99 protein-coding genes and 3 pseudogenes (1 of these 102 only partly in view) are annotated in these 113,860 nt (G+C 70.9%); 48 read left to right on the top strand and 54 right to left on the bottom strand.

The window, feature by feature from the left end; genetic code table 11:
* Positions 1-78: 78 nt before the first annotated feature.
* From K1J60_RS34505 to K1J60_RS34480, 6 genes are all read left to right on the top strand, one after another.
* Complete coding sequence (locus tag K1J60_RS34505; protein WP_220649630.1) at positions 79-888, top strand: NAD-dependent epimerase/dehydratase family protein; 810 nt, start codon at positions 79-81, stop codon at positions 886-888.
* Between the two features lie 299 nt (positions 889-1,187).
* On the top strand, positions 1,188-1,958 hold the full coding sequence (locus K1J60_RS34500; RefSeq protein WP_220649629.1) for a DeoR/GlpR family DNA-binding transcription regulator: 771 nt from the start codon (positions 1,188-1,190) through the stop codon (positions 1,956-1,958).
* 141 nt (positions 1,959-2,099) lie between these two features.
* The gene (locus tag K1J60_RS34495) at positions 2,100-3,467 is read left to right on the top strand and encodes an ABC transporter substrate-binding protein (protein WP_220649628.1); all 1,368 of its coding nucleotides are present in this window, start codon (positions 2,100-2,102) and stop codon (positions 3,465-3,467) included.
* The gene (locus tag K1J60_RS34490) at positions 3,464-4,402 is read left to right on the top strand and encodes a carbohydrate ABC transporter permease (protein ID WP_220649627.1); all 939 of its coding nucleotides are present in this window, start codon (positions 3,464-3,466) and stop codon (positions 4,400-4,402) included. The genes K1J60_RS34495 and K1J60_RS34490 overlap by 4 nt, the downstream gene beginning before the upstream one ends.
* Complete coding sequence (locus K1J60_RS34485; protein WP_398683739.1) at positions 4,399-5,301, top strand: carbohydrate ABC transporter permease; 903 nt, start codon at positions 4,399-4,401, stop codon at positions 5,299-5,301. Before K1J60_RS34490 ends, K1J60_RS34485 begins: the two co-directional genes overlap by 4 nt.
* Positions 5,298-6,287: a zinc-dependent alcohol dehydrogenase family protein gene (locus tag K1J60_RS34480; protein WP_220649626.1), complete on the top strand. Its 990-nt coding sequence runs from the start codon at positions 5,298-5,300 to the stop codon at positions 6,285-6,287. The genes K1J60_RS34485 and K1J60_RS34480 overlap by 4 nt, the downstream gene beginning before the upstream one ends.
* Positions 6,288-6,314: 27 nt before the next feature.
* Here K1J60_RS34480 and K1J60_RS34475 read toward each other — a convergent pair whose 3' ends face one another.
* Complete coding sequence (locus tag K1J60_RS34475; protein ID WP_220649625.1) at positions 6,315-7,193, bottom strand: thermonuclease family protein; 879 nt, start codon at positions 7,191-7,193, stop codon at positions 6,315-6,317.
* Between the two features lie 178 nt (positions 7,194-7,371).
* On the opposite strand from K1J60_RS34475, the gene K1J60_RS34470 reads away from it, so the two are divergent.
* Positions 7,372-8,589 (top strand): TerD family protein, encoded by a 1,218-nt coding sequence (locus K1J60_RS34470; RefSeq protein ID WP_220651834.1) that lies wholly within the window; start codon positions 7,372-7,374, stop codon positions 8,587-8,589.
* Positions 8,590-8,670: 81 nt separating this feature from the next.
* Here K1J60_RS34470 and K1J60_RS34465 read toward each other — a convergent pair whose 3' ends face one another.
* From K1J60_RS34465 to K1J60_RS34445, 5 genes and pseudogenes are all read right to left on the bottom strand, one after another.
* Positions 8,671-9,690: a 1-aminocyclopropane-1-carboxylate deaminase gene (locus K1J60_RS34465; protein WP_220649624.1), complete on the bottom strand. Its 1,020-nt coding sequence runs from the start codon at positions 9,688-9,690 to the stop codon at positions 8,671-8,673.
* Positions 9,691-9,943: 253 nt separating this feature from the next.
* Positions 9,944-10,582: pseudogene (locus tag K1J60_RS34460) on the bottom strand (GntR family transcriptional regulator); the annotation flags it as partial.
* A gap of 103 nt (positions 10,583-10,685) precedes the next feature.
* Positions 10,686-12,272, bottom strand: coding sequence for a TROVE domain-containing protein (locus tag K1J60_RS34455; RefSeq protein WP_220649622.1), 1,587 nt, complete (start codon positions 12,270-12,272; stop codon positions 10,686-10,688).
* Positions 12,273-12,819: 547 nt separating this feature from the next.
* The gene (locus tag K1J60_RS34450) at positions 12,820-14,334 is read right to left on the bottom strand and encodes an alkaline phosphatase PhoX (RefSeq protein ID WP_220649621.1); all 1,515 of its coding nucleotides are present in this window, start codon (positions 14,332-14,334) and stop codon (positions 12,820-12,822) included.
* 431 nt (positions 14,335-14,765) lie between these two features.
* A complete protein-coding gene (locus K1J60_RS34445; RefSeq protein ID WP_220649620.1) occupies positions 14,766-16,277 on the bottom strand; it encodes a hypothetical protein in 1,512 nt (503 codons plus the stop codon).
* A 394-nt stretch (positions 16,278-16,671) separates the two neighbouring features.
* Here K1J60_RS34445 and K1J60_RS34440 point away from each other — a divergent pair, with 394 nt between their 5' ends.
* Complete coding sequence (locus tag K1J60_RS34440) at positions 16,672-18,495, top strand: endonuclease/exonuclease/phosphatase family protein (protein ID WP_220649619.1); 1,824 nt, start codon at positions 16,672-16,674, stop codon at positions 18,493-18,495.
* A gap of 94 nt (positions 18,496-18,589) precedes the next feature.
* Here K1J60_RS34440 and K1J60_RS34435 read toward each other — a convergent pair whose 3' ends face one another.
* The 3 genes from K1J60_RS34435 to K1J60_RS34425 form a co-directional block, all read right to left on the bottom strand.
* Positions 18,590-19,333 carry an SRPBCC family protein gene (locus tag K1J60_RS34435; protein WP_220649618.1) on the bottom strand — a complete coding sequence of 248 codons (744 nt, stop codon included), beginning with the start codon at positions 19,331-19,333 and terminating at the stop codon, positions 18,590-18,592.
* Positions 19,334-19,353: 20 nt separating this feature from the next.
* On the bottom strand, positions 19,354-19,998 hold the full coding sequence (locus K1J60_RS34430; protein WP_220649617.1) for an ArsR/SmtB family transcription factor: 645 nt from the start codon (positions 19,996-19,998) through the stop codon (positions 19,354-19,356).
* Between the two features lie 71 nt (positions 19,999-20,069).
* Positions 20,070-20,780, bottom strand: coding sequence for an antibiotic biosynthesis monooxygenase (locus K1J60_RS34425; RefSeq protein ID WP_220649616.1), 711 nt, complete (start codon positions 20,778-20,780; stop codon positions 20,070-20,072).
* A 124-nt stretch (positions 20,781-20,904) separates the two neighbouring features.
* Between K1J60_RS34425 and K1J60_RS34420 the strand changes: the two genes are divergently transcribed.
* Positions 20,905-21,948 (top strand): YihY/virulence factor BrkB family protein, encoded by a 1,044-nt coding sequence (locus K1J60_RS34420; protein WP_220649615.1) that lies wholly within the window; start codon positions 20,905-20,907, stop codon positions 21,946-21,948.
* Between the two features lie 355 nt (positions 21,949-22,303).
* On the opposite strand, the gene K1J60_RS34415 is transcribed toward K1J60_RS34420, so the two are convergent.
* Entirely contained in the window at positions 22,304-22,573 is a 270-nt protein-coding gene (locus K1J60_RS34415) for a DUF3618 domain-containing protein (RefSeq protein ID WP_220649614.1), read from the bottom strand.
* Positions 22,570-23,031, bottom strand: coding sequence for a phage holin family protein (locus tag K1J60_RS34410; protein WP_398683736.1), 462 nt, complete (start codon positions 23,029-23,031; stop codon positions 22,570-22,572). The genes K1J60_RS34415 and K1J60_RS34410 overlap by 4 nt, the downstream gene beginning before the upstream one ends.
* 178 nt (positions 23,032-23,209) lie before the next feature.
* On the opposite strand from K1J60_RS34410, the gene dapA reads away from it, so the two are divergent.
* Positions 23,210-24,109, top strand: a complete 900-nt coding sequence (gene dapA / locus K1J60_RS34405) for a 4-hydroxy-tetrahydrodipicolinate synthase (protein WP_220649613.1) — start codon at positions 23,210-23,212, stop codon at positions 24,107-24,109.
* Positions 24,110-24,119: 10 nt separating this feature from the next.
* Here dapA and K1J60_RS34400 read toward each other — a convergent pair whose 3' ends face one another.
* The 3 genes from K1J60_RS34400 to K1J60_RS34390 form a co-directional block, all read right to left on the bottom strand.
* Positions 24,120-25,355: a WD40 repeat domain-containing protein gene (locus K1J60_RS34400; protein ID WP_220649612.1), complete on the bottom strand. Its 1,236-nt coding sequence runs from the start codon at positions 25,353-25,355 to the stop codon at positions 24,120-24,122.
* Entirely contained in the window at positions 25,352-25,909 is a 558-nt protein-coding gene (locus K1J60_RS34395) for a SigE family RNA polymerase sigma factor (RefSeq protein ID WP_220649611.1), read from the bottom strand. Before K1J60_RS34395 ends, K1J60_RS34400 begins: the two co-directional genes overlap by 4 nt.
* Positions 25,910-26,090: 181 nt before the next feature.
* Positions 26,091-26,315, bottom strand: coding sequence for a hypothetical protein (locus K1J60_RS34390; protein ID WP_220649610.1), 225 nt, complete (start codon positions 26,313-26,315; stop codon positions 26,091-26,093).
* A 147-nt stretch (positions 26,316-26,462) separates the two neighbouring features.
* On the opposite strand from K1J60_RS34390, the gene K1J60_RS34385 reads away from it, so the two are divergent.
* Both K1J60_RS34385 and K1J60_RS46270 read left to right on the top strand, forming a co-directional pair.
* Complete coding sequence (locus K1J60_RS34385) at positions 26,463-26,795, top strand: hypothetical protein (protein ID WP_220649609.1); 333 nt, start codon at positions 26,463-26,465, stop codon at positions 26,793-26,795.
* A 377-nt stretch (positions 26,796-27,172) separates the two neighbouring features.
* Positions 27,173-28,408 (top strand): hypothetical protein, encoded by a 1,236-nt coding sequence (locus tag K1J60_RS46270; RefSeq protein ID WP_259408048.1) that lies wholly within the window; start codon positions 27,173-27,175, stop codon positions 28,406-28,408.
* Between the two features lie 279 nt (positions 28,409-28,687).
* Here the strand turns inward: K1J60_RS46270 and dapD are convergent, their stop codons facing one another.
* The 5 genes from dapD to K1J60_RS34355 form a co-directional block, all read right to left on the bottom strand.
* Positions 28,688-29,677, bottom strand: coding sequence for a 2,3,4,5-tetrahydropyridine-2,6-dicarboxylate N-succinyltransferase (gene dapD, locus K1J60_RS34375; protein WP_220649608.1), 990 nt, complete (start codon positions 29,675-29,677; stop codon positions 28,688-28,690).
* 137 nt (positions 29,678-29,814) lie between these two features.
* A complete protein-coding gene (locus K1J60_RS34370; RefSeq protein ID WP_259408047.1) occupies positions 29,815-30,825 on the bottom strand; it encodes a CU044_5270 family protein in 1,011 nt (336 codons plus the stop codon).
* Position 30,826: 1 nt separating this feature from the next.
* Entirely contained in the window at positions 30,827-31,429 is a 603-nt protein-coding gene (locus tag K1J60_RS34365; protein ID WP_220649607.1) for an RNA polymerase sigma factor, read from the bottom strand.
* A gap of 185 nt (positions 31,430-31,614) precedes the next feature.
* Entirely contained in the window at positions 31,615-32,151 is a 537-nt protein-coding gene (locus K1J60_RS34360; RefSeq protein ID WP_220649606.1) for a TetR/AcrR family transcriptional regulator, read from the bottom strand.
* A complete protein-coding gene (locus K1J60_RS34355; RefSeq protein WP_220649605.1) occupies positions 32,151-32,471 on the bottom strand; it encodes a DMT family transporter in 321 nt (106 codons plus the stop codon). Before K1J60_RS34355 ends, K1J60_RS34360 begins: the two co-directional genes overlap by 1 nt.
* A gap of 296 nt (positions 32,472-32,767) precedes the next feature.
* Between K1J60_RS34355 and K1J60_RS34350 the strand changes: the two genes are divergently transcribed.
* Entirely contained in the window at positions 32,768-33,694 is a 927-nt protein-coding gene (locus tag K1J60_RS34350; protein WP_220649604.1) for an AbfB domain-containing protein, read from the top strand.
* A 72-nt stretch (positions 33,695-33,766) separates the two neighbouring features.
* Here the strand turns inward: K1J60_RS34350 and K1J60_RS34345 are convergent, their stop codons facing one another.
* From K1J60_RS34345 to K1J60_RS34310, 8 genes are all read right to left on the bottom strand, one after another.
* Complete coding sequence (locus tag K1J60_RS34345) at positions 33,767-34,099, bottom strand: metal-sulfur cluster assembly factor (protein ID WP_020130530.1); 333 nt, start codon at positions 34,097-34,099, stop codon at positions 33,767-33,769.
* Entirely contained in the window at positions 34,096-34,566 is a 471-nt protein-coding gene (sufU, locus tag K1J60_RS34340) for a Fe-S cluster assembly sulfur transfer protein SufU (protein ID WP_033527154.1), read from the bottom strand. The genes K1J60_RS34345 and sufU overlap by 4 nt, the downstream gene beginning before the upstream one ends.
* Positions 34,567-34,582: 16 nt before the next feature.
* The gene (locus K1J60_RS34335; protein WP_220649603.1) at positions 34,583-35,839 is read right to left on the bottom strand and encodes a cysteine desulfurase; all 1,257 of its coding nucleotides are present in this window, start codon (positions 35,837-35,839) and stop codon (positions 34,583-34,585) included.
* A complete protein-coding gene (gene sufC, locus K1J60_RS34330; protein WP_220649602.1) occupies positions 35,836-36,600 on the bottom strand; it encodes a Fe-S cluster assembly ATPase SufC in 765 nt (254 codons plus the stop codon). Before sufC ends, K1J60_RS34335 begins: the two co-directional genes overlap by 4 nt.
* A 7-nt stretch (positions 36,601-36,607) precedes the next feature.
* Positions 36,608-36,928 (bottom strand): non-heme iron oxygenase ferredoxin subunit, encoded by a 321-nt coding sequence (locus K1J60_RS34325; RefSeq protein ID WP_033527157.1) that lies wholly within the window; start codon positions 36,926-36,928, stop codon positions 36,608-36,610.
* Positions 36,925-38,118 carry a Fe-S cluster assembly protein SufD gene (sufD, locus tag K1J60_RS34320; protein WP_220649601.1) on the bottom strand — a complete coding sequence of 398 codons (1,194 nt, stop codon included), beginning with the start codon at positions 38,116-38,118 and terminating at the stop codon, positions 36,925-36,927. The genes K1J60_RS34325 and sufD overlap by 4 nt, the downstream gene beginning before the upstream one ends.
* Before the next feature lie 61 nt (positions 38,119-38,179).
* A complete protein-coding gene (gene sufB, locus K1J60_RS34315) occupies positions 38,180-39,604 on the bottom strand; it encodes a Fe-S cluster assembly protein SufB (RefSeq protein ID WP_033527159.1) in 1,425 nt (474 codons plus the stop codon).
* Complete coding sequence (locus tag K1J60_RS34310) at positions 39,601-40,335, bottom strand: helix-turn-helix transcriptional regulator (RefSeq protein WP_220649600.1); 735 nt, start codon at positions 40,333-40,335, stop codon at positions 39,601-39,603. The genes sufB and K1J60_RS34310 overlap by 4 nt, the downstream gene beginning before the upstream one ends.
* A 160-nt stretch (positions 40,336-40,495) precedes the next feature.
* On the opposite strand from K1J60_RS34310, the gene K1J60_RS34305 reads away from it, so the two are divergent.
* From K1J60_RS34305 to K1J60_RS34290, 4 genes are all read left to right on the top strand, one after another.
* Positions 40,496-41,329 (top strand): aminoglycoside N(3)-acetyltransferase, encoded by an 834-nt coding sequence (locus tag K1J60_RS34305; RefSeq protein ID WP_220649599.1) that lies wholly within the window; start codon positions 40,496-40,498, stop codon positions 41,327-41,329.
* 10 nt (positions 41,330-41,339) lie between these two features.
* Positions 41,340-42,263, top strand: a complete 924-nt coding sequence (locus tag K1J60_RS34300; protein WP_220649598.1) for an ABC transporter ATP-binding protein — start codon at positions 41,340-41,342, stop codon at positions 42,261-42,263.
* Complete coding sequence (locus tag K1J60_RS34295) at positions 42,260-43,039, top strand: ABC transporter permease (RefSeq protein ID WP_220649597.1); 780 nt, start codon at positions 42,260-42,262, stop codon at positions 43,037-43,039. Before K1J60_RS34300 ends, K1J60_RS34295 begins: the two co-directional genes overlap by 4 nt.
* 69 nt (positions 43,040-43,108) lie before the next feature.
* Complete coding sequence (locus tag K1J60_RS34290; RefSeq protein ID WP_220651831.1) at positions 43,109-44,119, top strand: COX15/CtaA family protein; 1,011 nt, start codon at positions 43,109-43,111, stop codon at positions 44,117-44,119.
* A 1-nt stretch (position 44,120) separates the two neighbouring features.
* On the opposite strand, the gene K1J60_RS34285 is transcribed toward K1J60_RS34290, so the two are convergent.
* The 4 genes from K1J60_RS34285 to K1J60_RS34270 form a co-directional block, all read right to left on the bottom strand.
* On the bottom strand, positions 44,121-44,906 hold the full coding sequence (locus K1J60_RS34285) for a nucleotidyltransferase domain-containing protein (protein WP_220649596.1): 786 nt from the start codon (positions 44,904-44,906) through the stop codon (positions 44,121-44,123).
* Between the two features lie 45 nt (positions 44,907-44,951).
* On the bottom strand, positions 44,952-46,058 hold the full coding sequence (locus K1J60_RS34280) for an amidohydrolase family protein (protein WP_220649595.1): 1,107 nt from the start codon (positions 46,056-46,058) through the stop codon (positions 44,952-44,954).
* 57 nt (positions 46,059-46,115) lie between these two features.
* Positions 46,116-46,478 (bottom strand): hypothetical protein, encoded by a 363-nt coding sequence (locus K1J60_RS34275; RefSeq protein ID WP_033526600.1) that lies wholly within the window; start codon positions 46,476-46,478, stop codon positions 46,116-46,118.
* A 90-nt stretch (positions 46,479-46,568) separates the two neighbouring features.
* Positions 46,569-47,525 carry a heme o synthase gene (locus tag K1J60_RS34270; RefSeq protein ID WP_220649594.1) on the bottom strand — a complete coding sequence of 319 codons (957 nt, stop codon included), beginning with the start codon at positions 47,523-47,525 and terminating at the stop codon, positions 46,569-46,571.
* A 373-nt stretch (positions 47,526-47,898) separates the two neighbouring features.
* Here K1J60_RS34270 and tkt point away from each other — a divergent pair, with 373 nt between their 5' ends.
* From tkt to pgl, 5 genes are read left to right on the top strand one after another with little or no spacing between them, the layout of a single operon-like run.
* The gene (tkt, locus tag K1J60_RS34265) at positions 47,899-49,986 is read left to right on the top strand and encodes a transketolase (protein ID WP_220649593.1); all 2,088 of its coding nucleotides are present in this window, start codon (positions 47,899-47,901) and stop codon (positions 49,984-49,986) included.
* A 33-nt stretch (positions 49,987-50,019) separates the two neighbouring features.
* Positions 50,020-51,138, top strand: a complete 1,119-nt coding sequence (gene tal, locus K1J60_RS34260; protein ID WP_220649592.1) for a transaldolase — start codon at positions 50,020-50,022, stop codon at positions 51,136-51,138.
* Positions 51,139-51,143: 5 nt separating this feature from the next.
* A complete protein-coding gene (gene zwf / locus K1J60_RS34255; RefSeq protein WP_220649591.1) occupies positions 51,144-52,682 on the top strand; it encodes a glucose-6-phosphate dehydrogenase in 1,539 nt (512 codons plus the stop codon).
* Positions 52,679-53,983 (top strand): glucose-6-phosphate dehydrogenase assembly protein OpcA, encoded by a 1,305-nt coding sequence (gene opcA, locus K1J60_RS34250; protein WP_220649590.1) that lies wholly within the window; start codon positions 52,679-52,681, stop codon positions 53,981-53,983. The genes zwf and opcA overlap by 4 nt, the downstream gene beginning before the upstream one ends.
* Positions 53,980-54,762, top strand: a complete 783-nt coding sequence (gene pgl / locus K1J60_RS34245; protein WP_220649589.1) for a 6-phosphogluconolactonase — start codon at positions 53,980-53,982, stop codon at positions 54,760-54,762. The genes opcA and pgl overlap by 4 nt, the downstream gene beginning before the upstream one ends.
* 151 nt (positions 54,763-54,913) lie before the next feature.
* On the opposite strand, the gene K1J60_RS34240 is transcribed toward pgl, so the two are convergent.
* Positions 54,914-56,287: an MFS transporter gene (locus K1J60_RS34240; protein WP_220649588.1), complete on the bottom strand. Its 1,374-nt coding sequence runs from the start codon at positions 56,285-56,287 to the stop codon at positions 54,914-54,916.
* Positions 56,288-56,743: 456 nt separating this feature from the next.
* Here K1J60_RS34240 and K1J60_RS34235 point away from each other — a divergent pair, with 456 nt between their 5' ends.
* The 14 genes from K1J60_RS34235 to fabG all read left to right on the top strand — a co-directional run bounded on the left by K1J60_RS34235 (position 56,744) and on the right by fabG (position 72,563).
* A complete protein-coding gene (locus K1J60_RS34235) occupies positions 56,744-57,568 on the top strand; it encodes a class I fructose-bisphosphate aldolase family protein (RefSeq protein ID WP_220649587.1) in 825 nt (274 codons plus the stop codon).
* Positions 57,565-58,767, top strand: a complete 1,203-nt coding sequence (locus K1J60_RS34230) for a 3-dehydroquinate synthase II family protein (RefSeq protein ID WP_220649586.1) — start codon at positions 57,565-57,567, stop codon at positions 58,765-58,767. The genes K1J60_RS34235 and K1J60_RS34230 overlap by 4 nt, the downstream gene beginning before the upstream one ends.
* A gap of 6 nt (positions 58,768-58,773) precedes the next feature.
* Positions 58,774-60,189 (top strand): class I adenylate-forming enzyme family protein, encoded by a 1,416-nt coding sequence (locus K1J60_RS34225; protein WP_220649585.1) that lies wholly within the window; start codon positions 58,774-58,776, stop codon positions 60,187-60,189.
* A gap of 76 nt (positions 60,190-60,265) precedes the next feature.
* Positions 60,266-60,550 carry an acyl carrier protein gene (locus K1J60_RS34220; protein WP_177261679.1) on the top strand — a complete coding sequence of 95 codons (285 nt, stop codon included), beginning with the start codon at positions 60,266-60,268 and terminating at the stop codon, positions 60,548-60,550.
* Positions 60,547-60,882, top strand: coding sequence for an acyl carrier protein (locus K1J60_RS34215; protein ID WP_220649584.1), 336 nt, complete (start codon positions 60,547-60,549; stop codon positions 60,880-60,882). Before K1J60_RS34220 ends, K1J60_RS34215 begins: the two co-directional genes overlap by 4 nt.
* Positions 60,872-62,182 (top strand): beta-ketoacyl-[acyl-carrier-protein] synthase family protein, encoded by a 1,311-nt coding sequence (locus tag K1J60_RS34210; RefSeq protein ID WP_220651830.1) that lies wholly within the window; start codon positions 60,872-60,874, stop codon positions 62,180-62,182. The genes K1J60_RS34215 and K1J60_RS34210 overlap by 11 nt, the downstream gene beginning before the upstream one ends.
* A gap of 137 nt (positions 62,183-62,319) precedes the next feature.
* Positions 62,320-63,078: a hypothetical protein gene (locus K1J60_RS34205; RefSeq protein WP_220649583.1), complete on the top strand. Its 759-nt coding sequence runs from the start codon at positions 62,320-62,322 to the stop codon at positions 63,076-63,078.
* Positions 63,065-64,897: an AMP-binding protein gene (locus tag K1J60_RS34200; RefSeq protein ID WP_220649582.1), complete on the top strand. Its 1,833-nt coding sequence runs from the start codon at positions 63,065-63,067 to the stop codon at positions 64,895-64,897. The genes K1J60_RS34205 and K1J60_RS34200 overlap by 14 nt, the downstream gene beginning before the upstream one ends.
* A complete protein-coding gene (locus K1J60_RS34195) occupies positions 64,894-65,499 on the top strand; it encodes a hypothetical protein (protein WP_259408046.1) in 606 nt (201 codons plus the stop codon). The genes K1J60_RS34200 and K1J60_RS34195 overlap by 4 nt, the downstream gene beginning before the upstream one ends.
* Positions 65,500-65,502: 3 nt before the next feature.
* On the top strand, positions 65,503-66,423 hold the full coding sequence (locus K1J60_RS34190) for an NAD-dependent epimerase/dehydratase family protein (protein WP_220649581.1): 921 nt from the start codon (positions 65,503-65,505) through the stop codon (positions 66,421-66,423).
* The gene (locus tag K1J60_RS34185; RefSeq protein WP_220649580.1) at positions 66,420-68,630 is read left to right on the top strand and encodes an FAD/NAD(P)-binding protein; all 2,211 of its coding nucleotides are present in this window, start codon (positions 66,420-66,422) and stop codon (positions 68,628-68,630) included. The genes K1J60_RS34190 and K1J60_RS34185 overlap by 4 nt, the downstream gene beginning before the upstream one ends.
* 2 nt (positions 68,631-68,632) lie before the next feature.
* Positions 68,633-70,108 (top strand): class-II fumarase/aspartase family protein, encoded by a 1,476-nt coding sequence (locus tag K1J60_RS34180; protein WP_220649579.1) that lies wholly within the window; start codon positions 68,633-68,635, stop codon positions 70,106-70,108.
* Entirely contained in the window at positions 70,105-71,850 is a 1,746-nt protein-coding gene (locus K1J60_RS34175; RefSeq protein ID WP_259408044.1) for an MFS transporter, read from the top strand. Before K1J60_RS34180 ends, K1J60_RS34175 begins: the two co-directional genes overlap by 4 nt.
* A complete protein-coding gene (gene fabG / locus K1J60_RS34170; protein WP_220649578.1) occupies positions 71,847-72,563 on the top strand; it encodes a 3-oxoacyl-ACP reductase FabG in 717 nt (238 codons plus the stop codon). Before K1J60_RS34175 ends, fabG begins: the two co-directional genes overlap by 4 nt.
* A gap of 87 nt (positions 72,564-72,650) precedes the next feature.
* On the opposite strand, the gene pgi is transcribed toward fabG, so the two are convergent.
* The 16 genes and pseudogenes from pgi to K1J60_RS34090 form a co-directional block, all read right to left on the bottom strand.
* Positions 72,651-74,303, bottom strand: coding sequence for a glucose-6-phosphate isomerase (gene pgi / locus K1J60_RS34165; protein ID WP_220649577.1), 1,653 nt, complete (start codon positions 74,301-74,303; stop codon positions 72,651-72,653).
* 73 nt (positions 74,304-74,376) lie between these two features.
* A pseudogene (locus K1J60_RS34160) lies at positions 74,377-75,395 on the bottom strand (MFS transporter).
* A 72-nt stretch (positions 75,396-75,467) separates the two neighbouring features.
* On the bottom strand, positions 75,468-75,803 hold the full coding sequence (locus K1J60_RS34155; RefSeq protein ID WP_003957010.1) for an RNA polymerase-binding protein RbpA: 336 nt from the start codon (positions 75,801-75,803) through the stop codon (positions 75,468-75,470).
* Positions 75,804-76,031: 228 nt separating this feature from the next.
* Positions 76,032-76,262 carry a preprotein translocase subunit SecG gene (gene secG / locus K1J60_RS34150; RefSeq protein ID WP_029181151.1) on the bottom strand — a complete coding sequence of 77 codons (231 nt, stop codon included), beginning with the start codon at positions 76,260-76,262 and terminating at the stop codon, positions 76,032-76,034.
* Between the two features lie 101 nt (positions 76,263-76,363).
* On the bottom strand, positions 76,364-77,140 hold the full coding sequence (gene tpiA, locus K1J60_RS34145) for a triose-phosphate isomerase (protein WP_033526619.1): 777 nt from the start codon (positions 77,138-77,140) through the stop codon (positions 76,364-76,366).
* A 6-nt stretch (positions 77,141-77,146) separates the two neighbouring features.
* Entirely contained in the window at positions 77,147-78,358 is a 1,212-nt protein-coding gene (locus tag K1J60_RS34140) for a phosphoglycerate kinase (protein ID WP_220649576.1), read from the bottom strand.
* Positions 78,359-78,494: 136 nt separating this feature from the next.
* Complete coding sequence (gene gap, locus K1J60_RS34135; RefSeq protein WP_220649575.1) at positions 78,495-79,505, bottom strand: type I glyceraldehyde-3-phosphate dehydrogenase; 1,011 nt, start codon at positions 79,503-79,505, stop codon at positions 78,495-78,497.
* Between the two features lie 269 nt (positions 79,506-79,774).
* Positions 79,775-82,729, bottom strand: coding sequence for a M14 family metallopeptidase (locus K1J60_RS34130; protein WP_220649574.1), 2,955 nt, complete (start codon positions 82,727-82,729; stop codon positions 79,775-79,777).
* A 179-nt stretch (positions 82,730-82,908) separates the two neighbouring features.
* Positions 82,909-83,898, bottom strand: a complete 990-nt coding sequence (gene whiA / locus K1J60_RS34125) for a DNA-binding protein WhiA (protein ID WP_033526623.1) — start codon at positions 83,896-83,898, stop codon at positions 82,909-82,911.
* The gene (locus K1J60_RS34120; protein ID WP_220649573.1) at positions 83,889-84,959 is read right to left on the bottom strand and encodes a gluconeogenesis factor YvcK family protein; all 1,071 of its coding nucleotides are present in this window, start codon (positions 84,957-84,959) and stop codon (positions 83,889-83,891) included. Before K1J60_RS34120 ends, whiA begins: the two co-directional genes overlap by 10 nt.
* Positions 84,956-85,855, bottom strand: a complete 900-nt coding sequence (gene rapZ, locus K1J60_RS34115; RefSeq protein WP_259408043.1) for an RNase adapter RapZ — start codon at positions 85,853-85,855, stop codon at positions 84,956-84,958. The genes K1J60_RS34120 and rapZ overlap by 4 nt, the downstream gene beginning before the upstream one ends.
* Positions 85,856-86,040: 185 nt before the next feature.
* Complete coding sequence (gene uvrC, locus K1J60_RS34110; protein ID WP_220649571.1) at positions 86,041-88,125, bottom strand: excinuclease ABC subunit UvrC; 2,085 nt, start codon at positions 88,123-88,125, stop codon at positions 86,041-86,043.
* 89 nt (positions 88,126-88,214) lie between these two features.
* The gene (locus K1J60_RS34105; RefSeq protein WP_220649570.1) at positions 88,215-88,886 is read right to left on the bottom strand and encodes a response regulator transcription factor; all 672 of its coding nucleotides are present in this window, start codon (positions 88,884-88,886) and stop codon (positions 88,215-88,217) included.
* 307 nt (positions 88,887-89,193) lie between these two features.
* Positions 89,194-92,001: a PAS domain S-box protein gene (locus K1J60_RS34100; RefSeq protein ID WP_220649569.1), complete on the bottom strand. Its 2,808-nt coding sequence runs from the start codon at positions 91,999-92,001 to the stop codon at positions 89,194-89,196.
* A gap of 9 nt (positions 92,002-92,010) precedes the next feature.
* Positions 92,011-93,315, bottom strand: coding sequence for an ABC transporter substrate-binding protein (locus K1J60_RS34095; protein ID WP_220649568.1), 1,305 nt, complete (start codon positions 93,313-93,315; stop codon positions 92,011-92,013).
* Between the two features lie 98 nt (positions 93,316-93,413).
* Positions 93,414-94,808: an ABC transporter substrate-binding protein gene (locus K1J60_RS34090; RefSeq protein WP_220649567.1), complete on the bottom strand. Its 1,395-nt coding sequence runs from the start codon at positions 94,806-94,808 to the stop codon at positions 93,414-93,416.
* Positions 94,809-95,012: 204 nt separating this feature from the next.
* Between K1J60_RS34090 and K1J60_RS34085 the strand changes: the two genes are divergently transcribed.
* The 3 genes from K1J60_RS34085 (at position 95,013) to K1J60_RS34075 (ending at position 97,643) form a co-directional block, all read left to right on the top strand.
* A complete protein-coding gene (locus K1J60_RS34085) occupies positions 95,013-95,387 on the top strand; it encodes a response regulator (protein ID WP_220649566.1) in 375 nt (124 codons plus the stop codon).
* A 228-nt stretch (positions 95,388-95,615) separates the two neighbouring features.
* Positions 95,616-96,599, top strand: a complete 984-nt coding sequence (locus K1J60_RS34080) for a hypothetical protein (protein ID WP_220649565.1) — start codon at positions 95,616-95,618, stop codon at positions 96,597-96,599.
* Between the two features lie 102 nt (positions 96,600-96,701).
* Positions 96,702-97,643, top strand: a complete 942-nt coding sequence (locus tag K1J60_RS34075) for a carbohydrate kinase family protein (protein ID WP_220649564.1) — start codon at positions 96,702-96,704, stop codon at positions 97,641-97,643.
* A gap of 108 nt (positions 97,644-97,751) precedes the next feature.
* Here the strand turns inward: K1J60_RS34075 and uvrA are convergent, their stop codons facing one another.
* Positions 97,752-100,823, bottom strand: coding sequence for an excinuclease ABC subunit UvrA (gene uvrA, locus K1J60_RS34070; protein WP_220649563.1), 3,072 nt, complete (start codon positions 100,821-100,823; stop codon positions 97,752-97,754).
* A 225-nt stretch (positions 100,824-101,048) separates the two neighbouring features.
* Here uvrA and K1J60_RS34065 point away from each other — a divergent pair, with 225 nt between their 5' ends.
* Entirely contained in the window at positions 101,049-101,777 is a 729-nt protein-coding gene (locus K1J60_RS34065) for a maleylpyruvate isomerase family mycothiol-dependent enzyme (protein WP_220649562.1), read from the top strand.
* Between the two features lie 9 nt (positions 101,778-101,786).
* Positions 101,787-102,440 carry an MBL fold metallo-hydrolase gene (locus K1J60_RS34060; RefSeq protein ID WP_220649561.1) on the top strand — a complete coding sequence of 218 codons (654 nt, stop codon included), beginning with the start codon at positions 101,787-101,789 and terminating at the stop codon, positions 102,438-102,440.
* A gap of 428 nt (positions 102,441-102,868) precedes the next feature.
* Here the strand turns inward: K1J60_RS34060 and K1J60_RS34055 are convergent, their stop codons facing one another.
* Positions 102,869-103,369, bottom strand: coding sequence for a MarR family winged helix-turn-helix transcriptional regulator (locus K1J60_RS34055; RefSeq protein WP_220651829.1), 501 nt, complete (start codon positions 103,367-103,369; stop codon positions 102,869-102,871).
* A gap of 86 nt (positions 103,370-103,455) precedes the next feature.
* On the opposite strand from K1J60_RS34055, the gene K1J60_RS34050 reads away from it, so the two are divergent.
* From K1J60_RS34050 to K1J60_RS34030, 5 genes and pseudogenes are all read left to right on the top strand, one after another.
* Entirely contained in the window at positions 103,456-104,325 is an 870-nt protein-coding gene (locus K1J60_RS34050; RefSeq protein ID WP_220649560.1) for an alpha/beta fold hydrolase, read from the top strand.
* Between the two features lie 209 nt (positions 104,326-104,534).
* Positions 104,535-104,738, top strand: a pseudogene (locus K1J60_RS34045) (MBL fold metallo-hydrolase); the annotation flags it as partial.
* 325 nt (positions 104,739-105,063) lie between these two features.
* Positions 105,064-105,963: an ABC transporter substrate-binding protein gene (locus tag K1J60_RS34040; RefSeq protein ID WP_220649559.1), complete on the top strand. Its 900-nt coding sequence runs from the start codon at positions 105,064-105,066 to the stop codon at positions 105,961-105,963.
* A complete protein-coding gene (locus K1J60_RS34035) occupies positions 105,960-106,877 on the top strand; it encodes an amino acid ABC transporter permease (RefSeq protein WP_220649558.1) in 918 nt (305 codons plus the stop codon). The genes K1J60_RS34040 and K1J60_RS34035 overlap by 4 nt, the downstream gene beginning before the upstream one ends.
* Positions 106,874-107,665, top strand: a complete 792-nt coding sequence (locus K1J60_RS34030; protein ID WP_220649557.1) for an amino acid ABC transporter ATP-binding protein — start codon at positions 106,874-106,876, stop codon at positions 107,663-107,665. Before K1J60_RS34035 ends, K1J60_RS34030 begins: the two co-directional genes overlap by 4 nt.
* Before the next feature lie 51 nt (positions 107,666-107,716).
* Here the strand turns inward: K1J60_RS34030 and aroQ are convergent, their stop codons facing one another.
* Positions 107,717-108,190 carry a type II 3-dehydroquinate dehydratase gene (gene aroQ, locus K1J60_RS34025; RefSeq protein WP_220649556.1) on the bottom strand — a complete coding sequence of 158 codons (474 nt, stop codon included), beginning with the start codon at positions 108,188-108,190 and terminating at the stop codon, positions 107,717-107,719.
* 101 nt (positions 108,191-108,291) lie between these two features.
* Here aroQ and K1J60_RS34020 point away from each other — a divergent pair, with 101 nt between their 5' ends.
* Together K1J60_RS34020 and K1J60_RS34015 are read left to right on the top strand one after the other, a co-directional pair.
* Positions 108,292-109,338 carry a S66 family peptidase gene (locus tag K1J60_RS34020; RefSeq protein WP_220649555.1) on the top strand — a complete coding sequence of 349 codons (1,047 nt, stop codon included), beginning with the start codon at positions 108,292-108,294 and terminating at the stop codon, positions 109,336-109,338.
* Positions 109,339-109,461: 123 nt separating this feature from the next.
* Positions 109,462-110,739, top strand: coding sequence for an MFS transporter (locus K1J60_RS34015; RefSeq protein ID WP_220651828.1), 1,278 nt, complete (start codon positions 109,462-109,464; stop codon positions 110,737-110,739).
* 10 nt (positions 110,740-110,749) lie between these two features.
* Here K1J60_RS34015 and K1J60_RS34010 read toward each other — a convergent pair whose 3' ends face one another.
* The 3 genes from K1J60_RS34010 to K1J60_RS34000 form a co-directional block, all read right to left on the bottom strand.
* Positions 110,750-111,850, bottom strand: a complete 1,101-nt coding sequence (locus K1J60_RS34010) for a calcium:proton antiporter (protein WP_220649554.1) — start codon at positions 111,848-111,850, stop codon at positions 110,750-110,752.
* A gap of 110 nt (positions 111,851-111,960) precedes the next feature.
* Entirely contained in the window at positions 111,961-112,962 is a 1,002-nt protein-coding gene (locus tag K1J60_RS34005) for a TerC/Alx family metal homeostasis membrane protein (protein WP_220649553.1), read from the bottom strand.
* A gap of 290 nt (positions 112,963-113,252) precedes the next feature.
* On the bottom strand, positions 113,253-113,860 hold the end of the coding sequence (locus tag K1J60_RS34000; protein ID WP_220649552.1) for a TerD family protein. The gene runs 1,447 nt beyond the window's last position; 608 of the gene's 2,055 nt are visible here — the last part of the coding sequence; its start codon lies off the right edge, out of view; the stop codon is at positions 113,253-113,255.

Raw genomic sequence — 113,860 nt, 5'->3', positions numbered from 1 at the left:
ACCGCACTCCTTAGCGTGTCCATGAATGTGAATACCGGACGCCCATGTGCACGGTTGGCGATGCAAGGAGATCCGCGGATGCCCGCTCCCCGCACCGTTCTGCTCACCGGTGCCGCCGGTGGACTCGGCACCCTGATGCGGGACCTGCTCCCGGCCCACGGCTACGAGCTGCGCCTGTTGGACCTGATGCCCGTCGAGGGCGCGCCGGACGCGATCACGGCCGACCTCGCCGACAAGGAGGCCGTACGCGAGGCCGTACGGGGCGTCGACGCGATCATCCACCTCGCGGGCATCTCACTGGAAGCCTCCTTCGAGAAGATCCTCAAGGCGAACATCGAGGGAACCTACAACCTGTACGAGGCCGCCCGCGCGGAGGGCGTGCCCCGTGTCGTCTTCGCCTCCTCCAACCACGCGGTGGGCTTCACGCCCCGCCCCGGGGACGGGGACCCGCTGATCCCGGTCGACACCCCGCACCGCCCCGACACCTTCTACGGCCTGTCCAAGTCCTTCGGCGAGGACCTGGCCCAGCTCTACTGGGACAAGCACGGTCTGGAGACGGTGTCGGTGCGCATCGGCTCCTGCTTCCCCGAACCCACCAGCGTCCGCATGCTCTCCCTGTGGATGAGCCCCGCCGACGGCGCCCGCCTCTTCCACGCGGCCCTTACCGCCGAGCACGTCGGCCACACCGTCGTCTACGGCTCCTCCGCCAACACCCGCCTGTGGTGGGACCTCTCCACCGCCCGCGCCCTCGGCTACGAGCCGAGGGACGACTCCGAGCCGTACGCCGAGAAGCTCATCGCCGAACAGGGCGAGCTGGACCCGCAGAACGAGGCCCACGCCAACCTGGGCGGCCACTTCGTGAACGACCCGCCGATCTGGCCGTACTGACCGGACCGGTCGGCGACCAAGGGTTCGTACGTCGTACGGGAAACGAGGGCCGTACGTCGTACGGAAGGAGCGGGCGGGCACCGAACGGGCCCGCCCGCTCCCGTATCCGGGCACGCCCGTTGCCCGATCCCCCCTCCACCGCAGGTCCGCGACGGACCCCGGCCGTGTGAAACGGTCAGGGACGGGCAGCATCGGACGTGCAACAGGCCTGGTCGGCGCCGCGCACCCGCTGTAGAACTTCCCCCAGGGCCCGCAGCGGGCCCGAACGGGCAGCAGCACGGCGAGGCGAGGGAGAGCGGGTGTCGGCCATGAGCGCGGAGGAAAGGCAGCGCGAGATCGTCCGGGCCGCCCGCCGCACGGGCACGGTCGACGTCGCCGAACTCGCCGTCGCACTGGGCGTAGCCAAGGAGACCGTACGGCGTGATCTGCGCGCCCTGGAGGACCACGGACTGGTCCGCCGCACGCACGGCGGGGCGTATCCCGTGGAGAGCGCCGGCTTCGAGACGACGCTCGCCTTCCGCGCCACCAGCCACGTGCCCGAGAAGCGCCGGATCGCCGCCGCGGCGGTCGAGCTGCTGGGCGACGCGGAGACGGTCTTCGTCGACGAGGGCTTCACCCCGCAGCTCATCGCCGAGGCACTGCCCCGGGACCGGCCGCTGACCGTGGTCACCGCCTCGCTCGCCACGGCGGGCACCCTCGCCGAGGCCGGCAACACCACCGTGCTGCTGCTCGGCGGCCGGGTGCGCCCCGGCACCCTCGCCACCGTCGACCACTGGACGACGAGGATGCTGGCCGGCTTCGTCATCGACCTGGCGTACATCGGCGCCAACGGCATCACGCGCGACCACGGCCTCACCACCCCCGACCCGGCCGTCAGCGAGGTCAAGGCCCAGGCGATCCGCGCCTCCCGGCGCACGGTCTTCGCGGGCGTCCACACCAAGTTCGGCGCGGTCAGCTTCTGCCGGTTCGCCGAGGTGGGCGACCTGGACACGATCGTCACGAGCACGCTGCTGCCGACGTCGGAGGCCCACCGGTACTCACTGCTGGGACCCCAGGTCATCCGCGCCTGAGGACCACCGGTCCACTCCCCGGCCCCTCCCCCGCCCCGAAGAACCCTCGCCCCGAGGCATCACACGAACCCCACGAACCCCACCATGAACAACCCGCGCCGCGAAGAACCCCTTTTCTCCCCATACGTCCAGGAGCAATCCATGCGAATCCCGAGCCGACGGAGGCCGCGCGCACTCGCCGCGGTCGCCGCAGGGACGCTGCTCGCCCCGCTTCTCTCCGGCTGCTGGACCGGGGCGGGCGGGGCGGGATCCGGCGGCGACGCCATCGATGTGCTGATGGTCAACAACCCCCAGATGCAGGAGCTGCAGAAGCTCACCGCCGCGCACTTCACCAAGCAGACCGGTATCGAGGTGAACTTCACCGTGCTGCCGGAGAACGACGTCCGCGACAAGATCAGCCAGGACTTCGCCAACCAGGCGGGCCAGTACGACGTGGCCACGCTCAGCAACTACGAGATACCCATCTACGCCCGCAACGGCTGGCTGGAGGAACTGGACCCCTACGTCGCGAAGGACCCGGCCTTCGACCAGCAGGACATCCTGAAGCCGATGCGCCAGTCCCTGACCGGCGACGACGGCAAGCTCTACGGGCAGCCGTTCTACGGCGAGTCGTCCTTCCTGATGTATCGCAAGGACGTCTTCGCCGAGCGGGGGCTCACCATGCCCGACCACCCCACCTGGCGGCAGGTCGCCGACCTCGCCGCGAAGGCCGACGGGGCCGAGGACGGCATGAAGGGCATCTGTCTGCGCGGCCTGCCCGGCTGGGGCGAGGTCATGGCGCCCCTCACCACCGTCGTCAACACCTTCGGCGGCACCTGGTTCGACAAGGACTGGAAGGCCCGGCTCGACTCCCCCGAGTTCGAGAGCGCGACCAGGTTCTATGTGGACCTCGTGCGCGAGCACGGCGAGTCCGGCGCCGCCCAGGCCGGCTTCGCCGAGTGCCTCAACAACATGACCCAGGGCAAGGTCGCCATGTGGTACGACGCCACGTCCGCGGCCGGTTCCCTGGAGGCGGCCGACTCCCCGGTGAAGGGCAAGGTCGGCTACGTACCGGCGCCGGTCGAGAAGACCGAGTCCTCCGGCTGGCTCTACACCTGGGCCTGGGGCATCCAGCAGGCCTCCCGGAACCCGGACAAGGCCTGGAAGTTCGTCTCCTGGGCGTCGAGCAAGGAGTACGAGGAACTGGTCGGCGACGAGATCGGCTGGTCGAACGTGCCCGCCGGCAAGCGGGAGTCGACGTACGCGAACCCGGACTACCGCGAGGAGGCCGCCGCGTTCCAGGAGACGACCCGCGAGGCCATCGAGGGAGCCCGGCCCACCGACCCCGGGGTGCAGCCGCGCCCCGCGCCCGGCATCCAGTTCGTCGGCATCCCCGAGTTCACCGACCTCGGCACCAAGGTCTCCCTGGAGATCAGCGCGGCCATCGCCGGACGCCAGTCCGTCGCGTCGGCCCTGAGGAAATCGCAGGAGCTCGCCGAGCAGATCTCCGAGGAGTACGAGGGACGATGACCGCGACCACGACGGCGCCGATGGCGGCGACCCCCGAACGCACCCGGGGCACACCGAACGCCCGGCTGCGCGCCTGGGCGACCCGCGCCCCGCTCCTGCCCGCCCTGATCTTCATGATCGTCGTAACCCAACTCCCGTTCGTGGCCACGCTGGTGATCTCCTTCTTCGACTGGAACTCCCTCTACCCGGACGCCCGCGCCTTCGCCGGCCTCGCCAACTACGGCGAGGTCCTCACCGACCCCGACCTGCGCCGCTCGGTGTGGACGACGATCCTGCTGACGGTCGCCGTGGTCCTCGCCAGCCTGGTCCTCGGGCTGGTCCTCGCCCTGCTCCTCGACCGGAGGTTCCGGGGCAGGGGCATCGTCCGCACCCTCCTCATCGCCCCCTTCCTGGTGGTCCCGGTGGCGGCGGCCCTCCTGTGGAAGCATGTGCTCTACAACCCCGAATACGGCCTGTTCAACGGGTTGTTGCACTATGTCGGCGGCCCCCAGCCGGACTGGATCTCGGACGCCCCGCTGCTCGCGGTCGAGGCCTCACTGGTGTGGCAGTGGACGCCGTTCATGATGCTGATCCTGCTGGCGGGACTGCAGTCCCGGGACCACCAGCAGATCGAGGCGGCCCGCGTCGACGGCGCGAGCGACTGGCAGATCTTCCGCCATCTGACGCTCCCGCACCTGCGCCGCTACCTCGAACTGGGCGCGCTGCTGGGCTCGATCTACATCGTGCAGAACTTCGACGCGGTCTTCACGATCACCTCCGGCGGCCTGGGCACCGCGAACCTGCCGTACACCGTCTACCAGACCTTCTACCAGGCCCACGAGCACGGCCTCGCCTCGGCCGCGGGCGTCCTGGTCGTCATCGGCTCGATCATCATCGCGACGTTCGCCCTGCGCGTGGTGTCGTCGCTGTTCCGCGAGGAGGTGTCGCGCGGATGAGCGACGCGACGACAGACATGCCCGACACGAGGACGGTGGCGCGCGGCACGACCGCGGACACACGCCCGGCGCGTTCCCACCGGGCCCGGGGCGCCGGCCTCGGCGTGGCCGCCTGGCTGCTCGGTCTCCTCTTCTTCCTCCCCATCGCCTGGATGGTCCTGACCTCGCTGCACTCGGAGCCGGACGCGGCGACCAACCCCCCGTCCTGGGCGGCCTCCCTGACCCTGGACGGCTACCGTGAATTCTTCGGCGTGGGCGGCGGGGCCAGCCCCTGGCCGGCCCTGATCAACTCGACGGTGGCGTCCCTGGCGTCGACGCTGCTGGTCCTCCTCCTCGCCTTCCCGGCGGCGTACGCGCTGTCGATCCGGCCGGTGAAGAAGTGGACGGACGTCCTGTTCTTCTTCCTCTCCACGAAGATGCTGCCGGTGGTGGCGGGCCTGCTCCCCCTGTACCTCTTCGCGAAGAACACGGGCCTGCTGGACAACATCTGGCTCCTCGTCCTGCTCTACACCTCCATGAACCTGCCGATCGCCGTCTGGATGATGCGGTCCTTCCTGGCGGAGGTGCCGGTGGCGGTGATCGAGGCCGCGCAACTGGACGGCGCCCGGCTCCCCACGGTGCTGGCCCGGGTGGTGGCGCCGATAGCGGCCCCCGGCATCGCCGCGACCGCCCTGATCTGCTTCATCTTCAGCTGGAACGAGCTGCTGTTCGCGAGGGTGCTGACCGGTGTCGTCGCCGAGACCGCCCCCGTCTTCCTGACCGGCTTCATCACCAGCCAGGGCCTGTTCCTGGCCAAGGTGTGCGCCGCGTCGCTCGTGATCTCCCTGCCGGTGCTCGCCGCGGGGTTCGCCGCCCAGGACAAGCTGGTCCAGGGCCTCTCCTTGGGAGCCGTCAAATGAAGGCCGCCGTCATCGAGTCCGTGGGCAAGGCCGTCGTCGCCGAGGTCCCGGACCCGACACCGGGCCCCCGCGAGGTCGTCGTCGAGGTCGCCGCATGCGGTCTGTGCGGCACCGATCTGCACATCCTCCAGGGCGAGTTCGCCCCCAGGCTGCCGATCGTGCCGGGGCACGAGTTCGCGGGCGAGGTGGTGGGCGTGGGCAGCGGGGTCACGGAACTCTCCGTGGGCGACCGGGTGGCCGTCGACCCGTCCCTGTACTGCCACGAGTGCCGCTACTGCCGTACCGGCCACAACAACCTCTGCGAGCGGTGGGCCGCGATCGGGGTCACCACGCCGGGAGGCGCGGCGCAGTACGCGGTGGCGCCGGTGGCGAACTGCGTCCGACTCCCGGAGCACGTCCGTACGCAGGACGCGGCACTGGTGGAGCCGCTGTCCTGCGCGGTACGGGGCTACGACGTCCTGCGCACCCGCCTCGGCGCCCACGTCCTCGTCTACGGCTCGGGCACGATGGGCCTGATGATGCTGGAGCTCGCGAAGCGGACGGGCGCGGCGAGCGTGGACGTGGTCGACGTGAACCCCTCCCGCCTGGAGACCGCCCGTCGGCTGGGCGTCTCGGCGGCCGCCGCCGGCCCCGACGAACTGGACCGGCCGCAGGGCTGGGACGTGGTGATCGACGCGACCGGCAACGCCGCCGCCATCCAGGACGGCCTGGACCGGGTCGCCAAGGCCGGCACCTTCCTCCAGTTCGGAGTGGCCGACTACGCGACACGGGTCACGATCGACCCCTACCGCGTCTACAACCAGGAGATCACCATCACGGGCTCCATGGCCGTCCTGCACAGCTTCGAACGCGCGGCGGAACTCTTCGCGGGCGGTGTCCTGGACCCGGACGTCTTCATCAGCGACCGCCTCCCCCTGGCCCAGTACCCCGAGGCCCTGAACCAGTTCGCCACCGGCGTCGGCCGCAAGATCGTGGTGATCCCCTGACCGTGCCCCGCGCGGGGAGCGTCCCGCTCACTTCTCCACGAAGACGATGTCCTTGCACCGGCGGGTCATCTTCACCGTGTTGTCGGGGGTGACCTCGACGATGTGGTGCAGGCCCCGGTGGAGCTTCCCGGAGTCCGGGAGGCGGTACTCGTCCTGGACGCCGGCCAGGAAGGCGCGGAAGCACTCCAGTGAGGGGTTCTTGCCCATGAAGTCCAGGTAGTCCTTCAGCCGGCGGAACAGCTTCGGCAGGATCACCGCGCCGGTCTTGTCGTCCGTCAGCGAGTCCATGCCCATCACCTTCACGCCGTCCAGGGTCCGGTCGGCCTGCCACACGCCCTTCGCGGACGCCCTCGCCTTCTCCGAGGCCTCGGTGAGCAGTTCGCGCAGGTGGAGGGGCAGACCCGAGTAGAAGGTGGGGTAGGCCAGACCGTGCAGGAGCAGGCGGTGGTTGGCGGTGCGCTCCAGGAGGTCCTCGTCGACGCCCGTCCAGTAGCCGCTGTAGACGGGCGGCGTGCCCTTGCCGACGAAGGCCACGCAGCGGCCGTAGGCGTCGGCGCCCCGGGTGAGGATCCAGCCGGGCACGCTGTCCGGCGAGGTCGCGACGGTCTCGTCGTCGTCCCGGAGAACGGTGCCGAAGCCGAGGAACTTCAGCAGTTCGTCGGCGGCCTTGTGGGCGAGGCCCAGCGGCTGGTGCTCCACGTGCGGATCCTCGCCGTAGTGGGTCTCCAGGGCGTCGATCCCTTCGAGCCGGACGTTCGCGCGCCCGTCGGCCTTGGGCACGACCTGCCCGTCCCCGGGGACGAGCCTCCAGTCGTCCACGTCGTCCGGGATGAAGGGAAGCGTGTCCCCGTCCGGCTTGGCACCCCCCTCCGCCTTGAACCTTCCCCTGATCAGCAGCATGGCCATGATCGACTCCCGTCCCAGGCATCACGGTGCGTGTTCGTCCCTCACGGAAGGTACACACGCGAGGGGCGGACCGGAGTTCCCCGTCACCCGCATCCGGCCGACCCCACCCACACGGCCCCAACCCAGCTCGGTAAGGGAACGGTAAAGCGGCTTGAATCGTTCTCCCGGCATGACCGCTATGACCCCCGGCTCGAACATCCCGCTGCCCGTCACCCGCGTCGCGGTGGACGTCGCCGCGCCCGTGCGGCTCGACGTCTCGGGCCTGCTGCTCACCGCCGACGGCAAGGTGCGCTCGGACGACGACTTCATCTTCTACAACCAGCCGAGCGGCCCGGGCGTGACGTACCGCTCCGGCGGCGGCACGACCCCCGACTCGATCACGGTGGACACGACGGCCGTGCCCGCGGGCATCGAGAAGATCGTCGTCACGGCCAGCCCCGACGCGGCCGGCCAGACCTTCCAGGGCGTCGAACCGACGGCCACGATCCGCGACGCGGCGAACGGCTCGGTGATCGCCACGTTCACCCCGCCGCAGCTGGGCACGGAGACGGCCCTGGTGATCGTGGAGGTCTATCTGCGCAACGGCGCGTGGAAGGCGCGCGCGGTCGGCCAGGGGTACGCCAACGGCCTCGCGGGCATCGCGACGGACTTCGGCGTCACCGTGGAGGAACCCGCCCCGGCTCCGGCGCAGCCCGTCGCCCCGCCCACCCCCGCCATGCACCCCCCGGCGGCCCCGGCCGCCCCGCCCGTCGACCCCCGCGTCGCCGCCACACCTCCGCCTCCCGCGGCCCCGCCCGCGCCGCCCGCGCCCGGCGCCGGGAAGATCAACCTGGACAAGGGCCGCGTCAGCCTCCAGAAGAACCAGACGGTCTCCCTGGTCAAGGGCGGCCGCCCGCTGCTCTCCCAGGTCAAGATGGGCCTCGGCTGGGAGCCGGCGTTCCGGGGCAAGGACATCGACCTGGACGCGTCGGTCATCGCGTACGGCCCCCAGCGCAACCACATCGACAGCTGCTACTTCGGCAAACTGTCCATCGTCAACGGCGCGATCAAGCACTCCGGCGACAACCTCACCGGTGAGGGCGGCGGGGACGACGAGGTGATCGTGGTCGACCTCGGCCGGCTCCCCCAGGACGTCACCGGACTGGTCTTCACCGTCAACTCCTTCTCCGGCCAGAAGTTCACCGAGGTCGCCAAGGCCTACTGCCGTCTGCTCGACGCCGCGACCGGCGAGGAACTGGTCCGCTTCGACCTCACCAACGCCGAGGCCCAGACCGGCGTGATGATGGCCAAGCTGATCAAGCAGTTCTCCGGCGAGTGGGAGATGACCGCGATGGGCGACTTCGTGAAGTCCCGCACGGTCAGGGGCATGGTGAAGCCGGCGGCCCAGGCCCTCTGAGGGCCCGCGCACGACACCGGGCGCCCCCGCACACGGAGGGCGCCCGGTGGACCGAGAGGCGGTGGGGCCGCGCCCCTCTCCCTACTGGATCACTCCGCTGTACGCGTTCAGCGCGGGCTGGCCGCCGAGATGGGCGTACAGCACGGTGGACTCCGGCCCGATCTCGCCGCGCTCGATCAGGTCGATCATCCCCGCCATGGACTTGCCCTCGTAGACGGGGTCGGTGACCATGCCCTCGGTGCGCGCCGCGAGCTGCATGGCGACGAGCGTGGCGTCGTCCGGGACGCCGTAGATCCCGGCGTGGTACCGGTCGTCCAGCTCCACGTCGGCGAGGGTCAACTCCCGCTTGAGGCCGATGAGCTGTCCGGTGTTGTGGGCGATCCGGGCGACCTGCTCACGGGTGGTTTCCGGCTTGGCCGAGGCGTCGATGCCGATCACCCGGCGCGACCGTCCGCCCGCCTCCTCCAGCGCGGCGAACCCGGCGACCATGCCGGCCTGGGTCGAGCCCGTCACGGAGCACACGACGACCGTGTCGAAGAAGACGCCCAACTCCCTCTCCTGCTCGGCCACTTCGTACGCCCAGCCGGCGAAACCCAGGCCGCCGAGAGGATGGTCGGAGGCGCCGGCCGGAATGGCGTACGGCTTGCCGCCGCTCTCCTCGACCTCCCTGAGCGCCAGTTCCCAGCTCTCCTTGAAGCCGATGCCGAAGCCGGCCCGGACGAGCCGTACATCGGCGCCGGCCAGCCGGCTGATCAGGATGTTGCCGACCTTGTCGTACACGGAGTCCGGCCAGTCGACCCAGCTCTCCTGCACCAGCACGCACTTGAGCCCGGCGCGGGCGGCCACGGCGGCGACCTGGCGGGTGTGGTTGGACTGCACGCCGCCGATGGAGACCAGGGTGTCGCAGCCCTGCGCGATCGCGTCGGCGACCAGGTACTCCAGCTTGCGGGTCTTGTTGCCGCCGTACGCGATACCGGAGTTGCAGTCCTCCCGCTTGGCCCAGACGGAGGCCCCGCCCAGGTGGGCGGTCAGCCGCTCCAGCGGGTGCACCGGTGAGGGCCCGAAGAGGAGCGGATAGCGCTCGAAGGAAGAAAGGGACACGGGTCCTCCCGGGGTGGGGTGGGGTGGGGCGGTACGTGGCGAGGTGGGGCGAGGTCGAGGTCGAGATCGAGGTGGCGTCGGGTCAGCGGTCCCCGTCGAGCACAGGCGGGGCGACGGGGAGCCGGCCAGGCCCCTCGCCCGACCCGCCGACTGCGTCGCCGACCGGTCCGCCGACCGGTCCGTCGGCCGGTCCGCCGACCGGTCCGTCGGCCGGTCCGTCCGCAGGCTCGTCAACCGGTCCGTCGGCAGGCTCGTCGACGAGCGCGGCCAGGCCGTGCCAGATCTCCCCTGTCACGCGGACCGCCTCGTCCGTTTCACCGGCCGCGCAGGCCTCGATCAGCTGGTCGTGCAGGCCGGCCGAGCGGCAGTTGCCGCCCTCACCGAAGCGCCGGCGCTCCAGTCGGCGGATGAGCGGGGTGTAGCGGGCGATGGTGGCGGCGGCCGCGCGGTTGCCGCTGACCCGGACGAGGACGTCGTGGAGTTCGTCGTCGGCGACGAGGGCGGCGTCCACGTCGCCGGTGCGCACGGCCGCCGCGAACCGCTCGTTGGCCGAGCGCATCGTCTCGACGTCCGCCGCGAACAGCCGGGGCACGGCGATCCGGGTGGCCAGTTCGTGCATGGCGCCGACCACGGCCGCCGCGTCCCGCACATCGGCGGCCACGACAGCCGTGACCCGTGTGTAGCTCTGCGGCTTGGTCTCCAGCAGCCCCTCGTCGACCAACCGGGAGAACGCCTCCCGCACCGGCGCCCGGGACAGCCCCAGCAACTCCGCGAGCTCGGCGTCGCGCACCACCGCACCGGGCTCGATCTCCCCGGCCACGATGGCGTCCCGGATGGCTTGGTAGGCGCGGTCCCTGAGAAGGGTGCGCCCGACCGGTCGTATGGCCTCCATGAACTGAAATGTTAGATGTCAGTACAGCCCTCGAACAAGGCTGTGGCCCGTACCCCCATTGGGATACGGGCCACACTCACCCCCGTCGGCCGACGGGCCGGAGTCAGCCGGCCGCCCACGGCCAGTCGGCGTTCCGCGCCGCCTCCAGCAGCGGGACCATCCGGAAAGCCGCGTCCGAGAGCCCCCCGAACGTGTGCCGGTTCGCCTTGCCGGAGGGGCCGTGGCCCACCCGGTACCCGGCGAGGTTCCAGGTGTAGACCGGGACATGGGCCGGGAGCTGCGCGGTCGGGTCGCCGTAGTGGCTGTAGGTGGCCTGTTCGTCGGTGACGATCAGCACCCGGTCGTGCTTGCGGTAGTGGCGACGGACGGCCTCGGTGGTGTCGGTGCCACCCAGGTCGCCGAACCGGCCGATGATCTTCAGCACGGACTCGCCCGCACCGAACTTCACCACCCGGCTCGTGCTCCCGAACTCGACGAGGTCCGCGTTCGCCGCCCGCAGCGCGAGCGCCGTGCCGAAGATCGCCGCCGCGTCGGCGTAGGTGAGCGAGGAGCGGTCGGTCAGCCGGGAGCAGAACATCGAGCCCGAGCGGTCGACCAGGACCAGGGTCCGGCCGGGCAGCGCGGGCACGTTGGCCAGCGAGTGGCCGAGCGCCTGCTCCAGCGGGTACGCCCAGCGCAGCGAGGGCGCGTGCCGGTACGCCGAGAGGTACCGGAACGGGAACTGCCGCGACCGCGCGACCTCCGCCGGGTCACTGATCCGCGCCGCCACCCGCGCCGCGACCTCGTCGGAGACGCCCGCCTCGTCGAAGTTCCGCAGGTTCCTCGTCAGGGCCATGGCACCCATGGACGGAATGACCGCCTCCCAGGCCGCCTTGTCCATCGGCCCCTGCAGCCAGCCCGCCAGCGCCTCCCAGGTGATGCCCGCGTCCGCGAGCCGCTGGGCACCCTCCGAACCGGTCACGACCCGGCGCCGCTTCGCGGGCCGCAGCTCCATCAGGTCACGGTGCGCCGCCAGCATCGGCAGCGACCTGGGCACGACCGCCGTGTCCGGGTTGTGGCGCCGGTCGAGGGCGTACCGGAACAGGTCCCCCTGCCACGGCTTGTCCGGGTCCGGCGCCGCGTGCACCAGGTTGAGGATGTCGCCGAAGCGGTAGCCCTTGGACGCGGTGTCGTACTTCAGCAGCGACTTGGGGCTGTAGAGCCGTCGTACGGCGTCGGCGACGCCCCGCTTCACGGGCTTGGGGATGGTGCGGCCGTAGCGCGAGGTCCAGTAGGCGAGCAGTTCGCCGGGCTCGTCCGGGCGCCGCAGCACCGAGTCGACGACCTGGCGATTGGTGGGCCCATCGGTGGCGCCCGCGTCGAGCCGCGCCTTGACGTACTCGGCGGCTCCGACGATCGAGGCCGTACGCAGGTTGCCCTCGCCACGCAGCCAGCCGAGCAGGCCGGCCGTCCACACCGGGTCGGTGACGGCGAGCCGGCCGACGAGCGCGGCGAACCGGTCGTCGCGGTCCTCACCGCTCTCGTAGAAGGTCTTCTGCGCGACGAAGTTGGCGATCGACAGCAGAAAGAGTTCCGACCGCTCGTCCCGCTCCCGGCCCCGGCCGCCCTCGTACGTGCGGAGCACACGCCCCGTCGAGGTGACCCGCGAGGTGGGCTGCGCCTTTCCGGTCTTCGTGTTGAACCGCGCCATGATGAAACTCCCCCCGAACTCTTCGGCACTGCGGACCGCGTGCGTGGAATTCCTGCTCGGATACCAGGTTTCAGATATCAGGTTTCAGATATCGGGTGTCAGACATCGGGTGTCAGATATCTGTTGTCTGGGGGGAGGCGCGGCAGAGGGAAGGTGCCCGAGGTCGAAGTCGGCGGCGGTGCTTATAACTGGCGCGTCTTCCGTTCCGCCACACCGACCCCGGGTCGATGACGGGATTCGAACCCGCATGAGGAGTTACCCCCACCAGTTCCCGAAGTATCCGCTGCCTGCGCACCGGGCACCCACCATCTGCCGCGCCTCCCGAGATCGAATCGCACCGGGAGGTGCGTAAAGCTTTGGGTGTCCAGAGATCGAAGCCGGCGGAACCGACGTAGGTGCTCTAACCCCTGAGCTACACCGGCGTGTTGGTACCGGTGGCGGGACTCGAACCCGCGGCCGCCCCATTATGAGTGGAAGTAGGTCCTGCCTTCGCACCTGGACGTGCATCACTCTAGGAGGCGCACCGAGGGCGGAGCCAATGAATTAACTACCGCTTCTGCCGCTTCCACGGCCCCGTGATCGCGAGCAGGATTCCCGGGGTCTGGATGTTGGCGTACAGGGTCTTTCCGTCGGGCGAGAAGGTGACGCCGGCGAACTCGCCGTACTCCGGCTCCTCTTCGGTGCCGCCCGCTGCGGTAGCAGCTGATGTGATCGCCAGGTCGTTGCGGGCGATCGGGTAGGTACGACCGCTGTCGGTGGCGCCGAACAGGTGTTGGACGCCTTCGCCGTCCTCGGCGAGGATGATGCCGCCGTACGGGGAGACGGTGATGTTGTCGGGGCCGTCGAGGGCGCCGTCGGCGGACGGGTCCGGGTTGACGCCGAGGAGGACCTTCAGGGTGAGGGTGCGGCGCTTGGGGTCGTAGAACCAGACCTGGCCGTCGTGTGCGGCACCGGGGCTCTCGGCCCGGGCGTACGAGGAGACGATGTACGCGCCGCCGTCGCCCCACCACATGCCCTCCAGCTTGCGGGCGCGGGTGATCTCGGTGTCGGTGAACTGCTTGCGCACCGCGACGGTCCTGGCGTCGCGGTCGGGGACGTCGATCCAGTCGACCCCGTAGACCGTGCCGATCCGGGTGGCGCGGGACAGGTCGTCGACGAACCGGCCGCCGGAGTCGTAGCACCGGGGGGCCTGGAGGACGCCCGCGTCGTCGGCGAGGGTACGGAACTTCCCCGGGCCGTGGGTGAATCCCTGGGGCGGGGTCCAGCGGAAGAAGAGGCCGTTGGGGGCCGCGGCGTCCTCGGTGAGGTAGGCGTGGCCGCGCCTGGGGTCGATGACGACGGCCTCGTGGTCGTAGCGGCCGAAGAACTTCAGCGGCTTCGGGGCGCGGTTGGCGCGGCGGTCGCAGGGGTCGACCTCGAAGACGTAGCCGTGGTCCTTGGTCATGCCGTTGACGCCGGCGCGGTCGGAGTTCTCCTCGCAGGTGAGCCAGGTGTTCCACGGGGTGCTGCCGCCCGCGCAGTTGGTGGAGGTGCCCGCGATGCCGACCCACTCGGCGACCCGTCCGTCGGGCCGTACCTCGACCACCGTGCAGCCGCCGGCCGCCGCCGGGTCGTAGACGAGCCCGTCGGTGAGCGGCACCGGGAACTCCCAGTTGGCCCGGGGGCCCTTCAGCTCGTGGTTGTTGACGAGCAGGGTGGTGCCGCGGGGACCGGGGAAGGCGGCGGTGCCGTCGTGCTTGCCCGGGGTGAACTCGCCCGACTCCAGCCTGGTCCTGCCGCTGTGGGTGATGATCCGGTAGGTGAAGCCCGCGGGCAGGGCGAGGATGCCGTCGGGGTCCGGCAGGAGTGGTCCGTAGCCGACGCCACCGTGGCGGTCCGCCCCGCGTTCGGTGCCGTCCGCTGTCGCGCCGCCGTCCGTCTCGGAGTCCGAGGCGTCCGTGTCGGTGTCCGTCGACGCGAGGGCGTTCGGTGCGGTGGCGAGTGCGCCCACGCTGCCGGCCAGGGCGACACCGGTTCCGGTGGCCGCGGATCGTCTGGCGAAGTCCCTGCGGGTGAGCGACATGCTGTCTCCTGCGTGGCGTGGGCTGACCGTGGGGGGGGCGGACCCCGGGTGTCGCGCCACACGGTCGCGCCCCTGCCTGAACACCGGTTGAACGCCCCATGGCTCGGGGGTGCCTGCGCGGAGGCGGGTGCGCCCAGGGGAACGGGGTGCCTGTTTCGTCGGCGGGTGCGGGTGCGTGAGGGCTGATCGCGCAGTTCCCCGCGCCCCTGAAGGCTTTCAGGCCCCGCAGGGCCTGAAAGCCAGGGACCCGCGCCCCTGAAAAGCACGGGGCGCAGCCCCTGCTTTTCAGGGGCGCGGGGAACTGCGCGAGAAGCCCTCACGCACCCGCACCCGCCCGACAACCGCAATCACCCGAGCTATCAGGCGCACCCCGAAATCATCAGGCGCCCCAACCCCATCAGGCCCGCAACCCCATCAGACCCCCGGCCCCATCAGACCCCCGGCCCCATCTGCGACCGCGCCTTGAACGCCGCCTTACGGGCCTCCTTCGCCACCTTCTTGTCGGGGTGGATCCTCCCCATCGCCTCCAGCACATCCGGCGTAGCCGGATGATCCACCCGCCAGGCCGCCGCGAAGAACGACCCGTGCTGCGCGGCCAACCCCTCCACCAGCCCCCGCAGCTCCGCCGAGTTCCCCTCGGCGGCCAACTGCGCGGCGACCGTGTCGATGGTGAGCCAGAAGACCATCGCCTCGGACGGCGCGGGCACGTCGTCGGCACCGCGCTCGGTCAGCCACACGCGGGCGAGCCCACCCAGCTCGGGGTCGTCCAGGACCTCCCGGAGGGCCGGTTCGGCGACGGCCCCCACGAGGGACAGCGCCTGCTGGCAGCGCAGCCGGCGCAGCGGAGCACCCGGGTCGGAGCCGCGGGCGGCGGCCAGCAGCTCCCGCGCCGCGTCCAGCGCCTCACGACGGGCGAGCCACTGCTCGGTCTCGGCCTGGGCCGCCGCCGGCGGGAAGCCCGCGGTGCCGTCGAGGAGCACGTCCGCGCCCTTGTCGACGAGGTCCCCCACGGCGGGCGCGACCACGCCGGACTCCTGGAGCCGTGCCCGCACCCCGTACAGCCCCAGCGGGGTGAGCCGGACCAGGCCGTACCGGGTGACATCGGTGTCGTCGACGGCCGGCGCCCCCGGCCCCTCGGCGGCGGCCGCGGCCTCCTCCGCGTCCGTCATCAGCGCCTCGTCCACGGGCTGGTACTCCACCAGCCCGACCGGCTCCAGCACCCGGAACTGGTCGTCGAGCCGCATCATGGCGTCCGAGACCTGTTCCAGGACGTCGTTGGTGGGGTCACCCATGTCGTCGGGGACGACCATCGACGCGGCGAGGGCGGGCAGCGGCACCGGCCCGTCGGGGCCGTCCTCGCTGACGGTGAGGAGGTAGAGGTTGCCGAGCACCCCGTCGAGGAACTCCGCCTCGGCCTCGGGGTCCCAGTCCAACTCGGAGAAGTCGATCTCGCCGCCGGAATCCATGGCCTCGACGAGGCCGTCGAGGTCGGGCACGCTCGCGTCGGCGAGGGTGGTCTCCAGAGCGGTGAGCCAGATGCCGAGCACGTCCTGCGGTCGGCCCGAGGTGAGGAGCGCGAGCTCGTCTCCCACGGCGACCGTCCCGGCCTCCTCGTCCACGATCTCGACGAGTCCGGTGTCCACGGCCACCCGCCAGGCCTCGCTCGCCAGGGCCGCGGCGTCGCCGCCGTCGCCGCCGTCGCCGCCGTCCGTGCCCGCGACGCCCTCGCCGCTCCCGGTCCCCGCGCCGGTGAGCCCGAGCGCCTCGGCGGCCGCGGGCAGCTGCTCCTCGACGAGTTCGCCCCCCGAGCCCACCCGCGTGTCCGGGCCGGCCCAGCGGGCGAGCCGCGCGGCGCGCGAGAGCAACGGCGTGGCGAGCGCCTCCCGCGCCAGCTCCGCTTCGGGGAGAAGCCGCACCGGCGGCAGTGGCGAGCTGTCTGACATCGGCGGGGATCTCCTCGGAACAAAGGGTGACGAACGGCGGCCGAGCGTTTCGGGGCCGCCGAGAGACGGCGCCCGTGAGCGATACGCGTACGAGTACGCAGCCGCTCAGCCTAGACGGATTTGAACCCATGCCGCCCGGTTCATGTACCTGCCAGGAGTCAGGTGTGGCTGAAACCTTGACAACTGGCCTGAGCAGGCAGGAGATTGACGCGCGTAGAAACTCGCGGGTAGCTCTGGGCGGATTCCAGGGCCGCCCACGGGGGCGACCGTCCGGGTCCGCCGAACCCCGTCGGCGCCCGGCGGAGTTCTACGCGCGTCACACCGCCCCACCGGTCGCAGGCCACCCCCGTCCACTCTCGTCCCGGCGCTCACGTACGTCCCCGGAGGGATCCCCTTGCCGAGCAAGAGAACCGCGCGCATCGGCGCGCTGACCGTCGCCACCATCTGCTCCACGGTGTCCGCCGTGGTCCTGACCTCGCCCGCCGAGGCGGACTCCATACGCATCCACGACATCCAGGGCACGACCCGGACGTCCCCGCTCGCCGGTCAGCAGGTGACCGGGGTGGAGGGGATCGTCACGGGCGTGCGCACCTATGGTTCGCGCGGTTTCTGGATCCAGGACACCCAGGCGGACGCCAACCGGGCCACGAGCGAGGGCGTCTTCGTCTTCACCAGCTCCCGGCCGACCGTTTCCGTGGGTGACGCGGTGACGGTCGCGGGCACGGTCTCCGAGTTCGTTCCGGGCGGCACTTCGTCCGGAAACCAGTCCGTGACGCAGATCACCCGCCCGACGATCACGGTGGTCTCCACCGGCAACCCGGTGCCGGCCGCGACCGTCGTCGACGCCGCATCGGTGCCGAGCCGGTACGCCCCGACCGGCGACACCGCCGCCGGTGGCTCGGTCAACGGCCTCGCGCTCGCCCCGGCCAAGTACGCCCTGGACTTCTACGAGTCCGTCGAGGGCATGAACGTCCGGGTCGCCGACGCCCGCGTGGTGGGCGCCACCGACCCGTTCACCGAGCTGTGGGTCACCGTGAAGCCCCGGGAGAACGCCAACCGCCGCGGCGGCACGGTGTACGGCTCCTACACCTCGCAGAACACCGGCCGGCTCCAGATCCAGTCGCTCGGCGCGGTCGCCGACTTCCCGAAGGCGAACGTCGGCGACGTCCTGAAGGGCACGACGGCGGGCCCGCTGGACTACAACCAGTTCGGCGGTTACACACTCGTCGCCAACCAGCTCGGCACCCTGGAGCAGGGCGGTCTGGAGCGCGAGACGACCCGCAAGCAGAAGCGCGGCGAGCTCGCGGTGGCGACGTACAACGTCGAGAACCTGGACCCCTCGGACGCCACCTTCGCGGACCACGCGGCGGCGATCGTGCACAACCTGCAGTCGCCCGACATCGTGACCCTGGAGGAGATCCAGGACAACAGCGGCGCCACCAACGACGGTACGGTCGCCGCCGACCAGACGGTGAAGAAGCTGATCGAGGCGATCACGGCGGCCGGCGGCCCGACGTACGACTGGCGGTCCATCGACCCGGTGAACCTCGCCGACGGCGGCCAGCCCGGCGGCAACATCCGCCAGGTCTTCCTGTTCAACCCCGAGCGGGTCTCCTTCACCGACCGCGCGGGCGGCGACGCCACGACCGCCGTCGGGGTGACGAAGGCGTACGGCAAGGCGCGGCTGACGGTCTCCCCCGGCCGTATCGATCCGGCGAACGCCGCCTGGGCGAACAGCCGCAAGCCGCTCGTCGGCGAGTTCTCCTTCCGCGGCAAGGCCGTCTTCGTGATCGCGAACCACTTCGCGTCCAAGGGCGGCGACCAGGCGCTGCACTCGGAGTTCCAGCCGCCGACGCGCGTCTCGGAGACCGAGCGCCACCTCCAGGCGACGGCCGTGAACACCTTCGTCAAGGAGATCCTGGCGAAGGAGAAGAACGCGGACGTCATCGCCCTCGGCGACATCAACGACTTCGAGTTCTCGAAGACCACCGAGCTGCTGGAGGACGGCGGCGCCCTGTGGTCGGCGGTCAAGTCGCTGCCGAGGAGCGAGCGTTACTCGTACGTCTTCCAGGGCAACACGCAGGTCCTCGACCAGATCCTGATCAGCCCGTCGATCCGCCGCTCGTGCGACTTCACCTACGACAGCGTGCACACCAACGCGGAGTTCAACGACCAGATCAGCGACCACGACCCGCAGGTGCTGCGCTTCGAGCCGTAGCGGGCGCGGCTGCCGCGGCAGGCGCGGCAGGCGCGGCAGGCGCGGCAGGCGCGGCAGGCGCGGCAGCCGTCCGCCGCGGTCCTCTCGGTGCTTCTCAGGGCTGGCTGAACACTCCGTTCAGCCAGCCCTTCCACGCGGTCTCGTCGGCCTCCGCGTCGGCGCCCGGCGCGAAGTCGTGGACGCTCATCCCGACGCGGTGGCCCCAGTGGTTGCGGCCGAAGAAGCGGATGAGGGCGTCGTCGGTGCGCAGACCGACGAAGTACGGGTCGCGATAGTCGATGACGGCCTCGAAGCGCTGCCCGCCGGGCCCCTCGACCTCGACACGGGCGCCCGCGGAGGTGTCGTCCGCGAGACCGAGCGCCCGTTCCACGACGGTGAGCGCGTCGGCGCCGCCGGACGTCTCGGGGCCGTCGAAGGTCGCGAACGCGGTGATCTTCCGGCCCGCGAAGCGCGTCAGGTACTGGCGCAAGGTGTGCAGGTAGAAACCGGTGTGCTTGGCGGCGCCGTCGTACTGGTTGTCCCAGTCGTCGACGAAGACGCCGCTGTGCACGTACCGCACCCAGGCGCGCCGGCCGTCGTCGCGCGGTTCGACCGTGTAGTCGAGCTGGTTGAGGGTCTGCTCGGAGATCCCCTCCACGTCCTCGACCCGGTTGGTGTAGCGGTGCGGCGGGTCCCACACGGTGACCTCGGAGCCGAACGGCCCCTTGCCGCCGACCCGCGGCTCGGGCGCCTCCATCGGCCACAGCCACCCGCCGGTCCCGGCGGTGACGGCCTCCCACACCTCCTCGGGAGTGGCGTCGACCTCGAACTCACGGGCGATCTCGAATTCCTTGGGCATGACGTGCTCCTCAACGGGTCTTAGCGGGCGGACGGTTCGGGCTGGACGGGAAGGGCGGACCGGTCGGACTCGACGGCGGACTGCGGCTTGACCGTCGGGTGGACGGCCAGGACGATCCGGTGGCCCCGGCCGCCCTGCGCGTCGGGGGCGTCGTACTTGCGGAGGAGCGCGCTCACCCCGGCCGTCAGCTCCTGGACGAACGCGGCCCGGTCGGCGGCCGAGGCGAAGGTGACCTCGCCGTCGAGCGCGTAGGTCGCGAGGCGCTTGCGGGCCTTGGCCGCGCCGGTGATCAGCGATCCGACGTCCCGGACGAGCCGGGCGCCGAGCGCCAGCATCCACCGCGCGGAGAGCTGGTCCCGGAAACGGTCCGGGTCCGGCTGTACGGCGGCGAGCGCGAGCGGTGAGATCACATACGACGCGGCCGTGGCCCGCATCAGCCGCTCGGTGACATTGCCTTTGCGGCGCTCCCCCGCCAGTTCGACCAGGCCGTGCCGTTCCAGCGCCTTGAGGTGGTAGTTCACCTTCTGGCGCGGCAGCCCGACCTTCCCGGCCAGCATGGCCGCCGACGCGGGCCCGGCCGCCAGTTCGGCGAGCAGCCGGGCGCGTATGGGGTCCAGCGAGACCGCCGCTGCCTCGGGGTCCTCGATCACGGTGACGTCCAACATGACTCCACCGTTTCACCGAAAACTTTTTTTGTCCAGACGGTTGGAGTTTTCGGTGAATCGGCCGGAGTCGCTCAGTCCGGGACGAGGCCGAGCGCGTACTCGTACCGCTTGACCGAGCCGGTCTCCAACAGGCCGGGCCAGGTCTGTACGCGCTGCCAGAGCGGAGAGAGCGAGCCGACGCCTTCGCCGGGGGCGGCCATGGCGTCGATGTGGTGCCGGGCGGTCTCCCACTCGGCGTAGTTGAGGACGCGGGTGCCGTCGCTGCCGAGGTGGAAGTGGGCGGAGATGCCGCCGGGGTGCGCGTGCGGCTCGGCGGCGAGCGCCTCCTCCACGGCGTCCACCCAGGCACGCTGCCGCGCCGGGTCCGGCCCGTCGAACTCGATGTCGACGATCACCACGCATCCCGGCTCGCGCGCGGCACGGCCCTCGCCGCCGGTGAGGCTGCGGTACCGCCGATAGCGCTCGATCCCCACCCGTTCGATCCCGGGCACGGCGGTGTCGATGGCGTCGTTGCGCTCCTGCCGATGGGTCTTGACGAAGGCCTCGTACGCCTGCTCGTCGGCCCACTGCGAATGGTGCAGCAGACCGGAACCGTCCTCGGCCGTGTAGACGAAGTACCCCAACAGCCCTTTCGCCGGCCACGGCCGCCGCTCCCAGGTGTCCGCGATGGCCTCGACGGTCCGGCGTTGCCGCTCGGGAGTGCCCACCTCCCAGGTGCTGAAGAGGGACGCCCCGACATCGGGGCGGTCGAGGACGGGGTGGATGTTCGTACGTCGGGTCATGACGCTCCCCTGATCGGTGGTCGGTGATCGGTACTCGCTGATGACACCGACCACCTTTCAACCTCAACCAAGATTCAGGTCAAGTCCGCGATTCGGGGCCCGGTTTCGGGAGACCCGCCGAGTCATGGACGAGAAGCGGCCGGAGGCCGAGCGGGTGGGGAAGGCGCCGGAATCCGGCGCGGAGGGCGGTCCCACCGGACTGCCGGGGCGCTCGTGGTGGGCGGTGGTACGGCGTACGGTCAAGGAGTTCCAGGACGACGAACTCTCCGACCGAGCCGCCGCGTTGACGTACTACGGCGTCCTGTCGCTCTTCCCCGCTCTGCTGGTGCTGGTGTCGATGCTGGGGGTCGTCGGACAGCGCGCGACGGAAAGGATCCTGGACAACATCGGCGACTTGGCTCCGGGCCCCGCGCGGGACATCCTGCGGGACGCGGTCGTCCAACTGGGGGACAGCGGCGGTACGGGCGGGGTGCTGGCGATCGTCGGCCTGCTGGCGGCGGTGTGGTCGGCGTCGGGATACGTGGCGGCCTTCATCCGTACGTCCAACGCGGTGTACGACCTGCCGGAGGGGCGCCCGGTGTGGAAGCTCACGCCGTTGCGGATCGTCCTGACCCTCGTGCTGATGCTGATGCTGGCGGCGAGCGCGCTGATCGTCGTCTTCACGGGTCCGCTGGCCGAACGCGCGGGCACGACGATCGGGCTCGGTGACGCGGCCATCGCGGCGTGGGACATCGCCAAGTGGCCGGTCCTGCTGGTGCTGGTGACGCTGATGATCGCGCTGCTGTACTGGGCCGCGCCCAACGTCCGTGGCCGGGGCTTTCGCTGGGTGAGCCCCGGTGGTGTCCTCGCCACGCTGATCTGGCTCGCCGCGTCCGCGGGCTTCGCCGTCTACGCGGCCACCTTCGGCTCGTACAACAAGACGTACGGCACCCTCGCCGGAGCCGTCGTCTTCCTCGTCTGGCTCTGGCTCACCAACCTGGCGATCCTCCTGGGCCTCGAATTCGACGCGGAACTCTCCCGGGAACGCGCCATCGTCGAGGGCCGCTCCCCCACCGACGAGCCCTACGTGGAGCCGCGCGACACCCGCACCTGGCCGCCCCGCCTACGCGCCCTACGGGAGGCCCGCACCCGAGCCGCGGGCGCACCGGGCTCGCTGAGCAAGGAGTGAAGTGAAGGGATCCGAACACCACGCCGCCGGTCTCGACGGCGGGCCCCGGCTTCCGGTTTCGACGGCGGGCGGCCCTGGCCGATGTCGGCGGGCAGGCGGCAGGCGGCCGAGGCCCGCGCTCTGGCTCGTGCGGGCGCCGGCCGCGCCACCGCGAACGGAGTACGCCACCGCGAACGGAGTGCGCCGAACTCGACCACACTCGTCGATGTCGTCGATGTCGTCGATGCCGTCGTCGGCGCACTCGGCCGTCAGCCCGCGGTCAGCCGTCGGTCAGCCGTCGGCTTCGTTCCTCGGGCCGGACGTGTCAGCGGACGAGTCGGGTGAGCGGGTGGGCAGGAACGGGCTGAGCCGGGAGTCACTCGTGGTAGTGACGCCAGGCCAGCACCCCCGCCGCGGCCACCGCGACGCTCGCGCCGCCCACGACGACCGCCTCCCTCGGCACCCGCTCCCAAGCGGAGTGCACCCTCGCCTTCACATCGGCCTTGGCGGCCAGCTCCTCGACCGTGTCGCCGAGCTGCGCCCGGGTCTGCTCGATCTGCCGCCGTAGTTCGTCGGGCCCCTTGGCGCCCACCGAACCGTTGGTCGCGCCACCGGAAGCTCCGGCCGTACCGGATGCGTGTGTCATCGCCGAGCCCTCCCCTTGATCTCGTCCACGTCGGCCTTGACGCTGTCGAGCGCCAGCTCCGGCCGAGGGGGTGTGGCCCGCCGCAGCTGCGCGCGCCCCATGGCGGCCAGCACTGCGGCGATCACGAACAGCACACCCATGACGATGAGCGCGGCGGCCCACACGTCCAGCACCAGCGACAGCGCCGCGACTCCGGCGCCGGCCAGGGTCATGAACCCCACATAGGCGACGGCGCCGGCCGCGCCGAGGAGTCCACCACCGCGCCCCGCGCGCCGCCCCTTCTCCGCCAGCTCCTCCTTCGCGAGGGCGACCTCCTGTCGTACGAGCAGGGAGAGCTGTTCGGTGGCCTGCCCCACCAGCTCGCCCACGGAGTGGTGATCGTGTTCTTCCGGCCCCGGACGCGCGGATCGCACAGAGCGCACGAATCGCGTGGGCCTGGTCTCGGTGGTCCCGGTCACGGTGTCGCCTCCTCACACATCGGGACGCCCGAGTACCCTCACCGGCTCGCACTACCCCTGCGTCACCGGCACGTCCGCCGTGGCCAGGCGAGCAGCACCGCCGCTCTTAGCAATACTTCGCAATATCTCGTAGAAAAATTAAGTGGAGCTTCACAATGAGCCCGCCGAGACTACCCCCATGACACGCATCCACCGCCCCGCTCCCTTCGGCCGCGCCCTCTGCGCGATGGTCACGCCTTTCACCGCGTCCGGCGCGCTCGACCTCGACGGGGCGCAGCGGCTGGCCGACCGGCTGGTGCGGGAGGGGTGCGACGGGCTGGTGCTGTCCGGCACGACGGGCGAGTCGCCGACGACGACGGACACGGAGAAGACGGAGCTGATCCGCGCGGTGCGCGGGGCGGTCGGCGGGCGGGCCGTGATCGTGGCCGGGGTGGGCACCGCCGACACCCGGCACACCGTGGAGCTGGCGCTGGCGGCCGAGAAGGCGGGCGCGGACGGCCTGCTGGCGGTCACGCCGTACTACAGCAGACCCCCGCAGGACGCCGTCGAGGCCCACTTCCGCGAGCTCGCCGACGCCACGGGGCTGCCGGTCGCCCTCTACGACATCCCCGGCCGCACCGGCGCCCGCATCGAACCGGAGACCATGGTCCGGCTGGCGGACCATCCCCGGATCGTGGCGGTGAAGGACTGCGCGTACGACCTCCTGGGCACCCAGAAGGTACTGGCCGAGACGGAGCTGGCGTACTACACGGGATGCGACGAGTACGTCCTCGCGCTGTACGCGCTCGGCGGATCCGGTTACGTCGGGACGGTCGCGAACGCGGTGCCCCGGCACTTCCGCTCGATCCTCGACGCGTTCGACGCGGGCGACACCGGCGAGGCGGCCCGCCTCCAGCGGCTGGCCGTCCCGCTCACCGAGCTGATGATGGCCTCCGGCCTGCCCGGCTCCGTCACGGCCAAGGCGCTCCTCGGCCGGCTCGGCCTCCCGTCCGGCCCGGTCCGCGCACCCCTGCGGCCCGCCGGCCACGAGGTGACCGACGGGCTGCTGGCGGCGTACGAACGGCTGGTGGCCGCCTGAGAGGGGATGGTCAGCGGGTGGCGAAGACCGGGTTCCAGCGCCCGGGAGCAGCGTCGTCGCCCTTGCGGGCGCCGCTGAGCGGGATCGTCCTGTCGCTGCCGATGGTGACGAGGACCAGGGCGTTGCGGAACTCGCTGTCGCCGGCCTTGATGTCCCAGGCGACGAGCCGCTCATTGTCGGCCCAGGCGAGCAGCTGTTGTCCGGGGATCTTGTGGAGCCGCTTGCCGGTGCGGGGGTCGAGGATCTCGGAGGCGGTGGTCTTGCGGCCGCCCGCGAAATCGCCGGCCGCGAGCTTGCCGTTCGGAGAGAGCCGCGCCTGCACCCACCAGGTCAGGTACTTCTCGTCGGCCGGCCTGTCGACCTTGTCGCCCTTCAGATCGTAGTACTGGTCGTACGATTCTGTGCTCAGCCCGGAGCGGACCAGCTTGCCGTCGCCGCTGAAGGAGAAGTCCTGGCGGGAGTTGTACATGTTCAGCCCGTTCGCCGGCCCCTCATCGGTGACCTCGGTCCACTCGGTCCTGCCGGAGTCGACGTCGACGATGTAGAAGCCGGTCCGGTACGACTTGGACCAATCCGGCATGAAGTCGTTCTTCTTGCCGTCACCGTCGAGGTCGTTGGCCGCCTTGGTCAGCAGGTCGGGGTTCTTGCTGTAGGTGGTGGCGACGAGCCTGGTGCCGTCGGACGAGAACTCCACGTTCGCCACGCCCCGGTCCACCGGGATCCAGCGCTCGACCTCGCCGGTGAGCAGGTCGAGCAGCCCGATCCGCTTGGCGGGCAGTTCCTTCTCCAGGACGGCGGCGGTTCGCATGCCGGGGGCGACCGCGACCATGGACCAGCGGGAATCCGCGACGTACTTGCCGGTCTCCTGGTCGAGGATCGAGTAGGAACGCTGCCGGACGACTGTGTCCTTCTTCCTGGTGATCACGGTGTCCCAGGTGTAGTACGCGGCCAGCGCCACGTCCCCGGCCGCGATCAGGTCGCGCGGCGGCGACTGGTCGGGGTGGGCGATGATGTCGCTCTTGTTCATCTCGGTGGCGAGCCGTACCTGGTCCTTGCCGGAGTCCAGCAGGGGCACGGCCACCGCGACGGCGACCACGGCGGCGGTGGCCGCGGCGACGGTCGCGAGCCTGCGGGTCCGGCGGCGGCGCCGGACGGTCAGCACCCGTGCGGCGAAGTCCGCTGCCAGGGGCGGCTGTTCGGCGGCCTGCTCACGCAGGGAGTCGCGCACCAGTTCATCGACGTTCACGGACGCACCTCCACGGGCGAGAAGTCACGGGACGGCTGCTGTTCGGCCGCGGCGGGGCCGAGCGCAGCCAGCTCGGGCGCGAGTTCGCGCAGTCGGGCGAGCGAGCGGTGGGTCGTGGACCGGACGGTCCCCACGGAGCACCCGAGGATCCGCGCCACCTCGCCCTCCGGCAGGTCCTCGAAGTAGCGGAGCACCAGCACGGTCCGCTGGCGGGCGGTCAGCCGGGCCAGCGCCCCGCGCATCACCAGACGCAGCTCCACACCGGCCACTCCGTCGACGACACCGCCGCCCTCGGGCGGCTCGGCGACGGTCAGCTCGCGTCGCCGCCATTTCAGCCGCCACCGGCTGACCTGCTGCCGGTAGAGGATCTGCCGTACGTACGCCTCCGGCTCGTCGATCCGCTGCCAGCGTCCGGCCGCCTTGATCAGCGCGTTCTGCAGCAGGTCCTCGGCGGCGTGCCGGTCCCCGCCGCTCAGCAGTACGGCCGTCTTCAGCAGTGCCGACGACCGCCCGGCCACGAATTCCCGGAAACTCTCCTGCCCTGCGGCATCCATCGTCACCTTCTCTTCCCCCGGCGGTCCCTGTGTCCGCCCTGTGCCCCATGAGACGCGTCGCCGCGCCCACCGCTATGCCAGGCCGGCGAAGAAAGTACCGGGAACGCTCCGGGGCCCGTACGCGCGTGAACGCGTACGGGCCCCGGACCATATGACGGCATGCCGGCGCCGGTCGTGCCGGTCAGCCCCAGCGGTACCCGTCACCGAACAGCAGGGTGTGCTCCAGCACGTCCTCCATCGGGTCGTCGACCTGCCCGACATTGACGAGCCCGATCCGGGGACCGTTGTGCGAGGCGTTGTTCGTCTCGTCGGCGTGGGCGGCTCCGCCCGCCACCCCGCACAGCAGCACCGTGGCCAGCCCTGCCATGACCACTCGTGCCACGGTCCTCGCCCGGTCGTTCCTCATGCCTCGGTCCTCATCTCATCGGTTCGGCGACTCATCGGACACTGCGTCCGACAGTTCATCTGCCTGCACCGGGGGGAGGTCACGCCGAGCAACCCTTACGGGGTCAGTGTGTGGCTGTACAGCAGCTCGACACGTGCATCATGGAGCATGGGGATTGATCTGGAGCTGCACTCATCACGGCCGGCGCGCAGGGTCTGGAGCGCGACGCTCTTGCAGACTTCCTACGGGCATGGTGACGCTCTAGCCGATGCGCTCGGCTCGCTTCAGCTTCTCGGCGTACCCGGGCGGCTCACTGCCGTCGATCCGTACGGGGATACGTTGATGAACGAGCAGGAGGCCGCAGCCGCCGTTCAGGAGATTGGCGATCTGAAGCAACAGTGCGGTGACGAGCGTCAGCTCGCCGCGTTGGACGACCTGGCGAGGATGCTGGGTGAGTGCGCAGCCACCCCCGGCAGTTATCTGTGGTTCGGGGGCGACTGAAGCTCACGCCACGTCTGCTGGCTGAGTGTCTACTCTGGCGAGAGAGCTGGGCCGTCTCCGGGCCGTGCGAGGTCAGCCGACGCCGACCAACAACGACAGAAGCCCACGGCATCTGAACTGGTCAGAGCCGTGGGCTTCGTAAGGCCCGCTGGTCAGCGGAAAAGCCGGTCAGTAGACCGGCCAGTCAGGCTGAACAAAGCAGCAGCGCGCCAGACCGTACGAGCAGCCCGCTGCCGACCTTCCCGTCACCGTGTGTCGCAGGCCTGCACGACGCGGGCAGCCAGCGCGTCGCACCCCAGGTTGCCGCCTGCGCCTCTCGGCCTCAGGTGATCGACTGAACATCCACCTATGTCAGTGCCCGGCCATACTCTTCGGTCATGCGCAGAGGAGCGATCACACGGCAGTCCGTGCTCAACGCACTGGCAGAGTACGACGAGTTGGGGCGTGATACCTTCCTGGCGAAGTATGGCTACAACAAGGCCCGTACATACGTCCTCGTGTACCAGGGCAGGGAGTATGACGCAAAGGCTATCGCCGGAGTAGCGCACAAGTGGGACTACGAACGTGCGCTCCAGCCCTCCGAGTTCAGCGGCGGCAAGGCGCACGCGGTGGCCTGGTTGGAGCGCCTTGGTTTCCAAGTCCACAGCAGAGCCCTCGATTTCAGCGAGCTCGAATTCACTGATTTCCTCGTGCAGCTACTCGTTAAGACCGGCCACCGGAACGTATCGCAAGACGTCCTATTGGGACCAGGGGCTCGTGCGGACATTATCGCCGAGTCAAAGGACGCCGTGCTCGTCATCGAGGTCAAACGCGTATCGCCGCAGACGAACCTTCGCATTGAAGATGCCGCAAACCAAATTAAGCATTACGGTGGTCTTGCTCGGGAAACACAGCATAGCACTCGTAGACAGCGCCTCGTTTTGGCAGCTCCTGGAATTTTGGCAAACAAGGGCGCGGAGCCACTCGCAAACAGCGGCATCGAAATTTGGGATGGGCCATGGATCGCTCAGAGGTCGGTGGCTGCGGGCCTGAGAGACGAGGCATCCAAGTTCCTCGCTCCAGAGTACTTCGAGGCCGCTCCACAGAGTGACACCCTCGCCTTGATTGATAAGCTCACGCAGATGCCTGCCGGACGAGCAACCTGGTCGGCCTACCAGCGTCTTTGCCGAGACATCGCAGAATATCTATTCTGCCCCCCTTTGAAATCCCCCGTCTGGGAGAGTTTGGATGATGCCGAGATGAACCGGCGAGACTTCATCCTCCCCAATTATGCCGATACTGGATTTTGGAAATTCACCAGAGATAAATACTTCGCAGACTATATAGTCGCAGACGCCAAAAATCACACACGCGGGATCGAGAAACAGGAGATCATTCAGGTCGCCAATTATCTTTCTAGGCATGGAACTGGGCTCTTCGCCTTAATCATGACACGTATAGAGCCTCAGGAGTCCGCAGTCCACGCAATTAAGAGTCAATGGGTGCAACACGATAAGATGATCGTGGCTCTTACTGATGCCGACATCGTGCAGATGCTGACCGACAGGTCTTTCGGAATCGACCCCAGTGAGGTAATTCGTCAAAAGATCGAAGATTTCCGCCTAGGGGTCTGACGCCGTTGCATGACGTAGGCGGTTCAACGTCCACATCGCCGCTACCACGTGCACAGCGCACCAGGTTCTGACATCCACGGCTGACATCAACGACGCCGGACGGGGGTGTACACCCGCGACTCTGTCCGGCCGTCCCCCAGTCGCCGACCGCAGCCGAAGGGGGCCCGGATCGAACTCCTAATGCGGTGCTCACACACGAGCGCCCTCCCGGGCCGTCCTCGGGCCGTGGAAGGGCGCTCAGCGATGACCATGACGGCCGCAGGTCACGGCCGCCGATGATCAGTTGTGGCTGTGCAGGATCTCGTTCAGGCCGCCCCAGACCGCGTTGTTCGGGCGGGCCTCGACCGTGCCGGTGACCGAGTTGCGGCGGAAGAGGATGTTCGAGGCGCCGGAGAGTTCGCGGGCCTTGACGACCTGGCCGTCGGGCATGGTGACGCGGGTGCCGGCGGTGACGTACAGGCCGGCCTCGACGACGCACTCGTCGCCCAGCGCGATGCCGACGCCCGCCTCGGCGCCGACCAGGCAGCGCTCGCCGATGGAGATGATGACGTTGCCGCCGCCGGAGAGCGTGCCCATGGTGGAGGCGCCGCCGCCGATGTCCGAGCCGTCGCCGACGACGACACCGGCGGAGATCCGGCCCTCGACCATCGACGTGCCGAGGGTGCCGGCGTTGAAGTTGACGAAGCCCTCGTGCATGACCGTGGTGCCCTCGGCGAGGTGCGCGCCGAGCCGGACCCGGTCGGCGTCGGCGATCCGGACGCCCTTGGGGGCCACGTAGTCCGTCATCCGCGGGAACTTGTCGACGGACGTGACCTGGAGGTGCAGACCCTCGGCACGCGCGTTGAGGCGCACCTTCTCCAGCTCGTCGACGGCGACCGGGCCGAGCGAGGTCCAGGCGACGTTGGCGAGGAGGCCGAAGATGCCGTCCAGGCTCTGACCGTGCGGCTTGACCAGGCGGTGGGAGAGCAGGTGGAGACGCAGGTACGCGTCGTGCGTGTCGATCGGCTTCTCGTCGAGCGAGGAGATGACCGTACGGACCGCGACGACCTCGACGCCCCGGCGCGTGTCCTGACCGATCGCGGCGGTCGCGCCGCCGCCCAGCAGCTCCGCGGCCCGCTCGGCGGTCAGCCGCTCGGTGCCGGCGGGGCCGGGCTCGGCGGTGAGCTCGGGCGTGGGGTACCAGGTGTCGAGAACGGTGCCGTCGGCGGCGATCGTGGCGAGGCCGGCGGCCACGGCGCCGGTGGTACGAGGAGCAGTCGTGTCGGTCATGAGGGCAACCTAACCGCCTGGGGCGCATCCGGGCCAACCCGCGCCGGGGGCGTCTCAGAGGACGGGCACTTTACGGACATACGGGCCGGGCGGCCCGCCCACCCCCGTGGAGCGGGCCGCGAATGGCGCGCGGGTCGTCAGCCGCGTTCGCCGGGCTTGTCGACGAAGGCGAGCGTGACTTCCGAACTGCCTCCGATCACCTTGCCGTCTCTGACCAGGCGCATGCCGAGGACGTCGTACGTCTCCGGGTCGATCAGCCACTCCCGCCCGGTGTCGCGCTCGCCGTCGCCGTCGCCGTCGTCGTCGCCGCTGTAGCGGACGGCGACGGCCGGTCGTCCGGCGGCGGTCTCCACCAGGTGATCGACCAACGTCAGATCGGGCAGTGTGGCGAAGGCACGGTAGAGACCGGCGACTCCCTCGGACGGCTTGATGTCGGTGCCGAGCAGGACGGAGAGCTCGCTGTAGTCGTTCTGCGCACGGGTGGCTCCCTTCTCGTCGGCGATGGCGTCCTTCTCGCGGATGGCGCGCAGCGCTTCCCGCCCGTCCGACGGCAGCGTGGCCACGAACCTGTACATCTCCCTCGGCGAGCGGTCGTCGCCCTCCGCTCCGTTCTCCAGCCGCATCTCGGTGACATGGAGCTTGATCAACTTGCCGAACGGATCGAGTTGCTCGAAGGCGTGCGCACTGCCGTCGAAGCGGATCCAGCCCTCCGAGAAGCGTGCCCGGTCCCCGAGTTGTGCCACCTCCTCCTCGTCCGGTCCTTCCACCGCCTTCTTCTCGTACATCCACTGCTTGGCCCGAGGCTCCGCGACCGGCGGCCGCCCCTCCACCGCCTCCGCCGCCCGCTCCAGCAGCTCCGCCGCGGTCATCCCCTTCAGGTCCGCGCTCGTCAGCGTCGCCGGGGTCGACAGCCCTCGGGTGTCGTCCCGGCCCACCAGCAGCGAGGCGGTCACCGCCACCGCGGTCACGGCCGCCGCCACACCCACGATCACGAAGCGCGGCCGCGTCCACACCGGGCGCCGCCGCCCGCCGGTCCGTGCCGCGTCCAGCAGCCGGGCGCGGCCGGGAGCGAGGCGGGCGCGGTCGGGGGTCGGCGCCCCGGCGCGCAACTCCCGCACGCGGGTCACCTCGTCGATCAACTCCTCCATGTCAGACCACCTCCGCCGTGTCGGCGACGAACGCGGGATCGGCTCCCAACGCCGTACGCACCTTGCGTCGCGCGCGGTTGAGCCGCGAGCGGACCGTTCCCACGGGGATGTCGAGGGCCTGCGCGACCTCCTGGTAGCCGAGGTCGGCCCAGGCGACGAGCAGCAGGACGTGCCGGTCCCCGGCCGGCAGCGCCGCCAACGCCCCGGCGAGCGGTCCCTGTGCCGCCACCCGGCTGTCGGTCCGCTCGACCCAGGTCTCGCTCCAGGACGCGGCGACGGGATCGTGTCCGGTGCGGGCCAGCGCCTTGAGCGCCCGGACCTCCGTACGGCGGTGCTTGCCGATGAGGTTGCCCGCGATGCCGTACAGCCAGGGGCGGGCGCTGGGATGGGCCCGGTCGTAGCGGCCACGGATGCGGAACGCCGTCAGGAAGGTGTCGGCGGTGATGTCGTCGGCCATCGCGTCACCGAGCCGCCGGGCCACGTACCGGTGGATGTCCGGCGCGTAGCGGTCGTAGAGCCGCGCGAACAGTTCGGGCTCCTCCAGCGACTGGACGACGGTCTCGGCGTCGTCCTCCCTGCGTGCCTGTGGCGGTGGTCCGCTCATCGGGCGCTCCCCCTGCTCGTCACAACCGCTCCCCTCCGCCGTGTTCCTGTCACCCCTTGTTTCCCGATGGCCCGAGAAAGGTTCACGGTTCTCGGGAAGTCGTCCGGCGTGGCTCTCCGGGGAGTCATGGCGGCCGACGGAGCAGGCGCGCGCCTCGGCCCTGGCTCGCGCGCCCCGGCCATGGCTCAGGGAATGACGCGCGCCAACACCTCCCGCGCGTACTGCTCGTCGTAGGGCGCACCGGTCAGCAGGACCTGGAGGCAGATGCCGTCGATGAGGGCGACCAGGGCCCGTGCGGTCACCGGGTCGGTGCGCTCGGCGAGGCAGTCGGCGAAGCCCCGGCCCCATTCGTCGGCGACGGGCCGCAGGGCGGGGCGGCGCAGGGCGGCGAGGTAGAGCTCGTACTCCACCTCCAGGCCCGTGCGGTCGCCGGCGAACCATTCGCCGCCCAGCGCGGCCAGTTCGGCGGCGAGGTCGGTGCCGGGGTCGCGCAGGGCCTCGCGGGCGGCGACGGTCTTCGCGTAGCGCTCGTTGGCCTGCCGCAGCGCGGCGACCATCAGGTCGTCCAGGGTCTTGAAGTGGTACGTCGTCGAACCGAGGGGCACGTCCGCCTCGGCGGCCACGGTGCGGTGGCTCAGCCCGGCGATGCCCTTCTCCCCCACCACCCGGATCGCCGCGTCGATGATGCGCTGCCGCCGCTCGGGGTCGTAGCGCCGGGCCATCAGTGGGCGCCCCCCAGGTTCAGCACCACGACTCCCGCGATGATCAGCACGATCCCGGCGACCTTGGCGAAGCTCAACCCCTCCTCGAAGAGCACCAGTCCGATGGCGGCGACCGCCGCGGTGCCGACGCCGGACCAGATGGCGTACGCCGTGCCGATCGACATCGACTTCAGCGCCTGGGCGAGCAGGACGAAGGAGATGAGGTACCCCACTCCGGTGACCAGCGAGGGCCACAGCTTGCTGAAGCCCTCGCTGTACTTCATGGCGGTGGTGGCGGCCACTTCGGCGGCTATGGCCGTGGCGAGCAACAGATATCCCATGTGTACGATCGTACACATGATGCGTACGCCTGTACATATCGCGCGGCACAGGCGCGCTTATGGGCGGAATTGACCAGCGCGGACGGCCAAGAGGCCCTGCATTCGGGGCCGTTCCGTTATGGAAGCGCTCTCCGAATGGGCTCCCCGCACCCCCCTTGGTCCACTACTGTTTCAACGGTCAATCTCCCGATTGTGTGACGACCGCCAGGGTTTGCGCACACGGGTGACACGTACCACCCTCCCTGACCCGCATGACGATTCACGTCCGCCTTGGGCCGACGCCGAAGGAACCGCGCATGCCGCCAAAAAAGCCCGGACCTGATCCGGCCGAGACCACGCCCAACCTTCCGGTGCTCAGATCCGCGAAGGTGTGGGAGACCGGTGTCGCCCCGAACGACACCCGAATACCGGGCACGCGCCGCCTCTGGCTGGCCGGCGCCCTGGCCCTCGCCGTCGTGTCGTCGTGCGTCACCGCGATCACCCTCCAGGGCAGCGGACCTGACGACTCGTCGTCGAAGAACGGGCGCACCACCGCCGCCGGCGAGGACCGCGTCCTGCCCTCCCTCTCCCTCCCGCCCGCGTCGCCCCCCGCGACCTCGGCGCCGGACGGCAAGAGCGGTCTGTCGGAGCCCCAGGGCTCCGAGGTCGACTCGAAGAACGGCGACGACGGCAAGAAGGACGAGGACACCGGCTCCAAGGACGCGGGCTCGTCCGACGACAAGCAGCAGGGCGGTGCGAAGCCGACCAGCGAGCCGTCGAAGGCCCCCGCGCCCACCAAGAAGCCGCCGTCCACCTCGACGACGCGCAAGTCCGTACGGTCCGTCAACCACCCGGACCGCTACTGGCATCTGCGCGACGGTGTGATCCAGCTGGACCAGGTGAGCTCCCGCAGCGGCAGCGAGACCAAGGAGGACTCCTCCTTCAAGGTCGTCTCCGGTCTCGCGAACTCCTCCTGCTACTCCTTCCGCATGGCGGACGGCCGCTACGTGCGCCACCAGAACTTCGTGCTCCGCGCGTCCGGCCACGACGGCTCCCGCCTCTTCATGCAGGACGCCACCTTCTGCCCCCGCTCGGGCTATTCGGGCTCGGTCATGCTGGAGTCGGTGAACTATCCCGGCTACTTCGTCCGCCACCGCAATTTCCAGCTCCGCCTGGAACGCGCCGAGCACAGCGGCTACTTCTACGCGGACGCCACGTACAACCTGGTGAAGGGCTTCTCCTGACCGGACGCCACCACCGCGGACATGGGTGTGGCCCCCGGCGAACCGCCGGGGGCCACACCCATGTCACAGCTCTCAGACGTTGAACCCGAGCGCACGAAGCTGCTCACGACCGTCGTCGGTGATCTTGTCGGGGCCCCACGGGGGCATCCAGACCCAGTTGATACGGAGTTCGTTGACGAGGCCGTCCGTGGCGGACTTGGCCTGGTCCTCGATGACGTCCGTCAGCGGACAGGCCGCCGAGGTCAGGGTCATGTCGATCGTCGCGATGTTCGCGTCGTCGATGTGGATGCCGTAGATCAGGCCCAGGTTGACGACATCGATGCCCAACTCGGGGTCCACGACGTCGTACAGGGCCTCGCGGACCTCCTCCTCGGAGGCCGGCTTCATCTCCAGGGTCTCGCTCATGCCGTCTTCCTTTCGACGTCGGCGTCGGCGCCCAGCGCCTGGGCCGTCGCGTCCTTCCACGCCATCCAGCTGAGGAGGGCGCACTTGACCCGGGCGGGGTACTTGGAGACACCGGCGAACGCGACCGCGTCCTCCAGCACCTCCTCCATCGCGTCGTCCGGCTCGATCTTCCCCTTGGACTGCATCAGCTCCAGGAAGGTCTCCTGGATCTTCCGCGCGTCCGCGAGGTCCTTGCCGACGAGGAGGTCGTTCAGCACGGAGGCCGAGGCCTGGCTGATCGAGCAGCCCTGGCCCTCGTACGACACGTCCGCGATGGTCGTGCCGTCGTACTTCACTCGCAGGGTGATCTCGTCGCCGCACGTCGGGTTCACGTGGTGTACCTCGGCGTCACCGTCCCGCAAGCCCCGCCCGTGGGGGTGCTTGTAGTGGTCCAGGATGACTTCCTGGTACATCGAGTCCAGCTTCATGCGATCGCTCGTCCCCTCAGCCGAAGAAGTTCCGTACGTGCTCCAGGCCGTCGACCAGGGCATCGATCTCGGCCGGCGTGGAGTACAGATAGAACGACGCTCGGGTGGTCGCGGGAATTCCGTACCGCAGGCAGACGGGGCGGGCGCAGTGGTGGCCGACCCGGACCGCGATGCCCTGCTCGTCGAGGACCTGGCCCACGTCGTGCGGGTGGATGTCGCCGAGGGTGAAGGAGATCGCCGCGCCCCGGTCCTCGGCCGTGGCGGGGCCGATGATCCTGAGGTCCGGTACCTCCGTCAGCCGCTTCACCGCGTACTCGGTGATCGCGTGCTCATGGGCGAGGATCTTGTCCATGCCGATGGAGTTCAGGTAGTCGATCGCCGCGCCGAGGCCGACCGCCTGCGCGATCGGCGGGGTGCCCGCCTCGAACTTGTGCGGGGCGGGAGCGTACGTCGACGAGTGCATCGACACCGTCTCGATCATCTCGCCGCCGCCGAGGAACGGGGGCAGGTCCTCCAGAAGCTCCTGGCGGCCCCAGAGCACGCCGATGCCCGTCGGGCCGCACATCTTGTGGCCGGTGAAGGCCACGAAGTCGGCCTGGAGCGCCTGTACGTCCAGCGGCATGTGCGGCGCGGCCTGGGAGGCGTCGATGCAGACCAGGGCACCGACCTCCTGTGCCCGGCGCACTATCGCCTCGACGGGGTTGACCGTGCCGAGGATGTTGGACACCAGGACGAAGGAGACGATCTTCGTCTTCTCCGTGATGACCTCGTCGATGTTGGACAGGTCGAGCCGGCCGTCGTCGGTCAGCCCGAACCACTTCAGCTTCGCGCCCGTGCGCTGCGAGAGCAGCTGCCACGGCACGATGTTGGAGTGGTGCTCCATCTCGGTGATGACGATCTCGGTCTCGGCGTCCACCCGGTAGGGCTCGTCGGCCCAGCCCAGCATGTTCGCCACGAGGTTCAGCGACTCGGAGGCGTTCTTGGTGAAGATCACCTCGTCGCGGCTGGGCGCGTTGATGAAGGACGCGACCTTGTCGCGCGCGCCCTCGTACAGCGCCGTGGCCTCCTCGGCGAGCACATGCACACCGCGGTGGACGTTGGCGTTGTAGCGCTCGTAGTACTCGCTCAGGGCGTCCAGCACCTGGCGCGGCTTCTGCGAGGTCGCCGCGTTGTCCAGGTACACGAGCTTCCGGCCGTCGTGGACCTGACGGTCCAGGATGGGGAAGTCCTTGCGGATCGCCTCGGTGTCGAGGAGGCCCGGCAGCTGTGTCACGCGGATGCGCCACCCTTCGTGTATGCCTCGTAGCCCTCGTTCTCCAGCTTGTCGGCGAGCTCGGGGCCGCCCGACTCCACGATCTTGCCGTTCGCGAAGACATGCACGTGGTCGGGCTTGATGTAGCGCAGGATGCGCGTGTAGTGCGTGATCAGCAGGGTGCCGACCTCGCCGGTCTCGCGGACGCGGTTGACGCCCTCGGAGACGACCCGGAGCGCGTCGACGTCCAGACCGGAGTCCGTCTCGTCGAGGATCGCGACCTTCGGCCGGAGCAGCTCCAGCTGGAGGATCTCGTGTCGCTTCTTCTCACCGCCGGAGAAGCCCTCGTTGACGTTGCGCTCGGCGAAGGCGGGGTCCATGTTGAGGCGCTGCATGGCCTCCTTGACCTCCTTCACCCAGGTGCGCAGCTTGGGGGCCTCGCCGCGGATGGCGGTGGCGGAGGTCCGCAGGAAGTTCGACACGGACACGCCCGGGACCTCGACCGGGTACTGCATCGCCAGGAACAGGCCCGCGCGGGCGCGCTCGTCGACGGACATCTCCAGGACGTCCTCGCCGTCGAGCAGCACGGTGCCGCCGGTGATCGTGTACTTCGGGTGACCCGCGAGGGAGTAGGCGAGGGTCGACTTGCCGGAGCCGTTGGGGCCCATGATGGCGTGCGTCTCGCCCTGCTTCACGGTGAGGTCGACGCCCTTGAGGATCTCCTTCGTGGCGTTGTCGGCCTCGACGGTGACGTGCAGGTCTCGGATTTCAAGCGTTGCCATGGGTGCCTCAGGACTCCTGGGTGAGGGAGACGAGCACGTCGTCCCCTTCGATCTTTACGGGGTAAACGGGGACGGGGCGCGTCGCGGGTAGGCCGGACGGCTTGCCGGTTCTGAGGTCGAACGCGGAGCCGTGCAGCCAGCACTCGATCTGACAGTCCTCCACCTCGCCCTCGGAGAGCGAGACGTTCGCGTGGGAGCAGATGTCGTGGATGGCGAACACCTCGCCCTCGGTCCGCACGACCGAGACCGGCGTGCCGTCGAGTTCCACCCGCTTCGGGGTGTCCTCCTCCAGCTCGCTCAGCCCGCAGGCGCGTACGTAGGTGGTCATCGACCCGATCCAGACACGGTCTCCAGCTCCTCGTCGATCTTCGCGAGAAGGCGTTCCTGGATGTCGTCCACACCGATCTGCTGGACCAGCTCGGCGAAGAAGCCGCGGACGACGAGGCGGCGGGCCTCGTCGGCCGGGATGCCGCGGGCCATCAGGTAGAAGAGCTGCTCGTCGTCGAAGCGGCCGGTCGCCGAGGCGTGTCCGGCGCCGACGATCTCGCCGGTCTCGATCTCCAGGTTCGGCACCGAGTCGACCCGGGCGCCGTCCGTGAGGACCAGGTTCCGGTTCATCTCGTAGGTGTCGGTGCCCTCGGCCTTGGCCTCGATCAGCACGTCGCCGACCCAGACCGCGTGGGCGCCGTCGCCCTGGAGCGCGCCCTTGTAGACCACGTTCGACTTGCAGTGCGGGGTGTTGTGGTCGACCAGGAGGCGGTGCTCCTGGTGCTGCCCCTTGTCGGTGAAGTAGAGCCCGAACAGCTCGGCCTCGCCGCCGGTTCCGGCGTAGGAGACACGGGGGTGGAGGCGGACGACGTCGCCGCCGAAGGTCACCACGACCGACTTGAAGCTCGCGTCCCGGCCGATGAGGGCGTTGTGCTGGGCCACGTGGACGGCCGTGTCGTCCCAGTCCTGGACGGAGACGACGGTCAGCTTGGCGCCGTCACCGAGGACGAAGTCGACGTTGGCGGCCATCACCGCGTCGCCCGTGTGGTCGATGACCACGACGGCCTCGGCGAAGTTGCCCAGCTCGATGAGCTGGTGACCGTAGGCCACGCCGCCCTCGCCGTGCACGGCGATGCGGATCGGCTCGGTGAGGACCGTCTCCTTGGGGACGGAGACGACTCCGGCCCGCTCGAAGGCCGAGTACGCCTGGGCGGCGACGCGGTCCACGGGGGTGCCGGCCTTGCCGAGGCGCGGGTCGTCACGGCCGACGAGCTCCTCGACGACGCCGTCGGGCACGTGGACGTCGACCTTCACACCGGGGCCGGTGGCGACGGCGGTGCCGTCGTGCAGCCCGCGCAGGCGCTCCAGCGGGGTGAACCGCCACTCCTCCTCGCGGCCGTGCGGCACGGGGAAGTCCGCCACGTCGAAGGACGGGGGCGCGCTCATGCGCGTGGCGACGGTCGACTCTGCGGCCACCGCGATCTGGCCCGCGGTGGTGGACCCCACGGGGATGTTCTGAGCCTCAGCCATGGCTGTCGGTCTGCTCTCTTTCCTACGTCAGATTTCGCTAGCTGGTGATGGAGGGCAGGCCTTAGCCGACCGCGCCTTCCATCTGCAGCTCGATCAGCCGGTTGAGCTCCAGGGCGTACTCCATGGGCAGTTCCTTCGCGATCGGCTCGACGAAGCCGCGCACGATCATCGCCATCGCCTCGAACTCGCTCAGACCGCGGCTCATCAGGTAGAAGAGCTGGTCCTCGGAGACCTTGGAGACGGTCGCCTCGTGGCCCATGGACACGTCGTCCTCACGGACGTCGACGTACGGGTAGGTGTCGGAACGGGAGATGGTGTCGACGAGAAGGGCGTCGCACAGCACGTTCGACTTGGATCCGGCGGCGCCCTCGCCGATCTCTACCAGACCGCGGTAGGAGGTACGGCCACCGCCACGCGCCACGGACTTCGACACGATGTTGGACGAGGTGTTCGGCGCCATGTGGACCATCTTGGAGCCGGCGTCCTGGTGCTGGCCCTCGCCCGCGAAGGCGATGGAGAGGGTCTCGCCCTTGGCGTGCTCGCCCATCAGGTAGACGGCCGGGTACTTCATGGTGACCTTGGAGCCGATGTTGCCGTCGATCCACTCCATGGTCGCGCCCTCGTACGCCACGGCGCGCTTGGTGACCAGGTTGTAGACGTTGTTCGACCAGTTCTGGATGGTCGTGTAGCGGCAGCGGGCGCCCTTCTTCACGATGATCTCGACCACCGCGGAGTGCAGGGAGTCCGACTTGTAGATCGGAGCCGTACAGCCCTCGACGTAGTGGACGTAGGCGTCCTCGTCGACGATGATCAGCGTCCGCTCGAACTGGCCCATGTTCTCCGTGTTGATACGGAAGTAGGCCTGGAGCGGAATCTCGACGTGCACACCCTTCGGCACGTAGATGAAGGAGCCGCCGGACCACACCGCGGTGTTCAGCGACGCGAACTTGTTGTCACCGACCGGGATGACCGTCCCGAAGTACTCCTTGAAGAGCTCCGGGTGCTCCTTGAGCGCGGTGTCGGTGTCGAGGAAGATGACGCCCTGCTCCTCCAGGTCCTCGCGGATCTGGTGGTAGACGACCTCGGACTCGTACTGGGCCGCGACGCCCGCGACGAGACGCTGCTTCTCCGCCTCGGGGATGCCGAGCTTGTCGTACGTGTTCTTGATGTCCTCGGGCAGGTCCTCCCAGGACTCCGCCTGCTTCTCCGTGGAGCGCACGAAGTACTTGATGTTGTCGAAGTCGATGCCCGACAGGTCCGAGCCCCAGTTCGGCATGGGCTTCTTCTCGAACAGGCGCAGGCCCTTGAGACGGAGCTTGGTCATCCACTCCGGCTCGTTCTTCTTGGCGGAGATGTCGCGGACGACGTCCTCGTTGATACCGCGCTTGGCAGATGCACCGGCCACGTCGGAGTCGGCCCAGCCGTATTCGTAGTTGCCCAGACCCTCGAGCTCGGGGTGGGCAGTCTCCTCGATGGGGAGCGTCATGCGGGGTTCCTCCCGGCGGTACTTGCAGATGCGGTGTCGTTGGCTGTCTTGGTAACTCTGGGGATGAACGTCGTGCAGACACCGTCGCCGTGGGCGATGGTGGCCAGCCGCTGGACGTGCGTACCGAGCAGTTCGGCGAAGAGCTCGGTCTCGGCCTCGCAGAGCTGCGGGAACTGCTCGGCGACATGGGCTACCGGGCAGTGGTGCTGGCAGAGCTGCTCACCCTGGTGGGGGTGGGGGGCACTGCGTGCCGTAGCAGCGTACCCGTCGGCACTCAAGGCCTTGGCCAGGGCTTCGGTCCTCGCTTCGGGGTCCGCGGCCTCGACAGCCGCGCGGTAGGCCCCGGCCTGGGCGGCGACCCGGGCGCGGGCGAAGGCGGCGACCGCCTGCTCCCCACCCTCCTGGTCGGCGATCCAGCGGAGCGCGTCGGCGGCGAGCTTGTCGTACGACTGGTCGAAGGCGTCCCGGCCGCAGGCCGTCAGGGCGAACACCTTGGCCGGGCGCCCGCGGGTACGCGTGCCGTAGACGCGCTGCTCACGGGGTTGGACGACATCGTCGGAGACCAGTGCGTCGAGGTGCCGACGAACAGCCGCCTGGGTCAGCCCCAGACGCCCGGCGAGGTCGGCCACCGTGGACGGGCCGTGGGACAGGATGGACCGCGCGACCCGGTTGCGGGTGGACCGCTCACCGGTCGCGAGTTCCTCCTGCGGGGCCTCGCCGACGTTTTTCACAACGCCATTGTTGCGTAATTCCTCAGAGCTGGGCAAGCCGCGTCCGGGCGACCGGCGGTGCCGTGCATCACTTAGGCATACCTAAGCTGACCTGGGGAAACGATCACCGATCGATCAAAACGGTGGCGCCGCGAAGGCGGCTCGGGAAGACTGCCACACCATGTCGACAACCCCTCCCACCGGCCCACTTGTCACCCGCGCCGGCTTGGCGGCGGACCTGCGCGCCGCCGGTGTCGAGCCCGGCGAGACCCTCCTCGTGCACTCATCGCTCAGCTCGCTCGGCTGGGTCTGCGGAGGCGCCGTGACGGTCGTGCACGCGCTGCTCGACGCACTCGGCCCGGACGGCACCCTGGTCGTTCCCAGCCAGTCCGGCGACCTCTCGGACCCCGCGCTCTGGGCGCGTCCGCCGGTGCCCGAGGAGTGGTGGGAGACCATTCGGGCGACCATGCCCCGCTACGACCCGGCGCTCACCCCCACCCGCGGGGTCGGGGTGGTCCCCGAGACGGTGCGGACCTGGCCGGGCGCCCTGCGCAGCGCACACCCCCAGACGTCCTTCGCGGCGATCGGCCCGGGCGCGGCGGCGATCCTCGCGGACCACGCCCCCGACTGCCGCCTGGGCGAGCGCAGCCCCCTGGCCCGGCTGGAGGCGGCGGGCGCCCGGGTCCTGCTGCTCGGCGCCGGCTACGACGCCTGCACCTGCTTCCACCTGGCCGAGTACCGGATCCCCGCGCCGCTGGTCGAGGTCGGCAGGCCGGGCCCTGACGGCTGGGAGGTGGTGACCGAGGTGTCGATCGACTCGGACCGGTTCGACGAACTCGGGTACGACTTCGAACGCGACCGCGGCATCCCGCGGGCCAGGGCGGGCGCGGCGGACGTACGGCTGTTCCCGGTGGCCGACGCGGTGGCGTACGCCGAGCGCTGGCTCCCCGTGCACCGTCCCCGTGAGGAGGAGATCTCCGGACCCGCCCGCCTCGGCACCCGGCCGCGTACCTAGACTCGGGCCCATGCGAAGTGACCCCGTGGTCCAGGTCCGGTCCCTGGTGAAGCGGTACGGCGACAAGACCGCGGTGGACGGCCTGGACCTGGTGGCCGGGGTGGGCGTGACCGCCGTGCTCGGGCCGAACGGCGCGGGCAAGACGACCACGATCGAGACCTGCGAGGGATACCGGAAACCGGACTCCGGCTCGGTCTCCGTACTCGGCCTCGACCCGGTCCGCGAGGCCGCCGCGCTGCGCCCCCGGATAGGCGTGATGCTCCAGTCCGGCGGTGTCTACTCCGGCGCCCGCGCCGACGAGATGCTCCGCCACGTGGCCAAGCTGCACGCCCATCCCCTCGACGTGGACGCCCTCGTCGAGCGCCTGGGCCTCGGCAGCTGCGGCCGTACGACGTACCGACGGCTCTCCGGCGGTCAGCAGCAGCGGCTCGCCCTCGCGATGGCCGTCGTCGGCCGGCCCGAGCTGGTCTTCCTCGACGAGCCGACCGCCGGCCTCGACCCGCAGGCCCGCCGGGCCACCTGGGAGCTGGTCCGGGACCTGCGCGCGGACGGGGTCTCGGTCATCCTCACCACCCACTACATGGACGAGGCCGAACAGCTCGCGGACGACGTCGCGATCATCGACGGCGGCAGGGTCATGGCCCAGGGGTCGCCCGAGGCGCTGTGCCGGGGCGGCGCCGAGAACACCCTGCGCTTCACCGGCCGCCCGGCCCTCGACGTCGCCTCCCTGCTGAAGGCGCTGCCGGCGGACTCCACCGCCGAAGAACCGACACCCGGTGTGTACCGGGTGACCGGCAAGATCGATCCGCAGCTCCTCGCGACCGTCACCTCCTGGTGCGCCCAGCACGGGGTGATGCCGGACCGGATCTCGGTGGAACGGCACACCCTCGAAGACGTCTTCCTGGAGCTCACGGGCAAGGAGCTGCGTTCATGAGCGCGCGTACGGGCACGGGCGCCTACACACCGAAGCCGGGGGCCGCCCCGCTCCCCCGCATGATCGCGGCGCAGGCGGCGCTGGAGACGAGGATGCTGCTGCGCAACGGCGAGCAGCTGCTCCTGACGGTCGTCATCCCGACGCTGCTGCTGGTGCTGTTCGGCTCGGTGGACATCGTCGACACGGGTGAGGGCGAGGCGGTCGATTTCCTGGCGCCCGGCGTCCTGGCACTCGCCGTGATGTCGACGGCGTTCACCGGCCAGGCCATCGCCACCGGCTTCGAGCGCCGCTACGGCGTGCTGAAGCGGCTGGCGGTCTCACCGCTCCCCCGCTGGGGCCTGATGGCGGCGAAGACCCTGTCCGTGCTGGTCACGGAGGCCCTCCAGGTCGTCCTGCTCACGGTGATCGCCTTCGCGATGGGCTGGAACCCGCACGGGAACCCCTTCGCCGTACTGCTCCTGCTGGTCCTCGGCACGGCCGCCTTCTCGGGCCTCGGTCTGCTGATGGCGGGCACGCTGAAGGCGGAGGCGACGCTGGCGGCGGCGAACCTCGTCTTCCTGCTGCTGCTGGTGGGCGGTGGCGTCGTGGTCCCGCTGGAGAAGTTCCCGGACGCGGCGCAGAGCGTGCTCGGGCTGCTGCCGATCGCGGCCCTGTCGGACGGGCTGCGGGACGTCCTGCAGCACGGCGCCGGGGTGCCGTGGGGCGACCTCGGGATTCTCGCCGGGTGGGCGGTGCTCGGGCTGGGCGCGGCGGCACGCTTCTTCCGCTGGGAGTAGCCGCAGGTCACAGGAGGCGTGGCAATGGCCCGCACCCCTCGTGAATACGTGCACAAGCGGCGGCCTACGATGGGGGGCGTGCCGAAAGTGACCCGTGACGACCTCGTCTCCGCCGCGCGCAACCCGCTCGCCTTCATCGCCGAACGCTGGACCCCGGACCCCAGAACGGTCCGGCGCGCGGCCCTCGCCGCCCTCGTCATGGCGGTGGTCATCGTGGTGACCGGCGGTGCCGTACGGCTCACCGGGTCGGGCCTCGGCTGCCCGACCTGGCCCAAGTGCACCGACGACTCGCTCACCGCCACCCGTGAGATGGGTGTCCACGGCTACATCGAGTTCGGCAACCGCCTGCTGACGTACGTGCTGTGCGCGGCGGTCGGCTGGGCGATCGTCGCCGCCCGCTCCCAGAAGCCGTACCGGCGCGACCTCACCCGGCTGGGCTGGACCCAGTTCTGGGTCGTCATGGGCAACGCGGTGCTCGGCGGCATCGTCGTGCTGGTCGGTCTCAACCCGTACACGGTGGCCGCGCACTTCATGCTGTCGACCGCGCTGATCGCCGTCGCCGCCGTGATGTGGCACCGCACCGGCGAGGGCGACTCGGCCCCGCGTCCGCTGGTCGGCCAGGCGGTGCGGCAGTTGGTGTGGGTCCTGGTCGGCGTGACGCTGCTGCTGATCGCGGTGGGCACGGTCGTCACGGGCGCGGGCCCGCACGCGGGTGACTCCAGCGAGGTCGAGCGCATCCCGTTGAACTGGGAGAACGTCACCAAGCTGCACGCCGTGCTGGCCTGGATCGTGGTGACGCTGGCCTTCGCCCTGTGGTTCGTGCTCAAGGCCGTGGACGCCCCCGCCGGTCCGCTGCGCCGCACCCGCGACCTGTTCCTGATCCTCCTCGCGCAGGGCCTCCTCGGCTATGTGCAGTACTTCACCGACCTCCCCGAGGTCCTGGTCGGCGCCCATATGTTCGGCTCGTGCCTGGTGTGGATCGCGACCCTCCGGGTGCTGCTGTCGCTGCGGGAACGGCCGGTGGACGAGGTCGACGCGCCCGCTCCGGCGGCACAGGCGCCGGTCGCGGCGCGCGGCTGAGTCAGCCGTACGCGGCCACCAGGTCGTCGATCGCGGGTCCGAGGAACAGCCGGGTCAGCTCGGCCCGGTACGGCACCTCTTCGCTCGGTCCGCCGTCCCGGCGCCGCGCGATGTCCGCGACCACCTCGGCGGGCGCGCCCAGCGTGGGCAGCAGGTCCAGGGCCTCGCGCTTGGAGATCAGGCGGCCGTCGCGCAGGGTGGCGGTGGCGCGGGCGAAGGTGAGCAGTCCGAGGTCGACCCAGACGTCCCGATCCCAGAGGTGGGCCCTGTCCACCGCCGGGCGCCAGAACTCCTTCTGGTCGCGGACGACGAAGGCGTCCAGCTCGATGTCGGAGACGGGCGGCACCAGGGCCCCGGGCGGTTCGCCGTGCAGGACCAGGCCGAAGGTGTGCAGCTCGCGCCGGGTGACCGGGGTGACCGTCCGCCGGAACAGGTGCTCGTGCGCCCATGTGAGGTGTCTGCGCTCGGCGTCGGCCGCCGTGGCCGGCGTCAGATAGGTGCAGTGCAGCAGGGCGGCGAGGGGGTGGTGGCGCAGCCGGGCGTGCAGTCGTCCGGCCGTCCACGCGGTGCGGGTGGTGACCGGGCCGTCCAGGACGGCGATCAGGTCCAGGTCGCTGCGGCCCTCCCGGTAGTCGCCCCCGCCGAGGGAGCCGTGGGCCCAGACGGCGAGCGGGGCGAGTGCGCGGAGTTCGTCGAGGAAGCGGCCGAGCAGAGCCGCTGTGCCGGTGCCGGTGACAGGGCCGGGGGCAGGGCCGGGTAAGCCGGCGGTCGCGTCGCTGCGTGTCATGCGCCCAGTCTGTACAGCCCGCCCGGGCGCCGTACACCCGGCGGCTCACTCCAGCCCGTACACCCGTCGCGCGTTGTCGGCCGCGATCAGTCCCGCCACGCGCTGGGCGTCCGCCAGTGACCAGGCGCCCTCCGCCACCCACGTCCCGAGCACCCGTGCCAGCGCCTCGCGGAACAGCCGGGCCCCGACCACGTGCAGCTCGGGCAGACCGTGGGCGCCGCTGGAGAAGAGGAGCTTGCCGAAGGGGGCGAGTTCCAGGATCTCGGCGAGTACGGCGGTGGCCCGTGCGCCGGTGCGGACCAGTTCGGCGCCCAGGTCGGCGTAGACGTGCGGGAAGACGACGGCGAGGTGGGCGGCGTGGCGGTGGTAGGGGTAGCCGTGCAGCAGGATCAGGTCGGTGCCCAGGCCCGCCGTGGCACGGGCGAAGTCGGTGAGCAGGACGGGGTCGGTGGCGTCGATCCGCAGGCCCGGTTCGCCGAGGCCCGCGTGGAGTTGCAGGGGGCGGCCCGAGGCGACGGCGATCCACAGCAGATGGCGCAGGAGGACCGGGTCGGTGAGCGACCCGCCGACCGGCCGGTGGGCGAGCCAGCGCCCCACCGCGCCGCGCACCTCGCCGGGGCCGGGTGGCTCGGGCGCGAACGCCAGGCCGTGCCGTACGCCCGCGACCGACGCGAAGGCGACGGCGTTCGCGGCGGCGGCGTGCACGGACTCGGCGAGATTGGCCAGGAACGACTCGACGGTGCCGGAGGTGTCGGCGACCTGTTCGGCGAGGAGTTCGAGGCGGACGATCTCGTGGGCGTCCGCGTCGCCGGCGGAGGCCATCTCGCGCGGGCCGGTGAGGTCGCCCGGCAGGCCCGTGTCGACGAGGTAGGTGGTGACCCCGCTGCCGCGCAGGAGTCTGCGGCCGGCTTCGAGGACGCCCAGTTCGCGGCGCCGGGCGAGGTAGCGGGCCGGTGGGCAGTGCGGTTCCAGGCCCAGCAGGGGCGGGCACCAGCGGCGTACCGCGAAGCCCGTCTGGGTGTCGAAGAAGGTGGTGCCGGGGGCCGGTGGGCCCTCGCTGCGGGCGAGCTGGGCCTCGAAGGTGCCGAGGCCCAGCTCCGTGCGCAGTACGCCGTGGCAGTACTGGTCCACGAGGGACGGCGTGTCGATCATCGGGCTCCCCGAGGCTGGACCTGTGAACTCCCACAGGTCCTAACGGGTGAGCCGGGCTCAGGTGTTGCTGTTGCTGGGGCCGCCGACCTGGATTCCGGCCATCCGGGACCACTCGTACGGGCCGGTCCGCACCTTGGCGGCGAACTCGCCGTCGAAGTCCTCGTGGACGGTGACGCCGGCCTTCTGTACGGCCTGCTCGGCGATGGCGTGGGTGGGGGCCACGAGGTCGCCCCAGCCGCCGTCCTCGCCGACCAGGACGATCCGTGCTCCGAGCTGGCCGATGTAGGCGACCTGGGCCTCGGCTCCTCGGTGCGCCGCCGCGAAGGAGCGGATCTGCTTGGCCAGCTTGGCCGCCTTGCGGTCGGCCTTCGCGGTGGCCTTGGCGTCCTTGGCCTCGTCTGCCTGCTTGGTGTCTGCCATGGGCAGGATGCTACCGATGGGTATGCGCCGGGGCGACGGGCGGGGTGAGTGGGGTTGACCACTCACCCTCGCGCGTTCGACGGGCGCGCCTCAGCGCAGGAAGGGGTCCACCGCGACGGCCACGAACAACAGGGAGACGTACGTGATCGACCAGTGGAAGAGGCGCATCTCCTTCAGCTTGCCGCCGGTCGCGCCGTTCTTCGCCCGGGTCTGCAGGGCGTGGGCCTCCCAGAGCCACCAGCCGCCGGTCACCAGGGCGACCGCCGTGTAGAACCAGCCCGTGTAGCCGAGGGGGGTGAGGAGGAGGGAGACCGCGACCATCACCCAGCTGTAGAGGACGATCTGGCGGGCCACGACCCGGTTGGAGGCGATGACCGGGAGCATCGGCACGCCGACGCGGGCGTAGTCGTCCTTCACCTTCATGGAGAGGGGCCAGTAGTGCGGCGGCGTCCAGAAGAAGATGACCAGGAAGAGGATGACCGCGGCCCACGACATCGAGTTCGTCACCGCGGACCAGCCGATGAGGACCGGCATGCAGCCGGCGATGCCGCCCCAGACGATGTTCTGCGACGTACGCCGTTTGAGGATCATCGTGTAGACGACGACGTAGAAGAGGAGAGCCCCGAGCGACAGCCAGGCGGACAGCCAGTTGACGAGGACGCCGAACCAGGCGGTGGAGACCACCGCGAGGGTGATGCCGAAGACCAGGCCCTCACGAGGGGTGACCATCCCGGTGACCAGCGGACGCTGGGAGGTGCGCTCCATGAGGGCGTCGATGTCGCGGTCGATGTACATGTTGAGCGCGTTGGCGCCGCCCGCCGAGAGGTAGCCACCGACGCAGGTGGCGAGCACCAGCCAGAGGTCCGGGACGCCCTGTTCCGCAAGGAACATCACCGGCACGGTGGTGATCAGCAGCAGTTCGATGATCCGCGGCTTCGTCAGCGCCACGAAGGCCTTGACTCGGGCCCCGATCGGCCGCTGACCCCGGCTGCTGCTCGTGTTGCTCGCGCCCAGCACTCCCGGTGGACGGGATTCGACGGCCGTCACGCACACCCCTGACAGAGACTCCCAGCAAGCCTTGGGATGTGAACTCCCCGTGACGGCTCGCGCGTACCACGCCACTGTAGACGTTGCCCAGAGTCAGCCTTTCAAGGGGGTGGGGTCGTGTTGGCGGGCGCCCGGCGGGGAGCCGAACACACTTCGGTTGAGCAGTCGGATGAGCGGCTCCGTATTCAGATGTCGAACCGCGGAACCCCCTGGTCTCACCATGCGGAACGCAGGTCGGGAGGCGGACCGGATCCGGTCCCGGCAGTCTGGAATGACTCGAAAAAATGCGCGTTCCTACGGGGGTAGGCTCGACAACGGCCGGTGCCGTGAAGAACACCGGCACGAGACATGTGGAGAGGAGCCCTGACCCAGGGTGAGCACCAAGCCGACCACTACAGACCTCGCGTGGACCGAATTGGACCAGCGGGCCGTCGACACCGCCCGGATCCTGGCCGCCGACGCCGTCCAGAAGGTCGGCAACGGCCATCCGGGGACGGCGATGAGCCTCGCGCCCGCCGCGTACACCCTCTTCCAGAAGGTGATGCGCCACGACCCCGCCGACCCCGACTGGGTGGGCCGTGACCGGTTCGTCCTGTCCGCCGGCCACTCCTCCCTGACCCTCTACATCCAGCTGTACCTGGGCGGTTTCGGCCTGGAGCTGACGGATCTGGAGGCCTTCCGCACCTGGGGCTCCAAGACCCCCGGCCACCCCGAGTACGGACACACCAAGGGCGTCGAGACGACGACCGGGCCCCTCGGCCAGGGTGTCGCCAACGCCGTGGGCATGGCGATGGCCGCGCGCTACGAGCGTGGTCTGTTCGACCCGGAGGCCGCCGTCGGCGAGTCGCCGTTCGACCACCACGTCTTCGTGATCGCCGGTGACGGCTGCCTCCAGGAGGGCATCTCCGCCGAGGCCTCGTCGCTCGCGGGTCACCAGAAGCTCGGCAACCTCGTGCTGCTGTGGGACGACAACCACATCTCCATCGAGGGTGACACCGAGACGGCCGTCTCCGAGGACGTCACCAAGCGGTACGAGGCCTACGGCTGGCACGTGCAGCGTGTGGAGCCCAAGGAGAACGGCGACCTCGACCCGGCCGCGCTGTTCGCGGCGATCGAGGCCGCGAAGGCCGTCACCGACCGGCCGTCGTTCATCGCGATGCGTTCGATCATCGCCTGGCCCGCCCCGAACGCGCAGAACACCGAGGCCGCGCACGGCTCGGCGCTCGGCGCGGACGAGGTCGCCGCCACCAAGCGGGTCCTCGGCTTCGACCCGGAGAAGAACTTCGAGGTCGCCGACGAGGTCCTCGAGCACACGCGTGCCCTCGGCGAGCGCGGCCGTGAGGCCCGTGCCGTCTGGGAGAAGCAGCTGCAGGAGTGGCGTGACGGCAACGCCGAGCGCGCCGCCGAGTTCGACCGGATCAGCGCGGGCGAGCTGCCCGAGGGCTGGGAGTCGCACCTGCCGGAGTTCGAGACGGGCAAGGGTGTCGCGACGCGTGCCGCGTCCGGCAAGGTCCTCCAGGCGCTGGGCGCGGTGATCCCCGAGCTGTGGGGCGGCTCCGCCGACCTCGCCGGGTCGAACAACACCACGATCGACAAGACCAGTTCGTTCCTGCCGGCGGACAACCCGCTGCCGGAGGCGAACCCGTACGGCCGGACCATCCACTTCGGTATCCGTGAGCACTCCATGGCCGCGGAGATGAACGGCATCGCGCTGCACGGCAACACCCGTATCTACGGCGGCACGTTCCTCGTCTTCTCCGACTACATGCGCAACGCCGTGCGGCTGTCCGCGCTGATGCACCTTCCGGTGACGTACGTGTGGACGCACGACTCCATCGGTCTGGGCGAGGACGGCCCCACCCACCAGCCGGTCGAGCACCTCGCCTCGCTGCGCGCGATCCCCGGCCTGAACGTGGTCCGCCCGGCCGACGCCAACGAGACGGCGATCGCCTGGCGCGAGATCCTCAAGCGCTGGACCAAGGAGTTCGGCAAGGGCGCCCCGCACGGTCTGGCGCTGACCCGTCAGGGCGTGCCGACGTACGAGGCCAACGAGGATGCCGCCAAGGGCGGTTACGTCCTGTTCGACGCCGACGGCGGGGAGGCTCAGGTCATCCTGATCGCCACCGGTTCCGAGGTGCACGTGGCCGTGGAGGCCCGGGAGCAGCTGCAGGCGCGGGGGGTGCCCACGCGGGTGGTGTCCATGCCGTCCGTGGAGTGGTTCGAGGAGCAGGACCAGGGGTACCGGGACAGCGTTCTGCCGCCGTCCGTCAAGGCGCGTGTCGCGGTCGAGGCCGGGATCGGGCTGACCTGGCACCGGTACGTCGGCGACGCCGGTCGCATCGTTTCGCTGGAGCACTTCGGCGCTTCGGCCGACGGCAAGGTCCTCTTCCGCGAGTTCGGCTTCACTGCCGAGAACGTGGCCGCGGTCGCGCAGGAATCCCTGGCCGCCGCTCAGCGCTGACGCTTACACACGACACGTAGGAGATGTAATTCCATGACAGACGCACTCAAGCGCCTCTCCGAGGAAGGCGTGGCGATCTGGCTGGACGACCTGTCGCGCAAGCGCATCACGTCCGGCAACCTCGCCGAGCTGCTCGACCAGCAGCACGTCGTGGGCGTCACCACCAACCCGTCGATCTTCCAGAAGGCGATCAGCAGCGGTGACGGCTACGAGCAGCAGGTCTCCGACCTCGCCGCCCGCAAGGTCACCGTCGAAGAGGCCATCCGCATGATCACGACGGCGGACGTCCGCGACGCCGCCGACATCCTGCGCCCGGTCTTCGACGCGACCGGCGGCCAGGACGGCCGGGTCTCCATCGAGGTCGACCCCCGTCTCGCGCACAACACCAAGGCGACGGTCGCCGAGGCCAAGCAGCTGGCGTGGCTGGTGGACCGCCCCAACACCCTGATCAAGATCCCGGCGACGAAGGCGGGCCTGCCCGCGATCACCGAGACCATCGGCCTCGGCATCAGCGTCAACGTCACGCTGATCTTCTCGCTGGAGCGCTACCGCGCGGTCATGGACGCCTACCTGGCCGGTCTGGAGAAGGCCAAGGAGCGCGGCCTGGACCTGTCGAAGATCCACTCGGTGGCGTCCTTCTTCGTGTCCCGGGTGGACACCGAGATCGACAAGCGCCTCGACGCGCTCGGCACCGACGAGGCCAAGGCCGCGCGCGGCAAGGCCGGTGTCGCCAACGCCCGTCTCGCCTACCAGGCGTACGAGGAGGTCTTCTCCGACGGCCGCTGGGCGGCCCTGGAGAGCGCGGGCGCCAACAAGCAGCGTCCGCTGTGGGCCTCGACCGGCGTCAAGGACCCCGCGTACAAGAGCACGCTGTACGTGGACGAGCTGGTCGCGCCCAACACGGTGAACACCATGCCGGAGGCCACGCTGGAGGCCACCGCGGCGAGCGGTGAGATCCGCGGCAACGCGATCGCCGGGACGTACGAGCAGTCGCGTGCCGAGCTGGACGCGGTCGAGAAGCTCGGGATCTCCTACGACGAGGTCGTGCAGCTGCTGGAGGACGAGGGCGTCGAGAAGTTCGAGGCGTCCTGGAACGACCTCCTCAAGTCGACCGAGGCGGAGCTCCAGCGCCTCGCACCCTCGGAGGGCTGAACACCTTGGCACCTCTACCCGTCACCGGAGCGAATCCGCTTCGTGACGCCGCAGACCGACGGCTCCCGCGTATCGCGGGGCCGTCGGGCCTGGTGATCTTCGGTGTCACTGGCGATTTGTCACGCAAAAAGCTGATGCCTGCCGTGTACGACCTCGCCAACCGCGGACTGCTGCCGCCGGGCTTCTCGCTCGTCGGCTTCGCGCGCCGGGAGTGGGCGAACGAGGACTTCGCGCAGGAGGTGCACGACGCGGTCAAGGAGCACGCGCGGACGCCCTTCCGCGAGGAGGTCTGGCAGCAGCTCATCCAGGGCATGCGGTTCGTCCAGGGCACCTTCGACGACGACGAGTCCTTCGAGCGGCTGCGCGACACCATCGAGGAGCTGGACAAGGCACAGGGCACGGGCGGCAACTTCGCCTTCTACCTCTCCGTGCCGCCGTCCGCGTTCCCGGTCGTCATCCAGCAGCTGAGGAAGCACGGGCTGGCCGACCAGAGCAGCGGGTCGTGGCGCCGGGCGGTCATCGAGAAGCCGTTCGGGCACAACCTGGAGTCCGCCGAGGACCTCAACAAGGTCGTCCACGAGGTCTTCGCCCCGGACCAGGTCTTCCGCATCGACCACTACCTGGGCAAGGAGACGGTCCAGAACATCCTGGCGCTCCGCTTCGCCAACACGATGTTCGAGCCGATCTGGAACCGCTCCTTCGTCGACCACGTGCAGATCACGATGGCCGAGGACATCGGCATCGGCGGCCGGGCCGGCTACTACGACGGCATCGGTGCCGCCCGTGACGTCATCCAGAACCACCTGCTGCAGCTGATGGCGCTGACCGCGATGGAGGAGCCCGCCTCCTTCGACGCGGACGCGCTCGCCGCCGAGAAGACCAAGGTGCTCGGCGCGGTGAGGCTGCCGAAGGACCTGGGCCGGGACACCGTGTTCGCGCAGTACGCGGCCGGCTGGCAGGGCGGCGAGAAGGTCATCGGCTACCTCGAAGAGGACGGCATCGACCGCAAGTCGAAGACCGACACCTACGCGGCGATCAAGGTCGAGGTCGACAACCGCCGCTGGGCGGGTGTCCCCTTCTATCTGCGGACGGGCAAGCGTCTCGGCCGCCGGGTGACGGAGATCGCCGTCGTCTTCCAGCGCGCCCCGCACTCCCCCTTCGACTCCACCGCCACCGAGGAACTGGGCCAGAACGCGATCGTCATCCGCGTCCAGCCCGACGAGGGCGTCACGGTCCGCTTCGGCTCCAAGGTGCCCGGCACGTCGATGGAGATCCGGGACGTGTCGATGGACTTCGCGTACGGCGAGTCCTTCACGGAGTCCTCGCCCGAGGCGTACGAGCGCCTGATCCTCGACGTCCTCCTGGGCGACTCGAATCTCTTCCCGCGCACCGAGGAGGTCGAGCTGTCCTGGAAGATCCTCGACCCGATCGAGGAGTTCTGGGACAAGCACGGCAGGCCCGCGCAGTACCAGGCGGGCACGTGGGGTCCCGTCGAGGCGGACGAGATGCTGCAGCGAGACGGACGGAGCTGGCGCCGGCCATGAAGACGGACCTCACGGACACCACGGCCAGCAAGATCAACAAGGCGCTGGTGAAAGCCCGCCGGGCGATAGGCACCCCTGCGGTCGGCATGGTGCTCACGCTGGTCATCGTGACGGACGAGGAGAACGCGTACGACGCGCTCAAGTCCGCCAACGACGCCTCCCGCGAGCACCCCTCACGCACGATCGTGGTGATCAAGCGCGTCTCCCGCTCCCCGCGCGACCGTACGAAGTCCCGCCTCGACGCCGAGGTACGGGTGGGCGCGGACGCGGGCACCGGCGAGACGGTCGTGCTGCGGCTCTACGGCGAGGTCGCGGACCACGCCCAGTCGGTGGTGCTTCCGCTGCTGCTGCCGGACGCTCCGGTGGTGGTGTGGTGGCCGGTGAACGCGCCGCTCGACCCGGCCCGTGACCCGCTGGGCGCGCTCGCCCAGCGCCGGGTCACCGACAGCTACGCCGCCGAGAAGCCGATCGACGAGCTGCGGACCCGCGCGGAGAACTACGAGCCCGGCGACACGGATCTCGCCTGGACCCGGATCACCCCCTGGCGTTCCATGCTGGCCGCCGCGCTCGACCAGGTGGACTGCGAGGTCATCTCCGCGGAGGTGCAGGGCGAGCAGTACAACCCGAGCGTGGAACTGCTGGCCATGTGGCTGGCGGACCGGCTCCATGTGCACGTACGGCGCGGGGTGTCGGCCGGGCCCGGCCTCAACGAGGTGCGGATGCTGACCAGCACCGGCCCCATCCGGCTGTACCGGCCGAACGGCGGGCTGGCGCTGCTCACGCTGGAGGACCAGCCGGACCGGGCGGTGGCGTTGAAGCGCCGCGAGACGTCCGAGCTGCTGGCGGAGGAGCTGCGCAGGCTCGACCCCGACGACACGTACGCGTCGGCGCTGCGGTTCGGCGTGGACCGGTTGGGCGGCGGCGGGGTGAGCGGGGCGCCGGGCAGCGCGCTGTCGGCGGCGACCGCGGCGGGGGCCGGGTCCGGGGGCACCGGGCCGGTGGCCGCGTCCGGTGTGCCGGGGGACGCGTCCTCCTCACCCGGTGTGCCGGGGAGTGCGTCGGCGTCCGTTCCGGGTGCCGTTTCCGGCTCCGGTCCGGGGCTCGGCGCGGCCGTCGCGTCGGCCGCCTCCGCGGCGCGGGCGGCCGCGGCGTTGCCTCCGGCCGCTCCGGCCGCTCCATCGGGGACGCCGAGTTCGACGGGGTCGGCCGGATCGGGGGCCTCCACGGGGTCGGCCGACGACGGTGACTCCGAGCGGCCGACCCCCGCGCAGATGCCGCCCGTGAAGAAGGCGACGTCATGAGCACACCGCAGTTGGTCGTGCACCACGACAAGGAGCTGATGGCACAGGCCGCGGCGGCCCGGCTGATCACCAAGATCGTGGACGCGCAGGCCTCGCGCGGCTACGCCTCGGTCGTCCTCACGGGTGGTCGCAACGGCAACGGGCTGCTCGCCGCGCTGGCGGCGGCGCCCGCCCGGGACGCGATCGACTGGGGCCGGCTGGATCTGTGGTGGGGCGACGAACGGTTCCTGCCCGAGGGCGACGCCGAGCGCAATGTCACCCAGGCCCGTGCGGCGCTGCTGGACTCGGTGCCGCTGGACCCGAAGCGGGTGCACGCCATGCCCGCTTCGGACGGGCCGTGGGGTGCCGATGTGGACGCGGCGGCCGCGTCGTACGCGGAGGAGCTGGCGCGGGCGGCGGGGCCGGAGAACCACGGTGCCGTGCCGACGTTCGACGTGCTGATGCTGGGGGTCGGGCCGGACACCCATGTGGCCTCGCTCTTCCCCGAGTTGCCTGCCGTACGGGAGACCGAGCGGACGGTCGTGGGGGTGCGTGGGGCGCCGAAGCCGCCGCCGACGCGGGTCACCCTGACGTTGCCGGCGATCCGGGCGGCGCGTGAGGTGTGGTTGCTCGCGGCCGGGGAGGACAAGGCGGGGGCGGCGGCCATCGCGTTGTCCGGTGCGGGGGAGATTCAGGCCCCGGCGGCGGGGGCGGCCGGGAGGGCGCGGACCTTGTGGCTGCTGGACGCGGCTGCGGCGTCGCGGTTGCCACGCTCGTTGTATCCGCCGGCGTCGCCGTGAACGAGGTTCCCCGCGCCCCTCTTCGGGGGCGCGGGGGAACTGCGAGAACGGGGTCCGGGGAGGAGCCCCGAGTTCGTGACCGTGGGTCGAAGGGGCGTGTGACCCCTGGGGACGGAACGGAACGGGTAGGGGGCGGCGGGAGCGAGGAGGCTCAGGCGGTGAAGTCGTCCTCCCGCGTCTCCGGCAGCGCCCACAGGCACAGCAGGCTGACCAGGCACAGCCCGCCGGTGTAGAACCCCAGCACCAACGGCGACGACCACTGGCTGTTCAGCCACGTCGCCACGAGCGGAGCGAACCCGCCCCCGAGCGTATTGGCCAGGATGAACGCCGCCGACGCCCCGGTGTAGCGCAGCCTCGCCGGGAACAGCTCCGCCAGGAACGCCGCCACCGGCGAGAACATCAGGGCGAGCAGCATGAGACCCACCGTGTACGCACCGGTGATGACGTACCCGTTGCCCGTGCTGAGCGAGCCGTACATCGGCACGGCCCAGACCACGCACCCGACCGCACCCGTCAGCATCAGCGGACGGCGACCGACCCGGTCCGCCAGCCGGGCGGCGGGCAGGGTGACCGCGATGCCGGCGGCCGCCCCCACACTCGCCGCGGTGAGCATCGTGTTCTGTGGGATGCCGAGCGACTTCGGCCCGTAGGACAGGCTGTAGACGATCGTCAGGTAGTAGACGGCGGACCCGCCGATCGCCGCGCCGGTGCCGAGCAGCAGCCGGCCGGGGTACCGCGCGACGAGCGTGCCGAGCGGGAAGCGCGACACCGGCGACGCCGGGGACACCGGGGACGTCCCCGCCGAGGGCGGGTCCTGGAAGACCGGCGACTCCGACACCGTCGACCGCACCCACAGCCCGACCACCACGAGCACCGCGCTGAGCAGGAACGGCACCCGCCAGGCCCAGTCGGTGAAGCCGTCGCGGCCCACGATGTTCAGGGTCGGGAGGATGACGGCGCTGGAGAGCAGGAAACCGAGAGAGGGGCCGATGTTCGGGACGGCGGCGTACAGGGCCCGTCGGCCGGGCGGGGCGTGCTCGGCGGCCAGCAGGACCGCGCCGCCCCACTCGCCGCCCATGCTGACGCCCTGCAGCAGACGGAGGGTCACCAGGAGGACGGGGGCGAGGAGTCCGGCGCTCTCGTAGGTCGGGAGCAGCCCGACGCCGACCGTCGCGAGGCCCATGAGCAGGAGGGAGGCGACCAGGGCGCGTCGCCGGCCCAGCCGGTCGCCGATCGTGCCGAAGAGCACGACGCCGAGGGGGCGGGACAGGAAGGCCGCCGCGAAGGTGAGGAACGCGGCGAGGGAGGAGACGGTCGGGTTGCCGGAGGGGAAGAACGCGGGGCCGAGGACGAGCGCGGAGGCCGTGCCGTAGACGGCGAAGTCGTAGTACTCGATGGTCGTGCCGATGAGGCTCGCGGCGGCGACCTTGGGCGCCTTGCTGGTCCCGGCCGAGGGGGAGACCGGTAAGGAGGCGGGTCTGGGGTCGGCGGCCTCGGCGACGGTTCTGGACGGGGATTCGGGCATGGGGGGCTCACTTCCGGTATGCCCGGACACGAATGGTCCGGGCCCAGATGGGGACGGCCACGCATGAAACACGAACCGGAGTGTGGCTGTCACCCTAGGCCGGGAAATTCGAATCCCACAAGGAACCCTCGGAAAAGGAACCGCCCGCCGACTTCGTCGAACTTTTTCGACGGAGGAATACGCGTCGATTACGCAGGACAACGACATTTAAAACATGTGATCCCGCTATGCGTGCGGACAGGTCGCCAAAATTGGCCACGAACACCACCCTTGGACCCCGTCAACCCTGAAGATCCTGTCAACTCACTGTCAATATTCATGCGTTGACCCGCATAAAAATTTGCCGACGGTCACGCCTTGCCAACTGCCGATCACGCACGGAATGCTGACGTCCGGCTGAACTTGAAACTTCTACGACCATCGTTTTTCGGACATGGATCGGAAGGCGCTTTTCCCATGCTGAAAAGTGGCAAGCCATTACGTTGGAGAAGACTTTCGCTGGTCGGCGACGACCGGCATTTGCTGATACCGCTCGACCACAGCGTTTCGGACGGTCCGGTCGCTCCTCCGGGTCAGTGGGAAGAGTTGTTGAAGGCGTTGGTGGCCGGCGGCGCCGACGGGATCATCGTCCACAAGGGGCGGGCCCGCACGCTCGATCCGGCCCTCCTGCGGAGCTGCGCGCTGGTGGTGCATCTGAGCGCCAGCACGGCCTGCTCCGCCGATGTCGACGCCAAAGTGCTGGTCGGCGACGTGGAGGAGGCGGTGGCCCTGGGCGCCGACGCGGTCAGCGTCCATGTGAACATCGGCTCGGACACCGAGGGGCGCCAGCTCGCCGACCTCGGGGCGGTGGCCCGCTCCTGCGACACCTGGGGCATGCCGCTGATCGCGATGGTCTACCCGCGAGGCCCCCGGATCGAGAACCCGCACGATCCCGCACTCCTCGCGCACATCGTGAACGTCGCCGCGGACCTGGGCGCCGACATGGTGAAGACCTCGGTGGCCCTGCCGCTCGACCGCATGGCCGAGGTGGTGGCCCACAGCCCCATCCCCGTCCTCGCGGCCGGCGGTCCGCCCGACGGCTCCGACCTCATCGAGTACGGCACCGCCGTGATGGCCGCGGGCTGCCGGGGGCTGGCCGTCGGCCGCCGGATCTTCTCCTCCCCCTCCCCCGCCTCCCTGGTGTCCCGGCTCGCCGCCGTCGTGCACGGCGACGGGGTCAGCAATGACATGAGCATGACTACCTCTCCCCATTACTCGACGATCGTGGCAGGTGTCGCATGAGGTTCGCGTGGATCGATCTCCGTGAAGTCCCCCGTCCGCAGCTCCAGGCGGTGGTGGACGCGGCCGTCCACGCCCGGATGGCCGGGGTGGTCTCCGCCGACGCCGAGCTGTTGGGGACACTGCCGCCGACGGTCACCCGGGTGCTGGCCGGCGGGGCCCCGGCCGCCGCTCCCGCGAAGAGGTCCGCCGACAAGGGCGACAAGGAGGCCAGGGGCGCGGCCGAGGGCAAGGCCGATGCCAGAGCCGAGGGCAAGGCCCCGGCCGGTGCCGGACCCGACCTGCTGCTGCGCGGATTCACCGCCCAGGACGAGCTGGAAGCCCTCGCCGCGGAGAACCGGGCCGCCACCGGCACACCGGTCGCCGGCTTCGTCGACGTACGGGACGACCGCACCCTCCAGCTGTCGTGCGTGGGCGCGATGGCGCTGCCCTACACGGTGATCCACTTCGCCGATCCGACGAAGATCCCCTTGGAGATCGTGCTCGCGGCGGCCGAGTCGGCCGAGGGGAAGCTGGTGACCGTCGTCGGGGACCTGGAGGAGGCGGCCATCGTCTTCGACGTGCTCGAACGGGGTTCGGACGGCATCCTGTTCACGCCCCGCGGCGCGGACGACGTGTTCGCGCTGGCCCGGCTGCTGGAGGCGACCACCCCGCAGCTGGAGCTGTCCACGCTCACCGTCGAGAGCATCCGGCACGTCGGGCTCGGCGACCGGGTCTGCGTGGACACCTGCTCGCACTTCGAGGAGGACGAGGGCATCCTCGTCGGCTCGTACTCCTCCGGTTTCGTGCTCTGCTGCAGTGAGACCCACCCGCTGCCGTACATGCCGACCCGTCCGTTCCGGGTCAACGCCGGCGCCCTGCACTCGTACACGCTGGGCCCCGACAACCGCACCAACTACCTCAGCGAGGTCGGCTCCGGCAGCGCCCTGCTGGCGGTCGGCGCCGACGGCCGCACCCGGCGCGTGGTGGTCGGGCGGGCCAAGCTGGAGTCCCGGCCGCTGCTGGAGATCCGCACCCACGCGGAGGACGGGCGGCTGGTCAGCCTCACCGTGCAGGACGACTGGCATGTGCGGGTGCTCGGCCCCGGCGGCAAGGTCCTCAATGTCACCGAACTGCGGACCGGTGACGAACTGCTCGGTTATCTGGCCCAGGACAAGCGCCATGTGGGCCTGCCCATCGGCGAGTTCTGCAAGGAGGTCTGAGACCTCATGGGCTCACTCGTGGCGGCCGCGGCCGGCGAGGACGGGATGAGCGTCCTGGTCCAGCGGCTGTTCGACGCACGGGACGACGGCCTGCCCTATCTGACGCATCAGCGGGAGACCGTCACACGCGGGGAGTTACGGGAGCGGGTCGCCAAGCAGGCCGCCGTGTTCGCCGGTTACGACATCGGGCCCGGCAGCACGGTGGGGCTGCGGACGCCGCCCAGTTTCACCCAGGTCGAGGTCCTGCTCGCGCTGTGGCGGTTGGGCGCGCAGGTGATGCTCTTCGACTTCCGGCTGAAGCCCGCGGAGGTCGACGCGCTGTGTGCCGTCTGCCGGCCGCAGTTCATGGTCCGGGCCGGTGCCAACGTCCGGGCCGCGTTCGGCTTCCGGTCCGAGTACGAGGTCGCCACCGAGTGCCGCAGGGCGGGGCGGGCGGCCGAGGGCGGGCACCGGCTGGTCCAGTTCAGCTCGGGGTCGACCGGGCGGCCCAAGGTGATCGGCCGGAGCGCCGGGTCGATCGCCGCAGAGGTCGAGGCGTTCGCGGCGGTCCCCGGGATGCCGGTCGAGGGAGACCGGTTGCTGCTGCTCAGCTCCACCGCACACAGCTTCGGCCTGCTCGGCGGACTGCTGCACGCGTTGGCGGCCGGGGTCTCCGTCGTCTTCGCGCCCCGGGTCTCGGCCCGCGACATCCTGCGGACCTCCCTCGACCACCGCATCACCGCCCTCTTCGGCGTGCCGATGCACTACGAGCTGCTCGCGGCCGCCCTCGATCCGCCCGCGCTGCCCGCGCTGCGGACCGCCGTCTCCGGTGGCGAGCTGATGCCTCCCGAGGTCGCCGCGCGGTTCGCCGAGCGGTACGGCGTCACGGTCGGCGAGGCCTACGGCACCACCGAGACCGGCATCGTCGCCATCGACGTCGGCGGCACGCTCCGGCCCTCCGTCGGCCGGCCCGCACCGGGTGTGGTGGTCCGGGAGCACAAGGGCGAACTGGACGTAGCGCTCGCCGAGTCGCCGTACCTCTTCGACTCCGGCGGCACCCAGTACACCGACGGCTGGCTGCACACCCGGGACCGGGCCGCGGTCGCCGCCGACGGAACGGTCACCGTCGGCGGCCGCGCCGACTCCCTCGTCGTCATCGGCGGCCTCAAGGTCGACCTCACCGAGGTCGAGCACGTGCTGCGCGCGCACCCGGCCGTCGAACAGGCGGTCCTGGTCCACGAGGACGTCACCGAGGCGTACGTGGCCGTCGCCGCCGGGGCCGAGAGCCCGTCGGCGGAGGAACTGCTGCGCTGGTGCCGGGAGCGGCTGGCCGACTACAAGCTGCCCCGGGTGATCCGGCTGATGGAGTCCCTGCCCCGCACGTCGAACGGGAAGCTGGTCCGCCAGGCGGCGACGCTCCAGGCGGCGGCGAGCGGCGCGTAGCGGCCCGACGGGTCTCCCTCCCCCTGCCCCGCGCACGACCTTTCGCATGACCTTCTCACGACATTCCCCCATGGAGATGGCGATCATGAGCACGTCCACCCTGGACAACGAGATCCGCGAGTTCGTCCTGACCACGGTCATCGACGAGATGAACATCCTGCTGAGCCGGGACGGGATCACCGACGAGAGCCCGGTGACCGTCGGCGGCCTGGAGCTGGACTCCCTGAGCCTGATCGAGCTGACGCTGCGTCTGGAGTCGCGGTTCGGTGTGGAGATCCCGGACACCGACATCGAGCCGTTGGCCTCGCTGACCCTCGGCGGGCTCGTCGCCGAGGTCGTCGGGCGCGGGGCGAAGGCATGAGCGCGGAGACCTCCACACCGTCCGTCACGGAAGCCGCCCCTCAGGACGGCTCCCCTCCGGCCGTCCTCACCACCGGGCTCGTCCGTGAGCTGCTGTCCGACCGCAAGATCTTCCCCGGCGTCCCGGACGACCTCGACGAGGACGCCGAGCTGGTCCTGGACTCCCTGGGCTTGGTGTGGCTGCTGCATGTGGTGGAGGAGCGGTACGGCCTGGTCGTGGAGCCCGGCGACGAGGACATCGCGGGTCTGACCTCGCTGCGGCGGCTCACGGAGTTCCTGGGCGCGGCCGGCGCGGCGGGGGCGGTGGAGGGGGGTGAGCGCGTTGACCGGTGAGGTGACGGTGACCGGGTTCGGCGTGCGCACCGCCTTCGGCACCGGTCCGGACGCCCTGCGGCGCGGTGTCTTCGCCGGTGTCCCCTCCTTCGCCCCCACCACCCGGTTCGACACCGGCCCCTACCGCACCCCGATGGCCGGCGCCGCCCCCGAGGGCCCCGACGCGATGGAGCACTGGGCGCTGCGTCCCGCCCTCGCGCGCTGCGGAGCGGAAGCCCTCGACATGGCGGGCCTGCCCAGGGGCACCGAGGCGGCGGTCCTGCTGGGCATCGCGGGCGACTGCACGAGCATCACGCGGTACTGGCGGGAGGCGGCGGCACCGGCGGCCGACGAGAACGGCGGCGGCGGTACGGGCCGCGGCACGCCCCGAGCCCGCGCGCTCGACGAGACCGACGCGGGGCACGCCCTCCCCGACGACGGGCCGCCCGTCGGGGCGGCGGGGCTCGCCGCGGAACCGGCCGGACCGGCGGCCGCCCGGCTCGCCGACGCCGTCCCCGCGTATCTCGCCGAGTCGCTGGCCGCAGGCCTCGGGCTGACCGGGCCCCGGCTCACCTTCACCAACGCCTGTGTGGCCTCCGCCGCCGCGATCATCCACGGCTGCCGGCTGATCTCCTCCGGGCGGATCGATGTCGCGGTGTGCGCCGGCGGCTATCTCGTGGAGGAGGAGACGTTCGGGAAGTTCGACTCGGGGCGGGCGCTGTCGCGTGACGGCACGGTGCGGCCGTTCAGCGCCGACCGCACCGGGCTGCTGCTCGGCGACGGGGTCGCGGCGGTCGTGCTGGAGTCGGCCGAGCACGCGCGGCGGCGCGGGGCCCGGCCGCTGGCGGGTGTGGTCGGCTGGGGTGCGGCGACCGACGCCCACCACATCGCGCAGCCGCACCCGGACGGCGTCGGCCTGGCCCGCGCGGCCCGGCAGGCGCTGCGGCTGGCCGGGGACCCCGACGGGTCGAGCCTCGGCTACGTCAACGCCCATGGCACCGGCACCAAGTACAACGACGGCGCCGAGACCCGGGGGCTGCGCGCCGCCCTCCGGGAGCGGGCCGAAGCGATCCCGGTCAGCTCCACCAAGAGCACCACCGGCCATCTCCTGGAGGCCGCCGGAGTCGTGGAGTTCGTGATCACGATGCTGGCGCTGACGGAGGGCGTGCTGCCGCCCACCGCCAACTTCACGCGGGCGGACCCGGAGTGCGACCTGGACTACGTGCCGAACAGGCCCCGACAGGCCGACCTCCGCCGGGCCCTCACCATCAACGCCGCCTTCGGGGGCGCCAACACCGCACTCGTCCTGGAGCGACCGTGACGACGACGGACAGTCACAGGAAAGCCGCGTCGGCGAGGGGGGACCAAACCCGGTCGGCGGGCGCAAGCGAACCCGCGTCGGCCGGCGGAAGCGAACCCGCGTCGGCGAGCCGTGACGAGACCGGGTCGGCCGGCGAGATGACGCCGCGTGCGCCGCTCGCGGTCCTGGCCGGCGCCACCGCGACCCACGGCACCGGACGGGACGGCGACATCCCGCTGCCGCGCCTGCCCGGGTTCGTGGAGTCGGCGTTCAGCCCGCTGGTGTACGAGGTCGCCGCGCGGTGTCTGACCGAGCGGCCCGGCGGGGGAGGCTCCCGCACGGCCGTCGTGCTGGCGAGCCTGATGGGCGACACCACCACGGCCGATCTGGCGAGCCGGCGCGTGGTCTCGGGCCGGGTCCACAACCCGCTGCTCTTCATGCAGGCCACCGCCAACTCCGTGCTGGGGCACCTCAGCCGGGAGTTCGGGATCACCGGGCAGATGTTCAGCCTGTCGACCCTCGACGATCCGGTGACCGAACTGCTGGCCATGGCCGACCTCCTCCTGGAGGACCCGGAACTGGACCAGGTCCTGGTGGTGGGCGTGGAACTGGGCGGCGGCGAGCGATGGGCCGCCGTGCACCGGGAGCTGGCCGCCGGCGACGGCCGCGCGGTCCCGGACCTGCCCGCGTCCGCCGCCCTGGCGGCGGCCGTCCTGCTCGGCCGCCCCCCTGCCGGCGCGGACCCCGGTTCCGGCACCCCCCTGACCATCCGCTCGACGGAGACCTGCGCCGGGGAGCGCTCGGCCGCGGCTCCGCACAGCGGCAGCATCCAAGGCCTGTTCGACCTGGCCGCCGCCCACCGGCGGCTGCGCCGGGACGGGGAACGAGACGAGACGGAGAGCCATGCTCATCAGTAGGCAGGAGCGGGCGCGGATCTGCTCCGACACGGAACTCGGCGCCGGCAACGTCCTGCAGCGACTGCGCGCGTACGAACGCCCGCTCGACGAACCGGTGTTGCACACCGACGGCACCTGGCGCGCACCGGACGGCAGCCGACCCGAGGTGCTGACGCTCGGACAGTTGTACGAGGCGGTTGAGACCTACGCGGGCTGGTACGCGGCCCACGGTGTGCGGCCCCGCGACCCGGTGGCCATCCACTCCTTCTCCGCCGCCGAGTTCGCGGTGAACTTCCTCGCGCTGACGTCGATCGGAGCCGTGCCGTCGTTCGTCAACGGCAACCTCGCGCCGGAGATCGCCCGGGAGTACGTCCGCCGCCAGGGCGCGGTGGGCGCCTTCACGGACGCGGCACACCGCGAGGTACTGGCCGGGGATGCGGGAGGGGCAGAGGGCGCGGGAGGCTCGGGGAGCGCGGAGGGCTCGGGGGACTCGGGGGGTGACGGCCTCGGGCTCGGCTTCCGCCTGACCGCCGCCGACGTCCGCCCGGAGCACCGCGCGTCGCTTCCGGCGTCGTACCCCTACCGGCACGACCCCACCGACCCGGTGCTCATCTCCCACTCCTCCGGCACGACCGGCCTGCCGAAGGGGGTGCCGCACACCCATCGGACGCTGATGTACGCCCAGGTGCACCGGCTGCGGTTCTCCACCGGCGCCGACATGGAGCGCACGCTGGTGGGACTGCCGGGCGCGCACAACGCGATGGTGGCGACGCTGCTGTACTGCCTGCTGCTGCGCACGGACATCAAGCTGCTCTCCAGCCAGCGCGGCACGGACGTGCTGGACGCCGTCGAGGAGTTCCGGCCGACGACCGTGCTGGCCTTCGCCGGGACCTTCGGCGAGATGGCGGCGGAGGATCTGACGGCGCGTGATCTGTCCAGCGTGCAGGTGTGGTTCAACACCGGGGACGCGGCGCACGAGGCGCACATCCGGGCGCTCGTCCAGCACGGGACCCGGGTCGAGATCCGGCGCGACCTGAGCCGCGTCCGCGTCGAGGGCTCGGTCTTCGTGGACGGGCTCGGTTCGTCGGAGGCCGGCTACTCGGTCTTCCACAACCGGCACACCAAGGACACCTCCGCCTACTCCCGCTGCGTCGGCAAGCCGATCAGCTTCGCCGAGGCCGCCGTGCTCGCCGAGGACGGCACCCCGCTGCCGCCCGGACGGATCGGCCGCCTGGGCCTCAAGTCCCCCACGCTGACGCCCGGTTACTGGAACGACTCGCTGACCTGGAACCGGATGAGGCTCGGCGGCTACTGGCTCACCGGGGACCTCGCCCACCGGGACGAGGAGGGCAACTTCTACCACCTCGACCGGGCCCCGGACGCCATCCGCACCCCGGCGGGGATCGTCTTCAGCACCCGCACCGAGGAACTGCTCCTGGCCGCGCTGCCGGAGCTCGGCGACTGCACGGTGGTCGGGGTCGCCCCCGACGGCGTGCGCGCGGACTGGGACGGCGACGGCGTGGCGGAGGCGTACGCGCTGCTCCAACTCGCCGACGGGAGCGCAGCCGACGAGGAGCGGAGCGGAGCGGGAGCCGACGAGCGGCGGAGCGGGCCGCGGGACGACGAGCCGCGACCCGTGACGGGCGTCGACGAGGAGTGGACCGGGCGGGTCAACGCGGTGCTGACGGCCGCCGGGTTCCCGCCGGTGACCCGGGCCCTGCGGATGAGGCCCGATGACGTGGCCAAGGGCGCCACCGGCAAGGTTCTCAAACGAGTGATGCGCGACCGGTTCGCCGCCCACACGGCTGACGTGGTCGCCGCCGAGGAGCAGCACGTATGAGCACGCACACCGACGCCGAGGGCGTCAACCACCGCGCCCGGGCCGGTGAGGCGTACCGGCTGTGGTGGCAGCACGACGCCAACTGGTACCAGGGGGTGGCCGCGCGGTTCGGGCAGGAGGTCGCGAACGAGATCAACGCGGAGGCTATGGGGAAGGTCGCCCTGCACGTCGGGCAGCGGGTCGCCCGGCTGCACGGCCCCCTCCCCGACACCGGCGACGGCCGCAAGGACCTGGAGGAGCTGCGCCGCCGTTACGACGACTGCGGCGACCGGATGTTCCCGCCGGAGCTGCGCAACGCCGCCACCGAGGTCGAGGACGAGGACCTGATCGTCCTCACCCTCAAGCGCAACTTCGCGATCACCATGGTCCGGATGGCCGGTTCGCTGGAGGGCTACCGCTGCCCGTGCACCGCCGTCCACGCCGGCTGGTCCGAGGGTCTCGGCGTGACCCTCACGGAGAACAGGGCCGAGTCGTGTCTGCGGAACGGCGCCCAGGCGTGCCGCCTGCTCATCCGGGTCGCCCCGACCACCGCGGCCACCACACCCACCGCACCCACCGCACCCACCGCACCCACCGCTGTCGTCCCCGGTTCGGAGGGCTGAGCCATGCGCGTACTCGTCGCCGGGGCCACCGGCGTGGTCGGACATCCGCTGGTGGGCGCCTTGCGGGCGCGAGGCCATCGGGTGAGCGCATTGGTACGGCAGGGGTCACGGGGCCGGGCCCCGGAGGCGGACGAGGTGGTGGTCGCCGACGCCCTGGACCGCGAGGCCGTGCTGTCGGCGGTGTCGGCCGCCCGGCCCGAGGTCGTCGTCCATCAGATGTCCGCCCTGCGGCTGCTGCGGGACGACCCGCCGGAGGCCTTCGCCCGCACGGCACGCCTGCGCGTCGAGGGCACCGCCCACCTGATCGAGGCGGCTCGCGCGGCCGGCACGCGCCGACTGGTCGCCCAGTCCATCGCCTTCGCCGCCGCCCCGGCCGGCGGCCCGGTCCTGGACGAGGACGCGCCCCTGTACGTCGACGCCCCCGACCCCGGCTGGGCCTCGACCGTTCGGGCCGTCGCCGAGTTGGAACGGCAGGTGACGGCCGGCGCCCTGGAGGGCGTGGTGCTGCGCTACGGCACGCTGTACGGCCCCCGCACGGCGTACGCCCGTACCGGCGCCACCGCGCGATCCGTACAGGCCGGCCGGCTGCCGCTGCCGGGCGGCGGGGCCGGGATCATGTCGTTCCTGCACGTCGAGGACGCGGTGGGGGCAGCCGTGACGGCCGTCGAGTCCGACGCCACCGGGGTGTTCCATGTGACGGACGACGATCCGGCCCCCGCCGCGCAGTGGCTGCCGCACCTGGCCCGGATGCTCGCCGCTCCCTCCCCGCGCACGGTCCCGGCGGACCTCGCGCCCCGGCTCCTCGGCTGGTTCATGACCCACCAGCTCACCTCCGCGCACGGCGCCGCCAACGACAGGGCCCGTACGGTCCTGGGCTGGAAGCCGGCCAGACCGAGCTGGCGTGACGGGCTGGGCCAGGAATGACCCGTGCCGAGGACGCGCTCGCCGTCTGTGTGATCGGCGCCGGTCCGCGCGGGCTCTCCGTGCTGGAGCGGATCTGCGCCAACGCGGGCGGGGTCGGGCGGCCGGTCGAGGTCCACCTCGTCGATCCGTACCCGCCGGGCGCGGGCGCGGTCTGGCGCACGGACCAGCCGGGCGAGCTGCTGATGAACACGGTCGCCTCCCAGGTGACCCTGTTCACCGACGACAGCGTGGACTGCGCGGGACCTTCGGTGCCGGGACCGAGCCTGTACGCCTGGGCGTGCGCGATCCGCGACCGGGCCGTCGGTCGGGACTGCGAGCACGACTACGGTCAGGCGGTCGGCCGGGACGTCGTACAGACGCTGCCCGCGCGGGTCGTGGAGGAGGCCCGGCGGCTCGGCCCCGACACCTATCCGACCCGCGCGTTCCACGGCCACTACCTGGAATGGGTCTTCCGGCACCTGTTACGCACGGCCCCCGCCCATGTGACGGTCCGCACCCACCGGACGACGGCGGTCGCGCTCACCGACGACCCCGCGACCGCGCTGACCGACGACCCCGCGACCGTGCGGAACGAGGACACCGCGGGCCGGCGGGGCGAGGAGGTGGCAGACCGGCGGAGCGAGGCGGCCGCGGGTCGGCCGCAGCGGGTGACGCTGGCGAACGGCGACCGGCTGTCGGGGCTGGACGCGGTGGTGCTGGCCCTGGGCCACGGCGATCTGACGCCGTCGCCGCAGGAGCGCGCGCTGCGCTCCTTCGCCGACCGCCACGGCCTCGCCTACGTGGCCCCGGCCAACCCGGCCGACGCCGACCTGAGCGGGATCGCGCCGGGCACCCCGGTCGCCCTGCGGGGACTGGGCCTGAACTTCTTCGACTGCGTGGCCCTGCTCACCGAGGGCCGCGGCGGCACGTTCAAGGAGGGCGAGTCCGGTCTCGTGTACCTCCCGAGCGGCAACGAGCCCGTGCTGTACGCCGGTTCGCGGCGTGGCGTCCCGTACCACGCCCGGGGCGAGAACGAGAAGGGCGCGCTCGGGCGCCACGAGCCGCGTTTCCTGACCCCGGACGTCATCGCGGGGCTGCGGCGCCGGGTGGCCGACGGACGCCCCCTGGGCTTCCGCCAGGACCTCTGGCCGCTCGTCGACCGCGAGGTACGGACCGTCTACCACGAGGCGTGGATCCGCGCCGCCCGAGGGCCGGAGGAGGCCGAGGAGTTCGTACGGTCGTGCCGCGCGGACGCGGACGGACGGGGCGAGGCGGCCCTGCTCGACCGTCACGCGGTCCCGCCCGGCGAGCGATGGGACTGGACGCGGATCGAACACCCCTACGGCGAGCGGAGGTTCACCGGCCGCGCCGACTTCCGGAGCTGGCTGCTGACGTATCTGCGCCGGGACGTCGCCGAGGCCCGCCGCGGCAATGTGCACGGCCCGTTGAAGGCGGCGCTGGACGCCCTGCGGGACCTGCGCAACGAGATCCGGCTCGTCGTCGACCACGGCGGAGTCTCCGGCGACTCGTACCGCGCCGAACTCGACGGCTGGTACACCCCGTTGAACGCCTTCACCTCGATCGGCCCGCCCGCCTTCCGTGTCGAGCAGCTGATCGCGTTGATCGAGGCGGAGGTCGTGCGGGTGCTCGGGCCGGGGATGAGGGTACGGGCGTGGGCGCCCGGCGCCCAGGTGGCGGAGGGCGTCGGCGAGGCCGGTTTCCTCGTGGACGCCGAGTCGGTGGACGACCCTCCGGTGCGGGTCGCCGCCCTGATCGAGGCCCGGCTGCCCGCCGTGGACCTGCGGCGGAGCACCGACCCGCTGCTCCGCGGGCTGCTCGTGTCCGGCGCGTGCGGCCCGTACCGGCTGCCGGGCGAGCCGGGTCACGAGCCCGGCGGGCTGGCGGTCACCGACGGTCCGCCACGGCTGGTGGACGCCGCGGGCCGGCCGCATCCGAACCGGTTCGCCTTCGGGGTGCCGGTGGAGGGGGTGCGCTGGGTGACGGCGGTCGGCATCAGGCCCGGCGTCGGCTCGGTGACGCTGGAGGACTCGGACGCGATCGCACGGGCGGCGTTGGGACTGGGACCGGTACTGGCGCCGGAGCCGGGGACAGGGGCGGGGGCGAGACCGGAAACAGGGCCGGAGCCGGAGCCAGGGCCGGCGTCCGGGAGCCACGAGGTCACCGTCGTTCCACCCCCACGACGGACATCCGGCACGAGGAGTCGATGAGCATGAACGCGATGTCCGCGGGCACCGACGCGGGCCTGCTCGCCCCCACGTGGGCGGGCACACCCGTCGCGGCCGAGGTGACCGACGAGGCGTGGCTGCAGGCCATGCTGGACGCCGAAGTGGCCCTCGCCCGCGCCCAGCACGCGGTCGGGCTGACGCCCGCCGCCGCCGTGGAGACCATCGCCGAGGCGGCCCGCGCGGACCGGCTCGACCTGGTCGCGCTGGCCCACGCCGCCCGGGCGGCCGCCAACCCGGTGGTCGCCCTGGTCACCGTCTTCGGCGAGGTCGTCGCCGCGAGGGATCCGGTCGCCGCGGAGTATGTGCACCGGGGCTCCACCAGCCAGGACATCCTGGACTCGGCGGCGATGCTGATCGGCCGTCGGGTGCTCGATCTGATCGCGGCGGACCTGCGCCGCGTGATGGCCGCCCTCGCCTCGCTGGCCGACACCCACCGTCACACCGTTCTCGCCGGCCGCACCCTCGCCCAGCACGCGGTGCCGACGACCTTCGGGCTGAAGGCGGCGGGGTGGCTGGACCTCGTCGCCGACGCGTCGGTGCGGGTGCGGGCGGTGGCCGCGCGGCTTCCGGCGCAGTTGGGAGGAGCGGGCGGGACGTTGGCCGCGTATCGGGAGTACGCGGTGCTGGACCGCGGGGGCCCGGCCGCAACGAACGGCGGAACGGGCAGCGGCGACCCCGGCGAGGGCGGGCTGGAGCTGCTCAAGCCGTTCGCCGAGGCGCTGGGCCTCGCCGAGCCCACACTCCCCTGGCACACCGTCCGTACTCCCGTCGCCGAACTCGGGGCCGCGCTCCAGCTCGTCACCGGGGCGCTCGGGAAGTTCGCGCTCGACGTGCAGACGCTGTCCCGTACGGAGATCGGTGAGCTGTCCGAGCCGGCGGGGGCCGGGCGCGGCGCCTCCTCGGCCATGCCGCAGAAGCGGAACCCCGCGCTGGCCACGCTGATCGTGTCGGCCGCCCGGCAGGTCCCCGCGCACGCCCTCGTGCTGGCGCAGTGTCTGCTCGCCGAGGACGAGCGGCCCGCCGGTGCGTGGCACGCCGAGTGGCAGCCGCTGCGGGAGGCGCTGCGGCTGACGGGCGGGGCCGCGCACACCGCCGTCGAGCTCGCGGAAGGGGTGATCGTCCACCCCGAGCGCATGCGGGCCAACCTCGACCTGACCGGCGGCGCCATCGTCACCGAACGCCTGAACGTGGCGCTGGCCCCGGTGCTCGGCAAGGTCCGCGCGAAGAAGCTCCTGACCGCCGCCTCGGCCGAGGCCGCCGACACCGGCCGCCCCCTGAGCGCGGTGCTGGCCGCCGACCCGGAACTGTCCGCCCGGTTCTCCCCCGACCGGCTGTCGGAACTGCTCGACCCCGCCCGGTACACGGGCGCGGCCGAGGCCCTGATCGACCGGGCCCTGCGCAGATACGACGAGCTGGGCGCGGAGCCGCGCGATGACGAGAAGAACGGAGGCACGCGGTGAGCACCGTGAGCCGGACGACCGCGGCACCCGCCGCCCCACCCGCCCGCTCCTGGCCCGTCCTCCTGGTCGTGGTCTGCGCCCAGATGCTGATCTGGCTGGACACCTCGATCCTCAACGTCGCCGTCACCACCCTCGCCGACCCGGTGAAGGGCCTGGGCGCGACCCCCGGCGAACTGGAGTGGGTGGCGAGCGCCTACACCCTGGTCGTCGCAGGCACCCTGTTCGCGGGGGGCGCGCTGGCCGACCGTTTCGGCCCCCGGAAGACGCTGGTCGCCGGGCTCGCGCTGATCGGCGTGGCCTCCGGCGCGGGCGCGTTCGTGGACAGCCCAGCGTGGCTGATCGTGGCGCGGGCCTTCATGGGGGCGGGCAGCGGTCTGCTCATGCCCGCGACGCTGACGGTCATCGTGCAGAGCACCCCGGAGGAGAAACGCACCCGGGCGATCGCGATCTGGAGTTCGTCGAGCGGTCTCGGCGTGGCCGTCGGCCCCGTCGCGGGCGGGGCACTGCTCAGCCACTTCTGGTGGGGCTCGGTGTTCCTGGTCAACGTACCGATCGTGGCCCTGTGCCTGCTGGCGGTCCTGGCCGTCGTTCCCGACCTCGGCGGCTCCCGCCGCCGGGTGCTCGACCTGCCGGGCCTCGCCCTGTCGGTGCTCGGCCTGGGCGGCGTCGTCTACGGCGTCATCGAACTCGGCGGCGGCAGCGCCTGGTACGGCCCGCGCGTCCTCCTGCCCCTGGTGCTGGGCGGTGTGCTCCTGGCCGTGTTCGTCGCCGGTCAGCGCAGGTCCGCGACGCCCAGTCTGGACCTGCGGCTGTTCCGGCAGCCCGGCTTCACGGCGGGCAGTGCGGTCCTGCTGATCGCCTTCATGGCGCTGGCCGGTCACCTGTTCTACGCGGCCTTCTACCTCCAGGGTCCCCGGGGCCTCTCCCCCGCCGACGCGGGGACCGTGATGATCGCCGCCGCCGTCGGCATCGTCCTGGGCAGTCAGGCCTCCCCGGCACTGAGCCGCCTGGTGTCGGCCCGCTGGACGGTCGCTTCCGGCGTCCTGGCCACCGCCGTCACCTACGTCGCCTACGCCTGGCTCGACGGGCGCACCCCCCTCTGGATCGTCGCCGTCCTGCTGTGGATCCAGGGCTTCGGCATGGGCCTGGTCGGCACGCCGGTCACGGCCGTGATGATGCGCGGGGTGCCGCCGCAGCTCGCGGGCGCCGGCTCCGCCGTCAACAGCGTCACCCGACAGGTCGGCGGCACCCTCGGTGTGGCCATGGCCGGCTCGATCCTCTCCGGCGTCTACCGACGGCGGATGGCCGACGCCGAACTGCCCGGCGCCACGACGGACCTGTCCCCGGCAGCCGAGGAACAGGCCCGCACCTCCCCCGAGGCGGCCCGCTCCCTGTCCCGTTCCCTGGACCTGCCCGGACTGGCCACCACCGCCGACCGCGCCTTCCTCGACGCCATGGACGCCGCCACGCTCTCCGTCGCCGCCCTCGCACTCGTCGGATGCGCGGTCGCCGTCGTGGGCCTGCGCCCCCGCTCGCCGGACCCGACACAGAAACCGCCGGAGTCGGCAAAGACTCCGCCGGACTCACCGCCGGACCGGGCAACGACGCCGCCGGACTCACCACCGGACTCGGCGAGGAAGCCACCGGACTCACCACCGGACTCGGCGAGGAAGCCACCGGACTCACCGCCGGACTCGGCGGATACACCGTCAGGCTCGACGGAGAAAAGGACAGCGCGATGACACAGGCCACGGCCCGTTCGGTCTTCGTCACCGGCGGGAACAGGGGCATCGGGCTCGCCGTCGCCCGCCGTTTCGCGGCGGCCGGGGACCGGGTCACCGTGACCCACCGGGGCGACGGACCCCCTCCCTCCGAGGGGCTCCTCGCCGTGCGGTGCGATGTGACGGACAGCGGTCAGATCGACCAGGCCTTCAAGGAGGCCGAGACCGCCCACGGCCCGGTCTCCGTCCTGGTCGCCAACGCCGGCGCCGCCCAGGACCGGCTGCTGGTCCGGATGACCGAGGAGGACTTCACCTCGGTCGTCGACACCAATCTCACCGGGGCCTTCCGTGTCGCCCAGCGCGCGGTGCGGGGCATGCTGCGCGCGGGCCACGGCCGTATCGTCCTGATCTCCTCCACGGCCGCCCTGCGCGGCGCCCCCGGCCAGACCAACTACGCCGCGGCGAAGGCGGGTCTGGTCGGCTTCGCCCGCTCCCTCACCCAGGAACTCGGCCCCCGCGACATCACCTGCAACGTCGTTGCCCCCGGCCTCACCGAGACCGACATGAGCCGCGCCCTCACGGCGGAGCAGCGCCGCGCGCTGCTGCGGACCACCCCCGCCGGACGCCTGGGCACCCCCGAGGAGGTCGCCGAGGCGGTGGCCTTCCTGGCCGACGCCGGGTACGTACGCGGCGCCGTGATCCCCGTCGACGGAGGCGCCGGACTGGGACACTGAGGCCCGGCGAGGCCCTGGACCGCCGGCCCCGCGGACCGGGTGGGGAAGTGGACGTCGCGCGGCCGCCCGCCTCCCCACCCCGCACGGCTACCGTCCGCGCAGCGCCCGGTACTTGGCGACCAGGGCCTTCGTGGACTCGTCCAGTCCCGGCACCTCGGCCCCTTCCGTGAGCGCCGGCTCGACGCGCTTGGCGAGGACCTTGCCCAGTTCGACGCCCCACTGGTCGAAGGAGTCGATGTTCCAGATGGCACCCTGGACGAACACCTTGTGCTCGTACAGCGCGATCAGCTGACCGAGGACCGACGGGGTCAGCTCCTTCGCCAGGATCGTGGTCGTCGGGTGGTTCCCCCTGAACGTCTTGTGCGGCACCAGCTCCTCCGGCACGCCCTCCGCCCGCACCTCGTCCGGTGTCTTGCCGAAGGCCAACGCCTGGGTCTGCGCGAAGAAGTTGGCCATCAGGAGGTCGTGCTGCGCCTTGAGCGGGTCACTGAGTTCGGCGACCGGCTCCGCGAACCCGATGAAGTCCGCGGGGATCAGCTTCGTGCCCTGGTGGATCAACTGGTAGTACGCGTGCTGCCCGTTCGTCCCCGGCGTGCCCCAGACGACCGGCCCGGTCTGCCACTCCACCGGTACCCCGTCCCGGCCCACGTACTTGCCGTTGGACTCCATGTCCAGCTGCTGGAGGTAGGCGGTGAACTTGGACAGGTAGTGGCTGTAGGGCAGCACCGCGTGCGACTGGGCGTCGTGGAAGTTGCCGTACCAGATCCCCAACAGGCCCAGCAGCAGGGGCACATTGGACTCGGCGGGTGCCGTACGGAAGTGCTCGTCGACGATCCGGAATCCGTCGAGCATCTCCCGGAAGCGGTCGGGGCCGATCGCGATCATCAGGGACAGCCCGATCGCCGAGTCGTAGGAGTACCGCCCGCCGACCCAGTCCCAGAACTCGAACATGTTGGCCGTGTCGATGCCGAAGTCCGACACCTTCTCGGCGTTCGTCGAGAGCGCCACGAAGTGCTTGGCGACGGCCTCGGAGCCGGCCTTCAGCTCGGTGAGCAGCCAGTCACGCGCGGAGGTCGCGTTGGTGATCGTCTCGATCGTGGTGAACGTCTTGGAGGCGATGATGAACAGTGTCTCGGCCGCGTCCAGGTCCCGCACCGCCTCGTGCAGATCGGCCCCGTCCACGTTGGACACGAAACGGACGGTCAGATCGCGGTCGGTGTAGGAGCGCAGCACCTCGTACGCCATCGCCGGGCCGAGGTCGGAGCCGCCGATCCCGATGTTGACGACGTTCTTGATACGCCTGCCCGTGTGGCCGGTCCACTCGCCGGAGCGGATGCGCTCGGCGAAGCCGCCCATCCTGTCGAGCACGGCGTGCACACCGGGCACCACGTTCTCGCCGTCGACCTCGATCACGGCGTCGCGCGGGGCGCGCAGCGCGGTGTGCAGGACGGCACGGTCCTCGGTGGTGTTGATCTTCTCGCCGCGGAACATGGCGTCCCGCAACCCGAACACGTCGGTCGCGGCGGCCAGCTCGCGCAGCAGCCGCAGTGTCTCGTCGGTGACCAGATGCTTGGAGTAGTCGACGTGCAGATCGCCGACCTCCAGCGTGTACCCGGCACCGCGTCCCGGGTCGGCCGCGAACAACTCGCGCAGCCGGACGTCGCCCTGCTGCTCCCGGTGCTCGGCCAGCGCGTTCCACTCCGGCGTCTGGTTGAGCCTGGTACGGCTTTCTGCGTTCATCTCGGACTTCAGCCTTCTTTCCTACCTGGTCCTGCCTGCGTACCTCGCCCCGCTGCCGTTCCAACCTAATTGATCACGACGGAACACGAGCTGTCGTCCCCCGGTCGTCCGGCACAACAACAGATACGTCCCTCCTGAGCGCCGGTATCAGCGTGACGACCGACACGACGAAGAAGGCGGCGGCGAGCAGGGCCGACGTGCGCGTACCCAGGCCGTGGCGACGGCTCCGCCCAGGAGGGCACCGAGGGGCGCCCCCGCCGCGCCGAGGGTCCGGAAGACGGACCCGACGCGGCCGAGCGCAGGTCGGCGGAGGTGCGCTGTTGCATCAGGGGCGTGGAGTTGACGTTCCCCACCATCCCCGTGGCGCCGCACACGGCGAGGCTCACCGCGAGTGCCGCCGGACCGCGCACCGTGCCCATCGCGAGCAACGCCGCGATGGGCGCCGCACCGGCCGGCAGCACGGCCCGCTCTCTCCCGACGCGGATCACCGGGCGTCCGTTCACCGCTCCCCCGGCGAGCCCGCCCACGGCGTAGGCGGTCGTCACCGTCGTGAACCCGACGTCGCACAGCGCGGTGGCGTCGCACAGTCCGCGCAGGGCCATGTCCCGCCCCGGTGTCCGCCAGTCCGGCGCGGCACGAGCGGCGCGGCCACCAGTCCGCCCGCGGCCTGCTGACCGGTCGTCAACCGGGCATTCGCCGCGCCCAGGGCGTCCCGGCCCACCACGGCGGGCAGCAGGGCCGTCGCCGCGTTGTCGAGCAGCGTCTGGAGTGTGGTCAGGGCGAAGGCCACGGCGATCAGCAGGGCGATCGAGGACCTGTCGAGGGCCACGGCTCCAGCGAAGCCCGCCCCCAGCAGCCCCCGCACGACGTCGACGACCCACATGGCCCGCCGCTGGTCCACGCGGTCGGCGACGGCCCCGCCGAACAGCCCGGACACGAGCCAGGGCAGATGGCCGCAGGCCGTGACCGAGGCGACGAGCAGCGGCCGTTGGTCGATGTCACCTCGGGCAGCGGCAGCGCGGCCGTACGCAGTGCGTCCCCGAAGCTGGAGAGGGACCCACTGACAAGCGGCCTGACCTGCGGAAGAGCCAGTCACTGCACCATACGCCTCCAGCTCCATACGTCTCCGGCCGGGCACCCTCGGTGCCCGGCCGGTGTCGTTCGCTAGATCTCGCCCCGTAGTTTGGCGAGCGCCTCGGCGAGGATCGCCTCGCCGTCCGCGTCGCTGCGCCGCTCGCGGACGTAGGCGAGGTGCGTCTTGTAGGGCTCGGTGCGCGGTGGGTCCGGCGGGTTGTCCCGGTCCTGTCCGGCCGGGAAGCCGCAGCGCGGGCAGTCCCAGGTGTCGGGGACCTGTGCGTCGCTGGCGAAACTCGGCTGGGTCTCGTGTCCGTTGGAGCACCAGAAGGAGATGCGCAGCCGGGGTGCGGACTCGCCGCGCTCGGCTTCGCCCATCGGCCCCGCCCCGACCCGGCTTCCTCGGATCGCGTTGCCACTTGCCACGGTCGTAACTCCCTGCGTGATGGTGCGGCGAAGCGAGTCGGCGTTTCGCTTCGCTGCGAGCGCCTCAGTCTACGTAAGGCCCAACGCGCGTCCAGTGATTGGAGTTACATCCCGCCCACAGACGCAAGCCCCATGATAGGCCGCGCTCGAAGTCGCGTACCCGGCATGGGGCTTTACGTGCGGAATGGTGCGTCCGTGACGCGTTGTTCGCCGGTGTCGGCCTGAGGGTCAGTTGTTGACCTTCATCAGGATGCCGAGTACGACAATGCACGCGAACCACAGCAGACCGACCACGACGGTGATCCGGTCGAGGTTGCGCTCGGCGACCGAGGAGCCGCCGACGGAGGACTGCATACCGCCACCGAACATGTCGGAGAGGCCGCCGCCCTTGCCCTTGTGCATCAGCACCAGCAGCATCATCAGCAGGCTGAAGACGATCAGGGCGATCGAGAACCCCATAACCACGGCTGGACCAACTTCCTCGGATTCTGATGGACTGCGGGGACCGGCCGCGGCGGCCGGTCCCCGCAAGAGTACGACGTCTCGCTGCTACCGCCTACTCACTGGTCGCGGAAGCGCACGATCTTGACGAACTCGTCGGCGTCCAGCGAGGCACCGCCGACGAGGGCGCCGTCGATGTCGGCCTGGGCCATGATCTCGGCGACGTTCCCGGCCTTGACGGAGCCGCCGTACTGGATGCGGACCTGGTCGGCCAGCTCCTGACCGTACAGCTCGGCGAGCTTGGCGCGGATGGCCGCGCAGACCTCCTGGGCGTCCTCGGCGCCGCAGACCTTGCCGGTGCCGATGGCCCAGACGGGCTCGTAGGCGATGACGACGGTCTCGGCGTGCTCGGCGGGGACGTCCTTGAGGCCGCCCTCGACCTGGGCGAGGGTGTGGGAGACGTGGTTGCCCGCCTCACGGACCTCCAGCTCCTCGCCGACGCACAGGATCGGGGTGAGTCCGTGCTTGTAGGCGGCCTTGACCTTGGCGTTGACGATCTCGTCGGTCTCGTCGTGGTACTGGCGGCGCTCGGAGTGGCCGATCGCGACGAACGTGCACTTGAGCTTGGCCAGCATCGGGCCGGAGATCTCGCCGGTGTACGCGCCGGAGTCGTGGGCCGAAAGGTCCTGGGCGCCGTACTTGATCTTGAGCTTGTCGCCGTCGACCAGGGTCTGGACCGAGCGCAGGTCGGTGAAGGGCGGCAGGACCGCGACCTCACAGGCCTCGTAGTCCTTGTCGGCGAGGGCGAAGGCGAGCTTCTGGACGTGGGCGATGGCCTCGAGGTGGTTGAGGTTCATCTTCCAGTTGCCCGCCATCAGGGGCGTACGCGTGCTCATTGAGGGTCAGTCCTCCAGTGCGGCGAGGCCGGGGAGCGTCTTGCCCTCGAGGTATTCGAGGGAGGCGCCACCACCGGTCGAGATGTGGCCGAATGCGTTCTCGTCGAAGCCCAGGATGCGCACGGCCGCGGCGGAGTCTCCGCCGCCGACGACCGTGAAGGCCTCGGAATCGAGGAGTGCCTGGGCGACCGCCTTGGTGCCCTCGGCGAAATCGGGGTGCTCGAAGACGCCCATGGGGCCGTTCCAGAAGACGGTGGCGGCGTCCGCGATCTTCGAGGCGTAGAGCTTGCGGGACTCCGGACCGATGTCCAGGCCCATCTGATCGGTGGGCATGGCGTCCGCCGCCACCGAGGTGGCGTCGGCCGGAGCCTTGCTCTTCAGGTCCGGGAAGGCGGGCGCGACGACGGCGTCGACGGGCAGGACCAGTTCGACGCCGGTCTTCTCCGCGCGCTCCAGGTACTCGGCGACCGCGTCGAGCTGGTCCTCCTGGAGCAGGGAGCTGCCGATCTCGTGGCCCTTGGCCTTGAGGAAGGTGTACGCCATGCCGCCGCCGATGAGGATGCGGTCGGCCTTGCCGAGCAGCTGGTCGATGACGGCGAGCTTGTCGGAGACCTTGGCGCCGCCGAGCGCGACGACGTAGGGCCGCTGGACGTCGTCGGTGAGCTTCCTCAGGACGCCGACCTCGGTGGCGATGAGGTAGCCGGCGTAGTGCGGCAGCCTGGCGGGGAGGTCGAAGACCGAGGCGTGCTTACGGTGCACCGCGCCGAACCCGTCGCCGACGTAGACGTCCGCGAGGGCGGCCAGCTGATCGGCGAAGGCGCCGCGCTCGGCGTCGTCCTTGCTCGTCTCACCGGCGTTGAAGCGCAGGTTCTCGACCACGGCGACCTGGCCGTCGGCCAGGCCCGCGACCGTGGCGGTGGCGGACTCGCCGACCGTGTCGGTCGCGAACGCCACGTCGGCGCCGAGGAGTTCACCGAGGCGGGCGGCGGCCGGGGCGAGGGAGAAGGCCGGGTCCGGGGCGCCCTTGGGGCGGCCGAGGTGGGAGGCGACGACGACGCGCGCGCCCGCCTCGGCCAGCGCCTTCACGGTGGGCAGGACGGCGCGGATGCGGCCGTCGTCGGTGATGGTGGTGCCGTCGAGCGGCACGTTGAGGTCGGCGCGGACGAAGACCCGCCGGCCGGCGACTGGCTCGGCGAGGAGCTCGTCGATCGTCTTCATGAAGAGGGCTCCCGAGGAGGACTTGTGGTGCTCGTGATCGTAGGAGGAACCGCTTTTGTACGTGCGTCAGGGCTCGGGCGGCGCGTCCCTGCGCCGCCCGAGCCCTGCTCTCACACGGAAGTGCCCGCTCTGTCGATCAGAGCTGGCCGCCGACGAAGACCGTGAGGTCGACGAGGCGGTTGGAGTAGCCCCACTCGTTGTCGTACCAGCCGAGGATCTTCACCGAGTTCCCCTCCTGGACCATGGTCAGGGAGGAGTCGAAGGTGCAGGAGGCCGGGTCGCTGACGATGTCCGAGGAGACGATCGGGTCCTCGGTGTAGGCCAGGTAGCCCTTGAGGTCGCCGTCCTCGGAGGCCTTCTTGAACGCGGCGTTGACCTCGTCCTTGGTGACCTCACGCTGCAGCGTGACGACCAGGTCGGTGGCCGAGCCGGTCGGGACCGGGACGCGCATCGCGATGCCGTCGAGCTTGCCCTTGAGCTGCGGCAGGACCAGCGCGGTGGCCTTCGCGGCGCCCGTGGTGGTCGGGATGATGTTCTCGGCGGCGGCGCGGGCGCGGCGCAGGTCCGAGTGCGGGAAGTCCAGGATGCGCTGGTCGTTGGTGTAGGCGTGGACCGTCGTCATCAGACCCTTGACGATGCCGAAGTTCTCGTCGAGGACCTTAGCCATCGGCGCCACACAGTTGGTGGTGCAGGAGGCGTTGGAGATGACGTGGTGGTTCGCCGGGTCGTACTTGTCCTGGTTGACGCCCATCACGATGGTGATGTCCTCGTCCTTGGCCGGAGCCGAGATGAGGACCTTCTTGGCGCCGCCGGCCAGGTGCTTGGCGGCGTCGGCCTTCTTCGTGAAGATGCCGGTGGACTCGATGACGATGTCGACGCCCAGCTCGCCCCACGGGATGTCGGCGGGGTTGCGCTCGGAGAGGACCTTGATGGTGTGGCCGTCCACGGTGATCGTGTCGGCGGTGTGCGACACCTCGGCCTTGAGACGGCCCAGGATGGTGTCGTACTTCAGCAGGTGAGCGGTGGTCGCGGTGTCACCCAGGTCGTTGACAGCCACGATCTCGATGTCCGCACCCTGCTCCAGCAGCGCGCGGAAGTAGTTACGACCGATGCGGCCAAAGCCGTTGATGCCTACGCGGATCGTCACGAACCGATCTCCTCGTTGGTACGCCGGCTCAGTGCCGGCGAGCTGTATGGGATGTCCCCGACCGCCTACGACCCTACCTCCCCGACACCCGTCGGGTGACATCGAGATGCCCTATACATGCCGGTGCGGTCCGTACTCGCCAGTAGGGGTACGGACCGCCCTGGTTTTACAAGGTGATTACCTTTTGAGCGGCCCTCCGATCATCTGATTTCAGACGTCCGGAGGGCCGCCCACGAGGTCTTTCCTCAGCCGTTCGGCCCAGTCGGCGCTCAGTCCTTCAGTGCCGCCAGTGCCTTGCCGAGCAGTGCCTTGCGGTCGGCCGCCGAGACGACCTGCTCCAGACCGAAGCCCAGCAGCACCGTGTCGTCCGTGGTGACCGCGCCGAAGGTCTTGAACAGTTCACCCGACAGTCCCCAGTCCTTCACGACCGCCGGGCTGCCCGCGGGCGGGCCGGGGGTGCTCCACGCACCGAGCGACGTCTCGAAGCCCTCCACCGCGCCGGGCGTGCCGCCGATGACGACGGAGGCGTTGTCGGCGAGGAGACCGCGACCGCCGCTGCCCGGGTCGGTGACGTAGCTGAGCGACACCTCGACCGTCTTGCCGGCGTACGCGGACAGGTCGAACTCGACCTGCTGCCAGCCGTCCGAGGCCCCGGTGAAGCTGTTCCAGGCGCCGCTGGTGCCGCTGGGCGTGCAGCCCCCGGAGCCCACGGTCAGGTACCGCTTGAGGGCCGGGTGGCCCTGGACGAAGAACCCGGCCTCGCACTCGGTGGGCACGGTGGTGGAGGTGGCACCACCGGTGTCCGGCAGCGTCGTCCAGTCGTCCGCCCCGACGGTGTGCGCCTCCAGGAGGGCGTGGTCGTAGCCCTCCTCCGTGCTCCACAGCAGCTGGGTGCGCAGGGTCGGCTTGTCCGCCGCGGTCACCGACGTGAGGTCGATGGTGCGGGTGAGTCGGTTCCACGCGTAGTCGGTGTGCGTGGCGGCCGCCATGGACGCGCCCTCGTACGGGCCGTACGGGTTGACCGTCCCGGGGTACTGGCCCGCGCCGGCGCTCGCGAACTGCGGGAACGTCTCCACGGGCAGCGCGTCGGAGGTGACACCGAACGATCCGGCGGTGTTCAGCGGGTTTCCGGGCGCGTCGCCGAGGGCCCCCGAGAAGCCGTCGAGCTTGGCGAGGCCGGCGAAGGCGGTGGCGTTCGGCAGGGAGGTACGGCTGTAGGCACCCAGGTAGTACTGGCTGAAATCGTTCGACAGGGTGCCGCCGCCGAGGTCGACCGAGCCTCCGGCGCTCTCGCCCGCCTCGATCAGCTTGCCGCCCTCGTTGAGGTAGGCGCGCAGGGCGAGCTGGGTGGCGACGCCCGGCCGGACGGCGCCCGTGTAGTGCACGACCTGCTTGAAGTGCTTCAGTACGCCGAGCGCGTCGGGCGCGCCCTGGGTCGCGACGTCCCAGACGAGCGCCTTTTTGCCGTTGGCCTTCAGCGCGTCCACATAGACCTGCGTCTGGGTCGCGGTCGCGCCCTCCTCGGCGACGACGAGCGTGTCGGCCTTGGGGCGTTCGGCGATCGTGTAGGTGAAGCGTTCGCTCTTGGTCGGCTTGCCGCTCTTCGTCTCACCGGTGAACCAGACCTCGACCTTGTCGCCCGGCTCGCCGTCCTGCACCTTGGCCCGGTACTCGTCGAAGTACAGGTTGTCCGCGCCGCCGAACGTCTCACCGCCCTTCCAGGCCTTGAGCGTCTGGTCGTACGTGGGACCGCGGCCGTTGATCCGGTACCTCAGCTCCTTGTCGCGAACGGACTTGCGGGCGACGACGGAGATGGTCTGGTCGGCGCCGCGCGAGTACGACGTGGTGAAGGCGGCCGGGGTGAAGTCGGGAGCGTCGATGCCGACCGAGGACTTCGGCTGGTCGGGCTTGACGGCGGACTCGGCGACGGAGAGCGCGAAGGGGATGTTCTTCTCGAACTCCTGCTGGATCAGCTTCTCGTCGTCCGGGAACGTGAAGACCGAGGCGCAGTCCTCGGGCTTCCAGGCGTCGTCCGGGTCGATGTTCGACGCCGTCTGGCAGGTCGACATCTCGGGGGTGAAGAACGCCGCGCCGTTGACGTTGGAGGCGTGGCCGTTCGCCTCGCCGTTCGTCGTGTACAGCTCGGAGGAGAGCTGGGGGTGGTACCCGGGGATCGCGGGGTTCTCCGGGGTGCCGGCCAGCGACTTGTAGAGCACGTCGTCGGGGCTGGGGCTGGCCACCTGCCAGCCGACGCCGTAGAGGATGAGTTCGGCGGCCGAGTGGTAGTTGATGCCGTACTCGAAGCCGATGCGCTTCTCGAAGGCGTCCAGGACCTTGGTCTCGGGCTCCGAGTTCGGGCCGTCGCCGCGGTAGGTCTCGCTGGTGGGGAACGGGGAGGAGCCCTCGTTGTCGTAGCCCCACTTGTAGGCGAAGTTGCGGTTGAGGTCGACGCCGTCGCCGACGGTGATGGCGTTGTCGCCGTTGACGTCCCGCAGGTTCTTGCGCCACTGGCGGTTGCCGTCGGCCTGGTGCGTGAAGTCGTAGCCGTCCGGGTTGGCGGAGATCACGAACCACAGCTCGGTGGAGTCGACGATCTTCTTGATCCGCTTGTCCGTCTTGTAGTTGTCCAGGTAGTGGTGCATCAGGCGCCGGGTCATCTCCGGCGTGATCCACTCACGGGCGTGCTGGTTGGACAGGTACAGCACCGACGGTTTCGCGCCGTCCTTGGTCTTCTTGGCGTTCTTGGTCAGTTTGACCGCGAGGATGTCCTGGCCCCGCAGGGTCTTGCCGAGGGAGACCACCTTGGTCAGGGAGGGGTGCTCCTGACCCGTCCGGAGGATCTCCTCCTTGAGGTTGCCGGCGCCGCTGTAGGGGCGATAGACCCCGTCGCCCGCCGCGTCCACGCGCGCCTCGGCCTTGCTGGTGAGGCGGTGTTCCTTCAGCTCGACGCCCTGCTCCTCAAGGGCGTCCGCCTGCTTGTCGGTGAGGTAGACCTCGACCGACGCGGTGCCCTTCTCCGGCGCCTGCTCGCTGAGTTCGTGACCGTCCTGCCCGGCCGCGAGCAGCAGCGGTATCTGCTTCTTCGTCACCTCGGCGCGGAAGACCTTGACTTCCTCGGTGTCCGAGCCGTCGTTCTCGGCCGCCTGGGCGAGCGGTGCGAGTCCCGCACCGCCGCCCAGCAGGAGCGCGCCGGCAGCGAGGATCGATCTCGCTCTTCGTCTCATGAGCCCCCCTTGGAGTGGTTCACCCCAGTAGCGAACAGACGCCAGGCTCATGTCAGATCTGGGCCAAGTCAAGGAGGCCTCACAGGCCAATCACGGAATTCACGCAGAAAGCGGGAAGCCGGTGCCGACAGCCCCAAATGAGCGTCGGCACCGGCGAGTTGAGATTTCCGGGGGTGGTGTCACCCCACGAGATTCTCGGCCATCTCCTCGGTGAGGCTGGCCTCGGTCCCCGGGATGCCGAGGTCCGAGGCGCGCTTGTCGGCCATGGCGAGCAGCCGCCGGATCCGTCCCGCGACGGCGTCCTTGGTCAGCGGGGGGTCGGCGAGCGCGCCCAGCTCCTCCAGGGAGGCCTGCTTGTGCTCCATGCGCAGCCGTCCGGCGGCCGCGAGGTGCTCGGGGACGTCGTCGGCGAGGATCTCCAGGGCGCGGCCCACCCGGGCGCCGGCGGCGACGGCGGCACGGGCCGAGCGGCGCAGGTTGGCGTCGTCGAAGTTGGCGAGCCGGTTCGCCGTGGCCCGGACCTCGCGGCGCATCCGCCGCTCCTCCCACGCCAGCACGGACTCGTGGGCGCCGAGGCGGGTCAGGAGCGCGCCGATGGCGTCCCCGTCCCGTACGACGACCCGGTCCACGCCCCGCACCTCGCGCGCCTTCGCCCCGATCGACAGCCGGCGGGCGGCGCCGACCAGTGCGAGGGCGGCCTCCGGGCCCGGGCAGGTCACCTCCAGGGAGGACGACCGGCCGGGTTCGGTGAGCGAGCCGTGGGCCAGGAAGGCGCCGCGCCAGGCCGCCTCCGCGTCGCAGGTGGCCCCGGAGACCACCTGGGGCGGCAGACCCCGGATCGGCCGGCCCCGCCCGTCCACCAGGCCGGTCTGGCGGGCCAGCTGGTCACCGCCGGCGACCACCCGGACGACGTAACGGGAACCGCGGCGCAGGCCGCCGGGTGCCATCACGATCAGTTCGGAGCCGTGGCCGAAGATCTCCGCGATGTCCCGCTTGAGGCGGCGGGCCGCCATCGCGGTGTCCAGCTCCGCCTCGATCACGATGCGGCCGCTCACCAGGTGCAGCCCGCCCGCGAACCGCAGGATCGCCGAGACCTCCGCCTTTCTGCAGCAGGTCCGGGTGACGGGTAGCCGGGAGATCTCGTCCTTCACCGCTGCCGTCATCGCCATGGGCCGATCCTTCCATGCATCCGAAAAATACGGTCGTACGCGGCGGCCAACAGCTCCGGATCATGCCGCGGAGATCCGTCGGTCCGGGCCACCGGCGCCAGCTCGACCGCGGCGCCGAACCCTTTGGCGGCGTCGGTCAGAGAGTCGCGGTCGGGCACGGCGGCCTCGTCGGCCAGCACCACGTCCAGGGCGAGTTTAGGGGCGTGTCGTGCCAAAACCTCCAAATGACGCTGCGGGGAGAAGCCATCGGTTTCTCCCGGCTGCGGGGCGAGGTTCAGCGACAGCACGAGTCGGGCCTTGGTCTCGGTGAGGGCGTCGAGCAGCTCGGGCACGAGCAGGTGCGGGATCACCGAGGAGAACCAGGAGCCGGGGCCGAGGACCACCCAGTCGGCGTCGCGGACCGCGGCCACGGCCTCCGGGACGGCGGGCGGGTCGTGCGGCACGACGTGCACGGACTGCACCTCGCCCGGGGTGAGCGCGACGGTCGCCTGCCCCCGCACGGTGTCGACCTCGTCCGGGCGGGCGGGGTCGTGGCCCTTGACCAGGGCCTGGAGCTCCAGGGGCACGGCCGACATGGGCAGGACACGACCCTGGGCGCCCAGCAGCCTGCCGACCAGGTCGAGGGCCTGGACGTGGTCGCCGAGCTGTTCCCACAGGGCGACGATCAGCAGATTGCCGACCGCGTGCTCGTGCAGGTCGCCCTGGGACTGGAAGCGGTGCTGGATGACGCGGGCCCAGGTCTGGCCCCAGTCGTCGTCGCCGCAGAGCGCGGCCAGCGCCTTGCGCAGATCGCCGGGCGGCAGGACGCCCAGCTCGTCACGGAGGCGTCCGCTGGAACCGCCGTCGTCGGCCACGGTGACGACGGCGGTGAGGTCGCCGGTGATCCGGCGCAGCGCGGCGAGCGAGGCGGACAGGCCCATGCCGCCGCCGAGCGCGACGACCTTGGGCTGGGCGCCGCGGCGGCGGGGCCTTGCCCCGCGGGCCTCGGCGGGCTGGCCCGCTCGGCCCTCGGGGGTGACGCGGCGCAGTCTGCCCAACCGCAGAGCAGCACGTCCGGTCACTCGCGCCCCATGTCCCGGTGCACGACCACGGTCTCGACGCCCTGGGAGGCGAGGCGGGCGGCCAGCTTCTCGGAGGTGGCGACCGAGCGGTGCTTGCCTCCGGTGCAGCCGACCGCGATGGTCACGTACCGCTTGCCCTCGCGGCGGTAGCCGGCGGCGATCATCTGGAGCAGCTCGGTGTAGCGGTCGAGGAACTCCTTGGCGCCGGGCTGGTTGAAGACGTACGCGGAGACCTCCTCGTTGAGGCCGGTGTACGGGCGCAGCTCGGGGACCCAGTGCGGGTTGGGCAGGAAGCGCATGTCCACGACCAGGTCGGCGTCGACCGGGAGGCCGTACTTGAAGCCGAAGGACATGACGGTCGCCCGCAGCTCGGGCTCCTCCTCACCCGCGAACTGGGCGTCCATCTTGGCGCGCAGCTCGTGCACGTTCAGGCTGGAGGTGTCGATGACCAGGTCGGCGTCGCCGCGCAGCTCGCGCAGCAGCTCCCGCTCGGCGGCGATCCCGTCGGTGATGCGGCCGTCGCCCTGGAGGGGGTGCGGGCGGCGCACCGACTCGAAGCGGCGCACCAGGGCGTCGTCGGAGGACTCCAGGAAGACGATCCGCCGGGTGACGTGCTTGGTCTCCAAATCGGCGAGGGAGTCGCGGAGGTTGTCGAAGAAGCGGCGGCCGCGGACGTCGACGACGACCGCGATCCGCGCCACGTTCCCCTGGGAGCGGGCGCCGAGCTCCACCATGGTAGGGATCAGCGCGGGCGGCAGGTTGTCGACGACGAACCAGCCGAGGTCCTCCAGACACTTGGCGGCCGTCGACCGTCCGGCGCCGGACATGCCGGAGATGATGACCAGCTCGGGGATGGCCGCCTCGGGGACCCCGGCTGTTTCGATGCCCGTACTCACGTGTGCTCCGTCTTCCTGTGGCGCTGGGTGCGGGGAGGTGTCGTCGCCCGCCGCGCTGTGGGCCGACCCGCGCTCCGCTGTGTGCTCGTGGTGCTGCTGTTCTGGACGCTCTGAGCGCTCAGGGGGTTCTGCGTGGTCAGGGGGTTCTGCGTGGTCCGGGAGTCCCGGACGCTCGTCGTGCTCGGTCATGTCTCCTGCCCTCGCCGCCGGTCCGGGGCACCCGCGGCCACGGGCTCCCCAGAGGGGTCCGCCGTCGTACCGGGCTCCTCTTCCTCCATGATCTCTCCCGTCGCCGTGTTCACGGCGGGTGCGGCCGGAGCCACCTGGGCGAGGGCCGCGGCGATCGTCTCGGCCGTCTTGCGCCCTATGCCCGGAACCTCGCAGATCTGCTCGATCGTCGCGGCGCGCAGCTTCTTCAGCGAGCCGAAGTGTTTCAGCAGGGCCTGCTTGCGAGCCTCCCCGAGGCCGGGCACGTCGTCCAAGGGGCTCGCCCGGAAACGCTTGGCGCGTCGGGTGCGCTGATAGGTGATGGCGAAGCGGTGGGCCTCGTCGCGGACGCGCTGGAGCAGATAGAGGCCCTCGCTGGTGCGGGGCAGGACCACCGGGTCGTCCTCGCCGGGCACCCAGACCTCCTCCAGGCGCTTGGCGAGGCCGCAGACGGCGATGTCGTCGATGCCCAGTTCGTCGAGCGCGCGGCGGGCGGCGGCCACCTGGGGCTGCCCGCCGTCGACGACGACGAGCTGGGGCGGGTAGGCGAACCGCTTGGGGCGGCCGTCCTCCTCGGTGAAGGCGTTCCCGTCGGGCCCGGCGTTCCCGTCCTCCTCGACCCACTCGCCGGTCTTCTCCTTCTCCGCGAGGTAGCGCCGGAAGCGGCGGGCGATGACCTCGTGCATGGAGCGGACGTCGTCCTGTCCCTCGCCGTGCCAGACCTGGGTGTCTCCGACCCGGCCCTTGATCTGGAAGCGGCGGTACTCGCTCTTGCGGGCCAGCCCGTCCTCGAAGACGACCATGGAGGCCACGACGTCGTCGCCCTGGAGGTGGGAGATGTCGTAGCACTCGATCCTGAGCGGCGCGCTGTCCAGGTCGAGGGCCTCGGCGATCTCCTCCAGGGCGCGGGAGCGGGTGGTGAGGTCGGAGGCGCGCTTGGTCTTGTGCAGCACGAGCGACTGCTGGGCGTTGCGCGCGACCGTCTCCATGAGCGCCTTCTTGTCCCCGCGCTGCGGGATACGCAGGGAGACGCCCGCCCCGCGGCGGCCGGCGAGCCATTCCTGCACGGGTCCGACGGGGTCGGGCAGCGCCGGGACGAGGACCTCCTTGGGCACGGAGTCGCCCGTCTCCTCGCCGTACAGCTGCTGGAGCGCGTGTTCGACGAGGTCACCGGTGGTGACGGCCTCGACCTTGTCGGTGACCCAGCCGCGCTGGCCGCGCACCCGTCCGCCGCGGACGTGGAAGATCTGGACGGCCGCCTCCAGCTCGTCCTCGGCGACGGCGATCAGGTCGGCGTCGGTCGCGTCGGCGAGCACGACCGCGTTCTTCTCCATGGCCTTCTTCAGGGCCTCGATGTCGTCACGCAGCCGGGCGGCCCGCTCGTACTCCATCTCCTCTGCCGCGTCCGTCATCCGCTTCTCCAGGCGACGGATGTACGTGCCCGTGCGCCCGGCCATGAAGTCGCTGAACTCGTCGGCCAGTTCGCGGTGGTCCTCGGCGGAGATCCGGTCGACGCAGGGGGCCGAGCACTTGCCGATGTAGCCGAGCAGACAGGGGCGGCCGGTGCGGGTCGCGTTCTTGAAGACCCCGGCGGAGCACGTGCGTACGGGGAAGACGCGCAGCAGCAGGTCGACGGTGTCACGGATCGCCCACGCGTGCGCGTACGGCCCGAAGTACCGCACGCCCTTCTTCTTGTGACCGCGCATCACCTGCACGCGCGGGTACTGCTCGTTCATCGTGACGGCGAGGTACGGGTAGCTCTTGTCGTCGCGGTACTTGACGTTGAACCGGGGGTCGAACTCCTTGATCCAGGAGTACTCCAGCTGAAGCGCCTCGACCTCCGTGGACACCACGGTCCACTCCACGGAGGCGGCCGTGGTGACCATCGAGCGGGTGCGCGGATGAAGGCCGGCCAGGTCCTGGAAGTAGTTGGCCAGGCGCTGACGCAGGCTCTTCGCCTTCCCGACGTAGATCACCCGGCGGTGCTCGTCGCGGAACTTGTACACCCCGGGGGAATCCGGGATCTGCCCCGGGCTGGGGCGGTAGCTGGAGGGATCGGCCATGCTTCACACCCTACTGGCGGGGAGTGACAACACGGGGCCCTGTGGACAAGGCCCGATCCCGCCACGCACCACGCGTGATGTCAGCGCGCCTAGCGCGTCTCCAGGAACGTCAGCACGGCCAGCACCCGGCGATGGTCGTCCGGCTCCTCGGGCAGCCGCAGCTTCCCCAGGATGCTCCGCACATGCTTCTCGACCGTCCCCTCGGTGACCCACAGCCGACGGCCGATCCCCGCGTTGGACCGCCCCTCGGCCATCAGGCCGAGAACCTCCCGCTCCCGGTTGCTGAGCATCGACAGCGGATCGTCACGTCTCTGCGCGGCGACCAGTTCCTGCACCAGCGACGGGTCCACCACCGACCCGCCCCGCCGGATCCTGTCCAGCGTCTCCAGGAACTCCTCCACGACGGTGATCCGGCTCTTGAGCAGATATCCGATGCTGCGCCCGCCGGCCAGCAGCTCCAACGCGTCCTCCACCTCGACGAACGCCGACAGCACGAGGATCCCGACCGACGGATACCGCTCCCGGATCTCCCGCGCGGCCTTCAGCCCCTCCGTCGACTGCGTCGGCGGCATCCGGATGTCGACGATCGCGATGTCCGGAAGCTCGTTCTCCACCAGCTCCAAGAGCCCGGCGGCGTCGCCGGCCTGCCCGGTCACCTCGTAGCCGACGCGCTCGCAGAGGCTCGCCAGCCCTTCCCGCAGGAGCACGTCGTCGTCCGCGAGCACCACTCGCCCGCGCACCGGATTCTGATCGGCCTCCATGGTCTCGGCCTCCCCCTTGCCCGACCTGTCCTGTTCGTCCCGACAGCCTGCCTGAACACGGTCTTACGGCTAGCCGGAAGCCTAGTTGGGGGCGGGCCGTGAAGACACCTGAACGTTTGCCCGCAATGCTCGAAGAAGCGCGACCGCGGGTGGAACCGGTGCCTCTGACGAGAGACGGCGAGACCTCCGCATGCCCGAGAGCCGGACGGCCGTCTCCGCCGTCCGATTCGACCGCCCGGAACGTACGCCCGTACCGAGACCCGGACTCCCCCCTTTGAACGGGCCTCACCGCGTACGCTTCGGGCGGTCATACGCGTGTCGCGTCGGCCGTCGCGGCCTCCCCGGGCCGGGGCAGCGGCAGCCGCACGCTCAACGTCGTCCCTTCGCCGGGCGGGCTGGTGACCGTCAACCTGCCGCCGATCGCTTCCACCCGGTCGATGAGCCCGATCAGTCCCGATCCCCGGTCGGGTTCGGCTCCCCCGACGCCGTCGTCCCGGATGAGCAGTTCCAGCACGCCCGGGTGTTCCTCGGCCGCCACGGTCACCACGCTCGCGCGCGCGTGCTTGACGGCGTTGGTGAGGCTCTCGGAGGTGACGTAGTACGCGGCCACCTCGACCTGTTCCGGGAAGCGGGTGCGGGCGAATCCGAGGTCGAGCTCCACGGGGATGGCGCAGCGGCGGGCCAGGGAGCGCAGGGCGGGGCCCAGGCCGCCCTTGGAGAGGACGGCCGGGTGGATGCCCCGGGCGACCTGGAGCAGGTCCTGGAAGGTGTCGTCGAGGCCCTTGGCCAGGTGGTCCAGTTGTCGGGCGAGTTCCGAGGAGGGGTCGTCCACCAGGGTCTCCGTCATCCGCAGCTCCAGCTGGAGGGAGACCAGGCGCTGCTGGACACCGTCGTGAAGGTCGCGTTCGATGCGGCGCCGTGAGGCGTCGCCCGCGGCCACCACGCGCGCGCGTGAGGCGGTCAGCTGGTCCCGGCTGTCGGCGTTGGCGATCGCGGTGGCGATCAGCCCCGTGAAGTCGGCGAGCCGCGACTCGGCACCGTCGGGCAGCGGATCGAGCAGCGAGGCGGCCACGACCACTCCCCAGATGCGGCCGTCCACGACGATGGGGGCGCCCACGGAGGTGTCCGACCGGGCCACGCACCGGGTCCGGGCCACCTCGTCGATGGTCCTGGCGGGCGCCTCCCGGCGGGTCAGGCAGGCGGCCTCGACGTCGTCCACGCGCGCGTGCGCGATCCCGAGGACCTTGATGCCGCCGCCGGGCTCGTACCGTATGACGGCCGCGGCCGTGCCCAGCAGCGACGCGACCTCCTCGGCCACCGTCGCGAACACGTCGGACGGCGGCACGCCGCGCGCGACCGCGGTGGCGACCCGGCGCAGCGCGGCCTGTTCGAGCGCGGCGCGGCGGCTCTCGGTCACGTCGCGGGCGGCGGAGTAGATGAGGCCCTCCTCGGGGACCGAGCGGGCGCTCCACTGGAGCCAGCGTTCGGTTCCGTCGGCACGCAGGTACCGGTTCTCGAACTCGGCGACCTCGGCGCCGCTCGCCAGCAGCGCCACGGCCGCCCGGGTGCTGTCCCGGTCGTCCTCGTGGACGAAGTCGAGGAACGGCCGGGAGGTCAGTGTCCGGACCGGATAGCCCAGGGTGCGTTCGAAGGCGGGGTTGACGCGCTTGAAGTAGCCGTCGACGCCGCAGATGCAGAGCAGGTCCAGGGAGAGGTTGAAGATGCCCTCCAGTTCCCGTTCGGCCCGTCGGCGCCGGCCGTGGGCCGCGGCGAAGGACGCCATGGTGCCGTTCATGCCGCCCAGCAGCTGGGCCCAGGTGCCGTGGAAGGAGTCGACGTCGGCCCGGTGTCCGAGCCGGCCCGCGTCGATCGCCGTGTTCATGGCCCGGATCTCGCCCGCCAGCCGCTCGCTGGTCACCCGCAGCTCGCGGAACGTGTCGGCGACGTCGCCGAGTTCGTCGTGTCCCGTGTAGCGGATGTCGTACGAGAGATCGCCGTCCGACAGGGCCCGGGCGCCCTCGGAGACCTGGCCGAGGGGGCGGGTGATCGAGCGGCACAGGGTCAGCGCGAAGAAGATGACGAGGGCCAGGACGACGAGGCAGATCGTGAGTTCGGTGAAGGTCCGGGTCCGGGTGGTGCGCAGGTCGCGGTGGGCGGTGTCGTCGAGTTCCCGGGCGGCCCGGTCACGGATGCCGCGCAGGGCGTCGGCGTAGTCCTCGGACTCGCTGAGCCAGTCGTCGTACGCGGGCCATTCGGCGGGCCGGGGATCGGGGTCGGCGACCAGGTCGCGGGCCGTGCGGACGGCGCGTCCGGGGGCCCGGAAGCTCGCGGTGTGCAGTTCGGCCTTCAGCTCGTCCGACGCGGTCTGCTGGAACGCCCTGAGCTGGGCCTTCTCCAGCTCGGTCCAGCGGCCCGCGGTGGCGGTGGTGCGTCCGTCGCTGGGCGTGTGGAAGAGGATGGCGAGCTCCGCGCGTTCGCTCTCGGCGGCGGCGACGGCCCGCAGCATCGCGATGTGGGCGTCCGCCGCCCGGCCCGAGGCCCTGGTGGGACGTCCGGCTTCGAGGCCGGCGACGATGTCGAGCACCTTGTTCTCGATGGCCTCGTACCGCTGGGCGACGGTCTGCGCCTGGAGCGACCCGGTGCCCGTCTGGACCCGGAGGGCGTGCAGTTGGCGGCGTACGGCGTCGAGGATCCCGGCGTCGTCGGACTCCGTCCGGCCGACGGTCTCCTCGAAGGCCCGTCGCAGGGTGTGGTCGGTGATCCGCTGGGCCTCCGACCGCCGGCGCAGGGTGTCCGGACCGGCGCTCAGCCGGGCCTCCACCGCGGCGATGCGCTCACGGGCGACGGCGTCGGAGACCTCGCTGATCTCGAAGGACACCTCGATCGCGGTGTCGAAGTCGCGCAGGGTCCGGGCCTCCCGCCACTGGGCGACGGCGGCGACCGCGGTGACGGCCAGCAGGACGGTGACCGGCAGCAGGACGAGCAGCGTCAGCTTGCGGGCGACGCGCAGCCGGGCCAGGAACGGGACGGTGTCCGCGGTCGTGGCGCGGCGGGGTGCCGGTTCCGCCGCGGGGCGCGGCGCGGGGGCTGGTCGGCTGGGCGGTGGGCGGAGCACGGCCGGGCCTCACGGTCCGGTCGGGGGGTAGTGACCGTGGTCCGCCAGGTCCTTGTCGACGGCGCGGACCGCCTCGTCCAGGGCGGGCCGTACCGCCGCTCCCCGCATGATCTTCGCGAACGCCTCGGCGAAGGCGTCGGTGATCGCCGGGTAGGCGGGGGTCTGCGGCCGGGGGCGGGCGGTGCCGCCCCGCAGCTGGTCTATGTAGAGGCGCGCGGGCCCTCCCTCGGCGAACGCGTCGGTGCGTTCGATCGCGGTGCCGGTGGCGGGGATCCCGCCGTTGGCGTCCGTCATCCGCAGGACTTCGTCGGGGCGCAGCAGGAAGGACAGAAAGCGCCAGACCGCGTCGCCGTCGGCCCCGCCCGCGGGTACGCCCCACTGCCAGGAACCCATCCCGGTGGCGCTGCCCGTGCCGAAGTCGGGCAGGGGCACGATCGCCACGTCGCCGGGGTGGGCCTCGGTGTAGCGCCCGTACCACCAGTGACCGGTCCAGGACACGGGACTGCGGCCCTTCTGGAAGGCGTCGAGGTCCTTGTTCGCGTCCACGTATCCCGCCTTCGCCCAGCCCTGCAGCGTCGTCAGCGCCTCGACCGACCGCGGCCCGTTGAGCACTCCGTCGGCCGTTCGATAGGTGGATCGCTCGATCAGGTCGCCGCCCGCCGACCAGACGGCCGGCGCGAAGCCGTACGTCCCCCATTCGGTGTCGGCCCACGGCAGCTGGAGGTCGAGGGGTCTGTCGTAGCCCAGGATGCGCAGCTTCTTCAGGATGCCGGTGAACTCGTCGGCGGTCCAGGCGTCGGAGACGCCCTTCGGGATGCGCACGCCCGCGTCCCTCAGCACCGACGGCCGTACGTACAGGCCGAGTCCGGAGTCGAACGTGCCGAGGCCCCACAGCCGGCCCCGGTAGGTGCCCTGTTCGAGGACGGAGGGGAGCAGGTCCGCGCGCAGGGACTTCGGGACGCAGGAGTCGATCGGCCTCAGGTGGCCGGCCCAGGCGTGGCTGAACAGCTTCGGCGCGTCGAAGTCGAGCAGGTCGGGCAGTTCCCCGTCGGCGGCGGCCGTGCGGACCAGGTCCTCGTAGTCGCCCTCCGGGACGTCCACGAGGCGGACCGTCACCTCGTCCTGGGCGGTGTTGAACGCCCGGACCTGGGCGCGTACGGCCTCCAGCTCACCGCGCGCCGACGGCTGGTGGAACCACAGCGTGATCTGCGCGGGGTCGTCGATGCGCCCGTCGCAGGTCGCGTCGGCGGTCCGCCGGGGGTGCTGCTCGCCGTGGTCCCCGCCCGCCTCGCAGCCCCCGAGCAGCAGGGTCATGCAGAGCACGAGCGCCGCCCGCGCGCGGTGCGACGTCCTCGAAGCGGCGGTCCGTCCGGGCAGTCGGGGAGCGTTTCGCCGGGGGCGGGCGGAGCGGGTCACGGGCCGCTCTTCGGGTAACCGTCGTGGGCGGCGAGGTCCTGGTCGATGGCCTCGACCGCGTCGTCCAGCGTCCTCTCGACGGGCGCTCCGGAGAAGACGATGTCGGCGACCGCGTGCGAGAAGGCGACGGTGACCGCCGGGTACGCCGGTGTCTGCGGCCTCGGCCGGGCGGCACCGCCGCGCAACTGCTCGATGAACAGCCGCTCCGCGCCGTCCTCGTCGTACAGCGGGGACAGCTTCACGGCGCCCTCGGTCCCCGGGATCGCGCCGTTGGCCTCGCTCATCCTGGCCACCTGTTCGGGGCGCAGCAGGTACTCCAGGAAGCGCCACACCGCGTCGCCGTCGGCGTCCCCGGAGGGGATGCCCCACTGCCAGGACCCCATGCCGGTGACGGTGCCCGTGCCGAAGTCGGGCAGCGGCACGATCGCCACGTCGCCGGGGTGGGCCTCGCTGAACTCCCCGTACTTCCAGTGCCCCATCCAGGAGATGGGTGTGCGGCCCTTCACGAAGGCGCTCTTGTCCTCCTTCCGGTCCCTGTCGACGTATCCCTCCTCCACCCAGCGCTGCATGGTGGTGAGCGCCTCGACGGACTCGGGGCTGTTGAGGAACCCGTCGGCCGTGCGGAACTCCTCGGGGTCGATGAGGTCGCCGCCGGCGGACCACACGGCCGGCGCGAAGGCGTAGGTGTTCCACTCGTCGGCGGTCTTGGAGTCGATGAAGTTCAGGTCGAGCGGCGCCTCGTAGCCCGCCTCGCGCAGCGTGCGCAGGATCCCCGTGAACTCGTCGGCGGTCCAGGCGTCGTCGATCCCCTTCGGGATGCGCACGCCCGCGTCCTTCAGCACCGACGGCCGTACGTACAGGCCGAGTCCGGAGTCGAACGTGCCGACCCCCCACAGCCGCCCGTCGTACGTGCCCTGTTCGCGGAGGGAGGGCAGCAGGTCCTTCCTGGTCCTCGCGGGTACGCAGGAGTCGATCGGCCTGAGCGTGCCGGACCAGGCGTAGCTGTAGAGGTTCGGGCCGTCGAAGTCGAGCAGGTCCGGCAGATCGCCGCTGGCCGCCGCGGACAGCACCAGCTCGGTGTACGGGCGCTGCTCGGGCAGGGTGACCAGTTCGACCCGTACCTGTTCCTGGGCTCGGTTGAACTCCTTGACCTGGCTCCTCAGCGTGGTCTGCTCGCCGCTCTGGCCCGCGTGGAACCACATCGTGATGTGTGCGGTGCCGTCGATCCTGCCGTCACAGGTCGTGTCGCCCGCCGCCTTGTCCTCCTCGTCCACCCGGCCGTCGCCGTCACCGGCGCCACAGCCGGTCAGGAGCAGCACGACGGCCGCCGCGCCCGACAGCAGGGCACGGCGGACGGGACGTTTTCCGAGGTCCCGGCGTTGCGTCTTCATCGCACACCCCCACTCGACCGGACGGCACGGCCCCCAGGGCCACGACATGCTACTCCTCGTGTCGTGTGCGATTCCCTGAGTGAGAGTGAACCCCTCGACCCGGCGCAGCACTTGAGCGGGTTCCCGCTGACGGGTGTCCGTCGGCGACGACACTTTACGGCTAGCCGGAATGTATGGCCCTGACCACCTTGGAAGGCTGTGCCCATGTCCATGCGCTGTCTCATCGTCGATGACAGTGCCCGGTTCCTGGAGGCCGCCCGTAAGCTGCTGGAGCGCGACGGCGTATCCGTCGTCGGGGTGGCGTCCACGGGCACGGAGGCGCTGGCACGGGTCGTGGAACTGGCCCCGGATCTGGTCCTGCTGGACATCGACCTGGACGGCGAGAGCGGACTGGAGCTCGCGCCGAGGCTCGCCCGCACGGCCGCCTCCGTCATCGTCCTCATCTCCACGCACCCGCTGGACGACATCCAGGAACTCGTCGCCGCCAGTCCCGCCCGGGGTTTTCTGCACAAGTCGAAGCTTTCGGGAGAGGCGCTGCGGGACCTGTCGGGGCCCGGTCACGGGCCGTCCGCGCCGTGACGATCCCGGCGACGGTGTCCGGCCATGTCACGCGGCAGGTGTTGTCGGGACTTGGTCAACACGCTTCAATGCGGGGGAACTCGGGGCGAGGAACGCGGTCCTACGGATGTGAAGACGGACGGCCGCCCAGGGTTCCTGGGGCCCCGAGCGTCCGCCGGGTGCCCGATCGGCACGCGCGGTCCCGAGCACACGTCGCGCACTCGCACTCGTCTACGGAAAGGTCCCTGCATGCGGCACGCCACAGAGCACGCGGACGTCGCGGCGGTCACGGACGTCGCAGCCGTCGCGGACGTCGCCGCGGCGGAGCTGGAGTCGGCCCTGCGGGGCGGCCCCTTCCATGTCGCCCTGCGCGCCGCGATCGCCGCCCGCGGACTGCCGCTGCAGCGCGTGCAGCACCACCTGACGCGCCACGGGGTCAAGGTCGGTGTCACCAGCCTCAGTTACTGGCAGCAGGGCGCCCGGCGCCCGCAGCGTCCTGAGTCGCTGCGGGCGGTGCGGGCCCTGGAGGAGATCCTCCAGCTCCCGGACGAGTCGCTGATCCGGCTGCTCGCCCGGGCCGACGAGCAGTCCGGTCCGCGACGCCCCGCCGGCCGCTCGTACCGCTCCGTCGTGGAGGCCTCCGGCGTCCTCGAACGACTTCTCGCCGAACTGGAGGTGCCGCGCGACAGCGGGGTGCACACCATCGGCCACCACGAGCGGGTCCGGGTCGGTGCCTGTCGGGAGCTGTTGGGCCGCGAGTCCCAGCAGATCGTGCGCGCCCACAAGGACGGTGTGGACCGCTATGTGGCCGTCCACCACGGCGACCCGGGCTGCGCCCCGGAGCGGATGGGCGTCCGTGCCCTGGAGAACTGCCGCAGCGGGCGGGTGCGCTGGGACCGGGACACCGGTGTCCTGGTCGCCGAGCTGCTCTTCGACACCCGGCTGCGCAGCGGCGACACACACCTCTTCCGCTACGGCTTCGACGACGGCACGGCCGGTGTCTGCACCGAGTACGTCCGCGGCTTCCGCTCCACGGGCGGCCAGTACGCCCTCCAGGTCCGCTTCGACGAACGTGCCCTGCCCCTGCGCTGCCACCGCTTCAGCCAGCACTCCGCCGCGGCCCCGCGCGGCGGCCGGCAGAACCTCGCCCTGAGCGGCCTCCACCGCTCGGTGCACCTCGTCGAACCCCGGGTACGGACGGGGATCGTGGGAATCGGCTGGGACTGGGAGTGAGCGGCTGCGGAGCGGAGGCCCGGCACCGGGGCGGACGCCCGTCGCGATGCGCACGCCTTTGCGATACTTTCCGGCCGGAAGCCCCCAGAAAGGATCCGTCCCGTGATCGTCGTCGCCGGTGAAGCCCTGATCGACCTCGTCCCGCAGGGCGCGGGCGTGCTCGTGGAGCTGCGGCCGGCCCGCGGCGGCGGCCCCTACAACACGGCCGTGGCGCTCGGCCGTCTCGGCTCCCCCACCTCCTTCTGCTCCCGGGTGTCGTACGACGTCTACGGAGAGGCCCTGCTGGCCGGCCTGCGCGAGGCGGGGGTGGACGTGGCCGCCGTGCAGCGGGGCCCCGAGCCCACGACCCTCGCCCTGGCCTCGATCGGCACGGACGGCTCGGCCCGGTACTCCTTCTACGTCGAGGGCAGCGCCGACCGCCTGTTCGTGACGCCCGACCGGCTTCCCGAGGGCACCCGGGCCGTCTCCTTCGGCACCTGCTCACTGGTCCTGGAGCCCGGCGCGAGCGCGTACGAGAAGCTGCTGCACACGACCGCCGCCCAAGGCGTGTTCACCGCCCTCGACCCCAACATCCGGCCGGGTCTGATCCCGGACGCGGACGCCTATCGGGCCCGGTTCCACAGCTGGCTGCCCTCGGTGTCGTTGCTCAAGCTCTCCGAGGAGGACGCGCGGTGGCTCGGCGGCACTCCGCGTCTGTGGCTGGACTCCGGACCGGCCGCCGTCGTCGTCACCCACGGCGGCGAGGGGCTGACCGTCCACACCCGGGTGGGTGGGAGGCACTCCGTACCGGGCGAGAAGACCGATGTCGTCGACACCATCGGCGCCGGTGACACCGTCAACGCGGCCCTCCTGCACGGCCTGGCGGCCCGGGACGCCCTCTCCGACGCGGCCGTCGCAGCCCTGGGCGCCGAGGACTGGGCCGGTCTGCTCCGCTTCGCGGCCCGCGCGGCGGCGATCACCTGCTCCCGAGCGGGCGCGCAGCCCCCGTACGCGGCGGAGGTGGGCGAGCCGCCGTCCCTCGCACCCGAGGTGCGAGAGGGCTGACCGCCGGTGGGCCGGGGCGGCTGACGGGTGAACAGGCGACGGCCCGCGGGGAGTTCCCGCGGGCCGCCCTGTGCTTCTCGACGTGACAGGGGCTGAGGCTCGGACGCCTCAGGCCTTGCGCGCCCCCGTGGCCTTCTTCGCGGGAGTGGCCTTCTTCGTGGTCGCGGCAGCCTTTTTGGCGGCCGTGGTCTTGGCGGCCGTGGTCTTGGCGGTCACGGTCTCGGCGGCGGCGGTGGTGGTCCGGGCCGTCGCCGTCTTCCTCGCCGGTGAGCCGGCGGCGACGGTCTTCTTCGCCGCGGCCTTGCGCGGGGCCTTCACCGGGGCCGCGTCGCTGATCCGGTCGGCGCCGAGGATCTCCCGCAGGAACTTGCCCGTGTGGCTGGCCGGAACGCCGGCGACCTGCTCGGGCGTGCCCTCCGCGATGACGAGGCCACCGCCGGCGCCGCCCTCGGGACCCATGTCGACGACCCAGTCGGCGGTCTTGATGACGTCGAGGTTGTGCTCGATGACGATGACCGTGTTGCCCTTGTCGACCAGGCCGGACAGCACCGTGAGGAGCTTGCTGATGTCCTCGAAGTGCAGACCGGTGGTCGGCTCGTCCAGGACGTAGACCGTGCGTCCGGTGGAACGCTTCTGGAGCTCGCTGGCGAGCTTCACGCGCTGCGCCTCACCACCGGACAGGGTGGTGGCGGCCTGGCCCAGCCGGACGTAGCCGAGGCCGACGTCCTTCAGGGTCCTGAGGTGGCGCGCGATCGCGGGGACGGCCTCGAAGAAGTCGGTCGCCTCCTCGATCGGCATGTTCAGCACGTCGGCGATGGACTTGCCCTTGTAGTGGACCTCCAGGGTCTCCCGGTTGTACCGGGCACCGTGGCAGACCTCGCACGGGACGTAGACGTCCGGGAGGAAGTTCATCTCGATCTTGATGGTGCCGTCGCCCGCGCAGTTCTCGCAGCGGCCGCCCTTGACGTTGAAGGAGAAGCGCCCGGGCAGATAGCCGCGGACCTTCGCCTCGGTGGTCTCGGCGAACAGCTTGCGGACGTGGTCGAAGACACCGGTGTACGTGGCCGGGTTGGACCGGGGCGTGCGGCCGATCGGCGACTGGTCGACGTGCACGACCTTGTCGACGAGGTCGTCGCCGTCCACGCGCGTGTGCCGTCCGGGGACGCTTCGGGCGCCGTTCAGCTCGCGGGCCAGGTGGGTGTACAGGATGTCGTTGACCAGCGTCGACTTGCCGGAACCGGAGACACCCGTGACGGCGGTGAAGACGCCCAGCGGGAACGAGACGTCGATGTCCTGGAGGTTGTTCTCCCGGGCGCCGTGCACCGTGAGCTGCCTGCTCGGGTCGAGCGGGCGGCGGATGTCGGGCAGCGGGATGGCCTTGCGGCCCGACAGGTACTGCCCGGTCTGCGACTCGGTGTTGTCGAGGAGTTCCTTCAGGGAGCCGCTGTGCACGACCTTGCCACCGTGCTCGCCCGCGCCGGGGCCGATGTCGACGATCCAGTCGGCCATCTTGATGGTGTCCTCGTCGTGCTCGACGACGATGAGCGTGTTGCCCATGTCGCGCAGCCGTACCAGGGTCTCGATGAGCCGGTGGTTGTCCCGCTGGTGCAGACCGATGGAGGGCTCGTCGAGGACGTAGAGCACGCCGACGAGGCCGGAACCGATCTGGGTGGCCAGCCGGATGCGCTGGGCCTCGCCGCCGGAGAGGGTGCCGGCCGCTCGGTTCAGCGAGAGGTAGTCCAGGCCGACGTCGACCAGGAACCGCAGCCGCTCGTTGACCTCCTTCAGGACCCGCTCGGCGATCTTCTTGTCGCGGGCGCTCAGCCTGAGCTCGCCCAGGAAGTCCGCGCAGTCGCTGATCGACATGGCGGAGACCTCGGCGATCGACTTCTCCATGATCGTGACCGCGAGGACGATCGGCTTCAGGCGTGTGCCCTCGCAGGTGGGGCAGGGCACCTCGCGCATATAGCCCTCGAAGCGCTCACGGCTGGCGTCGCTCTCGGCCTCGCTGTGCCGCCGCTTCACGAAGGGGACGGCGCCCTCGAAGGCCGTGGTGTACACCCGCTCGCGGCCGTACCGGTTGCGGTAACGGACCTCGATCTGAGTCTTGTGGCCCTGCAGCAGGGCCTTCTTCGCGCGCTGCGGAAGACCGGCGAAGGGGATGTCGGTCCGGAATCCCAGGGCGTCCGCGAGGGCTCCGATGAGACGGCCGAAGTAGTCCTTGGTGTGGCCGTGCGACCAGGGGTGGATGGCGCCCTCGTCGAGCGACTTGTCCTCGTCGGGGACGATCAGCTCGGGGTCGACCTCCATGCGCGTACCGATGCCGGAGCAGTCGGGACAGGCGCCGAAGGGCGAGTTGAACGAGAAGGAGCGGGGCTCCAGCTCCTCGAAGGACAGGTCGTCGTACGGGCAGTACAGGTGCTCCGAGAACATGCGCTCGCGCTCGGGGTCGTCCTCGGGGAGGTCGACGAAGTCGAGCACGACCATGCCGCCGGAGAGGCCGAGGGCGGTCTCCACGGAGTCGGTGAGGCGACGCTTGGCGGAGTCCTTCACCGTGAGGCGGTCGACGACCACCTCGATGGTGTGCTTCTCCTGCTTCTTCAGGGTCGGCGGGTTGGAGAGCTGGACGGTCTCGCCGTCCACCCGGGCACGGCTGTACCCCTTGGTCTGGAGGTCAGCGAAGAGGTCGACGAACTCGCCCTTGCGCTCCCGCACGAGCGGGGACAGCACCTGGAAGCGGCTGCCCTCCGGCAGCTCCAGCACCCGGTCGACGATCGCCTGGGGCGACTGGCGGGAGATCGGCCGGCTGCACTGCGGACAGTGCGGCTTGCCGATGCGCGCGAAGAGCAGGCGCAGGTAGTCGTAGACCTCGGTGATGGTGCCGACCGTCGAGCGCGGGTTGCGCGAGGTCGACTTCTGGTCGATGGAGACCGCGGGGGACAGACCCTCGATGAAGTCGACGTCCGGCTTGTCCATCTGCCCGAGGAACTGCCGGGCGTAGGAGGAGAGCGACTCGACGTACCGGCGCTGCCCCTCGGCGAAGATCGTGTCGAAGGCCAGCGAGGACTTGCCCGACCCCGACAGGCCCGTGAAGACGATGAGCGAGTCGCGTGGCAGGTCGAGCGAGACGTTCTTCAGGTTGTGCTCGCGCGCGCCACGGACGATGAGACGGTCGGCCACGCCGGTCCGCACCTTTCTTGAGTGAAGTGACAGGGGCCGGAGCCCCCGTCCTCCACAGACTAGGGGGAGCCACTGACAGCGCCGGTCCTGTTTCCCCGTTCCACAACAATCCCGGGCTTTCCAGCATGCCCGACGCCGCTCCCGACCATATAGCACGTGCATTCGATTTACGGCCCTGGTCCGCCACCTTCACCCGAAGGTGTGGCCGGGACTAGGGTCGACGGCATGATGGATCACGCGCGTGACCTGGCCTCTGTGTGTGAAGCGACGGACCGGCTACTCACCGCGGTCGCCGAGCTGGACGACGTCGCTGTGACCGAGCCGTCACGACTGCCCGGCTGGACCCGGGGCCACGTCCTCGCCCACCTCGCCCGCAACGCGGACGCCCTCGTGAACGTCCTCGAAGGGCGCCCCATGTACGTCTCCGGCGACGCCCGGGACGCCGACATCGAGCGGGACGCGCCGCGCCCCCTGAAGACCCAGCTCGCCGACGTACGCGACAGCGCGCACCGCTTCCAGGACGCCGCCTCGGTCGCCCAGGACTGGTCCCGCACGGTCGAGCTGCGCAACGGTGTCCTCGACACCGCGGCCTGGCTGCCGTTCCGGCGGTGGATCGAGGTGGAGCTCCATCACGTGGACCTGGGGATCGGGTACGAGCTGGAGGATCTGCCGGAGGAGTTCGCCCAGCGCGAGATCAACTTCCTCGCCCACCGGTTCCACGGTCATCCCGAGGTCCCCGCCCTCATGATCAGACAGGACGACGGGCACACGATCCCCACCGGGGCCGTCGAGGGCGTCACCGGGGAACAGCCCGACAGCGGCTACCACCCGCCGCTGCCGGACCTCGTGGTCAGCGGCAGCCGGGCCGACCTCCTCGGCTGGCTCGCCGGCCGCCGCGACGGCACCGCGCTGCGCGTCGAAGGAGGCACGCTCCCCTCGCTGCCCCCGCTATAGGCTGCCCTCATGACGTACAGCGGAGCGGTGAAGGTCGGCGGACCTGCGGATGTGCACGAGCTGCCGGACCTGATGATCTCCAAGGTCGCGGTGGGCCCGATGGACAACAACGCGTACCTGCTGCGCTGCCGGGCCACCGACGAGCAGCTGCTGATCGACGCGGCGAACGACGCCGGCACCCTGCTCACCCTGATCGGTGACGACGGGATCGCCTCCGTCGTCACCACGCATCAGCACGGCGACCACTGGCAGGCGCTCGCCGAGGTGGTGGCGGCCACGGGCGCCCGTACGTACGCGGGCCGGGCCGACGCCGAGGGCATCCCGGTGGCGACCGACGTACTCGTCGACGACGGGGACACGATCCGGGTGGGGCGCGTGGAACTCACCGCGCGCCATCTGGTCGGTCACACGCCCGGTTCGATCGCGCTGGTCTACGACGACCCGCACGGGCATCCTCATGTCTTCACCGGCGACTGCCTCTTCCCGGGCGGGCCTGGCCGGACAACACAGCCGGAGGAGTTCAACTCCCTGATGGACGGCCTGGAGGCCAAGGTATTCGACGCCCTGCCCGATGAGACCTGGGTCTACCCTGGCCACGGGAACGACACCACCCTCGGCGCGGAGCGGCCCCACCTCGCGGAGTGGCGCGCGCGGGGCTGGTAACCGTCCAACGACGACCGCCCCTGTTTCGAAACCGAAGAGGGGGCGGTCGCGCGTTCAGGCTGTCGACGCTCGGGCACGGGCAGCGTCTTACCCCACGGACGGTGGCCTCCAGAACTCCCTCACCGACGCCGACAGCCGTGACCGCGGGATGAGGACGGCACCACCTTGACCGGCAATCCCCTCCTGCGCCTGGTGGCGCTGGTCGGGTGCGGCACCCGCCCCCTCCTCGGCGCGGTCTTCGGTCCCGACACCACGGGCGAACTCGGCTGGAGGGCGAGCGCCTACCGCACGCGGATGGCACGACATGCATCATTCGCCGCATCAAGAGGTCGCGCAGAAGGGCGGCCGGCGGACGGGGACAAGCACGGTTCCGTGATCATGGAGTTGCGACGCGCTGTGACACCGGAGATCCTGTGCCTGCGCTGCCCTCATGGCTGACCGAACCGCCGTGGGAACGGCTGTGGTGGTGGCCTCCCGGCGGTGGCCGCGGGCGTCGACGCGTCGTTGCCGGGAGCGGCTGCTCGAAGGGCGGCTGTCAGGTAGCGGTGAACGATGTCCAGTTCGCCCGGGGTGAAGCCCTCGGCCGCCTCGACCAAGTTGGCGATGAGCGGGCCGAAGAAGGACCAGCCCAGCTCCACGGCTTTCTGCTCCACCGTCAGCACGACGCGTCGTCGGTCGTTTTCATCGCGCCCGCGGCGGACCAACCCCAGGCGCTCCAGCCGGTCCAGCAGGGCAGTGGTGCCGGCCGAGTTGAGCCGCAGCGCCGCACCGAGTCGTCCCGGGGTGACGTCGGTACCTGCTCGATCGGCGTCCAGCAGATGGATGAGGGCCCGCAGATCGGTGGGATGCAGACCGTTTCGCGCGGCGAACTCGGCGCCGCGCAGATCGAGTTCCACGGTCACTGCGCGCAGGAGATGGACCAGCCGCATTGCGGGGTTGATGTCATCACTCACCGGGCTACTATCTCGCCAAACGAGATACTTGGTCAACGAGACGATTCCCCGGGGGGTTCACCGTGTCCTCATCTCAAGAGTTCTTCGCGGCTTACGACGCACTGCTCGCCCGCTGGCCCACCGGTACCGCCGAGATCGACGTTCCCACCCTGTACGGGACCACCCGTGTCCACGCCTACGGCCCCGCTGACGCCACTCCAGTCCTCCTTCTCCACGGCGGCGGTTCCACCGGCGCGGTCTGGTTCGCCAATGCCTCAGCTCTTGGCACGCACCACCGGGTGCTGGCCGTCGACATCCTGGGCGATGCGGGACACAGCGTCCCCGGCGGGCACCCGCTGCGCACAACCACCGACCTGATGGCCTGGTTGGACGCGCTGCTCGACGGCCTCACCGTGTCCCGCACGCACCTGCTGGGCCACTCCTACGGCGGCTGGATCGCCCTGACCTATGCCCTGCACGCCGCGCGGCGGGTCGATCGGCTGGTACTGCTCGACCCGACCCAGTGCTTCGCCAACTTCCGCCCGGGTTTCCTGCTGCGCTCGCTGCCGATACTGCTCCGCCCGACGCAAGCCCGTGCACGCGCCTACCTGGACCGCGAGACCGCAGGGACCGACACCGACCCGGGCTGGAAGCGGCTCTATGCCTTGGCGGTCTCGGACTTCGCGAACCGGAAACTGGTCGTCGGCCGCCGCCCGGACCCCACGGCACTGAGCGTTCCGCTCCTGGTTCTTCTCGCCGGCCGCAGTGACGCCCACGACGCTGCCAAAGTCGCAGCCTGCGCCCGCAAAGCCGTACCGGACGCCCGGATCGAGATCCTCGCCGAACTCACCCACTTCGCCATGCCCACCGCCATGCCCACCCAGACGAACCACCGGATCACCGACTTCCTGGCGGACAGACAGGAGAAGCAAGCCGCCCCGGGCGCGGTGTGAGGGAAACAAAGCGGAGCGGACTGCGCTGAGGCCATTCAGCAGCTCATCCACACTACGAGTGAAGGTTCGTGGTCGTTCACGGTCGCGATCCGGCGTTCGTAGCAGCGTGGAAGCCGGCAGAAGGCGTTCCGCCAGGCGTGGGTGCGCTCCACGTTGACGTCGAGTTCGGCTCGGTGACCTTCCAGGACGCCTGGTTCGACAGCGCGACCTTCTCCGGCGACATCGGGTTCCCGGGCGGTGTGGGCAACACCCTTAAGGACCCTGAGGCGTTCGCCAGTCTGATCCACGACGTGGTGACGAAGATCTTCGGCGCGCTCCCCGACGAGACCTGGGTCTACCCGGGCCACGGCAACGACACCACGCTCGGCGCTGAGCGCCCGCACCTGCCGGAGTGGCGCGCACGGGGCTGGTGAACTCCCCGGAGCCGTAGGGAAGTTGGTGGGACGACCGGCCAGGGGCGCGACCGCTCCCGCACGCGCCCCGTGTGAATCGAACGCACACGCCGGTGTCACGCGCGCGCTCCCGGCGTGCGCCGTGGCGTAGTCCACTGGAGGCAGGTCCGCACGGGATGACGGCTCCCGCGCGGATGGGCCGCCGGCCTCATCAACCCCGCCCTCGGCCGGCGGCCCCGCCCTCTAGGTCGCACGCGTTCACAGGACCGCAACACCCGTTCCCAGAATGCGGACAATGACCCGTGTGACCTCGACAGACGGCACGTCGCGCTGTCAATCTCACGCCATGCGTCCTGTCCTGCGAACCGCGCGCTCCCTGCGACGTGCCGCCTCCGCCGCCATAGCCTCCCTGCTCGCCGTCGTCGCGGTGGGCTGCGCCCCGCAGCCGGAGGACGACGCCTCCGGCTCGGCCTCCTCCTCGGCGTCCGGAGCCTCCTGCGCCAAGGGCGACTTGAGTACGAAGACGTCCGGCAAGCTGACCGTCGCCACCGACGAACCGGCGTACGAGCCGTGGTTCAAGGACGACGACCCGACGAACGGCGAGGGCTTCGAGTCGGCGGTCGCGTACGCCGTCGCGAAGCAGCTCGGCTATGACGAGGCGGATGTCGTCTGGCAGAGCGTGCCCTTCAACAAGGCCTTCGCGCCGGGGGCGAAGACCTTCGACTTCGACGTCAACCAGGTGTCGATCAGCGACGAGCGGAAGAAGGCCGTCGACTTCTCGTCGGGCTACTACGACGTGCGCCAGGCCGTCGTCGCGCTGAAGGGCTCCGCCGCCGCGAAGGCGACGAGCATCGCGGACCTCCGGAAGCTGCACCTGGGCGCCCAGGTCGGCACCACCAGCCTGAACTACATCCAGGACGTGGTGAAGCCGACCCGTCAGGCCGCCGCGTACGCGAAGAACGACCAGGCCAAGTCCGCGCTGAAGAACGGCCAGATCGACGCGATCGTGGTCGATCTGCCGACCGCGTTCTACATCACCTCGGCCGAGGTGACGGACGCGAGGATCGTCGGCCAGTTCGAGAACCGGGGCGGCACGCCCGAGCAGTTCGGGCTCGTCCTCGACAAGGGCAGTGCCCTCACGTCCTGCGTGACGACCGCCGTGGACGCCCTGCGCGAGGACGGCACGCTGGCGAAGATCGAGCAGGAGTGGCTCTCCGACGCCGTCGACGCCCCGGTCCTCAAGTGACGTTCGTGAAGCAGGAGTCCGGCCCGGAGGGCGCGGACGACCACGGTGACCCGCCCGGCGCGGACGACGGCTACGTCCCCTCGCGCCGGCGGCTGGACCGGGAGCGCTACAAGCGCGACCGGGCCCGCCGCGCCACCGCCGTCGCCGCCCTGTCGACCCTGGTCTCGGCCGTCGTCCTCTATCTGGTCGTCGTCAACGCCCCCGGCTGGCCGCGCACCAAGGAGACCTTCTTCAGCGCGGAGTACGCACGCGAGGCGCTCCCCAGGGTTCTCGAAGGGCTCTGGCTCAACGTGCGGCTGCTGCTGGTCTGCGGCGTGGCCGTGCTCGTTCTCGGCATGCTCATCGCCGTCGCGCGGACCCTGCGCGGCCCGGTCTTCTTCCCGCTGCGGGCGCTGGCGGCCGCGTACACCGACTTCTTCCGCGGACTGCCGCTGATCATCAACCTGATGATCGTGGTCCTGGGCGTCCCCGCGCTCCGGCTCCAGGGTGTGACCGTCGACCCGGTACTCCTCGGCGGCACCGCGCTGACGCTCACGTACTCGGCGTACGTCGCCGAGGTGTTCCGCGCCGGCATCGAGTCCGTGCACCCCTCGCAGCGCGCGGCGGCCCGCTCGCTGGGCCTGACCAACCGGCAGGCGCTGCGGCACGTCGTACTCCCCCAGGCGGTACGCCGTCAGGTTCCGCCCCTGCTCAACGACCTCGTGTCGTTGCAGAAGGACACCGGCCTGGTCTCGATCGGCGGTGCGATCGACGCGGTACGCGCCGCCGACATCATCGTGGGCCGCAGCCTCAACTACACGCCCTACATCGTCGCGGGACTGGTCTTCGTCGCCCTGACCATCCCGATGACCCGCTTCACCGACTGGGTCACGGCCCGCATGGACCGGCAGCGGGCGCAGGGAGGGACGACATGAGCGACAACCCAGAGACCGTGGAAGCCGTGCACGCCTCCGGGGACGCACCCGTGCTGCGGATGGAGTCCGTGCGCAAGACCTTCGGCGGCTCGGTCGTGCTGCGGGACGTCGATCTGGAGGTCGCCCCGCACACCGTGACCGCGCTGATCGGCGCCTCCGGCTCCGGCAAGTCGACGCTGCTGCGCTGCGCCAACCTGCTGGAGGACATCGACGACGGGGCGATCTGGCTGGACGGCGAGGAGATCACCGACCCGCGCGTCGACCAGGACGCGGTCCGACGGCGTATCGGTGTGGTCTTCCAGTCGTACAACCTGTTCCCGCACATGACGGTGCTGGACAACATCACCCTCGCCCCGCGCCGGGTGCACGGCGTTCCCCGCGCGGAGGCCGAGGAACGGGCCCGGGCCCTTCTGGACCGGCTGGGGCTGAGCGGGAAGGCGGGCGCGTATCCCGACCGGCTCAGCGGCGGTCAGCAGCAGCGCGTGGCGATCGTGCGCGCCCTGGCCGTGCGCCCCCGGCTGCTGCTCCTCGACGAGATCACCGCGGCCCTCGACCCGGAGCTGGTCGGCGAGGTCCTGAACGTCGTCCGTGATCTGAAGGCCGACGGCATGACCATGGTCCTGGCCACGCACGAGATGGGCTTCGCCCGCGACGTCGCCGACCAGGTCTGCTTCCTGGACGGAGGCGTCGTGCTGGAACGCGGCACGGCGGAGCAGGTCTTCGGCGACCCGCGGCAGGAACGCACCCGGCAGTTCCTGCGCCGGATCGTCGAGGCGGGCCGCCTGTAAGGGGCGCCCGCCTGGAGATCGGGCATTACCCGACGGCTTCGGGAGCGGGGCTCACGCCTCCGCCCGGCCCGCCCCCGCGAGCGCGGCGACCCGCTCCACGCCGAACACATAGCCCTGCACGCCGCAGCCGGCGATGACACCGTCGGCGCGCAGGGAGACGTACGAGTGGTGCCGGAACGTCTCGCGCTGGTGGATGTTGGAGATGTGCACCTCCAGCACCGGCAGCCCGTCGCAGGTGTTGAGGGCGTCGAGGATCGCCACGGAGGTGTGCGAGTAGGCACCGGGGTTGATGACGATCCCGCTGTGGTGGAGCCGTGCCTCGTGGATCCAGTCGACCAGTTCGCCCTCGTGGTTGGACTGCCGGAGGTCCACCGTGCCGCCGTGCGCGGCCGCCGCCTTGGCGCACATCGCCTCGACGTCGGCGAGGGTGTCCGAGCCGTAGATCTCGGGCTGGCGCTGCCCCAGGAGGTTCAGGTTGGGGCCGTTGAGAATCATGATCGGGGCTTGGGCCAGGCTGCGGGGCACGGTTCCTCCGGTCCGTTGGGGGTGTGCGGCCCGTGGGGACCGCTGCTCGCCCCCGGTTTATCACGGTGAATCCGCGGGGCAGGAGGCCATACCCTCCCCGCATGACCACGCCTTCGTATCCGACCAAGCCCTCCCCCGGCGACCGTGTCGCCGTCCTGTCGCCCGGTGCCGGTCTGCCCGGAGTCTTTCCACGCCCCTTCGAACTTGGCCTGGAGCGGCTGCGCGGGGAGTACGGTCTCGAACCGGTCGAGTATCCGACGACGCGGAAGATGGACTCGACGCCGCAGGAGCGGGCCGACGACGTCCACGCGGCCTTCGCCGACCCGGACATCAAGGCGGTGTTCACGTCGATCGGCGGCGACGACCAGATCACCGTGCTGCCGCTGCTGGACCGGGAGTTGCTGCGGGCCAACCCCAAGCCGTTCTTCGGCATGAGCGACAACAGCAACCTGTTGGCGTTCCTCTACAACACAGGAATCGTCGGCTACCACGGCGGGACCGTGATGACCTCGCTGGGCAGGTCCGGCGCCATGGCCCCGCTGACCGCGGACTCCCTGCGCGCCGCCCTGTTCACCTCGGGACCGTACGAGCTGCGGCCCACCGAACGCTTCAACGACGTCAATCGCGACTGGGCCGACCCGGCGACCTTCGACGCGGAGCCGGAGACCGTGCCCGGCGCCGGATGGACCTGGGTGAACCCCAACCGCGTGGTGGAGGGTCGCAGTTGGGGCGGCTGTCTGGAGATCCTCGGCTGGCTGCTGATGGCCGACCGCGAGGTGCCGCGCGACCTGTCCGTCCTCGACGGCGGCGTGCTCTTCCTGGAGACCTCGGAGGAACTGCCCAGCGGCGAGGAGGTCTTCCGCACCCTGCGCAACATGGGCGAGCGCGGCCTGCTCCAGCGCTTCCCGGCACTCCTGATGGGCCGCCCCAAGGCCTGGTCCTTCGAACAGCCCAACACCCCCGAGGAGGCGGCCCGTTACGCGGCCGGACAGCGCGAGGCCGTCCTGCGCGCCATGCGGACGTACGCCCCCGACGCCACGATCGTCTTCGACGTGGATCTCGGACACACCGATCCGCAGTTCGTCGTCCCCTACGGTGGCGTGATCCGGGTGGACGGGCCCGCCCGGCGCATCACGGTGACCTACTGAGACCCGTTGACGCCTCCCGAACCACCTTGGCCTCGCACGGGCCCCCGCACGCCCCCGTAACCGCCCGTCACCGTGGGTAGTTGACGCGGCATGCAACCTGCACGCACCGTGAAACCGCCCTCCATGCTGCGCCTGGCGTGCGCCTCGCTCGCCGGGACGGCCATCGAGTTCTACGACTTCTTCGTCTACGGGACGGCGGCGGCCCTCGTTCTGGGGCCACTGTTCTTCCCGACGTTCTCACCCCTGGCCGGGACCCTCGCGGCCTTCGCGACCTTCGGGGTCGGGTTCGTGGCGCGGCCGCTCGGCTCGGTGCTGTTCGGGCACATCGGGGACCGGCACGGGCGGAGGCCGGTCCTCGTCGCCTCGCTGCTGCTGACCGGGGGCGCGACCGTGGCCGTCGGCTGCGTCCCCACCTTCGACTCGATCGGTGTCACCGCCCCCTTCCTCCTGCTCGTGCTGCGCTTCCTGCAAGGGCTCGGGCTCGGTGGGGAGTGGGGCGGGGCGGTGCTGCTGACGGCGGAGCACGCGCCGGCCGATCGCCGCGGACTGTGGTCGAGCTTTCCCCAGGTGGGTCCCGCGGTGGGGTTCCTGCTGGCCAACGGGGTGATGCTCGCGCTGTCGGCGACCCTGACGGAGGCCCAGTTCGCCGCCTGGGGGTGGCGTGTGCCGTTCTGGGCGGCGGGCGTCCTGGCCGTCGCGGGGCTGTGGCTGCGGTCGTCGCTCACGGAGAGCCCGCAGTTCCTGCAGATCGACGAACCCGCGCGCGTGCCGCTCGCCGAGGTCGTGCGCGGCCACTGGCGGCTCGTCCTGCTGACGGCCGGCGCTCTCGCGATCGGGTATGCGGTCTTCTACTCGGTGACGACCTGGTCCCTCGCGTACGGCACCGAGCGCCTCGGGGTGAGCCGCACGGTCATGCTGACCTGCATCATGGGCGCCGTTGTGGTGAAGGGCGCTCTGACACCACTGGCGGCGGTGCTCGGCGACCGGTACGGGCGGCGCCCGATGTGCCTGATCGGCTGTGGCGTCACCGTGCTGTGGATGTTCCCCATGGTCGCGCTCCTGGCGACCGGCGAACCCCTGCTGATCTTCTTCGGTTTCCTCGTGGCCATGCTCGCCTTCGTCACCATGTTCGCCGTCATCGCCGCGTACCTGCCCGAGCTGTACGCGCCCCGTGTGCGCTGCACGGGGGCCGCCGTCGGCTACAACCTCGGCGGGGTGCTCGGTGGAGCCCTGACCCCGATCGTGGCCACCGCCGTGGCCCAGGGCGGACGGGTGCCGTGGGGTGTGGGCGCCTATCTCACCGGGATCGCCCTGCTGAGCCTGGGCTGCTTCGCCCTGCTGCCGGAGACCCGGCCGGTGTCCCTGCCGACACCGGCGGAGGCGGAGCCCGCGACAGGCTGACTCCGGTGGCCTACGGGTTCACCGCCAGCTCCAGATAGGCCGCGAACAGCACCAGGTGCACCCCGCCCTGGAGCGGTGTCGCGCGTCCCGGGACCACGGTCAGCGAGGCGACCACGACGGTCAGGGCGAGCAGCACCATGTGGGTGGCGCCGAGGCCGAGGACGAGTGGTCCGGAGAGCCAGACCGAGGCGAGGGCGACGGCCGGGATGGTGAGACCGATGCTGGCCATGGCGGAGCCGAGGGCCAGGTTGAGGCTGGTCTGGACGCGGTCGCGGCGGGCGGCGCGCAGCGCGGCGATCGTCTCCGGCAGCAGCACCAGCAGCGCGATGATCACACCGACGACCGCGTGCGGCAGTCCCGCTCCCTCGACACCGGACTCGATGGTCGGAGAGACGCCCTTGGCGAGGCCGACCACGCCGACGAGCGCCAGACCGAGCAGTCCGAGGCTGATCCCGGCGGTACGGGCCGAAGGCGCCTCGGCGTGGTCGTCCTGGGTGATCACCTCGCCCATCCTGGTGATCGGCAGGAAGTAGTCCCGGTGGCGCACGGTCTGCGTGGCGACGAACAGCCCGTACAGGGCCAGTGAGGACAGGGCCGCGAAGGTGAGCTGGGCCGTGGAGAACTCGGGGCCGGGCTTGCTGGTGGTGAAGGTGGGGAGCACCAGGCTGAGCGTGGCCAGCGTCGCGACCGTGGCGAGGGCGGCGCCGGTGCCCTCGGGGTTGAAGACCGCGAGCCCGTGGCGCAGTGAGGCGACGAGCAGGCAGATGCCGACGATGCCGTTGCAGGTGATCATCACGGCGGCGAAGACGGTGTCGCGGGCGAGGGTCGAGCTCTTGTCCCCGCCGTCGGCCATCAACGTGACGATCAGGGCGACCTCGATGATGGTGACGGCGACGGCGAGGACGAGGGAGCCGAAGGGTTCACCGACCCGGTGTGCGACGACCTCGGCGTGGTGCACGGCGGCCAGCACGGCTCCCGCGAGCACCATGGTCACCAGGGCGACAGCCGCAGGGGGCAGATCACGTCCCCAGGTCAGAGCGAGCAGGACGACCGCGGCCACCGGGACGACAGCAGTCCATCGCGTCGTGAGCGACCGGAGCCGAGCGAGCATGCGGTGATCCTTTCAGACGTGCAGGGGCCCCGCACTCCGGTGGACGCGTGGAACTGCGTGTCCGTCGTGCGGGGCCCCAAGCCGTGTGTGCTGTGCGGTGCCGGCCTCGGTCAGGCCTCGACGCTGTCCTTCTCCGCGCCTTCGGCCTTGTTCTGCTCTGCCTCGGCCTGCGCCTGCTTCTTCGACGCGATCAGGCTGGTGATCGTGGTGACGATCAGCACCGCGCAGATCACGCCGAGAGACACCGGGATGGAGATCTCAGGAACGTGTACCCCGGACTCGTGCAAGGCGTGCAGCACCAGCTTCACACCGATGAAGCCGAGGATGACCGACAGTCCGTAGGACAGGTGGACCAGCTTCTTCAGCAGACCGCCGATGAGGAAGTACAGCTGGCGCAGGCCCATGAGCGCGAACGCGTTGGCCGTGAACACGATGTACGGGTCCTGGGTCAGGCCGAAGATCGCGGGGATGGAGTCCAGTGCGAAGAGGACGTCCGTGGTACCGATGGCGAGCATCACGACGAGCATCGGCGTCATGACGCGCTTGCCGTTCTGCTCGATCCACAGCTTGGTGCCGTGGTACCGGTCGGCGACGCCGAAGCGCTTCTCGGCGGCCTTGAGGAGCTTGTTCTCCTCCCAGTCCTCCTCGGACTCCTCGGCCCTGGCCTCCTGGATCAGCTTCCAGGCGGTGTAGATCAGGAACGCGCCGAAGATGTAGAAGACCCAGGCGAAGCTGGCGAGGATCGCCGCGCCCGCGGCGATGAAGATCGCGCGGAGCACCAGGGCTATCAGCACACCGATCAGCAGCACCCGCTGCTGATACTGGGACGGCACCGCGAACTTCGCCATGATCAGGACGAAGACGAAGAGGTTGTCGACGCTCAGGGACTTCTCGGTGATGAAGCCCGCGAAGAACTCTCCGGCCGGCTGACCGCCGCCGAAGACGAGGAGCCCGACTCCGAAGAGGGCGGCCAGGACGATCCAGACGATCGTCCAGATCCCGGCTTCCTTGATGGACACGTCATGGGGCTTGCGGCCGATGAAGAAGTCGACCGCGATGAGGGCGGCAAGGCCCACCACTGTGAGGACCCATAGGGTCACGGAAACATCCACTGCGCCTCCGGCAGTACGTAACGGCAAATTTCAGCGTCGTCGCTACCGGAGGTCTCTTCCACCCGGTCCTCCAGGGCGTTCCACAACGCCTGGTGCCGCCGGGCCGACGCCCCGGGATCGGGATCGATCCGTATTGACGGGTACGCCGCAGCATGTAGGGAGTACTCCCCTCCGCACGAAAAGAGTACCGAATCACCAAGAGAAGGTAAAGGGAGAGGCAAAGAAAGAATCAAAACAGCAGGTCAGAAGGCTTTACGAGGGCTTGGTACGGGCTGGGCCCGGCGGTCTCCTCAGCGGTTCCAGGAGCGGCGGGCCTCCGCTACACGCGCGAGCACGTCGTGCATGACTGTGCTGCCGGGCGGGATGGTCGACGGCTCGTATGTCCACGCGTGGCCGACCCAGGGATCGGCGAGGTGGTCATCGGGGGTGGGTGTGAGTCGCATCAGCGAACGCCACAGCGGGTCGAGCAACGGCCCGTAGGCGGCGGCGTCCTGCCGGTCGGCGACCATCATGAGGTGGACCCCGACGGCGGGGCCCTCGTCCGCGAGGTAGCGGAGCTGGGTGACGGCACGGTCGTCGAAGCCGTGCGGGAAGTCGTTGACGATCAGCAGTTGTTCGGCCGTGTCGAAGCCCGGGGGCAGCGCGTCGGCCGCGCCCCCGCGCACCGCCATCTGCACGAGGTCGACGCGCTGGGTGAGCCGCCCCAGTACCTCCGAGACACCCGCGGCTCCGGTGGCGGGCGGCCCGGCGAGCACACCGGCCTGCGTCAGAGGCGCCAACGCGGACGAGCCCGCTCCTGCCGGGTCGACGACGTGCACGGCGAACTCGCCCGGCGGGTAGACCGCGAGCAGTCGGGCGGCGAGAGCCACTGCCGTGTCCAGCGCGAGGCGGCGGAGCT

The organism is Streptomyces akebiae, assembly GCF_019599145.1.
In the GTDB taxonomy this organism is placed as follows: Bacteria; Actinomycetota; Actinomycetes; order Streptomycetales; family Streptomycetaceae; genus Streptomyces; species Streptomyces akebiae.
The sequence above is the reverse complement of the archived record's forward strand: the minus strand, read 5'-3'. Positions and strand labels throughout refer to the sequence as shown.

Bases quoted from the DNA above. Each gene is read 5' to 3' on its own strand.
- K1J60_RS34505 (WP_220649630.1), top strand. From the start codon at position 79: ATGCCCGCTCCCCGCACCGTTCTGCTCACCGGTGCCGCCGGTGGACTC.
- K1J60_RS34495 (WP_220649628.1), top strand. From the start codon at position 2,100: ATGCGAATCCCGAGCCGACGGAGGCCGCGCGCACTCGCCGCGGTCGCC.
- K1J60_RS34490 (WP_220649627.1), top strand. From the start codon at position 3,464: ATGACCGCGACCACGACGGCGCCGATGGCGGCGACCCCCGAACGCACC.
- K1J60_RS34485 (WP_398683739.1), top strand. From the start codon at position 4,399: ATGAGCGACGCGACGACAGACATGCCCGACACGAGGACGGTGGCGCGC.
- K1J60_RS34480 (WP_220649626.1), top strand. From the start codon at position 5,298: ATGAAGGCCGCCGTCATCGAGTCCGTGGGCAAGGCCGTCGTCGCCGAG.
- K1J60_RS34475 (WP_220649625.1), bottom strand. From the start codon at position 7,193: ATGGCCATGCTGCTGATCAGGGGAAGGTTCAAGGCGGAGGGGGGTGCC.
- K1J60_RS34470 (WP_220651834.1), top strand. From the start codon at position 7,372: ATGACCCCCGGCTCGAACATCCCGCTGCCCGTCACCCGCGTCGCGGTG.
- K1J60_RS34455 (WP_220649622.1), bottom strand. From the start codon at position 12,272: ATGGCGCGGTTCAACACGAAGACCGGAAAGGCGCAGCCCACCTCGCGG.
- K1J60_RS34450 (WP_220649621.1), bottom strand. From the start codon at position 14,334: ATGTCGCTCACCCGCAGGGACTTCGCCAGACGATCCGCGGCCACCGGA.
- K1J60_RS34445 (WP_220649620.1), bottom strand. From the start codon at position 16,277: ATGTCAGACAGCTCGCCACTGCCGCCGGTGCGGCTTCTCCCCGAAGCG.
- K1J60_RS34435 (WP_220649618.1), bottom strand. From the start codon at position 19,333: ATGCCCAAGGAATTCGAGATCGCCCGTGAGTTCGAGGTCGACGCCACT.
- K1J60_RS34430 (WP_220649617.1), bottom strand. From the start codon at position 19,998: ATGTTGGACGTCACCGTGATCGAGGACCCCGAGGCAGCGGCGGTCTCG.
- K1J60_RS34425 (WP_220649616.1), bottom strand. From the start codon at position 20,780: ATGACCCGACGTACGAACATCCACCCCGTCCTCGACCGCCCCGATGTC.
- K1J60_RS34420 (WP_220649615.1), top strand. From the start codon at position 20,905: ATGGACGAGAAGCGGCCGGAGGCCGAGCGGGTGGGGAAGGCGCCGGAA.
- K1J60_RS34415 (WP_220649614.1), bottom strand. From the start codon at position 22,573: ATGACACACGCATCCGGTACGGCCGGAGCTTCCGGTGGCGCGACCAAC.
- dapA (WP_220649613.1), top strand. From the start codon at position 23,210: ATGACACGCATCCACCGCCCCGCTCCCTTCGGCCGCGCCCTCTGCGCG.
- K1J60_RS34395 (WP_220649611.1), bottom strand. From the start codon at position 25,909: ATGGATGCCGCAGGGCAGGAGAGTTTCCGGGAATTCGTGGCCGGGCGG.
- K1J60_RS34390 (WP_220649610.1), bottom strand. From the start codon at position 26,315: ATGAGGAACGACCGGGCGAGGACCGTGGCACGAGTGGTCATGGCAGGG.
- K1J60_RS34385 (WP_220649609.1), top strand. From the start codon at position 26,463: ATGGGGATTGATCTGGAGCTGCACTCATCACGGCCGGCGCGCAGGGTC.
- K1J60_RS46270 (WP_259408048.1), top strand. From the start codon at position 27,173: ATGCGCAGAGGAGCGATCACACGGCAGTCCGTGCTCAACGCACTGGCA.
- dapD (WP_220649608.1), bottom strand. From the start codon at position 29,677: ATGACCGACACGACTGCTCCTCGTACCACCGGCGCCGTGGCCGCCGGC.
- K1J60_RS34370 (WP_259408047.1), bottom strand. From the start codon at position 30,825: ATGGAGGAGTTGATCGACGAGGTGACCCGCGTGCGGGAGTTGCGCGCC.
- K1J60_RS34365 (WP_220649607.1), bottom strand. From the start codon at position 31,429: ATGAGCGGACCACCGCCACAGGCACGCAGGGAGGACGACGCCGAGACC.
- K1J60_RS34360 (WP_220649606.1), bottom strand. From the start codon at position 32,151: ATGGCCCGGCGCTACGACCCCGAGCGGCGGCAGCGCATCATCGACGCG.
- K1J60_RS34355 (WP_220649605.1), bottom strand. From the start codon at position 32,471: ATGGGATATCTGTTGCTCGCCACGGCCATAGCCGCCGAAGTGGCCGCC.
- K1J60_RS34350 (WP_220649604.1), top strand. From the start codon at position 32,768: ATGCCGCCAAAAAAGCCCGGACCTGATCCGGCCGAGACCACGCCCAAC.
- K1J60_RS34345 (WP_020130530.1), bottom strand. From the start codon at position 34,099: ATGAGCGAGACCCTGGAGATGAAGCCGGCCTCCGAGGAGGAGGTCCGC.
- sufU (WP_033527154.1), bottom strand. From the start codon at position 34,566: ATGAAGCTGGACTCGATGTACCAGGAAGTCATCCTGGACCACTACAAG.
- sufC (WP_220649602.1), bottom strand. From the start codon at position 36,600: ATGGCAACGCTTGAAATCCGAGACCTGCACGTCACCGTCGAGGCCGAC.
- K1J60_RS34325 (WP_033527157.1), bottom strand. From the start codon at position 36,928: ATGACCACCTACGTACGCGCCTGCGGGCTGAGCGAGCTGGAGGAGGAC.
- sufD (WP_220649601.1), bottom strand. From the start codon at position 38,118: ATGGCTGAGGCTCAGAACATCCCCGTGGGGTCCACCACCGCGGGCCAG.
- sufB (WP_033527159.1), bottom strand. From the start codon at position 39,604: ATGACGCTCCCCATCGAGGAGACTGCCCACCCCGAGCTCGAGGGTCTG.
- K1J60_RS34305 (WP_220649599.1), top strand. From the start codon at position 40,496: ATGTCGACAACCCCTCCCACCGGCCCACTTGTCACCCGCGCCGGCTTG.
- K1J60_RS34300 (WP_220649598.1), top strand. From the start codon at position 41,340: ATGCGAAGTGACCCCGTGGTCCAGGTCCGGTCCCTGGTGAAGCGGTAC.
- K1J60_RS34295 (WP_220649597.1), top strand. From the start codon at position 42,260: ATGAGCGCGCGTACGGGCACGGGCGCCTACACACCGAAGCCGGGGGCC.
- K1J60_RS34290 (WP_220651831.1), top strand. From the start codon at position 43,109: ATGGGGGGCGTGCCGAAAGTGACCCGTGACGACCTCGTCTCCGCCGCG.
- K1J60_RS34285 (WP_220649596.1), bottom strand. From the start codon at position 44,906: ATGACACGCAGCGACGCGACCGCCGGCTTACCCGGCCCTGCCCCCGGC.
- K1J60_RS34280 (WP_220649595.1), bottom strand. From the start codon at position 46,058: ATGATCGACACGCCGTCCCTCGTGGACCAGTACTGCCACGGCGTACTG.
- K1J60_RS34275 (WP_033526600.1), bottom strand. From the start codon at position 46,478: ATGGCAGACACCAAGCAGGCAGACGAGGCCAAGGACGCCAAGGCCACC.
- tal (WP_220649592.1), top strand. From the start codon at position 50,020: ATGACAGACGCACTCAAGCGCCTCTCCGAGGAAGGCGTGGCGATCTGG.
- opcA (WP_220649590.1), top strand. From the start codon at position 52,679: ATGAAGACGGACCTCACGGACACCACGGCCAGCAAGATCAACAAGGCG.
- pgl (WP_220649589.1), top strand. From the start codon at position 53,980: ATGAGCACACCGCAGTTGGTCGTGCACCACGACAAGGAGCTGATGGCA.
- K1J60_RS34240 (WP_220649588.1), bottom strand. From the start codon at position 56,287: ATGCCCGAATCCCCGTCCAGAACCGTCGCCGAGGCCGCCGACCCCAGA.
- K1J60_RS34235 (WP_220649587.1), top strand. From the start codon at position 56,744: ATGCTGAAAAGTGGCAAGCCATTACGTTGGAGAAGACTTTCGCTGGTC.
- K1J60_RS34230 (WP_220649586.1), top strand. From the start codon at position 57,565: ATGAGGTTCGCGTGGATCGATCTCCGTGAAGTCCCCCGTCCGCAGCTC.
- K1J60_RS34225 (WP_220649585.1), top strand. From the start codon at position 58,774: ATGGGCTCACTCGTGGCGGCCGCGGCCGGCGAGGACGGGATGAGCGTC.
- K1J60_RS34220 (WP_177261679.1), top strand. From the start codon at position 60,266: ATGGCGATCATGAGCACGTCCACCCTGGACAACGAGATCCGCGAGTTC.
- K1J60_RS34215 (WP_220649584.1), top strand. From the start codon at position 60,547: ATGAGCGCGGAGACCTCCACACCGTCCGTCACGGAAGCCGCCCCTCAG.
- K1J60_RS34205 (WP_220649583.1), top strand. From the start codon at position 62,320: ATGACGCCGCGTGCGCCGCTCGCGGTCCTGGCCGGCGCCACCGCGACC.
- K1J60_RS34200 (WP_220649582.1), top strand. From the start codon at position 63,065: ATGCTCATCAGTAGGCAGGAGCGGGCGCGGATCTGCTCCGACACGGAA.
- K1J60_RS34195 (WP_259408046.1), top strand. From the start codon at position 64,894: ATGAGCACGCACACCGACGCCGAGGGCGTCAACCACCGCGCCCGGGCC.
- K1J60_RS34190 (WP_220649581.1), top strand. From the start codon at position 65,503: ATGCGCGTACTCGTCGCCGGGGCCACCGGCGTGGTCGGACATCCGCTG.
- K1J60_RS34185 (WP_220649580.1), top strand. From the start codon at position 66,420: ATGACCCGTGCCGAGGACGCGCTCGCCGTCTGTGTGATCGGCGCCGGT.
- K1J60_RS34180 (WP_220649579.1), top strand. From the start codon at position 68,633: ATGAACGCGATGTCCGCGGGCACCGACGCGGGCCTGCTCGCCCCCACG.
- fabG (WP_220649578.1), top strand. From the start codon at position 71,847: ATGACACAGGCCACGGCCCGTTCGGTCTTCGTCACCGGCGGGAACAGG.
- pgi (WP_220649577.1), bottom strand. From the start codon at position 74,303: ATGAACGCAGAAAGCCGTACCAGGCTCAACCAGACGCCGGAGTGGAAC.
- secG (WP_029181151.1), bottom strand. From the start codon at position 76,262: ATGGGGTTCTCGATCGCCCTGATCGTCTTCAGCCTGCTGATGATGCTG.
- tpiA (WP_033526619.1), bottom strand. From the start codon at position 77,140: ATGAGCACGCGTACGCCCCTGATGGCGGGCAACTGGAAGATGAACCTC.
- K1J60_RS34140 (WP_220649576.1), bottom strand. From the start codon at position 78,358: ATGAAGACGATCGACGAGCTCCTCGCCGAGCCAGTCGCCGGCCGGCGG.
- K1J60_RS34130 (WP_220649574.1), bottom strand. From the start codon at position 82,729: ATGAGACGAAGAGCGAGATCGATCCTCGCTGCCGGCGCGCTCCTGCTG.
- whiA (WP_033526623.1), bottom strand. From the start codon at position 83,898: ATGGCGATGACGGCAGCGGTGAAGGACGAGATCTCCCGGCTACCCGTC.
- uvrC (WP_220649571.1), bottom strand. From the start codon at position 88,125: ATGGCCGATCCCTCCAGCTACCGCCCCAGCCCGGGGCAGATCCCGGAT.
- K1J60_RS34105 (WP_220649570.1), bottom strand. From the start codon at position 88,886: ATGGAGGCCGATCAGAATCCGGTGCGCGGGCGAGTGGTGCTCGCGGAC.
- K1J60_RS34095 (WP_220649568.1), bottom strand. From the start codon at position 93,315: ATGACCCTGCTGCTCGGGGGCTGCGAGGCGGGCGGGGACCACGGCGAG.
- K1J60_RS34090 (WP_220649567.1), bottom strand. From the start codon at position 94,808: ATGAAGACGCAACGCCGGGACCTCGGAAAACGTCCCGTCCGCCGTGCC.
- K1J60_RS34085 (WP_220649566.1), top strand. From the start codon at position 95,013: ATGTCCATGCGCTGTCTCATCGTCGATGACAGTGCCCGGTTCCTGGAG.
- K1J60_RS34080 (WP_220649565.1), top strand. From the start codon at position 95,616: ATGCGGCACGCCACAGAGCACGCGGACGTCGCGGCGGTCACGGACGTC.
- K1J60_RS34065 (WP_220649562.1), top strand. From the start codon at position 101,049: ATGATGGATCACGCGCGTGACCTGGCCTCTGTGTGTGAAGCGACGGAC.
- K1J60_RS34060 (WP_220649561.1), top strand. From the start codon at position 101,787: ATGACGTACAGCGGAGCGGTGAAGGTCGGCGGACCTGCGGATGTGCAC.
- K1J60_RS34055 (WP_220651829.1), bottom strand. From the start codon at position 103,369: ATGCGGCTGGTCCATCTCCTGCGCGCAGTGACCGTGGAACTCGATCTG.
- K1J60_RS34040 (WP_220649559.1), top strand. From the start codon at position 105,064: ATGCGTCCTGTCCTGCGAACCGCGCGCTCCCTGCGACGTGCCGCCTCC.
- K1J60_RS34030 (WP_220649557.1), top strand. From the start codon at position 106,874: ATGAGCGACAACCCAGAGACCGTGGAAGCCGTGCACGCCTCCGGGGAC.
- K1J60_RS34020 (WP_220649555.1), top strand. From the start codon at position 108,292: ATGACCACGCCTTCGTATCCGACCAAGCCCTCCCCCGGCGACCGTGTC.
- K1J60_RS34015 (WP_220651828.1), top strand. From the start codon at position 109,462: ATGCTGCGCCTGGCGTGCGCCTCGCTCGCCGGGACGGCCATCGAGTTC.
- K1J60_RS34010 (WP_220649554.1), bottom strand. From the start codon at position 111,850: ATGCTCGCTCGGCTCCGGTCGCTCACGACGCGATGGACTGCTGTCGTC.